Origin of the sequence: Paenibacillus sp. BC26 (assembly GCF_900116125.1) — a bacterium.
Lineage (GTDB): Bacteria > Bacillota > Bacilli > Paenibacillales > Paenibacillaceae > Paenibacillus_Z > Paenibacillus_Z lignilyticus.
This window is the reverse complement of sequence record NZ_FPAD01000001.1, coordinates 3,344,754-3,460,096: the sequence shown is the minus strand read 5'-3', so window position 1 is coordinate 3,460,096 and position 115,343 is coordinate 3,344,754. Positions and strand designations below refer to the sequence as shown.

The following is a 115,343-nucleotide window of genomic DNA, read 5'->3' as shown; positions in this document are numbered from 1 at the left end:
AGAGCCTCCTATAAGACGGCCCGGTGCGCCTCCAATCGATGCGCGTCCTGAACAGCCGCAGAGAAGGCAAGTCCAACAGCGGCCTGTAGAGCTGCCTCCGGAGCCGCGACAAGGCGTGTATAAGTCGAAATTCGATTCGACCGGTGAAGAAGGCGTTAGCGCAGAGTATGCGGACACGGATCTGTTGCGGAGGACCGTGCCGCCGGTTCGCGGGAATGACAGGGCGCCGCTTCCCAAAGCTGCACACTTAGAGCAGCCGAAGCAAGCCGAGAGTTTCCGCGTTCCGCAGGGCGATGAGCTGCGCCGTGCATTTATTTTGGCGGAAGTGCTCGGTGAACCGCGTTCGAAGCGGCCGCTGCGCAAGTAATGGAATCGATGGCAAATGGCTGTATGGAACCGAATGAAGCAGAACCGACCCGATTGGGTCGGTTTTTTTGCGTTTGATCGGCATGCAAAGTCCCATATTCCTCATATTTGGGGCCGCTCTCGCATAATTTGGTACAGTACGGGAAGGGGGCTTCTGCCTGCATGCGCCGATTAAATCGCAAACTGCGCAAGATGGCTGCGGATCTGCTGGATCTGCCGCCGGATGTCGTAATGGATTTGCCACGATTAACGATGATCGGCGACCGCCAATTATACATCGAGAATCACCGCGGCGTACTGCATTTCTCCAGCGACAAGCTGCGGCTTGCGCTCAGCAAAGGAGAATTGGAAGTGACGGGCAGCGACCTGGTTATTCGTACGATTTGGACAGAAGAAGTGTTCATAGAAGGAGTTATTAAACATATCGAAGTGCGAGAATAGGGGGCAATTGTAATGAATGCGACATGGATGCAGTGGCTCCGCGGTTTTGTATCAATTCGTGTGCGCGGCGGTGCGATAGAAAAGCTGGTGAACGCTGCGCTCGCGAAAGGGCTGCAATTGTGGTCGATTCGCCATACAAACGATCGCGAGCTTGTTTGCTATCTGCAGGTCAATGACTTTTTCCGGCTTCGCCCGATTCTAAAAGAGACAGGCTGTCGCATTCACGTCACCTCCAGACAAGGATTGCCGTTCTGGCTGCTGCGTGTGCGGAGACGCGTTTTTTTTGCGGCGGGGCTCGTCCTTTTCTTCGTTGGGATGTACTTGCTCTCTTCGCTCGTTTGGTCCATTGATGTAAAGGGGAACAACCGGTTATCGGAAGAGCAGATTCTTCAGGTGGCCAAGCAGGAGGGGCTGTATCCGTTTCAATGGTCATTTCGGCTTGATGATGCCTCCGTATTGTCCAAGCGTCTCGCCCAGCAGCTGCCCGGAGCGGCTTGGGTTGGCGTAGAGAAGCGGGGGACCCGCATCACGATCCAAGTGGTGGAGTCTTCGGTTGCAACGCCTAAAATCCCTCAGAACCCGCGCCATCTCGTTGCGTCGACAGATGCCGTTGTCACCAAAATATTAGCTGAGACCGGGAAGCCGGTCGTCAAACGTAATATGCGGGTTAAGCAAGGAGACATCCTCATATCCGGCTTGCTGGGTGATGAGAATAATACGGCTGCCGTAGTCGCAAAAGGCGTCGTGAAGGGAGTCGTATGGCATGAGTACGATATCGTTTCTCCGCTCGAGCGGACGATGAAGGTCTATACAGGCGAGAAGAAGGTCATCTGGTATGCCGTCGTAGCCGGGAGAGCGCTTAAGGTGAGCGGGTTTGGCAAACCGCCTTATGCGATGTACGAGAGCATCAAGCAGGAGGAGAAGGCAGCCTGGCGGACGATGAAAATGCCGTTTGGAAGAATGAAAGAAACAATCATGGAAGTCCGAATGGAGCACCAGACCGTCGGCGTGGAAGAAGCGAAAGCGGAAGGCATTCAGCAGGCCAGAGCGGATTTAATAGCGAAGGTAGGGCCGGATGCAGAGGTGCTGGCGGAAAACATTTTGCATGAAAAGACGGAGAATGGTAAAGTTTATATGAAAGTGCTTTTTGAGGTGGATCAGTCGATTGCGATAGAGAGACCGTTAGTTCAGATGCAAGGGGATTGAGTATTTTTGCAAAATGAATTCAAAGTAGCCAAAATTCCACTTGCAAACGCAGCGGAAGGACTTGCGCTGCTAGGCCCGCAGGATAAATTCCTGCGCTTAGTCCAGCAGCAGACATCGGCGGACATTATGTCTCGCGATGCGGAGATTTCCATTTCAGGACCAACGTCCGAGGTGGATTCTATTGAACAGCTTTATACCGTTTTGCAGCAGCTTATAAGAGGCGGATACTCGCCGACAGAGCGCGACATCGCTTACGCCCTGGATCTTTCCAAGACAATGCAGGCCGAACAATTGCTAGACCTCTTCAAAGCGGAAATTACGACTACGTTTCGCGGTAAACCGATTCGGGTAAAAACGATTGGTCAACGCCATTACGTCAAAACGATCAAGAAGATGGATATCGTATTCGGTATCGGTCCGGCCGGTACGGGTAAAACGTATTTGGCAGTCGTGCTTGCCGTGGCGGCTCTGAAGGAAGGTTCAGTCAAACGGATCGTGCTGACCCGTCCTGCCGTTGAAGCAGGCGAGAATCTCGGATTCCTGCCGGGAGATTTGCAAGAGAAGGTTGATCCGTATCTGCGGCCGCTCTACGATGCGCTTCATGATGTGCTTGGTCCGGACCAAACGACCAAAGCATTCGAGCGAGGTCTCATTGAAGTGGCGCCGCTCGCCTATATGCGCGGACGGACGCTTGAGGATTCATTTATTATTTTGGACGAAGCACAGAACACGACTCCGGAGCAGATGAAAATGTTCCTGACGAGGCTCGGGTTCGGCTCCAAAATGGTCATTACCGGAGACGTCACCCAAATCGACCTGCCGCGCGGCAAGCGCTCAGGACTCATCGAAGCACAGCGCATCTTAGCCAACATCCCGGAAATCGGCTTTATCTTATTCACCGAACAGGACGTCGTACGACACAGTCTCGTCCAAAAAATCATAACAGCTTACAACATCGACGCAGAAGCACAGAGCTAAGGGTTTTGCAGTCGCTGGCATGAAAAGCGTGTCCGCCCGTCGGCGGACGAAAACGAGCCAACGTCGAAGTATGGTCGAAGACGGCCCAGGCGGCAGGCACGGTACATTCCGGGTCCAGGGACGGAGTCCTTGGGGTCCCCCTTAGGTAAGGGGGATTTAGGGGGATGTATCGGCATTGGAATTCAAGTGTTCTCTAAAGAATAATTCAGTACATATAGGGTCCAGGGACAGTGTCCATGGGGAACTCTAGCTGTAAGGGTTCCAGGGACATCGTCCCTGGATTTCTCCTTACGAAGGAGATCCAGGGGGATGTGTAGTTTCTAGGAGGATATCAACCATGGTAAATCAACAAGCCAACCCGGATGAGTCTAAGTCATCATCGTCCTCCGGATGGAGTGGATGGAAGCACAGCTCGGCTGTTCGCTGGGTATTGCTGCTTCTGTTTGTTTTGCTATTTTATTTCTCTCTTGCCCCACATGTGCTCCCCAAGACGTACAATATCGAGCTAGGCAAAGCCAGTGACCGCGACATTGAAGCGCCGGTGGACATTAAGGATGAGAAGGCGACGCTTCAGGCGCAGGAGCTTGCCGCCGATCGGGTGGAGCCGATTTATTCGATTGTTGCCCTCCGCAGCGAAGTGCTGCTGGAGCAGATTTTCGCTCGCATGGAGCAGTTGAATCAGGACGACCAAGTCACGTTGGAAAACAAGGTGTCCATTTATCGCAGCGAAATTCCGCGGTTGTATACGGATTACGTCGATCAATTTGTTCAGAATAACAAAGGGAATGGCACCTATAACGATACATTGCTGGACGAAATGGCAGAAGTAGTGAAATCCCAGGCTTATCGAATTCCTGAGGAAACCTATTATAAACTGCCTTCGCTCTCCGCGATCCAACTGAGCGATATGCATCTGGTTGGCGTGAATATTGTCCGCAAGCTGATGGGCGATTCGCTGCGAGAAGCGGAGACGGCAAGGACGAAAGTAGCGGAGCTCGTCAATGCGAGCACGCTTACCGAACGTAAAACAAGGGAGATCGTACAGGAGCTTGCCCGATACGCGATCATGCCGAATAAGTTTCTGGATACGCAGGCAACCAATGATGCGAAAGTCGCGGCGAAAGAAAATACCACTCCCGTCGTCGTGAAGCAAGGCGATATTATCGTCCATAAAGGCGAGATTATCTCAAAGGAGCTTTATGACCGGCTTTCCTCAATCGGTGTATTGAAAACGAAGAAGTCGTATTGGCCGCAGCTTGGATTGCTGCTGCTATCGGTTCTCTTTCTCATCGTGATCTACAGTTATCTGGAGCGCGCGGCCGGATTAAGCAGCGGATCGACGAATATGAAGTACAGCAACGCTCAGCTGTCGATGCTGCTCTTAATCTTCTTGCTCAACATTCTTGCCATGCACATCGTGGAATTGACACAAACGCAGGAAATGCCGTATGTCGGCTACTTAGCGCCTACTGCAATGGGCGCGATGCTGATTGTGCTGCTGCTGGACATTCAGCTGGCCGTCGTAAGCTCATTTCTTTTTGCCATTATGGGCAGTGTTATTTTCAATATGGAATCGGGCCAGCTGTTTGACTTTAATTATGGATTCACGACAGCTGTCATCTCGTTCGCCGCTATTTTTGCGATTCACCGCGCAAGCCAGCGTTCGACGATTCTGAAGGCCGGTATTATGGTCAGCTTGTTCGGCTCGGCCTCTGTTCTGGCCATTGTGCTGCTGGGCGAGCTGCCTCCCAAATCAGAAATCATCATGACGGTTGCTTTTGCGTTTGCGAGTGGGCTGTTGACGGCGATACTGGTAGTGGGCTTGATGCCGTTCTTTGAAGTAACGTTCGGCATTCTATCTGCCCTGAAGCTTGTGGAGTTGTCCAACCCGAACCATCCGCTGCTTCGCAAGCTCCTGACGGAAACGCCGGGCACCTATCATCACAGCGTGATGGTCGGCAATTTATCGGAAGCGGCTGCAGAGTCGATTGGAGCGAACGGTCTGTTATGCAGAGTAGGTTCGTTCTATCATGATATCGGGAAGACGAAGCGACCTAGTTATTTTATAGAAAATCAGACAAACTATGAAAATCCGCATGATTCCATTGAGCCTAAACTAAGTAAATCGATTATCATCGCCCATGCGCGCGACGGTGTGGAGATGCTTCGCAATCATAAGCTGCCGAAGCCGATTCGCGATATTGCCGAGCAGCACCATGGAACGACTTGTCTGAAATACTTTTATCACAAGGCTTACAAAATGGCTGAGGAAGCGGGCGTGGAGCCTGATTTTACAGAGGAAGACTTCAGGTATCCCGGGCCTAAAGCGCAGTCAAAGGAAGCGGCGATCGTCGGTATCGCGGATTGCGTGGAAGCGGCAGTACGCAGTCTGAGAAGTCCAACCGTGGAGCAAGTAGAATCGATGATTCACAAGATTATTAAAAGCCGGCTGGACGACGACCAGTTCAATGAATGCGACTTGACGCTCAAAGAGCTGGAGAAGATCGCACAAACGTTGAAAGAAACGGTAATCGGGATTTTCCACTCGCGCATTGAATATCCGGAAGATGTTAAACAAAAGGAGCGTCTGGCATGAGCCTCAAGTTGGAATGGAGCAATGATCAAGAGAAAGTCGAAATTTCCGAATCCTTTATAGGGGTGCTGGAGCAGTTATTGCAGTTGGCTGCCGAAGCAGAGGGCATGACCGATGGGGAAGTCACGCTCTCGATTGTGGATGACGAAGAAATTCATCAATTGAACCGCGAATATCGCAATATCGATCGTCCTACAGACGTGCTGTCCTTTGCCATGCAGGAGGAAACAGACGAAGAGCTTGAAATCATCTACGAGGTGGACGATGAAAGCGAATCGGTGCCGTTTGAGGGGATGCTGGGCGACATTATTATTTCGGCCGAACGGGCTAAACTACAAAGTGAAGAATACGGCCATTCCTTGGAGCGTGAGCTCGGATTTCTGTTCGTGCATGGTTTCCTTCATTTGATCGGTTATGATCACCAGGATGAGGCGAGCGAAGCTGTGATGACCGAGAAACAGGAAGCCGTTCTCCGTCAAGCAGGACTTACGCGTTAATGAACCGGCTGCTGCGCAGCTTTTATTATGCCGGTTCGGGAATCCTATCGGCAGTTCGCACCCAAGCCAACATGAAAATTCATGTGGTTTGCGCAATCGTTGTTAATGCGGCGGGACTGGTGGTAGGATTGACTCGAATGGAATGGGTTGTCGTTATTGCGGCCCAAGCTGTCGTGATGGCAGCCGAACTGATGAATACGGCAGTTGAGCATGTCGTTGATCTGGCAAGTCCAAGCCGGCATCCGCTTGCCCAAGCTGCCAAGGATACGGCAGCCGGCGGTGTGCTGGTTGCTGCAATTGGGGCCGTTATTATCGGCCTGTTTGTATTTATTCCGCATCTGTGGCCTTAACGAGAGGAGCTTTAAGGATGACATCGACATCAATCGGAGAATTATCGCCGGTATGGCAGCAGCTGATGCAGCAAGCCATTGAAGCTCGAAGCCGGGCTTATGTGCCTTATTCCAATTTTCAAGTCGGAGCGGCGCTGTTGGATGCCGAAGGCGGCGTACATTTTGGATGTAACGTAGAGAATGCGGCTTATAGTCCAACCAACTGTGCCGAACGTACGGCTCTGTTTCGGGCTATAGCGGACGGGCATCAAGCGGGCTCGTTCGAAGCGATTGCGGTCGTTGGAGATACCGATACACCGATTACGCCTTGCGGCGTATGCAGACAAGTACTGGTGGAGCTCTGCCCGCCGGACATGCCTGTCATTATGAGCAATATGAAGGGAGAATGGCGCGTATCGACAGTAGCGGAGCTGCTGCCGGGCGCCTTCTCAGCGGATGCATTGACGAAAGCGTAAGAACGCGCAACGATTCGGAAGGGGATAAAGTTACAGCTTATGAATTCATCATCGTCAGGATCCAAAGGGTCCAAGGAGAAATACCATTCCGGGTTTGTCGCCATTATTGGCAGACCTAACGTCGGCAAGTCGACTCTAATCAACGAGGTCATCGGGCAGAAAATCGCCATCATGTCAGATAAGCCGCAAACAACGCGGAACAAAATTCACGGTGTCTACACGAAGGACAATTCCCAAATTGTATTTCTTGATACGCCGGGTATCCACAAACCGACATCCAAACTGGGAGACTTCATGGTGAAGTCCGCAGTTGGCACGCTTGGCGAGGTGGATGCAGCCCTATTCCTCATCGATGCTTCCGAGGGACTTGGGGGAGGAGACCGCTTCATCATCGAAGCGCTTAAGAAAGTGAAGACGCCGGTCTTCCTCATCATGAACAAGATTGACAAAATCGAGCCGGAAGCGCTGCTGCCGCTTATTGTGCAATATAAAGACTTGTATGATTTTGCGGAAATTATTCCGATCTCCGCTTTGCAAGGCAGCAATGTAAATACGCTTCTGAAAGTGCTCAGCAGTTACTTGCCGGAAGGCCCGCAGTATTATCCGGCCGACCAAATTACGGATCACCCGGAGCAATTCGTTTGTGCGGAGCTTATCCGCGAGAAGATTCTTCATCTGACGCGCGAAGAGGTGCCGCATTCCATCGCCGTTGCGATTGAGAATATGAAGGTGCAAGAGAACGGCGTCGTAAACATCGGAGCTGTTATCTATGTGGAGCGCGATTCCCAGAAGGGGATCGTCATCGGCAAGCAAGGTGCGCTGCTCAAGCAGGTTGGTAAGGAAGCACGCCGAGATATCGAAACGTTGCTCGGCTCCCGCGTCTTTCTGGAGCTGTGGGTCAAGGTGAAGAAGGATTGGCGTAACCAAGAACGAGTGCTGAAGGATCTTGGTTTTAGAAATGACTAACGAATTTCCTTTCTCCGGGAAATTGTCCGATATTTGTCTGGCATAGCGGCATCATCTTCATCGCATCCTAATCCGTGAGCAACATTTCTGAGCGCGGAAAGGATGAATACGAATGCGAGACTTTTCGTGGAAGTATTTTACGCTGACCGGGGATGTGGAAGCTTTCATGCTTTACAGGGAGATGGACGAGCAGGCAGGTTCTACGGAAGCTGTCAGCAGCGAGGAAGAGGGAGAGCCAGTGGCCGAAACGGACAATTCCGTTTAGGACGCGCAGGTTAGGGGAGAAACGATATGCAGTACCGAGTCGAAGGCATTGTCATCCGGAGCATGGATTACGGGGAAGGTAACAAAATAGTCACGATTCTGACGAATACGCACGGCAAAATCGGAATTGTCGTGCGTGGCGCCAAAAAACTGAAGAGCAGGCATGGATCGCTCGCGCAATTATTTACGTATGGCGAATATCTATTCTTCCGAAACAGCGGTCTGGGTACGTTAACGCATGGTGAGATTATTGAATCTCACCATGTTTTGCGTGAACAGCTGGATAAAACGGCCTATTCTTCTTATGCCGTGGAATTAGTAGATCGCGCGCTCCAGGAAGAGGACTTGGGCTCATTCATGTTTGAGCAGCTGAAGGCTTGCTTGACCGCAATCAGTGAGGGGAAGGATCTTCTCATTACGATTCAGCTCTTCGAAATGAAAATTCTTGCGGCGGCCGGTTATGCTCCGGACCTCAGTGCATGTATTTCATGCGGCAATGAGAATGGCCCTATGGCGCTCAGTGTAAGAGGCGGAGGTATCATTTGCGGAAGATGCCGCTACAAAGATCCTTCCGCGATCGAGCTTAGCGAAGGCGCGCTTAAGCTGCTGCGGTTATTCTGGCAGCTCGATATGCGCAGACTTGGCAACATTCAAGTAAAGGACGAGACCAAACAGCAATTAAAGCACATTATGCGTTCTTTAATGGATACGCATATTGGCTTGCAGCTGAAATCTCGCTCTTTTTTGGATCAGATGGATCGTTATTCGCTTTAATTAGGCAGGAGGAATCGTTTCGCTATGGCTGCGCAGTCGACACCGAGAATTTGGTCGCTGACATGGCCGATCATGATTGAGATGATGCTGCAGTTTATGCTGGGAACAGCCGACACCCTCATGGTGAGCCGAATTTCGGATGATGCCGTCGCGGTTGTCGGGATCTCGAATATGTTCTTTAACGCAGTCATTATTTTATTCACACTCGTGACGAGCGGGGCCGGCATTCTTATTGCCCAGAAGCTGGGCGGAGGCAAACCGGACGAAGCGCGCCGAATCGGCATTATGTCAGTTTCCATCACCGTAATACTAGGCATTATCATTAGCGTTTTGCTTATTTATGGAACTCCTTTATTTACAACGGCACTGCATGTCCCGGACGACTTGAAGGATCTATCGCATACATACATGTCAATCGTCGGCGGCGGCATGGTCATCACGGCGCTGAATTTGTCCATGAGCACGGCAGTTCGAAATACCGGAAATACCCGTTCTCCCATGTATATTGCGCTAGGCATGAACATCTTGCATGTCGTGCTGAACTATGCGTTTATTTTCGGGGCATTCGGCCTGCCTGAGCTTGGGCTGATGGGAGTAGGTATTTCCACCGTTATTAGCCGAACCGTGGCTTTCTTCTTCCAGCAGCATTTGTTCCGGCATGCCTTCGGAGCACCGGTGTCGGTCCGCGAGTTTGGCCGCTTTCACGCGAAGCTGCTTAAAGAGGTGCTGAAGATCGGATGGCCAATCAGCGTGAATGGCGCTTCATGGACATTCTCGCAGGTTGTTATTTTCAGCATGATTGCTTCCATGGGCGAACAGCCGCTGGCGACACGTACCTATATGAACACGATGGAGTCATTCGCATTTACTTTCGGCTGGTCGCTCGCGCTCGCTGCCCAAATTCAAATCGCGCATTTGTATGGGGCGAAGAAACTAAGGCAAGCATACTATAGTGCATATCGGGCTTTAGGTTTCGGGGTAATCGTCGTACTTGCGAATACAGCAGTTCTGTTACTGTTCCGAACCTCGATTATCTCCACGTTTACTAAGGATCCGTGGATCATCGATATGGCCGTTTCTCTACTATGGCTCAACTTGGCGCTGCAGCCCGGCAAAATGCTGAATATGGCGCTTGGTCAGTCACTCGGAGCGGTAGGCGACAGCCGAACGGTCATGACATACTCTTTACCGAGCATGTGGATCATCGCGGTTGGCGTTTCCTATGTGCTTGCGATCCCGATGCACTGGGGACTGTACGGAATTTATATCGGGATGATCAGTGACGAGTATTTGCGTGGTGCGTTATGTTATTTCAGGTGGCGCAAGCATCGCAAGAAGCTGTTGTTTGAAGAAGCATTCCGTGAAGATGTCAAGCTCAGCGGCCGTTCGAATGGCAGTGATGCTGTGCCGCTGTAGGTGAATAAAGCTTCTCGTTGACACGGGTGGTTAGAATTGCTAAGATAGGATATTATGAAATATGAACGATGATGGAGAAAGTAGTCACGTACAGTCGTCAGATTTAGCGAGCCGGGGATAGTGGAAGCCCGGTCGGACGTTCGCGATGAAAGGCACTCCGGAGTTTATGCAAGCTTAGAAAAGAGGGTTTTCAAGCATCCAGGCGGATTCGCGCTTGAAGGCCAAGTAGGGTGGAACCGCGGGAGCGTAATAGCTTTCGTCCCTATGTCTGACATCAGACGTAGAGGCGAAGGCTTTTTTATATGCCTTTACATACGTTTCGTTCAGACGCCGCGCATGGCAAACAAATTGATAGGAGATGAATGACATGAACTTTCAAAACATGATTTTGACGCTGCAGCAGTTCTGGGCGGAGCAAAATTGCATTCTCGTTCAGCCGTATGACACTGAGAAGGGTGCAGGCACGATGAACCCGATGACATTCCTTCGTTCAATCGGCCCCGAGCCATGGAACGTTGCGTATGTGGAACCGTCCAGAAGACCGGCAGACGGCCGTTATGGCGAGAACCCAAACCGTCTTTATCAGCATCATCAGTTCCAAGTTATCCTTAAGCCATCCCCTGACAATATTCAAGAGCTGTATCTGGAAAGCTTGAAGCGCCTTGGCGTGGATCCGCTGCACCACGATATTCGTTTTGTTGAAGACAACTGGGAATCGCCAACACTCGGCGCATGGGGTCTAGGCTGGGAAGTTTGGCTGAACGGGATGGAAATTACGCAGTTCACATATTTCCAACAAGTCGGCGGTATTGATGCGAATCCGGTAGCCGTTGAAATTACGTACGGGATGGAACGTCTGGCTTCTTACATTCAAGAGAAAGAAAATGTGTTCGATCTGGAGTGGGTAGACGGCGTCACCTATGGCGATGTATTCCTGCAGCCTGAATTCGAGCATTCGAAATATACGTTTGAAACGTCCGACACGGCGATGCTCTTCTCGCTGTTCAACATGTATGAGGAAGAAGCAAAGAAAACGATGGAGCATAAGCTTGTGTTCCCAGCATACGATTACGTGCTTAAATGCTCGCATACGTTCAACCTGCTTGATGCAAGAGGGGCCATCAGCGTAACCGAGCGTACGGGCTACATTATGCGCGTTCGTAACCTGGCACGTGCATGCGCGGCGACTTATTTGGAAGAACGCGAACGCCTTGGATTCCCGATGTTGAAGAAAGGAGTGATCGATAATGGCTAAAGACCTGTTGCTTGAGATCGGACTGGAAGAGGTACCGGCGCGTTTCGTGCGCGGTGCCATGAATCAATTGAAAGAAAAGATGGCCAAGTGGCTGGAGACGTCCCGTATCGGTCATGGTGCAGTAGAAGCTTATGCGACTCCGCGCCGCCTTACCGTTCTCGTTCGCGATGTGGAAGAGAAGCAGGCGGACGTGAGTGAGGAAGTGAAAGGTCCTTCCCGCAAAATCGCATTGAACGAGCAAGGCGAATGGAGCAAAGCCGCACTCGGCTTCGCCCGCAGCCAAGGCGTTGCACCTGAGGATTTCTTCTTCAAGGAGCTCGCGGGAGTAGAGTATATCTACGCTAACAAGAGCAGCATCGGAACGGTAACGAGCGATGTGCTCCCGGAAGGCTTGGTTTCGCTTATCACCTCGATGTCATTCCCGAAGAACATGCGCTGGGGCAACTATGATCTTCGTTTCGTGCGTCCGATCCGCTGGCTGGTAGCATTATTCGGCGAGGAGATTGTTCCGATTGAAATTACAGCCGTACAAAGCGGCAGAACAACTCGCGGCCACCGTTTCTTGGGCAGCGAAACCGTTATTGCTGAGCCTTCGCAATATGTAGAGCGTCTGAGAGAGCAGCAGGTTATCGTGGATACTGCTGAGCGTGAAACGCTTATCGTTTCCCAGATCAATGCGCTTGCTGCCGAGAAGGGCTGGCAAATTGCCATTAAAGAAGATCTGCTTGAGGAAGTCGTATTCCTCGTTGAATATCCGAACGTCTTGTTCGGCACGTTTGACGAGTCGTTCTTAAACATTCCACAAGAAGTGCTGATTACTTCGATGCGCGAGCATCAACGTTATTTCCCGGTGCTGGACGACAACGGCAAACTGCTGCCGTTCTTTGTAACGGTTCGTAACGGCGATCGCACATCGATCGAATCCGTTGCGAAAGGCAATGAGAAGGTACTGCGCGCACGTCTGTCGGATGCGAAGTTCTTCTATGCGGAAGATCAGAAGCTTGCGATCTCCGATGCGCTTGAGAAGCTTACCTCGATTGTTTACCATGAGGAGCTTGGCACAGTTGCGGATAAAGTCGCTCGCATCGTAGCGACTACCGAGAAGCTGTCGCAGGCACTGAGCACGGATGCTCAAACCGCGACTGATGCGGCTCGCACTGCGGCGATTTGCAAATTCGACTTGGTTACGCAAATGGTCTACGAATTCCCCGAGCTTCAAGGCATCATGGGCGAGGATTATGCGCGTAAAGCCGGAGAGAGCGAGTCGGTCGCAAAAGCGATTAACGAGCACTATCAGCCGCGTTTTGCCGGCGACAGAGCACCTGCTTCCTTGGTAGGGGCATTGGTTAGCCTTGCAGACAAAATCGATACCATCGTCGGCTGTTTCTCCATTGGCATTCTGCCAACGGGTTCGCAAGATCCGTATGCGCTGCGCCGTCAAGCTGCCGGTATCGTTCAAATCGTGCTTGCTCACGGCCTGAAGCTGCCGCTAAGCACGTTGTTCGATCTATCGCTTGAAGTTCATGCCGCGCGTTCATTGAAACGTGATGCGGCCGAAATACGTAAAGACTTGTATGAGTTTTTCTCCCTTCGCGTGAAAAACGTGCTGTCGGAGCAAAGTGTTCGGTACGACGTAGTCGACGCCGTTATGGCCGTTGGCTACAATGATTTGCGTCAGACGGTTGACCGTGCGGCTGCTGTGATGGCTGTTGCTGCGGGAGATCGCCGCGACGAGTTTAAAGCCGTTGTGGATTCGCTTAACCGGGTTTGCAACCTTGCAGCCAAAGCAACGTCTAAGCAAGTAAGTGAAAGCTTGTTCGCAGACGAAGCGGAAGGCGCCTTGTATCGTGCTTGGTCGGAGGTTCGTGACGACGTGAATATTCAGGTGGAAGAAGGACGTGCAGCAGAAGCAATTGCTAAACTTGCCAGCCTGAAGACGCCGATCAATGTATACTTCGATAAAGTCATGGTAATGGCTGAGGACGAAGCTGTTCGGGCTAACCGTCTTGCTACACTGTCTGCCATTGCAAGCAGTGTCGTGAAAGTAGCGGATTTCTCGAAGCTTGTTTGGTAGTGCTTTTCCGCGGGAAAAGACACAGGAGGGGAAGAGATGGCAACTGATTCGCAGCCTGAAGTGATTATTTACGTCGTTTCCGATTCCGCCGGTGATACCGGCGAGCTGGTCGTCCGGGCTGCGATAGCCCAATTTCATCCCATCAACGCCGATATCCGCAGAGCGCCGTTCGTCCATGATGAAGCGTCGCTCGAGCGGTTCGTCCTGCAAGCCAAGGAGCACAGTGCCATTATGCTGTACACACTCGTGCTTCCGGGGCTGCGTGACCGAATGGTGGAGTTTGCCCGCATTCACGAGGTCATCGCCATTGACTTGCTGGGTTCGTTAATTACGAGTCTCGAAGACAAAACAAACCGCAAATCGCGGCAAGAGCCCGGACTCAATCATGTGCTTGATGAGGACTATTTCCGCAAGGTGGAAGCTGTTGAATTTGCCGTCAAGTACGATGATATGCGCGATACAACAGGCATTCTGAAGGCGGACATCGTGCTCGTCGGCGTCTCACGTACATCTAAGACCCCGCTTTCGATGTATTTGGCCCATAAACAGTTCAAGGTCGCTAATGTTCCGCTCATGCCGGAGCTCGACCCGCCTGATGAATTGTTCCAAATTCCGAAAGAAAAAGTAGTAGGCCTTACGATCGATATCAATTACTTGAACGGTATTCGCAAAGAACGCTTGAAAGCATTGGGTTTACCTGACAGTGCTGCATATGCAACAACAGCCCGGATCGAGCGTGAGCTGAAATACGCGGCGCAAATCACGGATCGAATCGGTTGTCTGGTCATTGATGTCTCCCATCGCGCTGTCGAAGAAACAGCGAGTCTGATTTTGGAGTACATTGAATCCAATTGATGCAAGATCGGTGCAGGATTTTTTGCTTATTTGCCGTATATAATAGTACGGTAGTTACAAGAAGATGCGGTGATGCAACGAATGACAGCCATACCAACGATTGTAGTAGATGCTGATGCTTGTCCGGTTAAGCGTGAAATTGTCGAAGTGGCGCGAAAATTCGCAGTTCCTGTTCTGATGGTGGCTTCCCATGATCATCGGCTCCAAGAAGAAGCGGGTGTTGCCATTATGCAGGTCGATCGAAGCGATCAGTCTGTCGATTTGTATATCGTCAACCATATTCGGCGCGGCGATATCGTCGTTACTCAGGATTTTGGATTGGCTACCATTGTATTGTCGAGGGGCGCGATTGCACTATCTCCGCGCGGACAACAATATGATGACAGCAACATTGATTACTTAATGGAGCGCAGGCATGAACTGGCGAAGAGGCGTCGAAGCGGCGGAAGAACGAAAGGGCCAAAGGCGATGTCTAACGAGGATCGTGCGTATTTTCTGCAAAACCTGACAAAAGTTTTGCAAACTCGGCAGGAGAATGCCAAGCCGTAGCGAATAGTATTACTTGTCATTTAGGATGAAGGTGAAGGTGTATGGCTTACGAGAAAATACCGGATTCTGTTATTGAAGCGGTGCTTAAGCATCACGATATTGTAGAAACGGTCGGAAAGTACGTTCACCTCTCGAAGCACGGGAAATACATGAAGGGGCTTTGCCCGTTTCATTCAGAGAAGTCCCCGTCTTTTACCGTCACCCCGGAGAAGGGTATTTTTTACTGCTACGGGTGCGGTAAGGGCGGCAACGCCATTAAGTTTATTGAGGAGATCGAGGAATATTCGTTCCCGGAAGCCATTCGCATAATGGCAGAGGAAGCGAATATTCCCATCACCTGGTCAGGGTCGCAGGAACGTCAACAATCCGCTGATGGGGGAGATCGCGATACTCTGATCGAGGCGCACGAGCTGTCCGTAAAGTTGTATCATTATTTATTAATGAATACGACGCATGGACAGACTGCACTGCAATATTTACGCAATCGTGGGGTTACGGATAAGCAAATCGATCATTTTATGATTGGGTATGCGCCTCCGGAATGGGACACACTCACGCGTTTTCTCGAGAAGCGAGAATACAATCTCGCGCTGATGGAGAAAGGCGGACTGCTTATTGCCAAGCAGGACAAGAGCGGCTACATTGACCGGTTTCGTGATCGTATCATGTTTCCGATTTGGAACCGCGACGGCAAGGTTATCGCTTTGGCAGGCAGAATGCTCGGTGAAGGTCAACCGAAATATTTGAATTCACCGGAGACAATGCTGTTTAACAAGAGCCGCAATCTGTATAACTTTCATCATGCCCGGACAGCTATGCGCAAGAGCCGCCGAATTGTTCTGTTTGAAGGTTATATGGATGTTATCAAGGCATGGAGTGCAGGTGTCCATAACGGCGTAGCCTCTATGGGTACGGCACTGACGGAAGAGCATGCCTCGATATTGCAGCGCAATGTTGAAGAGGCGGTGCTCTGTTATGATGGCGATAATGCTGGACAAGCTGCGGCGCTGAAGACGATCCCGCTATTGGAGCGAGTGGGGTTGCGCGTTCAGGTTGCAATGCTGCCCAGAGGAATGGATCCGGATGAGTACATTGAGAAGCATGGAGCGGATGCGTTCATGCGAGAAACGATCGAACATCCGGTGTCCGCAACGAAATTTAGACTACTATATGCTAAGAAAAACCATATACTCCTAGAAGAAGAGGGACAGAAAAATTACCTGCTCGAAGCGGTCGGCATCATTGCCGTGCTTGATTCTCCGACAGAGCGGGAATTTTATCTGAAAGAGCTGTCCCGTGAGTTCGATATGTCTCTGGATTCATTGAAGCAGGACTGCTTTGATCGACGGCAGCAGCTGCAAAAAATGAAACCGCAAAGGGATAATAACGACAATTCGTGGAATAATGGTAGGAATGAAAACCGCGAGAACCGTCGTACGTCCTCTGCACCGCCTGTTTTGCCTGCTTATCAGGTCGCTGAACGCAAGCTGCTTGCGCAGATGCTGCAGGATGCTGACACAGCAAACACGGTGCATCAGAAGCTCGGAGAGGCTTTTAATGTAGAGGATCACGCAGCGCTTGCTGCTTACTTATATGCTTATTATGCGCAAGGACATGATCCGGATGTTAGTCGGTTTATCGCTTCGCTCCAAGATAGCCGGCTTGAACGGACAGCTGCTTCTATATTGATGACGGACGATGACATTCCATTCGACGAGCATATGCTCGCCGATTATGTGAATGAAATTTTGAAGATGCCAAAGTTTCGGGAAATCGAACAGATGAAGGAAGCTATGGTGCGCGCGGAACGTTCCGGAGACATGTTGAAAGCAGCACAAATTGCAATTGAGATGAATGCCCTAGAGAGACAGCTAAAAGGTCGGCAGGATGATCGTTTCTAGGGAGGAGGGAGTCGGATTATGGCGAATGATCAACATACTGAATTGGATACGGAACAGAAGCTGGAACTCGTCAAGGAACAGCTGATTGAACATGGGAAGAAAAGATCCTCCTTAACGTACAAAGAGATTATGGAGAAGCTCTCACCTTTCGATCAGGATCCGGAACAAATCGATGAGTTTTTCGAGCAGCTCGATGATATCGGCATTGAAGTGGTAAATGAGAACGACGAGGATCTTCCGATAAGTAATCGGGACGATCAAGAGCGTGAGCATGACGACTTCAACTTCGATGATGATCTGGCGCTCCCGCCCGGCATCAAAATCAACGATCCGGTTCGCATGTACTTGAAAGAAATCGGACGTGTACCGCTGCTATCGGCAGATGATGAAGTCGAGCTCGCCAAGCGGATTGAGAATGGGGACGAAGAAGCGAAGCGCAGACTAGCCGAAGCGAACCTCAGACTCGTGGTCAGTATCGCCAAACGTTATGTTGGACGCGGCATGCTGTTTCTGGATCTCATTCAAGAAGGCAACATGGGTCTAATTAAAGCGGTTGAGAAGTTTGACCATACGAAGGGCTACAAGTTCAGTACTTATGCTACTTGGTGGATCAGACAAGCGATTACACGCGCGATTGCAGACCAAGCACGTACAATCCGGATTCCGGTCCATATGGTCGAAACGATCAACAAACTGGTTCGGGTTTCCCGTCAATTGCTGCAGGAACTTGGACGTGAGCCAAGCCCGGAAGAAATTGCGGCTGAAATGGATTTGAGCACCGAGAAAGTGCGTGAAATCATGAAGATCGCACAGGAGCCGGTATCGCTTGAAACACCGATCGGGGAAGAAGACGATTCGCATCTGGGCGACTTCATCGAGGATCAAGAGGCACTCGCGCCGGCAGATGCTGCCGCATACGAGCTGCTGAAGGAACAGCTGGAGGACGTGCTGGATACGCTGACGGAGCGTGAAGAGAACGTACTGAGATTGCGTTTCGGACTTGATGACGGTCGTACACGTACGCTGGAGGAAGTAGGCAAAGTATTCGGCGTTACGCGTGAGCGGATTCGTCAGATCGAAGCTAAAGCACTCCGCAAGCTTCGTCATCCATCGCGAAGCAAACGTTTAAAGGATTTTCTTGAATAACAACCGGGACCTTTCTGCTTGAAGCAGCAAGGTCTTTTTTCCACCTTGTGAAATGGATACGTGTCACTTCTAAGAATCCACCAGGAGAGGAATCACTGTGACGTTATGGATCAAGAGCGCCGCAAGACTATCGTAAGAGAGATCGAGCATTGGCAGCGCAGTAAACTGCTTCCCGAGCAATATTGTGATTTTCTGCTCAACTTATATTTGGAAGAAGGAGAAAAGCGTGCTCCGACGACCTTTGCGGGTCGAGCAGCGGTTGTAGTGAAAGGAGCATCCGTTAAACAATGGCTCCTTACATTTGGTATTTTTTCCTTGATCTGTTTTGTTTTTCTTTATTTTACTGTTTTTCATCCCTTATTGCAAATTGCGCTGTCGATTACCGGCGTCTATATCCTGCTGTTCATTGGGCAGCGATATCGTGCCAAAAACGAGTCTGTGGGAATTGGATTAATCGGTACCGGCATGCTGCTGATGTTAGGTGCCGGATTATATATGCTCCAGCTACATACGCTTGAAGCATGGGGATGGAAAGCCGGACTTCTTGCTTTCTGTTCGTTATTCTGGATTGCATTTGGCATCGGAGTTCGCATTCCGCTGCTTCATCTATGCGGTTGGATGGCATCATTCCTCGTATATGCTTGGTTATTGTCTAATAATACGGAATCGCCAAAATGGTTCGAAATCCAGCTGTACTGGCTGCCGGCTTCGTTCGTATTCGGCTGGTGCAGCTGGTTCTTCCACCGTTGGTCAAGACCTGTGGCATCGATTCTGTTTGTTGCCGGCGCGCTCGTCTGGTTCATGCCTGAGTTGTATGCTGCGGTATTCGCAGATGCGGAGTTTGGTTTACAGCTTCAATTAATGGTCAAAATTATGGCGGGGGGAGTACTGCTGTTCTCCCTTCGAAAACAATGGATTGCGTGGGTTGCATGAGATGATAAAGTTGTCTAAACGTTTACAGCAAATTGCTGATCTGGTCTCGGCACAAGCGCGCATTGCAGATATTGGTTCCGACCATGCGCTGCTGCCGGTGTACTTACTGCAAAGCGGTAAATGTCCGTCCGCTATAGCGGGAGAATTGAATACAGGACCGTTTCAAGCTGCTAAGAGACAGGTAGCGGAGGCGGGGCTGACGAAGAAAATTGAGGTTCGGCAAGGTGACGGATTAGCCGTTCTTGCTCCGGGCGAAGCTGACACCGTCACTATTGCCGGCATGGGCGGCAGCTTAATGGCCGACATCTTGGAAGCCGGACGACTGACGGGCAAGCTTGAAGGCGTTCGTGAGCTTGTGCTGCAGCCGAATGTTGGCGAAGAGATCGTCCGGAAGTGGCTTGTGCAGCACGGGTATGTCCTTCAGGAAGAAAAGATCCTGGAAGAGGACGGACGCATCTATGAAGTGCTGCATGCGCTGCATGAACAACATAGCCCGGCTGCGATCACGAATGAAGGCGTTTATAATCCTTCGTTCTTGGAAATTCAGTCCATGACAGAGATCGCTAAGCGTGAATGGTTATATCGGATGGGTCCCTACTTGCTGCGACAGCCGAGCGATTGGCTGCACAACAAATGGCAGCATGAACAAGGCAAGCTCGATCGGATATGCCGTCAGTTGGGACAGTCTGATCTAGCGGAATCGCGTGAGAAGGAAGCGCAGCTGCGCGGCGAAATAAAGGGGATTGAGGAGGTGCTGTCATGTTTGCAAACGGCCAAACCGTCATCCAGTTAATCGAGCAGCTGGCTCCCAAGCATATCGCGATGGAGAACGATAAAATCGGTCTTCAGCTTGGTACTTTGCAGAAGGTAGTCAGTAAAGTGCTCGTCGCACTCGATGTCACCGACGAGGTTGTCGACGAAGCCATTGCATTAGGAGCCGAACTTATCATCGCCCATCATGCGATCATTTATAGACCGCTTGCGAAGCTGGATACTTCGACTCCTGCAGGCAGGCTGTATGAGAAGCTAATCAAGCACGATATCGCTGTTTATATCGCGCATACCAATCTTGATGTAGCGGACGGCGGTATCAATGACTGGATGGCTGATCTGCTTGGATTGCCGGCCGAAGGCCGCGCTTCGCTTGAAGATGTTCACACGGATAAACTGTTCAAGCTGGTTGTATTTGTTCCGAAGACGCATCACGAGCAAGTGCTTCAAGCCATATGGAATGCCGGCGCAGGAGAAATCGGCGGCTATAGCCAGTGCAGCTTTAATATCGAAGGCGTAGGCACTTTCCTGCCGGGCGATACCGCGGAACCGTTTATCGGCGAGAAAGGCAAGCTTGAGCGCGTACAGGAAATCCGCGTGGAAACGATTGTTCCTGCCAGCGTGCACCGGAAAGTCGTACAAGCGATGCTGAAGGCTCATCCTTACGAGGAAGTCGCTTATGATTTGTATCCTGTCGATATGAAAGGCCGCGTGTTCGGACTTGGCCGCGTCGGCAAGCTGCCGGCTGCCGTGAAGCTTCGCGAGCTGGCTGAACGGGCGAAAGCCGTATTCGAGGTTCCGGCTCTGCGGGTCGTTGGCGATCTGGATCGCGATGTACGCAAAGTGGCGGTGCTGGGCGGCTCCGGTGCCAGATACGTGCGCCATGCGTTGTTTGCCGGCGCTGACGTGCTTGTAACGGGCGATATGGACTACCATACGGCGCATGATGCCGCTATGGCAGGGCTGTCGATTATCGACCCCGGCCACAATATTGAGAAGCTGATGAAGCCTCGTGTAGCGGAATGGCTGCGCCGCGAGCTCCAGCAGCGCAAATATGCGACTGAGGCGATCGCCTCGCAGGTGGAGACAGAGCCGTTCCAATTCTTATAGGATAAGCGGATATAATTGCTGCATGGAAATGATTCAGACCTTGAGCTTTTCCTGCGATCAGCGTATACTGTGTTGTACACGGAAAGTTTGACAGACAATCGCTGGCGGCCTTGTTGCCGCGAGAGGAAAGTCCGGGCTCCGTAGGGCAAAGATGCTGGATAACGTCCAGTCGGCGCGAGCCGAAGGATAGTGCCACAGAAATGGACCGCCGATGGCCGGATGCAAATCCGGTACAGGTAAGGGTGGAACCGTGGTGTAAGAGACCACGAGCGCCATTGGTGACAATGGGGCTGGTAAACCCCATCTGGAGCAAGACCGAGAGAACGCGGCAGCCTCGCGCTGCACCTCTGCCCGGGGAGCGTTCGGGTTGGTCGCTTGAGCTGATTAGCAATGATCGGCCTAGATAGATGATTGTCGCTTCAAACGTGGGAGGGTAGTTCCCGTCACACCACAAGAGGCACAGAACCCGGCTTACGGCAAGCTTTCCATAGCTCAAGAAACCCGCAAGGCTTATGCCTGGCGGGTTTTTTCGTGTTACCTTATTCGTATTTGCTGGCAATTTGAGCTAAGCGCCGTTCAACCTGCTGCGGGAATTGCTGCAGCGATACCTTCGACTGCTGCGCAGCTTTCAATGCATTGACGACGTCGATTTGACCGTAGCCGAAGTATTTATCCTTGCCTTTGTTGCCGAGATCCTTGGCAGACTTACGCATGATGTCCATTACTTCAACATTGGTCAGATCCGGATTGATCGACCGAATGAGCCCGGCAAGCGCGGCTACATGCGGACTTGCCATCGAAGTGCCGGAGAGCGCAGCATACTGGCTGCCCGGATAGGTGCTGGCGATGCTGAAGCCGGGTGCGGCAACATCGATGTAATCTCCGTAATTGGAGAACGTCGATCGCGTTCCGTCGGAGTTCGTAGAAGCTACCGCGAACACCTCAGGGTAAGCGGCCGGGTAACCGGGACGCTCTGTATTGTCATTGCCGCTTGCCGCAATAAGGACAACACCTTTGTCATAGGCATATTTGATCGCATCATGCAGAAACTGAGCTTCTGCGTAGTTGCCCAAGCTCATGTTAATGACTTTGGCACCATGATCAGTTGCCCATATGACGCCCTCCGCGACCGTGTAAGTAGAGCCCGCGCCGCTGCTGTCCAGCACTTTGACCGGCAGCACTTTGTTGTACCAGGTCATGCCTGCCACGCCTTCACCATTATTGACAGCCGCAGCGATGATCCCCGCGACATGCGTCCCGTGTCCAACATCATCATCCGGAGGCGTGCCGGTGATGACCAGATTCGTGCCTTCCGCAAGCTTGCCTTTCAGATCGGGATGATCCATTTGCACGCCCGTATCCAGTACCGCGATAATGACGTTGTTGCTGCCTTTTGAAACATTCCAGCCTTTCTCGGTTTCGATGACAGGCAGATTCCATTGATATTCCGAATAAAGCGCATCGTTAGGGATAATATCCGATGCCGCATTCGTCATATATAAATAGTGAGGCTCGGCGTATACCACATGCCAGCTCGTTTTGAAATAATGCATCATCGATTCCGCATCCATCACTCGGGAACGGAAAACATACGTGTACCCCAGCTTTTTCATGGAAAGGGCGGTAATATCCTTCTGGATCTGGGTCAACTGATCTACCGTCGGCGGTTGCCGGAATTTTACAACAACCTCGTTCATATGGTAGTGACTGGCATTGCCGTTGTCTTCACCGGTTCTAACCGTAATATCTTCCGTTGAATTCGGTTTGACAGACTCGATTTTGTACTTGCCTTCAGCCGGATAAGGGACAAGCCTTAGATTGCGCTGCTGATGCCCTTGTACTTTCGTCACGATGTCCTGCAGCAGAATTGCGGCAATTCCGTCGCCTTTGTGTTTCGTATCAGGCACACCGATGACCATGTATCGATGTCCGTTTAACTGAAGCGGAGAGGAGGAATAGGCCTTCCCTGAAACGACATGCTGCTTCGCTTTCATCATCTCTTCGTTAAGCTGGGATAACCCAGGCTTGCTGCCTTTCGTAATGGAGTGACTTTGATGTCTCCACCAGACGTAGATCATCTGTTTGTGCATCTTCATTAAGTGCGTGAGATGATGCTCATTCGTAGTTGCAGAAGCTTCATGCTTCATCAGCTTCTGGAAGTTCTTAGCGCACTCTGCATGGCATAGGACGGCCGTAGCGTCCATATCATGCTTGACCGTCGCCAGCTTCAGCTGACGCTCGTGATGCGCGGTCATGGTACGCATTTCGGGTTTCTTTTCTTTATTGGCGGGACTTGGCGAACTGAACCAAGGTGTGAGCGGAATGAGCAAAGCGGCAGCTGCCAAAATACAAAACCAGCCGACCCACTTTCGCCTCGTCATGGTGAATACCCCCTTGAATGCTGTACTTGCTTGGTTTGGCTGAAAGCCCGAAGAGGGCTGCTTGTCTTAGGGTGACGTCGGGTAGGTGAAAATATACGGGGACTATTCGGCATTCGGAGTACCATCTGCTTGCTATTTGTGGTACGATGTTGATGATTTAAGTATTGTTTGCGATGATGAAAGGGGATCTACCATAATGCCTTCGACTAACGTAAAAGCGATTAGCGAATCAACGAGAGACAAATTAAAACTTGCAGTCGGCCATTTGGAGACGTTTCTAAACCAGTATGCGCTTCCACAGCTAACAGAAGAAGATCAAGGAAGCGATTCCGAGCTATTCTATAAAGGTTTGCTGGCAGACCTGAGACACATGCTTGTATTCTCCGAAGTTGCTTACGAAAAATTGGGTGTGGCGCTAAGACGTCCTAATTTCGATATTGATTTTGCAGAGCGGGGTCTTTACGAAGCTTATCATCAATGTGTAAATGCATTTTTCTACCCTAAGAACGAATGTTATTCCGAGGACGGCCGTTACGCGTACACTGGACAAGATGCGATCCGTTTCCGCAAGAAGCCGGTGCGTGCCGCTCGTGATATCGTACTTACTGTATCGAAAATTTATGAAGAGCTCCGCGATGATCTATCCTACTATGAGAGCGACTATATGACTCAGCGCCGTATGCAGGGTCAAAAATAAGGAAAGCATACAACACCCCCGGTACGGGCAACTTGATACCGGGGGTGATTTTTATGCCGAATGGCGTAAGCTGTAGTGTTGCCAACTGTTCGTTCTGGAAAGAAGGAAATCAGTGCAATGCCTCAAAAATTGAAATCGACATCGACAGTCATGCGAACAATCATTTCGGATCTGAATTTGCTGAAGAGGGCTTTGGCGGTGAGCATCACGATACCGCAGCGAACAAGGCGGCGACCTGCTGCCATACCTTTAAAGCGAAGGAGTGAGGCTTGATGGAACGCGAATCAGAAGGGCATTTCTCCCATAGCCCGCATGATGACTCATCGACTAATCCTTTGTATCATCCTGACATGAAGGCTTATAACGAAGAAATGTCTGCCGAAATTGCTGTACCGCGTCAGGCGATTCATGCCTATCCAACCCGCGAAAGCAATCATCTCACGAATGATGCTGTTCGTGAAACGAAGTCTGCCGGCCGTGCAACAGGCTGGGCGGCGCTTATATTAGCGGCATTGTCATGGGTGGTATGGCCTGTAGTACTCGGTGCTACGGCGATCATTGTCGGTTTCATTGCTTACAGGCAGGGTGCTCGAGGTCTTGGCGTTTGGTCCATTACGCTTGGATTTATAGCCGCTGCTGCTTACTTGGTCCTTGTTCCCCTTTATTACGCAATAACCTAATGGATCTGAAGCCGGTCAGAGATTATCTCTGCCGGCTTCTTTCATGAAAACACATCATAACTTAACATTCAATAATCGCTCCTTCCGCGGCTGGGACTAATTGCTCACTGGCGAATCCTGCAAAAAAGATGTAAAATAGTGCTATCCAGTGTCGAATGGCATAAAGGAATGTGGAGGTACACCATGAGCATTGATCCGCGAATAATGAAATCCTTGCTGCAATTGCAGATGATGCCCAGTCTGGATTTGAATGGGAATGAGAATGTCTTATCTTCTGCAAGCGGCCAAGACGGTTCCTCGATGTTCGATACTTTGCTTCAACAGTACATGGCAGGCGGGACAGGCTCTTCTGCACTTGCTGACATGGCGGCACAACCCGGAATGATCTCGCTGGAGGCACTAAGCGGTTTGGTCCCTTTGATTCAATCCGCAGCAGCCCAGAGCTCAACAGCTGGCGACAGCAGTCCTTCGGAATATGACGCTTATATTAACGCCGCAGCTTCCAAATATGGCATTGATCCAGTACTTATTAAAGCGGTTATACATACGGAATCATCCTATAATCCAAACGCGGAATCTTCTGCCGGGGCGAAAGGGCTTATGCAGCTTATGGATGGCACCGCTCGCGGTCTAGGCGTCACGGATTCCTTTGATCCGCAGCAGAACATTGAAGGCGGCACCAAATTCCTTGCTTATCTCATGCGCAAGTATGACGGTAATGAACAGACGGTATTAGCTGCCTATAACGCCGGTCCGGGCAGAGTCGACCGTGCCGGGATCAAGAGCAATGAAGATTTTACGGCCATGATGTCGTTGCTGCCGCATGAAACACAGCGCTATGTAGCAAAAGTACAACGGGCGAAAGATCAATACGACGGTTCCATTTAAGCATGCCAACAGCCGCAAGTGAACTTGAATGGCTGGGGAGAATAAGAGATCACGGGGATCGCGGTGACCTGGGCATTGAGCATGAAGCCCTTCACGGCATTTTCGCTGATCTTTTTCGTTTGTTGTCAGATGGATGAGAGGAAGCTGGCTGGGATGTATTATTTTGATCACTGTGCTTCAACGCCGCCGCATGAAGAAGTCATTCGCACGATGGCGGAAGTTATGGCGAAGCACTATGCCAATCCGTCGTCGCTTCATAGGAGCGGCCAGGAAGCTGGGAATTTGCTTGAACGTGCAAGAGGGGCGATTGCTTCACTATTCCCGGGCACGGATGCAAAGGAATGGATATTTACCTCGAGCGCGACGGAGAGCAACAATATCGCCGTCATGGGAGCGGCCAGGAGCGGTAAGAAACGCGGCAATCATTTGATTACCACGGTTGTCGAGCACCCGTCCGTATATGATACATTCCAAGCCTTGGAGCGCGAAGGCTTTCAAGTGACGTATTTGCCTGTCGATTCGTTCGGGGTGGTATCCGTTTCGGACCTTGAAGCGGCATTGACGGATGAGACTGTACTGGTAAGCGTTATGCATGTGAATAATGAAGTTGGAGCTATTCAACCTATTGCGGAAATTGGCAAGCTGCTGAAAAGGCATAGAAGAGTTATGTTCCACGTTGACGGGGTTCAAAGTATGGGTAAACTGCCGGTTGATCTGACAGGCTGGGGCATTGATATGTTCTCGGCATCTGCACATAAAGTGAATGGCCCCCGAGGCGTTGGATTATTATACATTCGGCAAGGCGTGACATTGGAGCCTTTGTTAAGAGGCGGCAGCCAGGAGCATGAACTTCGTCCCGGAACGGAGAATGTCCCGGCAATCGTTGCCTCTGCTAAAGCATTCCGCCTTGCTGCAGAGAGCGGCGCTGCAAGAGCGGAACGGATGTACAAGCTGAGGGCGCGACTTATCGCATGCATCCAAGATATTCCGGAGCTGCACATTAACGGCAGTACCGATTGTAAGCTTGGCAGTTGCGCTGCGCCGCATATCTTGCATTTCTCATACCCCGGCATGAAGCCGGAGGTCATCATTCATATGCTGGAGAAGCAAGAAATCATGGCATCGACCAAATCGGCCTGCTCGTCCAAGAGCGAAGAGCCAAGCCGCGTGCTGCTAGCCATGCAGGCTTCATATGAAAGTGCAGTGAGCGGCATTCGCATTAGTTTCGGGGATGAGCACGGTGAGGCGGAGCTGGATTGGCTATGCCGGAAGGTGCGACTGGTCGTTCAGCAGCTTAGGCCGCTCGAGAGGAAGGGGTAAACGTATCATGAATCCGGATATGATCCTAATTCGTTTCGGCGAATTTACGATGAAAGGCAAGAACCGCGATCGTTTCGATAAACGAATGGTTGAACAAGTAAGACGATCATTGAGAAGTTTTGTTCGTGCTGAAATTACGCGCACGTATGGAAGAATTTATATCACTTTAAATGGTGAACCCTATGAGGAAATTGCAATAAAACTCAAAGATATTTTCGGAATCGCGACATTCAGCCCCATAAGGAAGGTTGCGAACGAACTGGAAGCCATTCGCTCTGCCGCACTGGAAGTGATGCAGGCGCTTCCGTCGCAGCCCGCAACATTCAAAGTGTCCACCAAGCGGGTGGAGAAGCAGTTTCCGCATGATACCCAAGAAATGAACCATTTGGTCGGCGGCCATGTGCTGCGCGAAACACCTGGGCTCAAGGTGAATGTAAGAGAACCGGAGGTTGAGCTGCGTGTTGAAATTCAACCGGAAGGCACTTACGTCTTCAGCAGCGTCGTACAAGCCGCAGGAGGCTTCCCTTACGGAACAAACGGCAAAGCGATGCTGCTGCTCTCCGGCGGGATTGACAGCCCCGTAGCGGGCTATCTGGCGATGAGACAGGGCCTGGAGATCGAGGCGGTTCATTTTCACAGCTACCCGTTCACGAGCGACAAAGCGAAGGAAAAAGTAATCGACTTGGTGAGACGGCTGTCGCACTATAGCGGAGTACCGATCAAGCTTCATTTGGTCTCCTTTACGGATATTCAAACGGCATTGGCGCAGTCCGGTCAAGACCCGCTTATTATTACGCTGATGCGTCGCTCTATGCTTCGGATCGCGGAACGGATCGCGGAACAGGTCGGAGCATTCGGCCTCGTGTCAGGTGACAGTTTAGGCCAAGTTGCGAGCCAGACGCTTGGCAGTATGAATGTGATCGGACGATCTGCCCAACTGCCGCTCCTAAGACCGCTTATTACGATGGATAAGAATGAGATTATTCGCATCGCGCGTCAGATCGATACGTTTGAGACATCGATTCTCCCCTATGAGGATTGCTGTACGTTATTTGTTCCGAAATCACCGAGCACCAATCCGAATCTGGCTATCGTCGAGAAAACCGAGCAGGCGATTGACGGACTTGAAGCTATGATAACCGAGGCTGTAGCTAGCGTGGAAGTGATGCGAATTACGCCGGAGATACGGAGTGCCATTGAGACGGCAGGCGAGGATAGCTGGTTCTAAATAAAAAAGCAGTGAACCCCAAATTAATGGGATTCACTGCTTTTTTCCATTCCGGCTGCTTGTTTGCGTGAGGCGTTTTTCCAAAGGCCTGCGACGATAATAACGATGACGATCAAGATCAGGAATGACCATTCAAACGCGGGGTTGTTTTTGAAGAACTCTTCAAGCTTAATTTCGTGCGTAATCATCTTGGCTGCCGTATAAGCGAGCACTCCGGATCCCACATAAACAATCCATGGAATTTTGTTGATCAGTTTAATGAACAGCGTGCTGCCCCATACGACGATCGGAATGCTGATGATAAGTCCCAGCAGAACCAGCATCACGCTGCCGTGAGCCGCTCCTGCGACCGCGATGACGTTGTCTAAACCCATCGCTGCATCGGCAATAATGATGGTACGAACCGATTGCCATAATGTGTTGCCGGCGGTGATGTTGTCATGTGCTTCATTATCAACCAGCAGCTTGTAGGCTATCCAGAGCAGCAGAATGCCGCCAGCCAGCATGAGCCACGGAACATTGAGCAAGTATACAACTAATGTGGTAGCGATGGCCCGAATACCGACGGCTCCGACGGTTCCCCATATAACGGCTTTCTTCTGCTGTTCCTTAGGCAGTTTTCGAGCTGCTAGCCCGATTACGATGGCATTATCGCCGGCAAGAATGAGGTCGATAAAAACGATGGTAATCAGTGCAGAAAGAAATTCAAGCGATAAAATGTCCATTGCCTTCTTGTCCTCCCTTTCTTAAGAGCGCTATGATGATTCTCGTTCATACGTTCAAAAACGAAGAAGGATTCAAAAAATGATAAACATAAGCTGTCCATTTGGGACATACACGTTCATAGACGAGTACTTTCTTCACTTAGGAAGAAGCTCCATCGCCAAAAGGGCGGCAAAAGCCGTTTCTTCTTGAGGAGGCGTAATCAGTGGACAGCTTAATCATTTTCGTTCAAATTATGTTTATCAATTTGCTCTTGAGCGGCGACAACGCCGTAGTTATCGCTCTGGCGAGCCAGCAGCTTCCGAAAGCTCAGCGGCGCAAGGCCGTGGTATGGGGGGCTGCCGCTGCCGTGCTGCTGCGTTGTTTGCTGACGCTTATTGCTCTGACGCTGCTGCAGGTACCTTATCTTCAGGCTGTCGGCAGCATTTTGTTGTTCATGATCGCCATTAAGCTGGTAAAGGATGCATCGTCACATGCTGACGAATACCACAACATGCGCAAGGTTACCTCGCTTTCCAGTGCAATCCGGACCATCGTGATCGCTGATTTTATTATGAGTTTGGACAACGTCCTGGCCATCGCCGCTGTGGCAGAAGGGGAGCCCGTACTTATTTTACTCGGGATTGCCCTTAGCATACCTATGATTATTTGGGGGAGTCAGCTACTTAGTACCATGATTCGCAAATTCCCTTCTTTTGTTTACATCGGAGGGGGCTTGCTCGGATATGCGGCCGGTGAAATGCTGGTTCATGACCCAGCGATTCATCCTTTATTTACGAATGAATTATCCGTTATGCTAAAGGCGATTCCGGTTCTTTGCATCCCTTTGGTCATTATTGTGGCATTGCTGCGAATAAAAAGATAAGGTAAACTATATTTTTAGAGTAAATGTAGCAGTAACACTGGTTTTTTGCCTGCTGTTCCAGTACACTAGTAGATGTTAAAAAAGTGCCAAAGAGAAAGGAACATAGGCATGTCGAAAAACCAATACACCATCGGTCTTCTTTTTTTGATCGCGGGTGCTGTTATTTTACTCGGAAAGCTTGGACTGTTTGCGTTTATCGGCACAAACTTCTGGCCGCTTTTCGTTCTGATTCCCGGCATACTGCTGCACGTGCTGTTTTTTGGACGACTGCTTCCTCCGATTGTTCTGATCCCGGGAGCGTTTCTGACAATTAACGCCTTTATTTTTTTCTTTTGCATTGCGTTCGGATGGAGCAACATGCACTACTTATGGCCTTTATTCATTTTTGCGGTTTCCATCGGTTTATACGAATATCATTTGTTTGATACGTACCATCCGAAGTTTCCACGAACACTTGCCATTATCCTTGCTCTTGTTTCAGCGTCGTTTTTTGGCATCATGCTGGTGTGGGGCTGGGGGCTATACCTCATTGCCATCGCATTTCTCGCGCTTGGTGCTTGGCTCGTTGCGGGACGTAAAGCTCGCTGGTAAAGGTTCAATTGTTTAACACGTTTGTCGCAAGCCCGCACACAGCAGACTAATAAATAAAAAAAAGTTGGAGTGGATTCTTAACATGCAAGCCAGAGAGAACATCAGGAATATCGCAATTATTGCGCACGTTGACCATGGTAAAACTACGCTAGTCGACAAATTGCTTCAACAATCCGGCACGTTCCGTGACAATGAAACGGTACAAGAACGCGCAATGGATTCCAATGATTTGGAACGGGAACGCGGTATCACCATTTTGGCGAAGAACACAGCTGTAAACTACAAAGATTACCTGATCAACATCGTGGATACTCCGGGACATGCCGATTTCGGCGGCGAAGTAGAACGGATTATGAAAATGGTCGACGGCGTTCTTCTTGTCGTCGATGCATTCGAAGGCTGTATGCCGCAAACGAAATTCGTACTTCGTAAAGCGCTGGAAAGCAATTTGACACCGATTGTTGTTCTGAACAAAATCGACCGTCCGAATGCAAGCCCTGAGCAAGTCGTCGACGAAGTATTGGATCTGTTCATCGAGCTTGGTGCCAATGACGAGCAGCTTGAATTCCCGGTTGTCTATGCATCTGCATTGATGGGTACGGCAAGCTTGGACGTTGACAAACAAGACGAGAACATGCAGGCGCTCTATGAGACCATCATCGAGCAAATCCCTTCTCCGACAGAAAGCGTAGACGAGCCGCTTCAATTCCTCGTTACTTTGCTTGATTACAACGAGTATCTTGGTCGTATCGCCGTAGGTCGCGTAAACCGCGGTATCATCCGTCAAGGTCAATCCGTTGCCGTTATTAACCGCGAAGGTGTAACGAAGCAAGCGCGTATCGAGAAGCTGTTTGGCTTCCAAGGTCTGAAGCGCGTAGAGGTTGAAGAAGCAGGCGCAGGCGATATCGTTGCTATTGCCGGTATTCGTGAAATCAACATCGGTGAAACCATTGCAGATCCTGCTAACCCAGAGGCGCTGCCGGTTCTGAAGATCGATGAGCCGACACTGCAAATGACTTTCCTCGTTAACAATAGTCCGTTCGCAGGCCGCGAAGGCAAATGGGTAACTTCCCGTAAACTGCGCGAGCGTCTGTTCAAAGAGCTTGAAACGGATGTAGCCCTTCGCGTAGATGAAACAGACAGCCCGGATGCATTCGTTGTTTCCGGCCGCGGTGAGCTTCACTTGGGTATCCTGATCGAGAACATGCGTCGTGAAGGTTTCGAGCTTCAAGTTTCCAAGCCGGAAGTTATCGTCAAGGAAATCGACGGTCAGAAGAATGAGCCTTACGAGCGTTTGCTTATCGACGTACCGGAAGAAAGCACAGGCGCAGTCATGGAAAGCCTTGGCTCGCGTAAAGCCGAAATGGTCAACATGATCAACAACGGTACTGGTCAAGTGCGTATCGAGTTCATCATTCCTGCACGCGGATTGATCGGATACCGTACGAACTTCTTGACACTTACTCGCGGTTACGGCATCATGAACCATGCGTTCGACAGCTACGGTCCGCTTGCCGGCGCTTCTGTTGGCGGCCGTCACCAAGGTGTTCTGGTTTCCAGCGAGAACGGCGTATCCACTTTCTACGGCATGATGGGCGTAGAAGATCGCGGCGTACTGTTCATGGAACCGGGTACGGATGTATACGAAGGTATGATCGTCGGCGAGCATAACCGCGATAACGACATTATCGTAAACATCTGTAAAGAGAAAGCACTGACAAACGTTCGCTCCGCCGGTAAAGACGATACGGTTCGTTTGAAAACACCAATCTTGTTCTCCCTTGAGCAAGCTCTGGAATATTTGAACGATGATGAATATTGCGAAGTAACGCCGAAGTCGATCCGTCTTCGTAAGAAGCTTCTCAATAAGAGCGAGCGCGAGCGCGCCGAGAAACAACGTAAAACAGCTCAAGCTGGCGTTTAAGCAATATACGATCGCCATTGATGGTAGTAGATGACAGGCAGGGCTTGCAGCGTTCTCTTCTAAGAGTTCGTTGTTGCCCTGCCGTTTCTCGTCCCTGACCTAATGGAAGTCATTTCAAGCAATTCAGGAGGTAGAAGCATCATGCAGAACTGGTTTCACGCTCATCCTATTTTGACCTATCTTATCATTCTGGCTTTGACCATTTATATTTTTAACGCTGTATTCCGTGTACAACGATTGCCTATCCTGAAAGAAGTACTCGTGCATCTCGTGATGGCGGGCGGCTCGTTCGTGCTGTTCGTTCTGCAATTTGATAAACTGCCTATTATCCAGTGCATGTCCGTTGCTGTGTTTATGATGGCCTTGCTTCGGGGTAGACAATTCTATGACAAGCTAAAAGGAAAACGCGGCGGAAGCAGCAGCTCGGATACGGGAGGGGCTTAACTTGCGATTTGAGGATGCCTTGTTCAATTGGCTTCAAATTCATCTGGTAGCGGAAGCAAGACCGGAAGATCGTGCTGCAATCGATACCCGGGATTTCTTCCTCGAGATTCTGACAGAGGATCACGGGATATCGAATCTGCACATACATACGGTAGATGATACGATGATTCATTTGAGGTTTGATAAAGACAGTAAGAGCAAGCTGCAAATGTTTCCCCGAGAATCCGGTGAACAGCTGCTTCATGATATCAACGAGAATCCGAAATATAACTGACGAAGGTGGAAGTCATGACTAGGGGATCCGATTTGTCTCCACGTAAGGATAAGGCTAAGGAAAAGCGTAAGAAGAGATACTGGCTTCGCCGATTGATGGTTCTGTTTCTGGCATTATTGATTGGTGTCGCGGGGTACCTGGGCTATTTGTACAAGGTTTCTAAGGATGTATTGGGTGAAATTACGACGGATGCCGATCCGACGGTAACGGTTTCCGCGAATCAGTCGGTTAAGGTAAAGCCGGTAACGATTATGCTGCTGGGCGTTGATACGCGGAAAGAAACCGGAAGTCTGAATACGGACGTCATGATGGTTGCGACATTTAATCCGAATACGAAGTCTGCGGTCGTCGTATCCATTCCTCGTGATTCTAAGATTGAGCTGCCGGGCTACAACAGCCGCAAAGCTAATGCGTATTATTCGAGATTCCTCAAAGGTGCAAAGAACGATGGGTTAGAGGGTAAAGACGCGGAGAGACAAGCGAAGCAGGATATGCGCAAGATGTTCAGCAAATATTTCGATGTTCCGATCGACTATACGGCAACCATCAACTTTCAAGGCTTCGTTGATGTCGTAGACGCGCTTGGCGGCGTCGATGTTGATGTGGACATGGACATGCGTTATGTCGACAATGCTGACGGTACGAACATTGATCTGAAGAAGGGCCCTCAGAATCTGAAGGGGGATGACGCGCTTGATTTCGTCCGTTACCGCAAGTCCAATGACGGCACGAATATGTCGAGTGATTTCGACCGAAATCGCCGTGAAAGCCAGGTGCTCGGTGAAATTGCGGATAAACTCAAGTCCTTCTCCAGCGTTCCCAAAATCGCCAACGTTATTAAAGCGGTAGGCAACAATATGCGTATGGATATTCCGAGCGACGAAGTAGAAAATATGATGAAGACGTACTTCGGCATCAGCAAAAGCGATATCACCTTTATTCCGCTTGAAGGGGAGTGGCGTTCACCGTACGTGCATCTGAATGAAGCCAAACTTCAGGAAGCGAAATCGGCGCTGGCGTCCAAAATGGCGGAATGAATGTGGTAGTACGACGTATGCTATGTTATAATAAAACCATCGAAGCACTGACACAATAGGCAAGGAGGACTGCGGATGACTGAACTTGTCACCGTACTTACTGACGAGCTGCTAAGTGGATTGGAGAAAGAACCGTTTGTTCTGTTGCACACCATTGATGCAGACAACGGATTTCCGACTTCCAGCGTAATATCGTGGATTTATGCGGTCAACCGCTCCACACTGCGTTTCGCCATTGATGGCCGCTCGCGCCTAACGGTGAATATGACTTCGAAAGTGGATGTAAGCGTTACTGTGTTTGCGCCGGGTACTGTTCAAACGATCTACGGCACGGCACGGCTTGTAACTGATGCGCTTGAGGACGTGCCATTCAAATTGGTATGCTTCGACATCGACATTGCTTCGGTACGCGATGCGATGTTTTACGGCGCACGCTTGTCCGCAAGACCCGAGTATGAGAAAACTTACGACAGAAGAGCAGCAGACAAACTGGATGGACAGGTGTTTGCTGCCATGAAGAAAGCCTAGTGAGGGATCACTAGGCTTTTTGTGTTCTTATACCGACTCTCACGGTGCCGGTGTCTTCGTAAGTCTAGAGCTTTTGACTCATTTTTTGCTTATCTGTCTTAGCAGGATCAGGTTGCTCCGGTTGGATATCCCGCGGAACCTGAGGGACAATCCGCCCTATGATGTCGGCCATTTCTTCGGCCATTCCGGCTAGGGGTCTGCCGCGCTTCATGTCGGCCTGCACTTCTTTCAGCCGGGTCGCAATGTCGATATCGGCCGTGACGATGGCATCAATGCCATAGGGATCTTTACGGAATGCTTCTGCAACCGCATATTTGATCGTTCCGACTCGGGAGCGTTCCAAATTTCCTGCGACATCAATGCCGACGATCGCTGTATTTTTAAACACGACACAGTGAGCGGCCTTCACGCCGGGTACATGCCGCGCCAGATCCTCTAAATGAGCTGCGACTTGTTTAGGGCTGCTGATTTGCTTCTTCTGCGGAGCGCTCTGCTGTGCACGAACGCGATTATCATTCTGTGGAGAGGGTGATGTCTCATTGCGGGCGACAGTATTACAGCCTGTTGCCAGCAAGCAAAGGATCATAGCGGGCACCAGCCACTTCCTCATATTCGCCACCTGACCTTTCTAGAATCTGCAGTGTTTGTTCAAGCATAGTTTGTCTAGATGAAGGCCGCGCTATGTACGCCTTTGAACGAAATTCCAACGCCAGGAGGGCTCACGATGAAAAAGATATTCGTGCTCGACACCAATGTACTCTTACATGATCCGCAAGCGATCTTCGCTTTTGATGACAACGAGATCATAATACCCGCGGTGGTGTTGGAAGAAATTGATTCAAAGAAAAGACTGGCTGATGAGCTTGGCCGCAATGCACGGCATGTTTCCCGGCTGCTGGACCAAATGAGACTGACGGGACGATTGCACGAAGGTATTGAACTTGATAACGGGGGCGTTCTCAAGGTAGAACTAAATCATCGCAGCTTTATGCGCGTTCAGGAAATGTTCGGTGAAATGTCCAACGACAATCGAATCCTTGCGGTAGCGCTCAATTATCATCTCGAAGAGCAGGACAAAGGAGATCCGCGTCCTGTCATCATCGTAAGCAAAGATGTACTCGTCCGCATTAAAGCGGATGTGCTGGGGCTGGAAGCTCAAGATTATTTATCCGATCAGGTGGTAGCGCCTTCGGATGTGTATGCGGGGTATTTAACACTTAAAGTGCATCCTTCGGTCATTGATGAATTTTATACGTACCGGTTTCTTACGATCAAGAACCTGCTGCTGAACACGCGTCTGCACCCGAATGAATTTGTCATCCTGCGGGATGAGATGGGGACGTCCAAATCAGCTCTGCTCAAGGTGAGCCAAGATGGAGCGCGGCTCGAGCCACTGTATCTAAGCAACGATCCGGTATGGGGCATTACCGCCCGCAATGCGCAGCAGCGCATGGCTCTGGAATTGCTGCTTAGCGACGACATCCCGCTTGTGACGCTGACCGGTAAAGCCGGTACGGGCAAGACCCTGCTGGCGCTTGCTGCAGGTCTGATGAAGGTGGAGGATGAGCACAAATACAAGAAGCTGCTGATCGCAAGACCGGTCGTGCCAATGGGGAAGGATATCGGATATTTACCGGGCGAGAAGGATGAGAAGCTGCGTCCGTGGATGCAGCCGATTTATGATAATTTGGAGTATTTGTTCGATACGAAGAAGTCGGGCGATATTGATAAAATATTAATGGGACTTGGCAGCATTCAGGTAGAGGCGCTCACTTATATTCGGGGGCGTTCGATACCGGGGCAATTCATCATCATTGATGAAGCGCAAAATTTAACTCGGCATGAGGTCAAAACGATCGTTTCGCGTGTCGGAGAAGGAAGCAAAATCGTCCTGATGGGCGATCCGGAGCAGATCGATCATCCTTATCTGGATTCGATCAGCAATGGCCTCACGCATATCGTGGAGCGCTTCAAACAAGAGAGCGTCAGCGGTCATATGACGCTTGAGAAAGGTGAGCGTTCCAGACTCGCCCAATTGGCAGCGGATCTGCTCTAGTAGAATTCGGATGCTTCCAGCACCGTTTGGGAGCTGCAGCGGTAGGCCCGCGCAATTCCCTCAATAAGTGAAACCTGATGACGGTCAATGGCGAGCAGCCTGCGACCGTCATTTTGCTTCAGGAGAGCAACAGCATGCTCGTCCGCTTGTTCAGCGGCTGAAGCTAGCTCAGTATCAGGCGTGGTGCCGGGGATTAAGCAAACGATGGATGCAAGCAATAAGTCGAGATATCGATTGTCCGATTGCGTAATGAGTCCGTAGTCCGTGAAGATACGGCTGTTAAGTGACCATGATTCATCTAGTCGAACCCATTGTCCGTGCTCGCAACTGGTTTTATAGGGAGCGGCGAAAGCTTCAATTGCATAAGCATCAGCTTGGCTGTTGACGAAGAGCAAATTGCCATCGCGATCCAGCAAGTTGACCGTCGCTGCGGTCAATTCTTGTATCATTCGCTCGAAGTCGATTGGCTGCAAGTCTTTCGGTAATTGCAGGTCAACGCTGTAAATCGGTTGCATGGCTTCAGCCTCCTCGTAAGGTTCGGTTTCTCCAAGTATGAAGGAATCCGGGCTGCGAAGCAATTTGAAAATCGTCGATACGCCGGAATTGACACGCGACAAAAAAGCGCTTTCTTGCTAAAATAAAGATTAGCTAAAATTTTTGTTTGGAGCAGTGAGAGTTTGTCTCCGACAAACGGAAGCAGTGAGAGTTTGACTACGTCAAACTCCCTATTAGCGTTAGCGGTGAGAGTTTGTCTCCGACAAACGGAAGCAGTGAGAGTTTGTCTCCGACAAACTCCCTATTAGAGGAGGGACACGGTGTCACGCAGAAAATATGTCATGCTGCTGCTGTGCGTATTTACGATTTGCGCTGCGCTGCTTGTTCCCATGATTGGTAAACCGGGATCGCCGGTCACTCATTCGGATGACGGTCCATTATCGGCCGACAAACCTCAGGTTGTAGATGGGGACGAGCAGGATCGGACGACACTTTCAATCGCAGTCTCGATGGACGAGGCTGAATATCGCTATTGGCAGGGCGAGAATGAGCATTTTTCGTTGTCTCATCCTCAAATAACCATTCAGATGACGAATATACATAACGAAGATGCTGATGAGGCAAGGAAGAAAGCATCGGAGAATGGCGAACCGTTCGATCTGATGCTGTTGGACAATGATCGCGTGCGGGAATTTGCCGTGCAAGGGTTTCTGCTTCCCGTTGATGATATTGTTTCGGGAGATACGGCTGCCGACCAAATGGAAGCGCTAACAAGTATGGTGAAGTGGAACGGCTCTCTATGGGGCGTGCCGCTCGATTGCAATCCTCTGCTCGTGGTATGGCAGAAGAATCTGCTCAAGGCTGCCGGCTTGAGTGCGCCGCCCAAGGATCTGGAAGAACTGAAGGCTACCGTTGCAACATTAGTGGCAACGAACCCGAATCTCAGCCCATTTAACCTCAATACGAATGATCCCAAGGAAATGGCAGCATGGATGGGCATGTTCAAGGAGAACAGCGAAGCGGCGGCCAATTTGTCTCCATTTACGATCACGCAGAAGGAACAGCTCTATTTTGCCGCCGAATATGCCGCTCAGATCTACAGGCTTGCGCCGGCTCAACAGAAAAATCAGCTGCTTGGCGCATTTGGTGCCGGTACGCTTATGTCTGCCGTTATGCCGTGGACACTCTATAGATCCTTGTCGGATGAGGAGAGAGGACTGCTCGCAATTGGATCTACTACCGGTCCTGTTGTCCGAGCGAATGGGAGAAGTTTTGTCATGCTGGCCGGGACTGAAAGACTGAGCGAAGCCAGTGCATACATTACGGAGATGACCTCCACGGAGGCGCAATTGGATCACTATCGGACACTTGGACGGTTGCCTTCCCGCATTTCGGCAATGACGAATGAATTTGAATATAACGATATCGATCAGCGGCCACCGCATTTCCTAGTTGGCATGTTAAGCCGGACATCGGTAACGCCAGACCCTGCTTGGCGGGGAAGATGGGAACGCTGGTCTAAGCTGCTTGCAACGCTCGGAGGGAATCAGACGGCATTGACGCCTGAGCTGGCCGGTACTTTTATTTCCAATTGGAATGAGGAGCCGGAACAACCAATAGGCGATGCCGAAGCACCGCCTGAGGATCCATCAAAGACTGATGCTAAGCTTAATCAATAGCTTGCCGTCTTCAACGGTGACCGATTTGGTTTTGAGGAAGGATACGATTTTGGAAGGGTAGAAGCCGAGATCAAATTCTTTCTCAAGTGCCGTTCTTGTCGTGTCAGGCAGCTCCAGACCGTTAAAGATTAGCGAATCGACATGAAATAAGATAGAGCCGTCCTTCTCCAGCGAGTAATGACCTGTTAACTGTACTTCCATATTGTCTCGTTTGCCCGTTACGATGACTTTGTCGGTCTCGAAGGCAAAGGAGAAATTGTTGAACAGCTCATTTTGCTCCCGCAAAAATGCATTAAGCTTATCGTCCGGGATAGTGAGGGCGTAATTGAAGCCGTCGATATCAAGCATCTCTTTATTGTTCTGCACCCAAGCCGGCATTTGCTTCATCGCTTTGGACAATGCGCTGAAATATCGTTTTACCTCTAACAATCCGACATTTTGCCAGAAGTCCGTGAATTCATTGATCAGCAGCTTGAGTTTGTCAGCATCGGACCGTCCGCTTAGCGAGGAATCGACATCCTGCTGAAGCGCAATCACGCGATTTCGCTGCGTAGTAAGGCGTTCTTCGACTTCCGCAAGCTGTTCAGACTGCGTACCTAGTTTGCTGATATTTTTCTTCAGCTCTCGATATTGCTTCATGTACGTGTTCAGTGTAAGCTTGTCATTAGAAAAGATGAGATCAAAAAAATCAAGCAGCTGCAGCAGCTCCGATAAATTGTCCGCGGACACGAGCGCTGTCAGAAAAATATCTCTTTCACCGGTGTAGTAGGCACGAAGTACTTTCCCTGCCTCTTCACGTTTTTTCTCGATCGATTGTTCTTGGCTTGCCAGCTTCACTTTGGAATCATCCAGCTGCGCAAGGATCGTTTGCTGCTGCTCTTTCACGCGTGCAATTTCCTTGTCAATTTCAACGACGGAGAGGCTTTTCTCCAGTATTGCTCGGACCTCTTCATCCTTCGGGGGTGCAGGGTCGGCAAATACGGGGAAAATGGTCAGCCACACTGCGAGCGCGCAAACGGCGAACGCCGCAATCCGGCGGCGTATCGTTCCTTTCACGAAGGGCTCCCCTTTCTTAAGGCTTCACACTTTGCATGCACTACTATATGCATGTACCAATTCTATTATATCTGCAAGGGCTAATTTTGTCCTTGATTGGAAAGGGGAATTGCATGGACAGCAACAGCCGACGATTATCCTTGTTAATTGGGGAACAAATCGCAAATAGCCCGCTGAGGGGACGAGCTTCTGTGCACGCCACGGAGAATGCCGAGGTCAGCTGCATCTCGTTCCATGATTATATGGCTATGTGTTTATATGACGAGAAGGAAGGCTATTATCGCTCCGGAAAAATACGAGTCGGTAAGAAAGGCGATTTCTATACGAGCTCGGCGATCGGTTCCATTATGGGGGAGAAGCTGGCGAGCTGTGCAGCCGCATTGGCGGAAAGCCGGAAGGGGTCAGCAATCAGAATCGCGGAATGGGGGGCAGGGACGGGGCTGCTCTCCCAGCAAATGATTACGGCTTGGTCCGCCGCCGGTCATTCGTGGCTGTCACAAGCGCAACACTATATCGTGGACAGCAACCCTGTGCATCTGGAAGAAGCACAATCGAGGCTGGAGCAAGCGTTAGCTGACCTCGACAATGCAGCTGCGCCGCGGCCGCAGCTGCAATTCACGACACCTGAAGAGGCGAAGAAGGTTTGGAAGGATACTAACAACTGCGACGGTGGAGCGTCACCGCGGGCGGAGACGACGTATTCGATCATCATCGCAAATGAGCTGCTGGATGCTTTTCCCGTGCATCGGGTCGTAAGGAAAGAAGGCCGGCTGTGGGAGCTTGGCGTCGCTATGAAAGATCATGCGGATGAAGATGCTTTTCGATACGTTTATACAGCTCTAACCGATGAACGGATTGCAGAGGTGCTCAGAAGGGATGAAATCGATTTGCTGGAAGGGCAGATTACCGAGGTGAACCTCGCTGCAGAGCGGTGGATTACAGAACTGAGCAAGATGGTTCAACACGGAGCATTATTGCTGGTGGACTATGGTCACGAGGCGCAGGAAATAACGGCATCGCATCGTATGCAGGGGACGCTGCTATGTTATAAGGATCATGTGGCGCATGATCGTCCATTCAGCTCTCCGGGAGAGCAGGACATTACCTCGCACGTCAACTTTACTGCTTGCCGACACGCCGCCGATCAGGCGGGCTGGCAGGTACAGTATTATGACACGCAGAAGCAGTTTCTTCTCGATCAAGGCTTGCTGCAGGACTTGGTCGCCCATGACGGGACGAATCCATTCAGCGAAGCGGCAAGACGGAATCGATCCATCCGTCAGCTGCTGCTCAGCGATAATATGAGCGAATCGTTTAAAGTGATGGTACTGGTTAAAGGCGAATAAAGCAGGACAACGAAAAAAGGCTGTTCCGGAGATGGTCGTCCATCTTCTCGGAGCAGCCTTTTGGCTATTGTGAATGTCAGAAGGTCCGTTTTAATTAGAATGGGTTACCCATTACAAATACGGTCCAATACGTGAAGCTGACGAACGAGATAAACATGTATCCCCAGAACATCAACATATAGGTTCTTTCGGAAAAGTTCAAATAGCCTAACAGGACAAACACGACGGTTTGAATAAAGAACAAGAGTGCCATCTCGGTCATATGTCCTGCAAACGCCATAAGCGCGATTACAAGCGTCCAGAAACCGAGCACTCGGAACATGCGTGCCATGATTTCATCCCCCTTCTCGTCAACTCGACCCAATTACTATTGCCCATTATAACGTTTCAGGTAACATGTGTAAACTGTTTCACTCGTGACGAATTGGCAAACTTTTTGCCTCCTTTTCACGCTCTGATACAAGTTTGCTTCAATTTGCGAAAAAACATGTATGAGCCGTCAAAAAAATGGATATACAAATTAGTATCCGATAGATTCTATGAACTCTACCAAGGGCATAGAGATAAAGTAAGCGCCTAATGTTAGGAGGTTTTGGTTGCATGACAGCAGTCAGACAAGATGCCTGGAGCCCGGATGACGATCTCATCCTAGCCGAAGTGACGCTGCGGCATATCCGCGAGGGAAGCACGCAGTTGGCCGCTTTTGAGGAAGTAGGAGAGCGGATCGGCCGGACATCGGCCGCATGCGGATTCCGCTGGAACAGTTGTGTCCGCAAACGCTATGAAGATGCGATACAAATTGCGAAGCAGCAGCGCCAGAAGCGGAACTATATGAAAAAACAAACGTACGTTGCAACACCTCATGTATCCGCAATCAGCTTGCTCGACACAGAAGAACGTACGTTCAAGAACGATCCGTTGACGGAAGAATCGCTATCAATTGATACCGTTATCCGATTTCTGCGGCAATGGAAAGGTACTTACCAGGAACTCAATCGCCAGATCAAAACGCTTGAACGCGATCTGCGCGAGAAGGATGAAGAATTGTTTACCTTACGTGAGCTGAATGAAAGGTTGTCACTTGAAGTCAACAATGCCCAAACGGATTATCGTGCGGTCAATGACGATTACAAGACGCTCATTCAAATTATGGACCGTGCGCGCCGCTTAACCGTGCTGACGGAAGAAGATGAAGCGAAACCTCGCTTCAAAATGGATGCAAACGGTAACTTGGAACGAATCGAATAGCCCGCTTTTCATTGAAAGGCGGCTCTCCAAAATCTCTCCGAACCTGCTAAAGGTACGGCGGGATTTTTTAGTTTGCTTCTGTTACGATAAGTTTAATCAGGCAGAGACGGAAATGAGGCAAATCAGTGAGGATGATCATCGTGGGAGCAGGGGCTCTCGGACTGTTATATGGAGCAAGGCTGGCGGAAGCCGGCATGGAAGTAGTCATCCTGACGCGATCGGATGAGCAAGCGAAGCTGCTCCGCAAGGAAGGCATCCGGTTGACCAAACGGGACGGCGCTCAAAGCCGGGTGAGTGTACAGGCTTCGACAATCAATACCTATAAACCCGATGCTCTGCGGCAAGAGGATTGGATATGGCTTTGCGTGAAGCAAGTGCATCTAAGCGAGCAGCTTCTTCGGCAGCTGGGACGTTTGACTGCCGCAGGCTGTTCAGTGCTGGCACTTCAGAATGGGATTGGGCACTTGGATTTGCTTGGCAAAGTATGTCCCAAGGAGCAGCTGAATGCCGCCATAACGACAGAAGGCGCGATGCGAATCGACGATTATTCCGTTCACCATACAGGAAGCGGGACGATTATGTTCGGCAGTTGGCTGAAAAACGAAGAAAAAGCGAGCAAACCTCAAAAAATGTTGCTAAAAGCGCTCATTGGTGCAGGAATTGAAGGCAAACTGTCGAATGAGATGGAGAATGTTGTTTATCGGAAATTATTGATCAATGCGGTCATAAACCCGCTTACCGGCATATTCGGGGTAAGGAATGGAGAGCTCCCTTCCGAACCGAGCCGATTGCGCTGGATGAAGGCTTTGCATGAAGAGAGTGAGCGCATTCTCGTTCATGCCGGAATGATGAAGGACGCGGACAGCTGGGATCAGCTGCTCCATATTTGCGAAGCAACCGCAGGGAATCAGTCTTCCATGCTGCGAGACGTACTGGCAGGACGCACGACCGAAATCGATTGGATCAACGGCGGCATCGTGTCGCTGGCCAAGCGGATGCAAGTACCTGCTCCGATGAATGAAGCCGTACTGACATTAATTCAAACACTCCAGACGAACTAATAACCGCAGAGAGGGGCGAACCGAGGATGCAGTGGATTTGGGAAAGCATCAAGAATGTCTACGCTTTTCTGGCCGTTCTTCCGATTATACCGTTTCTACTCGTTTATTTTGGTTATGGAGCTTTCACAGGGGATAAGAAAAAAGCATTCAGCACGGCAATGGATGTTACTACGGCACTTCTAATTGGCTGCGTGGCTGTATTGTTTAATAAAATTTTTCATAGCTCATTTGGCATTTACGGTATTTTGCTCATTCTTCTTCTGGGCGGCGGACTGCTGGGTAACGTGCAATACAGGTTGAAGGGCAATATTAATATGCGCCGCATAATGCGCGCAATATGGCGGCTCGGTTTCTTTCTCATGAGTCTTTGTTACGTCATACTGATGTGTATCGGCATCGGGAAGAGTTTTTTTAACGTGTAATCATCATCAATTGATTCATATAGATATGAGGACCGCTCTCCGCTCAAGGAGGGCGGTTTTTTTTTGACGGTACGCGCCCCGTTGTGTACAATGAATGAGAAAAACCGCACTTATTCTTAAGGTGTTATTTACGAGGGAGAAAGGTAGAGACTGTCCATGAAAATCGATACGGTTCAGCTGCCTTTCGGACAGCCTGTCACCGAAGCTTATATACATCGAAGCCACCCCGGAGTAGAGGCGCTGTTCGGCAGCCACGCGGCAGAAAATATGCACTGGAAACGCAGAATGAGCTGGCTTTCAGAGAACGCGGATAAGCGCGCGGATGCTCGTCTTCTTGGCGATACGCTCCAAACGTACAATACGCGATATAACAACAATGCAGCGGTCATGGCGAATATCGACGCGATTCGCGCTGGGGCGGCGGTCATTGTGACCGGCCAGCAGGCGGGGCTGTGGACAGGCCCGCTGTTAGTCATCCATAAAGCGGTTACGGCGATTTCGGCTGCGAAGGAAGCTGCTGCACGGCTTGGTTCCGCTGTAGTGCCGGTGTTCTGGATTGCCGGCGAAGACCATGACTTCGATGAAGTCAATCATGTGTATGTACGGGGAGAAACTTCCGCGCTGAACCGATTGGCTGTCCACAGACCAAGCGGTGCTCGCACCGCCGTCAGCAGGACGAATATCGAGCAGGATACGTTCGCAGAAGCGATCCAACTTCTAAGTGCTGCATTGCCTGACACATCGTTTAAGCCGGAGCTCCTTGAGAAACTGGACCACTATGCGAAGCAATCTCAAACATTGTCCGATTTGTTTGCTTACTTGCTGGGGTGGCTGTTTGGCAGCCAAGGACTTGTTCTGCTGGATGCGGATGATGCCGGCATACGGGAGCTGGAAGCGCCGATGTTCGGTCGGATGCTGGCTCGTAATGATGAGCTGGAGTCCGCTTACTTCCGCAGTGCAAGTCAGCTTGAAGAGCTTGGGTTCACGCCTTCGGCGGATGTTACGCAGGGAAGTGCGAACTTGTTTCTCTTCGACGAGGAAGAGCGGATATTACTACATAAGCATGAAGGTCAGTACCGCAATCGCAAAGGCTCCAAGTCATGGTCCATCGAACAATTGCAAGCATGGGCAGACAACGATCCGCGGCGGTTCAGCAACAATGTCCTGACAAGGCCGATCATGCAAGACTACGTGCTGCCTGTTATGGCCACGGTTCTTGGTCCGGGCGAGATTGCTTATTGGTCACTGACCGGCGAGGCGTTCAAGGTACTCGGTATGGAAATGCCGATCGTTGTGCCGCGGATGTCCTTTACGCTTGTCGAAGACAAAACTTCGAAATACATGTCCAAGTTTGGATTGTCTTTTGATGAAGTGGCTTATCGATTTAAGGCATGCAGAGAAGCATGGCTGAAGGAGCGGGATGAAACCGGAATTGAAGCCGGATTCGCCGAAGCTCTTGCAGGCATAGAAGCCTTGTACGAGCCTATTAAGGCTTTAACCGTTTCGGTTGCGAGTGGCTTGGGGACATTGACGGATCAGAACCTGCTTCGAATCAAGGAGCAAATCTCGTACCTTGAGAAACGGACTATGGATGCCCATGCCAAGAAATTCGGAGCCGCGCTTCGGCAATTGGACTGGATTGCATTGTCATTGTGGCCGGATGGCAAGCCTCAGGAACGCGTACTGAATATGATGGAATTCTATAATCAATATGGAAGAGCGTGGATCGACAAGCTGCTGGAGATCCCCTATGATCAACAGAGCGGCCATCATTTGATTTCGATTTAATGCAAGGACAATCAACGAGAACGTAGAAGAAGGAAGGGTGCTGAAAAACAATGACAGTTAATGCGAAGCAAAACAGTATCGTACGTGATATGGCGCTTGCGCCTGAAGGACATTTGAAAATTGATTGGGTTGCAGCTCATATGCCTGTACTTAATCGGATTCGCGAGCAATTCGAGAAAGAGCAGCCGTTTAAAGGCCTGAAGGTTGCCATCTCCCTCCACTTGGAAGCCAAAACAGCCTACTTGGCTAAAGTCGTTCAAGCCGGCGGCGCTGAAGTGACGATCACAGGCAGCAACCCGCTGTCCACGCAGGACGATGTATGTGCTGCTCTTGTTGAAGACGGCATCACTGTATTTGCCAAATACAATCCGGAGCCTGCTGAGTACAAGTCTTTGCTGGTCAAAGCACTTGAAACGAAGCCAGACCTAATTATCGACGACGGCGGCGATTTCGTTTCGATCCTCCATGCTGAACGCCCTGACCTCATGGAAAATATTCGCGGAGGTGCAGAAGAAACGACGACCGGCATTCTGCGTCTGAAAGCGATGGAGAAGGACGGGTCTCTCAACTTCCCGATGGTTGCCGTTAATGATGCCTTCTGCAAATACTTATTCGATAACCGTTATGGCACGGGACAATCCGTGTTCGACGGGATTAACCGCACGACAAACCTTGTAGTAGCCGGCAAAACAGTCGTTGTTGCAGGTTATGGCTGGTGCGGTAAAGGTGTGGCGATGCGTGCGAAAGGTCTCGGCGCGCAAGTTATCGTAACGGAAATCGATGCGATTCGTGCAGTTGAAGCCTACATGGACGGTTTCACTGTGCTTCCGATGATTGAAGCAGCTAAGCTTGGCGACTTCTTCGTTACGGTAACGGGGAACAAAGATGTCATCCGTGGGGAGCACTACGAAGTGATGAAGAATGGCGCACTTCTGTCCAATGCAGGTCACTTTGACGTTGAAGTGAACAAACCCGAGCTTGAGGCTCTGTCCAATGGCAAGCGCGTAGTTCGCCGCAACATCGAAGAGTACCAGTTGAAAGATGGCCGCAGCATCTACTTGCTGGCAGAGGGTCGCTTGGTCAACCTGGCTGCAGGCGATGGTCACCCGGCTGAAATTATGGATATGACATTCGCGCTGCAAGCGATGTCGCTTAAATATGTGAACGATAATTACAACAGCATCGGCAAGAAAGTCGTCAATGTTCCTTATGAGCTGGATGAGCAAGTAGCTCGTTACAAGCTTGAAGCGATCGGAACAGGCATCGACAAGCTTTCAGATGAGCAGAAGGCTTATCTGGACAGCTGGCAAGAGCATTAATATATCGCGTTAAGAACAAGACGCATGAACTGAGCTCCCATCAGAGCCGGTTCATGCGTCTTTTTTCTGCCACAATATGCAACTTCTACCTTTCATCCAACGTTTGATAGGTAGGTCGACAATATACCATAGTAAAGTGGGGGTTGTATCATGAACATGCTTCATGGCAAAGGCGCAGCAAAAAAGAGAAGCGTCAGATGGATGATGCTGGTTGGCATTGCAGTCATGGTATGGATGTTGGCAGGTTGTTCCGCGAGTAACAGCGATAAGAATTCTTCGAGCGACGGGTATGCGGGCAGTGCAACCAGCAACAACGCTGCAGTGAGCTCGGAGGCGGCGGCGCCGATGGCTGATGCGGAGTCTGTTGAGACTTCGTCGTCGAATTCGAATACCGCAGACACCGCAGCCAGCGCCGAAGAGTCGCCCGCTGCCGGAATGAGCGACACCGGAAGCAATATTCCGGACGGCGAGTCCAGCTTCACGCGAAAAATCATTTACAGAGCGAATGTGAACATGGAAGTTGAAGACTACGGCAAAGCCCAAACCTCGCTTCGCAATTTGATTCATTTGTCAGGCGGGTATTTGCTTTCTTTCTCGGATAAGAAGACAACCTCCGAGTTAGGCGGCACCTACACGATTAAAGTGCCGGCTGCCGGCTTCGATACCTTCATCAGCGAGCTGGAGAAGATCAAGCACGAAGGCTTCGAGAGCAGCGCGCAAGGAACGGATGTGACGGAAGAGTACGTCGATATGGAAGCAAGGCTGAAGGCTCGTCAAGTGGTAGAGGCTCGGTTGACCGCATTCATGGAGAAGGCGACGAAGACAACGGATCTGCTCCAAATCTCAAACCAGCTCGGCGAAGTGCAAACGGAGATTGAGCGGATTAAAGGACGAATTCGTTATTTGGACAAAAATGTGGAATACTCCACCATCGACCTGAGGATGTATCAGGTGCTGGAGCCTGTTACTGCGAAAGATGAAGAGAATCCAGGGTTTCTGACGCGGATTACGGATGCCATGTCAGGCAGCACGAATGTGGTGTACGCGTTCATTCAAGGTGTATTTATCTTCATTGCAGGGGCGTTACCGGTATTGGCATTGGCTGCAATCATAGGTATTCCTTCTTATTTGGCTTACCGAAGCAACCGGCGCAAACGAAATTTGAATTCGGCTGCCAGCACAAAACAAGTCCCGGCGCTTGAGGCTGCGGAACCAGCTAAAGAAGATTCAGAAGTTTAGAAGACCTAAGAAGCCATGCAAAGAGCTGCATCACATGTCCCCGGCGGCATGCGGTGTCAGCTCTTTTTGCCGTGTTTGCGCACTGCCTGCAGCACGCTGCATGGCAACAGTGATGGCGGTTTTTCTGGCGATCGCAGAGCGTTCCTCCTCGGACGCTTCCAAGAAGATTGGATTGCGGAATAGAGCGGTCAGTGCTTCCTCGCTGGCAGCCGCTGCTTCTTCTTCACTGCGGAGTAAATAATGTGTTACTTGATAACAAAGCAGCTCGACCTTGCGAAGAAGGTTGATTTTATAGGTCAAGGCGGAAGTGCCGGTCACAGGCAGGCCCCCTTTTGTATGATTCATCCAGCATTTCTTTTCCAGTGTACACGATCCAAAGAACTAAAAAGTTTCAAAACCGTAACAAGGTTAATCCCATAAATTATTTTATTAAATCCTGCTTAAGGAGCAGGATTTCAATGGCGGGTGGCGAATAGTTCAACCTTAGTGGTAGAAAGTGGGGTTAAGTGGAGGATTTGGGGGAAGGGGTGGAGCGGTTCAATGTTTATGGGCGAATATCAGCATAGCATTGACGAGAAAGGCCGCATCATCATCCCGGCTAAATTCCGCGAACTGCTGGGCGACCACTTTGTTGTCACACGAGGACTTGATAACTGTTTGTTTGTTTATCCACAAAGCGAGTGGAGCTTGCTTGAACAGAAGCTGAAATCGCTGCCCATGATGAAGTCGGATGCGCGAGCGTTCTCCCGTTTTTTCTTCTCCGGAGCAACGGAATGCGAGCTCGACAAACAGGGAAGGGTAAACTTACCGAATACGCTGTGCGAATATGCCAAGTTAGACAAGGACTGTATTGTGCTGGGCGTTTCGAACCGCGTAGAGATCTGGAGCAAACCGATCTGGGAGAGCTATTTCAAGCAATCCGAAGAGACCTTCAACGATATCGCAGAGAAGCTTGTTGATTTTGATTTTAATTTTTAACTCGCTTGCCGAATCATTTAGGTGGAGCGAGGGGTTTAGAGCAGGGAGGATTACAGCATGTTTCAACACATCACGGTATTAAAAGAAGAAGCAGTAGATGGACTTGCCATTAAACCGGACGGCATCTACGTGGATTGTACACTCGGAGGAGCCGGCCACAGCGAGCTTATTGCATCCAGGCTTGGACCCCAAGGAAGACTTATTGCATTAGATCAGGACGACTGGGCTCTCGACAACGCGCGTGTCAGACTGGCTGCCTACATGGACCGTGTCACGCTCGTAAAAAGCAACTTTCGTTATTTAGCGCATGTGCTGAAGGATTTAGGGATTGCCGGCGTAGACGGCGTATTGTTCGATCTGGGCGTTTCCAGCCCGCAGCTCGATGAAGGTGAACGCGGCTTTAGCTACAATCACGATGCGCCGCTTGATATGAGAATGGATCAAGACGGCATGCTGACGGCAGATGATATTGTCAATACATGGGATGAACGCGAGATCTCCCGTATTATTACGAACTACGGTGAAGAGCGGTTTGCCAGATCAATCGCCCGCAAGATCATCGCAGCCAGAGAGCAGAAGCGAGTCGAAACGACCGGTGAGCTGGTTGAAATCATCAAATCAGGCATACCTGCTGCTGCAAGGCGGACAGGTCCGCATCCGGCGAAACGTACGTTTCAAGCGCTGCGCATTGCGGTTAACGATGAACTTGGCGCGGAAGAGGAAGGTCTTGCACAGACAATAGACGTATTGAATGCCGGAGGCAGAGCTTCAGTCATTACGTTCCATTCCCTGGAAGACCGTATTTGCAAGCAGCTGTTTGCGAAATTTGTTGAAAAATGCACCTGTCCGACGGACTTTCCGATGTGCGTTTGCGGCGGAGGCGGCAAGTTAAAGCTTGTGAATCGCAAGCCGATTCTGCCAAGCGAAGAGGAACTGGAGCAGAACCCGAGATCACGGTCCGCGAAACTTCGCGTTGCCGAGAAATTGTAAATGACATAGAAGACAACACACCATAGATGAAGATGGAATAGTAACAGAGAAGGGGAGAGGGGATCGCAATGGCATATGTGAATGGGAATCTGGCGCTGCAGCCAAAACGAAAGCCGGAGCAGCGGCCACAGTTCCGCGAGACCAAAAAAGTTGTCATTAAACGGAAGTCGCTGCCGGTGCAGGAGAAACTGCTGTACATGTTTACGATTCTCGTATGCGTGATTGTAGCTGGCGTCGTTATTTTCCGCTATGCGCAAATCTATCAGATGGAGCTTCAAATCAAGCAATTGACGAAGCAGCATGAGCAACTGACCGAGCAGGTAGCCTTCTTGACATCTGAATACGAGAAGGCGAGAGACCCGAAGAATATTAGGGATCTTGCAGGGAAGTATGGATACGTTCCAACCGACGACACGCCTATTACAGTAAGTCCTTCAGTTGAAACGCCTGTCGCGAGCAGCAAGGAATAGGTGAACAGCCATGACAAAGAGAATTAGATTACGGACATTGTTGGTCGGAGGGTTTATCACCCTCCTTTTTGTTTTATTGGCGGGCCGAATCTACTGGGTTCAAGTGGTACATGCGGATTTCTGGGCGGATAAAGCAAGAGAAGTATGGTCGCGGTCGGAGAAGCTCGTGCCGGTTCGCGGTACGATTACGGACCGAGAAGGCAATGTGCTTGCCATGGATGTTGCGGCTTATACCGTTGCGGTTAATCCGAAGGTCATTCATGATTTGAAGCTGGAAAATGTCATCATTAATAAACTTAGCGGCGTGCTTGGCAAATCGCAGATTTCGCTGCGTGAGATTGTGGAAGCGAAGCAGGAGAACGGCGAATACTATCAGCAGCGCGAGGTGCGCAAGGAAGGCTGGAAGATCGACAAGTCGGTCGCGGATCGGATTCTTCGTTTCCGAGATCAGCTCGAAGAAGAAACCGGCCACAAGGATGTTGGCATCTACTTGATCGACCAACAGAAGCGCTCCTACCCGAAAGGCAGCTTGGCTTCGCATATTCTCGGTTATGAGAACAAGGAAGGCAAGGCTGTGATGGGGCTGGAAGCCTCGCTGAATGATCAGTTGAAAGGTACTGAGGGCGAAATTAAGTACGAGCGGGACGGCAATGGTGTCATTCTGGAGAATGGGACCGTCAGCTTTAAACCTTCCGTGGACGGTAAAAATGTTAAGTTGACGATTGATATTGAGATTCAGCACTACATCGAAGAAGCGATCAAAGAAACGTATGACACCTATAAGCCGAAGAGCATCACGGCGATTGCGGCTGACCCGCAAACGATGGAGATTCTCGGCATGGCGAATTTGCCCAATTTTGATCCGAACACGTACTGGACTGCACCGCAAGAGAACTTTTACGATCATTCCATTAAGTCTTTGTATGAACCGGGTTCGACATTCAAGATCGTGACGTTGTCCGGCGCCGTTCAAGAAGGGATGTTTAACCCGGACGCGACCTACAAATCCGGCGCTATTAAAGTACCCGGCGGTACCATTCATGATATCAACCGTGAAGGCTGGGGAACCATCACGTATTTGGAAGGATTAAAACGGTCCAGTAACGTCGAATTCGTAAAGCTGGGCTATGAAGGGCTAAAGGCTGATAAGCTCAGAGACTATATCAACAAGTTTGGATTTAATCAAAAAACAGGAATCGAGTTATCCGGTGAAAAGCCAGGACTTGTCCAATTTAAGTACCCAAGGGACATTGCATCTGCGGCCTTTGGGCAAGGCGGTGTTCAAGTCACTCCGATTCAACAGGTTGCAGCCGTAGCCGCTGTAGCCAATGGAGGTAAGCTGCTCGTACCGCATCTGGTCAAGGAAATTCAAGATCCGGTTTCGAAGAAAGTTGAAGTGATCAAACCACAGGTCGTCCGTCAGGTTATCACGGAACAAACGGCTAAGAAAGTGGATGAATACCTGGAGCAAGTCGTATCTGACCAGGAGATCGGGTCCGGACGCAGAGCCTATATCGAAGGCTACCGTGTAGCGGGAAAAACAGGTACGGCGCAGAAGGTTGTCAACGGCCAATATGCGGAAGACAAATACGTGATATCTTTCATTGGCTTCGCGCCGGTGGGCAACCCGAAGATCGTCCTCTACCTCGTCATGGATGAGCCGAATGATCGGTTAGCGTCCGGCGGTACGGTTATGGCACCCGTATTCAAGAAGATCGTGCAGCAAAGTCTTCGCCATATGGGCGTTGATCCCGTTACCAAAGTGAAGACAACCGCCTCAAACACGCCGAATCAAGAGCAAACCGTCGAAATTCCGAACTTGGCTAAGCTGGATCTAACGAATGCGAAAAACAAATTGAAATCGAATAAGCTCAATTACGAAGTTGTCGGTAAAGGCAAGACCGTCCTGCAGCAAATTCCGAAGGCAGGTACGTCGGTCAGTCCGGATCAGCGGATCTATCTCTTAACCGAAGAGAGAACGAAGCTGCCGATTCCGAATATGAAAGGCTTATCGCTTCGTGACGCGATGGAGATGTGCTCCATTTTGCAAATTCGCGTCATGACAACCGGGGAAGGTTTCGTAACCTCGCAGTCTTTGGCGAAACAGGGCGATACCAAAGTGCTTAAGCTTGTTCTGTCACCGCCGGCTCAACACGTCTCCACGCAGACAGGTGACGGAGAAGATCCGACAAAAGAAGGAACTGACAACAGCAAATCGGGCACGACTTCTGGGGGATAGGCTTGTTCTAACCCCCTTTTTCTTTGAATAGGCTTGGATTAGGAAACGGTTGGACGAACGTTCCCGTTTTACGAGCTATTCGGAGGGGATGTTAAGTGAAGGTTTCGAGTGTGACGATCAGGCGCAGGCTGTTTACGGCGCTTCTTATTGGCATTCTTGCATTCTCGCTTCTGGCAGGACGACTGGGTTATGTGCAGCTGTGGAAAGGCGAGGAATTGGCAGCCAAGGCGGAGGATTCCTGGCGCAGGGAAATCCCTTTCTCGGCGAAGCGGGGCGAGATATTGGACCGAAACGGCTCGATGCTTGCGTATAATATAAGCTCACCTACCGTTATGGCGATACCGGCGCAGATTAAGGATGCCAAGTCGACTGCCGCTCAGCTTGCCGGCGTACTGGATATGTCGGAGGATGTAATCTATACAACGATCAAGAAGAAACAGATGATAGTCAGTCTTAAGCCCGGCGGTCGCAAAATTACAACGGAGAAAGCGCAGCAAATTCGGGATCTTAATTTGCCCGGAATCGTGGTAGCCGAAGACAACAAACGCTATTATCCGCTCGGAAGCTTCGCTTCGCATGTGCTCGGATTTACCGGTATTGACAATCAAGGTTTAACCGGCATTGAAGCCAAGTATGACAATATGCTCGAAGGCATCAACGGAAATATATCCTTCCTATCAACGGCCGGTGGCGGGCAGATGCCCGGTTCTGGGGATACCTATTTGGAGCCCAAAGACGGACTTAACTTAGAGCTTACGATAGACAAGCAGATTCAGACGATTATGGAGCGGGAGCTTGATCAAGCGATGGTCAAGTTTCAAGCAGATGACATCATTGCCATTGCAATGGATCCTACGAACGGCGAGATTCTCGGAATGGCCAGCAGGCCAACCTACGAACCGGACAAATACCGCGAGGTTGATCCGGTGATCTATAACCGGAATCTGCCCATCTGGATGACGTACGAGCCGGGGTCCACGTTCAAGATCATCACGCTGGCTGCCGCTCTCGAAGAAGGCAAAGTGAATCTCACGGGCGAGCATTTCTTTGATCCGGGAGCTGTTGAAATCGGCGGGGCCAGGCTGCGCTGCTGGAAGAAAGGCGGCCATGGCAGCCAAACCTTCCTTGAAGTTGTGCAAAACTCTTGTAACCCGGGATTCGTAGCGCTCGGCAACAGACTTGGCAAAGAGAAGCTGTTCGATTATATTAAGAACTTCGGCTTCGGTAAAAAGACCGGCATCGACCTCGGCGGCGAGGAGAACGGGATTATGTTCAAAATGAGCCAGGTCGGACCTGTCGAGCTTGCGACTACCGCATTCGGCCAAGGGGTGTCGGTTACACCGATTCAACAGATCACGGCTGTTTCGGCGGCGATCAATGGGGGTACACTGTATAAGCCCCACGTCGCCAAATCATGGATTAATCCGGAGACGGGCGATACCGTAAGCACGGTGCAGCCGGAAGTGGTGCGAAACGTCATATCCGAGAAAACGAGCAAGCAGGTGCGAGAGGCGCTGGAGAGCGTTGTTGCCAAAGGAACAGGGCGCAATGCTTTCATAGACGGCTATCGTGTCGGCGGTAAGACGGGTACAGCTCAGAAGGTTATCAACGGCCGTTATTCGCCGAATGAGCATATCGTTTCCTTCATCGGCTTCGCGCCGGCGGACGATCCGAAGATTGTTGTCTATGTCGCGGTCGATAACCCGCAAGGCATTCAATTCGGGGGCGTCGTTGCCGCGCCGATTGTACACAATATTTTGGAAGATGCATTGCCGTACATGGGCGTTGCTCCGAGGAAGGATCAGCTTAGCAAAGAGTATAAATACGGTGAAACACCGATCGTGGAAGTGCCGAACCTCATCGGCAAGACCGTCTCTGATATCTATGAAGATTTGAATATGAACTTCAACCTTACCTCGGCGGGCAGCGGTGACACGGTGATCAGGCAATCGCCTGCAGCGGGTACGCGAGTCGATCGAGGGTCAACCATACGGATTTATTTAGCAAAAGACGATGATGAAAGCTCTGTTCGCTGACTATAATGAGTATAGATAGATGAAGTAGGCCGCGACCCAAATTTGCTGCTTCTTCATAGGCGGCCCTGCGCAGATTTGATCTGCTCACGGGAGGGGACTTAAGCGATGCGTGTGGAACACTTGGCTGCACTGCTGCTCACATCTGTTCTTGTCGGTGAAGGGACCGCGGAGGTTGGTGGTATAGAGACCGATTCCCGCCGCGTCTTGCCCGGCTGCGTCTTTATCTGTTTGCGTGGACATAAGGTTGATGGGCATGAATATGCCGCGGAAGCTGTTGAGAGAGGGGCTATTGCCCTCGTTGTGGAGAGGCAGCTTGATCTGCCCATCCCACAGCTAATCGTCAAAGACAGCCGATATGCGATGGCCGTGATCGCCAATCATTATTTTGATTATCCGAGCCGTAAGCTGAGATTGATCGGTGTTACAGGTACGAACGGTAAAACAACGACAACATATTTAATTGAGAAGATAATGAGTGATGCCGGGTTCAGCACCGGCGTTATCGGAACGGTAGAAATGCGCTACGCCGGCCAATCGCTGCCGATGTCGGGAACGACGCCCGAAGCGCTGGAACTGCAGCGTTCGCTTGCTGCCATGGCCGAGGCCGGGACGGAATACTGCGTCATGGAAGTTTCCTCGCATGCGCTGGAGCAGGGACGGGTAAAAGGAAGCCGCTACCGGATCGCGATCTTCACGAATCTGACGCAGGATCATCTCGACTATCATGCCACGATGGAGCGGTATGCTTCAGCGAAGGGCCTATTGTTCTCCCGACTCGGTAATGAATTCGGACGTGCGCCGGAGGATCGTTTGTTCGCGGTGCTGAATGCCGATGATGAAACCTCGCCGAAGTACGCGGATGTTACGGCAGCTGAGGTTGTTACGTACGGCATCGATCATGATGCGGACGTACGTGCCGATAAAGTTCGAATAACTGCGCACGGGACTGCTTTTCATGTGGAAACGTTCGCCGGCTCTGCGGATATTACGCTGCGTATGGCCGGTAAATATAATGTGTACAATGCGTTAAGCGCCATCAGCGCTGCTCTGATTGAAGGGGTGTCGCTGAAACAGATCAAGCAAAGCTTGGAAGACATCCCCGGTGTTCCGGGGCGTGTCGAGTCGGTGCAAGCCGGACAGAAGTTCGCGGTCATTGTGGATTATGCGCATACGCCGGACGGTTTGCAGAATGTGCTTACCGCCGTAAAGGAATTTGCAGTAGGCCGCGTCATCTGCGTCTTTGGCTGCGGCGGCGACCGTGACAGGACGAAACGGCCTCTGATGGGTCAGATAGCCGCGCGGCTTGCGGATTATTGCATCATTACATCGGATAATCCCCGTACGGAGGATCCGGAACGTATCCTGCTGGACGTCGAAGCAGGACTTGAACAGGACGGTACCGCGGCGAATCGTTATGAGCTGCTAGTCGACCGCAGAGAGGCGATACAAAAAGCGGTTGAAATGGCGAGGCGTGACGATGTAGTATTAATTGCGGGGAAAGGCCACGAAACCTATCAGGATATCGGTGGCGTCAAGTATGACTTTGACGACCGCGAGGTGGCAAAAGAAGCGATAAGGAGTCTTTCATAGTGATTACACGTAAATTAAGCGAGATTGCCGCCATGTGCGGTGGAACAATACAAAACGATACCGATGCCGGCAGTATCCGCATTGCCGGCGTCTCCATTAACTCCCGGCGCATATCGCCGGGACAATTGTTCATTCCGATCAAAGGCGATAACTTTGACGGACATGATTTTGCAAGCGGCGCAATAGAAGGCGGCGCAGTCGCTACGCTGTGGCAGCGGGATAAAGCACTTCCTGCAGCGCTGGCGAGCGGAGTGCCACTTATTCTGGTGGACGACACAACAGAAGCGCTGCAGAAGCTTGCTTCCGTCTATCGCGACGAATTGCAGGTGCGTGTTGTAGGGGTTACAGGCAGCAACGGCAAAACGACGACAAAAGATATGGTCGCAGCGCTGCTGTCGGGCTTTTTTCGCGTGCATAAAACAGATGGCAACTATAACAACCATATCGGCTTGCCGTTGACGTTACTGGCGTTAGAAGAAGGCGTCGAGGTTGTTGTGCTAGAGATGGGGATGAGCGAGTTCGGCGAGATCGATCTGCTGACTCGACTTGCGAAACCCGATGTTGCGATCATTACGAATATCGGCGAATCTCATATGCTCCAGCTTGGTTCTCGTGCAGGCATCACCCAAGCGAAGCTTGAAATTGTGGCCGGCTTGAAGCAAGGCGGACTGCTGCTAATCAATGGCGATGAGCCGCTTCTGCACGAGGGGCTTAAGAACGTTTCACTGCCGGAAAACACAGAAGTACAAACCTTCGGACTGCAAGAAGGGAATCGTTGGGCGGCTGAGCACGTTATCGTGAACGCTACGACTTCAAGCTTCGATGTTCGCGGCGACAATGGGCTTCAGCTCGTTGAACTTCCTGTGGCCGGGGTGCATAATGTATCGAATGCGCTCGCTGCGATTGCCACAGCGAAGAAATTTGGGCTGCCCGATGATGTGATTCGCAAAGGATTTGCCGGGCTGAAGCTGACAGCGATGCGCATTGAGCCGGGTGTTGCGTATAATGGAGCAATGCTACTTAATGATGCCTACAATGCCAGTCCGACTTCCGTCCGCGCAGCGATTGATCTCGTAGCAGGGCTGTCCGGTTATCACTGCAAATGGCTCGTCCTCGGCGATATGCTGGAGCTCGGACCGGATGAAGAAGCGATGCATGCTGAAATCGGCGCCTATGTGAATCCGTCGAAAGCGGATCGGGTACTGACATTCGGTACGCTTTCGCTCCATATCGCCTCAGAAGCGGCTAAGCAATTTAGCGACGCTGATCGTGTAAAGGCATTCGAAGACAAGCAACAACTTATAGAATGGCTCCGCGCACATTTGGTGCCGGAAGATCTCGTACTGGTGAAAGGATCCCGCGGCATGCGCATGGAAGAAATTATCCATGACCTGCAGCGTGCATAGAGGTGAAATTATGGACGTAAAGGTCATTCTTCTGTCAATCGGCGCTTCCTTCATGCTTGCATTACTGTTCGGACCTTTGTTCATTCCGCTGCTGAAACGGTTGAAATTCGGCCAGCAGATCCGTACAGACGGCCCGCAAAGCCATCTGAAGAAATCAGGGACCCCGACGATGGGCGGCATCATTATCATGCTGGCCGTGCTGCTGGCGTTTCTGAAGTTCTCGGATAAAACGTCTTCCTTCTGGGTGCTGCTCGTTGCATCGCTCGGCTTTGGGCTGGTCGGATTTCTGGATGATTATATCAAAATCGTATTTAAACGGTCGCTTGGCCTAACGGCGATGCAAAAGCTCGTCGGCCAGCTGATTTTTTCCGTAATTATATGTGTACTGCTCTATCAAATGAATCACAGCACGGTGATCGGCATTCCAGGGACATCCGCGGAGCTTGATTTCGGCTGGTTCTACTACCCGTTTGTCGTTATCATGCTGTTCGGCACGACGAATGCGGTGAACTTCACGGACGGCGTCGACGGATTGTTGGCAGGGACAGGCGCGGTGGCGTTCACGGCCTTCGCCATCCTTGCACTTCATGCCAGCGAACACGAGTCGGCGATCTTCTCGGCCACGATGATCGGCGCGATGCTGGGCTTCTTGATCTTCAACGCGCATCCGGCCAAGGTGTTCATGGGCGATACAGGCTCGCTGGGCATCGGAGGCGGTATGGCGGCTGTGGCGATTCTGACCAAAACCGAAATCCTGCTGGTCATTATCGGCGGCGTTTTTGTTCTGGAGATGCTGTCGGTTATACTGCAAGTAGGATCTTTCAAACTGCGAGGCAAACGTATTTTCAAAATGAGCCCGATCCATCATCATTTTGAATTGTCCGGCTGGTCGGAGTGGAAGGTTGTTACTTCCTTCTGGTTCGTCGGCATCGTGTTCGCGGCGATTGGCTTGCTGCTGGGAAGGTAAGAGCCTGAGGGATAGGGACGCTGGGAGTACACCACTGCGCGTGCGGATCATTGTTTCGATCGCTGTTGTCCGTCGGAATTCTTGATTATGTAAATGATCTAATGGTTGAATTCCGTCGGACAAAGGATGATTGGTTTGCATGGCTAGTACCATACAAATCATTCATCCATGGCAAACGAACGCTGACGCTTCTACACAACGACCGCCCGCTCCGCTCTTGTACCCGGCTATTCTTTACAAGTCCCGGAGGGACAAGGCAACGGTAGGTCACAAGGGAGCGCCAAAATGAAAGTTAGTCCCGCGAGGGACTTCGAGCACCCCCACCAACCGGAGCTAGGAGCGACTCTGAAACTCGAACGTTACACCTTCCGGGTGTCCAGAGGGCCGGGGCCCTCGGGGTCCCCCTTTCAAAGGGGGATTTAGGGGGATTGTCAATTGAAGGAGTGGTTACATATATGAAACACCCATCCTTATACAAGGATCAACAGGTTGTCGTCATCGGATTAGCCAGAAGCGGGGTCAGCGTCGCAAAGATTTTCCACAAGCTTGGCGCAATAGTGACCGTTAACGATATGAAAGAACGTCATTTATCTCCCGAAGCGGACGAGCTGGTCGCTTTGGGTGTTTCTGTTATTTGCGGCAGTCATCCGGCTGATCTCATTGATGCAAATACGGCGCTGGTGGTTAAGAATCCGGGTATCCCTTATACGTCCGCGCCGGTTAAGCAAGCGGTGGAGCTGGGGATCGAGGTCGTGACGGAAGTCGAAGTGGCCTACCTCTTGTCGCCTGCGCCAATTATCGGGATTACCGGTTCCAACGGGAAAACAACGACAACGACATGGTTGGGCGAACTGCTGGAAGCAGCAGGGCTTAATCCGATCGTAGCCGGCAATATAGGAACCCCGCTGTGCGAAGCGGCACAGACAGCAACAAGCGAGGACTGGATCGTAGCGGAGTTAAGCAGCTTCCAATTGAAAGGGACAACGGAGTTTAAGCCGCGGATCAGCATGCTGCTCAATGTAGTGGAAACTCATCTGGACTATCACGGCGGCATGGAAGATTACGTGGCGTCCAAAGCGAAGCTTTTTGCAAATCAGACGCCTGAGGATACGGCGATTCTAAATGCTGATGATCCGGTTTGCCGCAAGCTGATGCATGCCGGGACGATTCGTGCACGAATTTTACCTTTCTCGACAACCAAAGAACTTACGTACGGCCTATGTGTCATCCCGCCGTTCCCTGCCGATCTGACAGAGCCTGTCGGCGACGTGAAGCGTCAAATTGTATGGCGCGATGAGCAAGGCGAGTCCCATACCATCATTCCGGTCGATGAAGTCGGCCTTCCGGGACGCCACAATACCGCTAACGCGCTTGCGGCCATTGCTGCTTGTATCGCTGCGGGAGCACGCATCGAAACGTTGATAGAGCCGCTTCGCCGGTTCCGCGGGGTGGAGCACCGACTGGAGTTTGTGCGCAATCACAACGACATCGCTTATTACAATAATTCCAAAGCTACGAATGGAACAGCTACGATCATAGCGCTGCGTTCGTTCCAGGGCCGCCGCATTGTACTCATTGCCGGCGGACTGGACAGAGGCTCCGACTATATGGAGCTGCTGCCGCATTTCCGCGATCAAGTGAAAGCTGTTGTAGCGCTGGGCGAAACTCGCGGCAAAATTGCCGAAGTCGCAAGACGAGCAGGTTTAACGACCATTAAAGTCGTCGAACCTGTGGAGGACGCCGAAAGCACGCTGCAGCTGGCAGTACGAGAAGCAGCAGCCCTCGCGGAGCCCGGAGATACCGTTCTCTTGTCTCCGGCCTGTGCAAGCTGGGATATGTTCAAATCCTATGAAGAACGAGGGCGCATTTTTAAAGAATCGGCGCATAACTTGTAAGTAGGGGGCTTGTCCCTACTTAAGCTTGCAAGAGGTGTTAGCGCTATGGCAAAAGCCAGGTCTGCCCCGGATATGTGGATGATCATTGCGATTGGACTCATTTTGGCTATCGGACTTGTTATGGTGTACAGCGCCAGTGCGGTGCTGGCCTTCCATGAATTCGGAGACAAATTTTATTATGTGAAACGGCAGGTGCTGTTTGCTGCGCTCGGCATCGGGGCGATGATCGTCACTATGAACGCAGACTATTGGATTTGGCGCAAATGGGCGAAGCTCGGCCTATTCATATGTTTCGGCATGCTGCTGCTCGTCTTGATCCCCGGCATCGGGGTCGTCCGCGGCGGTGCGCGAAGCTGGCTGGGGATCAGTTCGTTCGGTATTCAGCCATCCGAATTTATGAAACTCGCGATGGTGATCTTTCTATCAAAGCTGCTTGCGGATAAACAACAGGCGGTAACACAGTTTACGAAAGGCCTATTGCCGCCGCTCGGCATTATGGGACTGGCCTTCGGACTCATCATGATGCAGCCGGACCTGGGCACAGGGGCCGTCATGATTGGCGCTTCGCTGCTTGTTATCTATACGGCAGGAGCGCGTATGGCGCATTTGGGTTCGCTTGCCTTAGTGGGTGTAGCCGGCCTTGTCGGACTTATTCTGGCAGCGCCATACAGGCTGCAGCGAATAACAGCGTTTCTCGATCCTTGGGCGGATCCGCTTGGAGCAGGCTATCAATCGATTCAGTCGCTCTATGCGATTGGACCGGGAGGGCTGGTAGGTCTTGGCCTTGGAATGAGCAGGCAGAAATTCAGCTATCTCCCCGAGCCGCAAACGGATTTTATTTTCTCGATCGTGTCCGAGGAACTTGGCTTTATTGGCGGAACTACGATTATTACATTGTTCGCGATCTTGTTATGGCGAGGCATGCGGACCGCGATTGCAGCTCCCGATACATTCGGCAGTTTGCTGGCCGTCGGCATTATCGGCATTGTCGCCGTTCAAGTGTTTATTAATATCGGGGTTGTTATCGGCATGATGCCGGTTACGGGGATCACGCTTCCGCTGGTTAGTTATGGTGGTTCCTCGCTGACACTGCTTCTGACATCGTTAGGCATTTTACTGAATATATCCCGTTACTCGAGGTGACTAATACATGCGTATCGTATTGACAGGCGGCGGAACAGGCGGCCATATCTATCCCGCGCTTGCAATTGGCAAGCAGGTGATGGAAGAGCAGCCGGGTTCGTCCATCCTGTACATCGGCTCTCCGAAGGGGCTTGAAAGCCGGATCGTGCCTGCGCAGGGCATTCCCTTCGAATCGGTCGAAATTACAGGCTTTAGACGAAAGCTTTCGTTCGAGAATGTCAGGACGGTCATGCGTTTTCTAAAAGGGGTTCGGAGGTCCAAGCAGCTGCTTCGCGATTTTAAGCCGGACATCGTGGTCGGGACAGGCGGTTATGTGTGCGGACCCGTCATTTATGCCGCAGCAAAGCTGGGCATCCCAACTCTAATCCATGAACAAAATGCAGTTGCAGGTTTGACCAACCAATTTCTCTCCCGTTATGCCAGCAGCGTGGCGGTCAGCTTCAAGGACGCGCTGTCGCAATTCAAGCGGCAGTCGAATACGTTATTTACCGGAAATCCATGTGCGACCAGCGTCGTACGCGCCGATAAAGAGCAAGGCTACGCCAGGTTAAACATTCCGGCAGGCAGTCAGGTCGTACTGCTTGTCGGGGGCAGCCGCGGAGCGAAAGCGATAAATGATGTCATGGTGGACATGGCACCGCTGCTTAAGCGGCTGCCAGACGTCCATTTTGTGTTTGTGACAGGTGAAAGCTATTACGAGAACACGAAGCGCCGCATGGAAGAGGTGCAGCCGGCACGTTCCGAGCATCTCCAAGTGCTGCCGTATTTGCATCACATGCCGGAGGTGCTGGCGATATCCGATCTGGTGGTCGGAAGAGCAGGTGCATCCTCGATTGCCGAATTGACGGCACTGGGCATCCCATCGATTCTGATTCCTTCGCCGAATGTGACGAACAACCATCAGGAAGCGAATGCCAGAAGTTTGGTAGATGCCGGTGCCGCCGAGATGATCCTTGAACGCAATCTGAACGGTGAGCTCCTCTTCGAGCGAATCAGTCAGATTATTAATAGTAAGGCAACGCAGACGGCAATGAGTGCCGCTGCGAAATCACTGGGCGTGCCGGACTCGGCGGCGCTGATCGTCAATGAATTGAAACAACTAACAACCAGACAAAAATAAGTCTGTCCTATAGGCGATTGTCACACTCCTGTGCGGGAAGGCATAGTATATTGCATAATCGTGACCGTCACCCGGCGGGCCTCTCAGTCTTTGCTTAACGGCAAGGCGGCGGGCCACCCGGAGGAACAAACGAGCGCCAGGCAAGTTTCAATCGCTATAGCAGAAGGAGGTACGACAGATGGAGCAGTTTTTGGCGGAGCTAAGCGAAATAGATGCAGGCAGAGTCCTGTTTAACAAGCCACTCTCCGAATTTACAACTTGGAAAATCGGTGGACCGGCAGATGTACTTATTATTCCGAATAACGAAGACCAGCTGGTGTCGGTCGTCCGGTTGCTCCATAAACATGGGGTACAGTGGACCAATCTCGGACGCGGCTCCAACATGCTAGTCAGCGACAAAGGAATCCGCGGCGTCGTCATTCAACCGGGTGAAGCATTCGATTATGTACGATTTGATGGCACGCTCGTTCATGCAGGTGCCGCTTATTCCTTTATTAAGCTGTCGGTCTTGGCAGCCAAAGAAGGGTTATCCGGATTGGAGTTCGCGGGGGGAATTCCAGGATCGGTAGGCGGAGCTGTTTATATGAACGCCGGCGCTCACGGGTCGGATGTGTCACGTATCTTCAAATCAGCTGACATTGTACTGGAAACAGGGGAATTGGTTCGCTACGGAATAGAGGATATGAAGTTCACTTACCGTCATTCATGCTTGCATGAACGGCCGGGCATCGTCGTTGGAGCCGTGTTTGAGCTTGAGCAGGGAGAGCGCAAAGATATTATGTCGACTACTTCCACTTATAAACAGCGTCGTCTGTTGACTCAACCGCTGCAATTGCCATGTGCCGGCAGCGTGTTCCGCAATCCGCCGAATGATTTTGCCGCAAGGCTCATTCAAGAAGCGGGTCTCAAGGGAATGCGCTGCGGTGGCGCCGAGATCTCGAACTTGCATGCCAATTTCATTGTCAACACCGGGCAAGCGAAAGCTGAAGACGTTCTCACCCTTATGAAAACCATTCAAAGCACCGTGAAGGACAAATTTGGAGTCGAACTGGTGGCGGAGGTACTGGTTATGGGTGAGCGGTAATCCGGAGGTGATAAATTGGACAAATTGGTGATTGAAGGCGGGAAACCTCTCTCAGGAACCATTGTTATCCAAGGCGCGAAAAATGCCGCTTTGCCGATTTTAGCTGCTAGTATGCTGGTAGAAGGAAAAGTGACGATCGATCATGTACCGAAATTGCTTGATATCGACGTCATGCTTAACATTTTGCGCGAACTTGGCTGCCGAGCAGAGCACGAGGACGAAACCGTCACGCTCGATACGTCAAGCTTGCATTCTTCCCACATTCCTGAGGCTCTTATGCGTCAAATGCGATCATCCATTTTTCTAATGGGGCCGCTTTTAGCAAGGTTTGGCGAAGTAACGATATATCAGCCAGGCGGCTGCGCGATCGGAGAACGGAAAATCGATTTGCATCTTAGCGGCCTTCGGGCGCTGGGGGCGCAGGTCGACGAGGAAGACAGCCGAATAGTCTGTTATGCAAAACGGTTGAAAGGCGCGGAAATTCACCTGGATTTCCCGAGCGTCGGAGCTACGGAGAACATCATGATGGCCGCGGTGCTTGCCGAGGGGCTGACTACGATCAGCAATGCTGCTCGTGAACCGGAGATTCAAGATTTGCAGCACTTCTTGAACAGTATGGGTGCTAAGATTTTCGGTGCCGGTACGGATACGATTACGATCGAAGGAGTAGAGAAGCTGACGCCTTGCCGCTATCAAGTCATTCCGGACCGAATTGTGACCGGAACGGTGATGGTAGCCGCTGCCGCAACGCGCGGGCAGGTGACACTTCTGAATACATGTCCTTCGCACTTAACCTCTCTCATCCATGTGCTTAGACGCACAGGTGTTCAAATAACGGTTGACGATGATATAATCAAAGTAGGTACAGCAGCACGGCCTAAGGCTGTTGACCGCATCGTAACCTCGCCTTATCCTGCTTTTCCTACCGATTTGCAATCGCAAATAATGGTTCTGCTTGCACTGGCAGACGGAGTAAGTGTCATGAAAGAAACGATTTTTGAAGGCAGATTCAAGCATGTCGATGAACTCTCGCGCATGGGAGCCGACATTCGCGTTGATCTGAACTCCGCTTTCATCCGCGGCGTGTCACGTCTGTACGGCGCAACGGTGGAAGCAACGGATTTACGCGCAGGTGCTGCTCTGGTCATTGCCGGGCTTGCCGCGCAAGGGAAAACCGTCGTGGAACAGGTGCATCATATCGACCGCGGTTATGACCGAATTGAGACCATGCTGGGCAGGCTGGGAGCCAGAATTACCCGCTATTCTCCGGTGCCGAACAATCAAATCGTTCCATAACAACGAGTGTGGACAGATATAAGAAAGCGTGAGCGGCTCTTGCCATGATTGGCGGGAAGCCGTTTGCGTTTATACAAAGAGGGGACAAGCTATGCAAGAGAAGATGCCCGTGCTGCGCGAACCCGTGAAACGGCGCAGAAGCGGCAAGAAGCTGTTGGCGGTGCTTTTCTTATTATTCGTCGTAATTCTTGGCGTACTATTCTTTAATTCTTCCATAAGCAAGGTGGCGACTGTGACTATCGAAGGCCAGCATTACCTGAATGCTGCCGAAATCCGCAAGGTTGCCGGCATCGCTGCGGGAGATTCCTTCTTTGGAACATCTGCAGGCAAATTAGAGGCAAGAGTGCATACGATCAAGGCCATCGAGAATGTAAAAGTGACCAAATCGTTCCCCGGCAGCATCACGATCCATGTGCAGGAGTTCGAAACAGTCGCCTACACGTTGTCGAAGAACGGCGAAATCACGGCGATTTTGGCTAACGGCACAGGGATTGCGGCCGGTTCCGAAATGATTGTCGACAAGCCGATTCTGTCCGGTTGGAAGGCAGATGACCCGATATTGGCCGAGCTTTGCAAAACGCTCTCAACGATCCCGGAAGACTCCATAGCAGACTTCTCAGAGATTAAACCGGAACCGTCCCCCTCTTACAAGGATCGGATCAAAATCTACACCAGGACGCGATTTGAGGTCATTACGGCGGTGTCTCTGCTGCCTGAGAAGATCCCAACGCTGAATGCAGTCATTGAAATTCAGCCCCCGGGACTAATTACTATGCTGCTTGCGGATAAATATGCATCATTTACGCCGGAAGTCGCAGATAATCAGGGTATTTCCCAAAAAGAGACTACTCAATAGCTTCAAAGAATGATAGAATTTTAGTTATGTAGAATTAATTGCCCTTTTTTCATTTTTTCGGAATAACATCAACCAGCGCATGTTCATCCATGTAATGGACGTTTAAATAAACCTTGAAAAAATTGTAGAAAAAAGAGGGATATCCAGGATTACGTTGAATTAAAAAGAAATGCAACGCAGTCGCGGCATTTAATGTACCTAATTAATGTACCTAATTAATATTGAACGGAGGTGCCAGAGGTTGAGCAGCAATGACATCATCGTCAGTTTGGACATCGGTACATCCAAGGTTCGTGCTATTATTGGCGAAGTGAATAACGGCGTCATTAATATTATTGGAGTTGGATCGGCCGACTCGGAAGGTATCCGCAAAGGGGCTATCGTTGATATTGACCAAACCGTTCAATCCATTCGCAATGCGGTGGATCACGCCGAGCGTATGGTCGGTATTCAAATAAGCGATGTATATGTGGGCATTCAAGGCAATCATATCGGTTTGCAAACGAATCACGGCGTTGTCGCCATTTCCAATGAAGATCGTGAGATCGGAGAAGAAGACATCGAACGCGTCCTGCAAGCTGCGAAAGTAGTAGCTTTACCTCCGGAACGCGAAATCATTAACCTAGTTCCTAAGCAGTACTTGGTTGACGGTCTTGAAGGCATCTCAGATCCTAGAGGCATGATCGGCGTTCGTCTTGAAGTAGAAGCAACACTTGTTACCGGGGCCAAAACCGCAATACATAACTTAGCCCGGTGCGTCGAGAAAGCTAATCTGCGGATTGCCGGCATTATCCTAATGTCACTTGCGTCAGGACAAATGGCGCTCACCAAAGATGAGAAAATGATGGGTACTGTCCTCGCAGACATTGGCGCCGGATCCAGTACCATTGCAATTTTTGAGCAAGGAAGCATTGTTGCGACTTCCACGCTGCCGGTTGGCGGCGAGTATGTGACCAGCGATATTTCTTACGGACTCCGTACTCAAACCGAGCAAGCCGAGAAGATCAAGCAGAAATTCGGCTGTGCGCTTATCGACGATGCGGCCGAAGATCAGAAATTCAAAGTTATGCGTATGGGCAGTAACGTGGAGAAGGAATTCTCCCAGGTTGACCTGGCCAACATCATAGAACCACGCATGCAAGAAATTTTTCACTTGATCCGTCAAGAAGTACGCCGACTAGGCTACGGTGATAAGATCAATGGATACGTTTTAACGGGCGGTACAGTGACGATGCCGGGAACATTGGCACTGGCCCAACATGAATTGGAAGCAAGCGTCCGCATTGCGGTGCCGGATTATATCGGTGTTCGTGATCCTGCTTTTACCAGTGGTGTTGGTATGATTCAATATGTTTCAAAGTATATGAAAGGCAAGGCAGTTTCTTCGCCTAAGAAGAGTGCCAGCCGGAAGTCCAGTTCAACGAATTCGCCCTCGAAGCCTGGTCTTTTTGAAAAATTGAAAAATATGTTTAGTGAATTTATTTGATCGGGGGATACAACAGCATGTTGGAATTTGATTTCGAAAATGAGCAACTGGCTCAAATCAAAGTCATCGGCGTTGGCGGTGGTGGCAGCAATGCCGTAAACCGAATGATTGAGAATGGTGTCAGAGGCGTAGAATTCATAACTGTGAATACAGATGCGCAAGCATTGCATATGGCGAAAGCTGAGCAGAAGCTGCAAATCGGTGACAAGCTGACTCGCGGATTAGGCGCAGGTGCAAACCCTGAGGTTGGTAAGAAAGCAGCTGAAGAATCACGTGAAACGGTCATGAACACGCTCAAAGGCGCGGACATGGTATTCGTAACAGCGGGTATGGGCGGCGGAACCGGTACAGGTGCTGCTCCCGTAATCGCTGAGATCGCTCGCGAGTGCGGCGCGCTGACAGTGGGCGTAGTAACACGTCCGTTTACTTTCGAAGGACGTAAACGCTCCGGACAAGCTGAGCTCGGTATCGAAGCGCTTAAAGAAAAAGTAGATACGCTGATCGTTATTCCGAATGACCGTTTGCTTGAGATCGTCGACAAGAAGACGCCAATGCTCGAAGCATTCCGCGAAGCGGACAACGTGCTGAAGCAAGCTGTACAAGGTATCTCTGATCTAATCGCAGTACCGGGCCTGATTAACCTTGACTTCGCTGACGTGAAGACAATCATGACGGAGCGTGGATCTGCACTCATGGGGATCGGTAACGCGACAGGCGAGAACCGTGCTGCCGATGCAGCCCGCAAAGCCATTCAAAGCCCGTTGCTTGAAACATCCATCGACGGTGCGCGCGGTATCATCATGAACATCACGGGCGGCGCTAATCTCTCGCTCTATGAAGTGAATGAAGCGGCTGAAATCGTTATTTCGGCTTCCGATCCGGACGTAAATATGATCTTCGGTGCTAGCATCGACGAGAACTTGAAAGAAGAGATTAAAGTAACGGTTATCGCAACAGGTTTCGAGCACCGTCACAGAGCTGAAGTTCGTCGTCCCGTAACCGGACAACCGGAAGCAACGAGCACTGAGGCTCCTCGCCAGCAAGCTGCAGGCACGGGTCCAAAACCGTTTGGCAGCAATGTATCCAGCGATCAACTGGATATTCCGGCATTTCTTCGCAATCGTCGCAACACCTAGTTACCCTTAATAAGGACTTTAGCCGCTTTCCGGATCACCGGGAAGCGGCTTTTTTGCTATTTTCGCTGCCGGAAATCGCACCTTTTAAAGGTGTCTTGGAGCGCAAACCATCCCTTTGCACTAACCGAATGCTGCAAAATTCGCGTTAACGGTTAGTGCGGCATCGACAAAAAAAGATCGCTCCTGACGGCATGTTTAGACAGACATTGTAATAGGATTTAACTATACTAGACACAAGCCGCAAATCCTCGCTAAGCTTTTACGAGGGAAACGGCGACCAGGGAAGTGCGGCAGGAAGGTGAATGCACTGGATGCAGTTTATCTCGACGTATTATTCATGGTCAACCTGCTCATAGACGGCTCGAATTTGCTGCTGACAGCTTGGGTGCGAAGTATACGTGCAAAGTGGTGGCGAGTTCTCCTCGCTGCAGGTGTTGGAAGCTTGTATGCCGTAATGATTGTGTTTCCGCCGTTGTCGTTCTTGTTTACGATCGTCATCAAGATTGCGCTGTCTATCATCATGCTGCTTATAGCGTTCGGATTTGGAAGCGTTCAATATTTCGCTCGCCATGTAGGTGCGTTTTACGGCGTCAACTTCGCCGCCGCCGGTGCAGTAATTGGAGCCCATTACTTGTTCATGAACAGCTCCAATAAGCTTTGGCATACCGTCGCCACTGTAAATGGGAAATTATATTTCATGCTGAAGCCATCGATGCTCTTTGTCTTCAGTCTTATTGGCGTCGGCTATTATATCTACCGATCGGTGATGACACAACGGAAAGAACGTGATTTGGTCACCAATCATCTCGCGGAGGTGAAGGTTCGAATCGAGGATAGGGAGTATAGCTGCACAGGGCTGATTGACACGGGAAATCAGCTGTACGAACCGCTGACCCGAACACCGGTCATGGTTATGGAAGCTGCCGTTTGGCAGGATGTGCTGCCTGCTTCATGGATTGCCCAAATTCGGGAATCGCAGGTCGATAAGCTCTTAGCGAGCATGACGGATGATACGCCCTTCATTTGGCGAGACCGGCTAAGACTAGTGCCATATCGCGGTGTAAATCGCGGCGCGCAGTTCATGCTGGCGATAAAACCGGATCTTGTCATCATCCATCGCGATGGTGAAGTCTATGAATCCAAGAAAGTGCTCATTGGTTTAGACGCCGGTAAACTCGTCGCTGACGGCACCTACCAGGCGATCATCCATCCGTCACTTCTTCAAAATCGAAGTGTCACGATCGATACAATACACAGTTCTTCGGGAAGGGATGGAACAGCATGCTCGTCAAATGGAAATTGATCCTGCAGTTATATTATTATCGCGTTTTGTTTTTATTCGGATTAAAGAGCGAGGAAATTTATTATATCGGCGGGAGCGAAGCGCTGCCACCCCCGCTCACACGTGAAGAAGAGGAATATTTGCTCGAGAAGCTGCCATCCGGCGACGCTGCGATCCGTGCAATGCTGATCGAGCGCAATCTTCGTTTAGTCGTGTACATTGCCAGAAAGTTTGAGAATACAGGCATTCATATTGAAGATTTGGTGTCCATCGGTGCAATCGGGCTCATTAAAGCGGTCAACACGTTTGATCCAGAGAAGAAAATCAAGCTCGCTACGTACGCATCACGTTGTATCGAGAATGAAATATTAATGTATCTGCGCCGCAACAGCAAGACGCGGACAGAAGTATCGTTTGATGAACCGCTCAATATCGACTGGGATGGCAATGAGCTGCTCTTATCCGATGTGCTTGGAACAGAGAATGATACGATCTACCGGAATATTGAAGAGCAGGTAGACCGGAAGCTGCTTCATAAAGCATTGGATAAGCTGACCGAACGCGAACGGATTATTATGGAGCTGCGTTTTGGCCTTGCGGATGGGGAAGAGAAAACCCAGAAGGATGTCGCCGATTTACTCGGTATATCGCAGTCCTACATCTCAAGGCTGGAGAAGCGAATTATTAAACGGCTTCGCAAAGAGTTTAATAAAATGGTCTAATTGGTGAACAAAGTGGCCGCAATCCCTGTAACAGCGGGGATTGCGGCCTTTTTGCGCTAAACTAGAAACTCATTCCAGTGACAATGAAGGCAAAAATTGTTTATAATGCAATTTGTTCTTCAAGCTTGGGATCAGTTTGATAACGATGCAACAGGGTATTCTAGCGATAACGGCAACAATGGATGGCAGGAGGTTTTACAGCTGATTGAGCTCTTAGACATAAGCAAGTCATACCGTACAGGCAAGACGAAAGTGGACGCAATCACAACTATTAATCTTACTATAAATAAAGGCGAGATATTCGGCATCATCGGCCATTCCGGAGCAGGTAAGAGCACATTGCTGCGCTGCGTGAATCTACTGGAGCGCCCTACTTCAGGGTCCGTGAAAGTTGGAAATGTAGAGTTGACGAAGCTCTCTACTACGCAATTGCAGCAGGAGCGCCGCCGGATCGGGATGATTTTTCAGCATTTTAATTTGCTCACTATGGCGACGGTTCGCGATAATATAGCTTTCCCGCTGGAATTGGCCAAGCAATCAAGGTCAGCGATCAAGCAGAGAGTGGACGAGCTGTTGAAGCTGGTAGGCTTGGAGCAGCATGCCGATAAATATCCGGCTCAACTCTCTGGCGGGCAGAAGCAGCGTGTGGGTATTGCCAGAGCGCTTGCCAACAATCCGGATGTGCTTCTCTGTGACGAAGCGACTTCGGCGCTGGATCCGCAGACTACGAATGCAATTCTATCACTTCTGCTGGATATTAATGAGAAGCTCGGCATTACGATTCTTCTGATCACGCATGAGATGCATGTCATTCGCTCGATCTGCGATCGCGTTGCTGTCATAGACGGCGGAGAAATCGTAGAGATGGGCGATGTGCTGGATGTTTTCCTCAAGCCTCAGCATGCCATCACGATGGATTTTGTCAGCCAAATTGCAGATTCCTTCGATCCGCGCGAGCTGATCGGCACGCGCAGCGGACGTCTCGTGAAGATGAACTATGTCGGCGAAGTAACGTATGAGCCGCTATTGTTTAATGCAGTTAAATCCACTACGGTGGAATTTACGATATTGCAAGGGACCGTTTCACGGATGAAGAACACGCCGTACGGCCAGCTTGTGATCGAATTTATCGGCAATGACCGTGAGATTGACGAAGTGCTCGCGAGTCTGCGCGATAAAGGGCTGGAAGTAGGTGAGCTGAAATGAATGTTTTGAAATCGAATAAGATCGATTGGAGTCAGGTTCGCTGGGAGGAAGTTTGGAAAGCGACGAAGGATACCTTGACCATGCTTGGGGCGTCCTTACTGTTTACCATCATTCTTGGCTTGATTCTGGGTGTCGTGTTATTTCTGACGTCCAGACGGCAGCTGCTGGAACAACGTTTGGTGTACGCGGCACTGTCACTCGTTGTGAATATCCTTCGTTCCGTCCCTTTCGTTATCCTCATGATCATGATCATGCCGCTTACGAAAGCGATAACCGGTACAACGCTTGGCGTACAGGGCTCAATCCCGCCACTCGTCATTGCGGCTGCGCCGTTCTTCGCCAGACTGGTGGAGACTTCGCTGCGCGAGGTTGACCGAGGCGTTATCGAAGCCGCGCAGTCGATGGGGGCATCGCGTATGGACATTGTTAGGCGTGTGCTGCTGCTTGAGGCTAGACCGGGTTTGTTGGCGGCTATTACAATAACAGCTGTTACACTCGTTTCCTATACCGCGATGTCAGGCGTAATCGGAGGCGGCGGTCTAGGTGACCTGGCACTGCGATACGGGTATCAGAGATTCCAGACCAGCGTCATGATTGTTACCGTCGCATGCCTTATTATTTTGGTTCAGATCCTGCAGATGGCCGGTGATTATCTGGTGCGCCGATTTAGCCGGAAGTAAGGTGAACAGCATAGAAAGCTTTATACAGATGGAGGAATGAAGAATGAAAAAGGTAAGTTTTGCTCTATTGCTTCTGGTGCTCGTCGTGGCGTTGTCCGCTTGCGGAGCGAAAAATAACGAAGCAAACAATTCGAACGCAGGCAATACGGCTGCAAATAATGGCAATAACGCTCCTCAAGAAGTAACGCTGAAGGTTGGCGCTACTCCGGTACCGCATGCTGAAATTCTCGAATTTATTAAGCCTGCCCTGAAAGAAAAAGGCATCAATCTGGAGGTTGTCGAGTTCAATGACTACGTTCAGCCGAACACGCAATTGTACGAGAAGCAATTGGATGCAAATTTCTTCCAACATACGCCATACCTGGACCAATTCAATAAAGATAAAGGCTATGATCTTGTTAACGTAGCCGGTGTCCACATTGAGCCGTTCGGCGCTTATTCGAAGAAAGTGAAAAGCGTTGATGAACTGAAAGACGGCGCGAAGGTCGTGATTCCAAATGATCCGTCCAATGGCGGCCGTGCCCTGGCTTTGCTTGCAGCGAACAATGTCATTAAGCTGAAAGACGGCGTTGGCGTGGCAGGTACTGTTCACGATATTACGGAGAATCCGAAAAACCTGAAAATTACGGAAGTTGAAGCTGCAACGCTTCCGCGCGTTCTGGATGAAGTGGATCTGGCTCTGATCAACACGAACTATGCACTGGAAGCAGGTCTCGTTCCGACGAAGGATGCTCTCTTCATCGAAGGCAACGACTCGCCTTATGTGAATATTGTGGTTGCTCGTCCGGATAACAAAGATTCCGATGCGATCAAAGCATTAACCGAAGCGCTGCACTCCGCAGACGTGAAGAAATTCATCGAAGATAAATACGAAGGCGCGATTATTCCGGCCTTTGAATAAATCGCAAGTAATCCAAGCACTGTCTCTCCCTCACCTAATGGGGGCAGACAGTGCTTTTTATTTTACCGAAAACAAGACGCTTGACATGGTGGTGTACTACGGGTATAGTACACGTATAAGGTGTATGAACTAAGTAGTACACACACTATTAAGACGGAGTTGGAGCTTATGCAAGCTGGCGAAGGCAGCGCGGAATTGAAGTTCAATAGCCGCGACCCTGTCTACCTCCAGGTAGTCAGGCACTTTAAGGAAGAGATCGCAACGGGGCGATTGGAGAAAGGACAGGTCATCCCGTCGCGCCGAGAAATAGCAGGCAAGCTGAAAATCAATCCGAACACCGCGCAGAAGGCTTACAAAGAAATGGAGGAACAGGGATTGATCGTTACCGAGGGGAATTCCCCAAGCCGCATCACAACGGACGAACAGATATTAAGCTTGATACGAAGCGAGCTCATTACAGATGCCGTCGATGCATTTGTGCAATCTATAGCTAAGATTCAAGTTCCTGTCGAAGAGCTGCTCGCCATCGTCAAGAGCAAAGTGGAAACAAATTATTCGCAAGCAGCAAAGGAGGAGCAGGCATGATCGAGTTTAAATCGGTTCGCAAGAAATACGGCCGCAGAAAAGTGCTTCAGGATGTATCGTTTACGGCGAAGAAAGGAAATATTACGTGCTTGATCGGCATAAACGGAGTAGGCAAATCCACCGTACTTAAAGCTATTATGGGCCTTACGCCAATAGATGGGGGCAGCATCCAAGTTGACGGAATGCCGGTAGGCAAACATATTTACGAGCATGTCGCTTATGTTCCGGACAATATTACAATGCCTCCCAATATGACCGTCGGGGCAAGCATGCAGTTCATGAAAGATTTCTACGCCAGCTGGAACGAGGCGCGCGCAGAGGAATTGCTGGTCTTCTTCAAGCTGAAGCGGACAGACCGGATTTCCGAGCTTTCCAAAGGAAATACGGCCAAGCTGAACCTGCTGCACGGACTTTCGCTGGACGTGGAATACGTGCTGATGGATGAGCCATTCTCGGGCATCGATGCATTCAGCAGGGAGCAGATCGCAGGCGTGTTTACGAGCAAGCTCGTGGAAGACAGAGGCGTTATCATTACGACGCATGAAATTAACGATATCGAGCATTTAATCGACGAGGTCGTGCTGCTTGACAACGGGTTCGTAATGAGACAATTCAATTGCGAAGATATGCGCATGCAGGAAGGCAAATCGGTAATGGACGTAATGAGAGAGGTGTACAACGGATGAATCGTTTTTTGAAGCTGCTTCATATGGAGGTTTCTCGTTTCTGGAAGCTGTATGTCACATTGTTCGTGATGACGCTGTTCATGCAATGCGGCGGTATTCTGTACGAAAGCAATAAATACATGCAGGTCGTAAAAGATAAAATGGGGCCGGCCACGTCAACGTTCGCAAAGTTCGCAGCCGAAAACGGCGTAGTGTCCTTTTCCGATATGATGAGCAGAGCCAACTTATTCATACTTGCCCCGATCGCGCTTTGCATCGGCGGATTAGCGCTTTATGTGTTTTTGATTTGGTATAGGGAATGGATGGGCAAAAACATGTTTATTTATCGGCTGCTGATGCTGCCAACGGAAAGACGGCATTTATATTTGGCCAAGCTGAGCGCTATTCTGCTGTTCGTTTTCGGCTTAGTGGCCTTCCAACTGCTCATTCTGCCGCTGGAATCCGCATTGTTTACGTCGGTCGTTGACCAAGAATTAAGAGGGGGCGCCGAAACGTTGACATCGGTCATCCAAAATCACTCGTTTCTGCAAATTCTCGTTCCTCGTACCTTTACGGAACTTATTTTGTATTATGGCAGCGGTGCTTTGTTCGTCATCATTCTGTTCACGGCGATCCTGCTGGAACGCAGCTACAGGTTGAAAGGTATCGTAGCCGGCGTCATTTATATCGGCGTTGCATGTCTGCTATTGATTGCACCCATGCTCATCATGAATCGCGACATTAACGATTATTTATACCCGAACGAAATTTTTATTATCGAGTTCATCATCGCCGTATTGATCGGCGCTATGTCCCTTGCAATCAGCTTCTTCTTAATGAATAAGAAGATATCGGTATAGGAGGTTTACTACACAATGAAACGCTATTGGTTTTCCATCCTGCTCGTCGTCTTTATCCTGGCGAGCATTGGCACTTATTACGTGAATGCAGCTACGCGCAGCTACCCGGACTTCAAGCTGCTGACCGTTTCGGGTGACGACAATGAGGCGAAATCGCTTGTTCTGGAAGGCACGACAAAGGGATACGGTTCGCTGATTGTTAGTTCGAATGGAAGCAAGTATCATCAAGAAGAGTCCTATTTCGAGCAGCTTTCGATCGCCAAACGATACAGCTACAATCAGGAAATGGTCCAGTTGTTTAAAGAGCATCACGGCTTCATGCGCGCGAAAAGAAGCTCGAACTCGTTCTTCCAAGATGAGAAGACGCTTGCTTATGTTTCCTTTAATAATGGATATGTAGATCGGAATTCTAAGTTCAATGTTTCTACGCTCGATTTGAAAACAAATGATGAACGAAACTTCGTTGCAGCCGTGCCTAACCATGAGCAATACAACTGGGCCTACGTGATGGACGTACAACTGGATGGCGAGAAGCTATACGTCTTCACCATCAATTATAGAATGAACAAAGTTAATGAACAGAGCTTCGGAGAACAGGAGATTCATAAGTATACGGTGGATTTAACCGCGAAGAGCATTGCCGAAGATGAGATCCTTTTCGCTGATAAGAAGCTGGATAATGGCCAATTCGTAAGATATACGCTGGAAAGTTCAACGCCGTATAACGCACCTAACGATATGCTCGTGTTTAGACAGCAGACGGAAAAACACGTGAAAGACAAAGACGGAAATGATGTTACGCAAAGCACGAAGTCGGAGCTGTTCACGCTGAATTGGAAGACCGGCGAAACGACGGCTGTGCCTGCTATCGATCCATCCATTTCCGACTATTGGGTAAACGCAACTTCGGATTCGATTATTCTGATCTTTAAGAAAGAGAAATCGGCCCTTGTGAAGCGTTATGATCTGAAGACGCGCGAACTCAAGGAGTTCACAATCCCTGCCCAGGCGGTATCAAGCTCGATGGTCAATGGCGACCGACTGTATCTGATGTCCAAGGAAGCCAATGAATTCGATGTTGTCATTGCCGATTTGAAACAAAGCAAAGTCGTCTATACCGGCAAAATCGACATTAACGAACAAGGCGAGAAGCGTTCCGCGCTTCTTAAAGACCTGGTCATTTACTCGCTGTATGTGAAGAAATAAAAGGAACGCGCAAGCCCCCGGAATCATCCGGGGGCTTGTTTGCGTTTACATTGCAGGCCAGCTCTGAGAATGACTTTCTTCTTGCGCGAGGGGGGAATAAATTGGGGGGGCAAGGAGATACTGAACATTAATGTTTCTCCTTGGGAGGTAATCACGTTGACCCGAAACAAAGTCGAGATTTGTGGAGTGGATACCGCGAAACTGCCTGTCCTCACAAACGCGGAAATGCGGGAGCTATTTACCGCATTGCAAACGCAGAATGAGTGGGCAGCAAGAGAGAAATTAGTCAATGGCAACTTGAGGCTAGTGCTTAGTGTGATTCAACGGTTTAACAACCGCGGGGAATTCGTCGACGATCTCTTCCAAGTCGGCTGCATCGGCCTCATGAAAGCAATCGACAATTTCGATCTCAGTCAGAATGTTAAGTTTTCCACCTATGCGGTTCCGATGATTATCGGTGAAATCCGCCGTTATTTAAGGGACAATAACCCGATTCGCGTGTCGCGCTCATTGCGTGATATCGCGTATAAGGCACTGCAGGTAAGGGACAGCTTAACGAACAAAAACTCAAGGGAGCCGACGATTTTTGAAATTTCCGAGGCGCTGAACGTTCCGAAGGAGGATGTCGTTTTTGCGCTCGATGCCATTCAAGACCCGGTATCATTGTTCGAACCGATTTATCATGATGGGGGAGATCCCATCTATGTGATGGACCAAATCAGTGATGACAAAAACAAAGATGTGTCGTGGATTGAAGAAATTGCTCTTCGGGAAGCGATGCACAAACTAAATGAACGCGAAAAAATGATTCTGTCGATGCGTTTCTTCGAAGGGAAAACGCAAATGGAGGTAGCCGACGAAATCGGCATCTCACAAGCGCAAGTATCCCGCCTCGAGAAATCCGCGATTCAACAGATGCAGAAACATGTTAAAACGTAACCTAACCAAAAGTGAAACGGCGCCCAGCGCCGTTTTTTTGCTTATCACCGAGCAGCTATTATTACGGGCAAGCAGGACATTTTGCCCATTTGGCACATATAGTGATAATAAGGTGATGAGCAGTTCTTTCGGAAGCGTGGTGAACGGTTAATGAAAATTTCGGATTTTCAGACGAAGGACGTTATCAATATCGTAGATGGACGCAAGCTGGGGCAGGTTAGTGACTTGGAGCTGGATTTGCGGCAGGGACGCATTGATTCCATCGTTGTACCGAACTATTCCCGTTTCTTCGGCTTGTTCGGCGGCGGCACGGATGTGGTGATCCCTTGGCGAAATATTGTGAAGATCGGCACCGATGTCGTACTCGTACGGATTGATGATGCGAAGGTGTACAAGACGGAGGAAGACGATGTGCAGGTTCGATAAGCGCATCGCTCTGCCGTTTAATAGTAGCCTTGCGAGCGGAAGGCTGCTCGCAAGGAGGCTGCCAAGCGTGGTACACTGGGTGAAGAGGTGATTGAAGCATGGAACCGTTTAAACTTGTTGATGCAGCGAAGAGCCCTTCGCTTTTTTTATTGCCGCAATGGATAAAGCGGTTTGATGGGCTGACCGTCGGATTCTCCGGAAGGGAAGGCGGCGTCAGCGGCGCGCCATGGCAATCGCTGAATTGCGGTCTTCACGTAGGGGATGCACCGGATGATGTTGTACGCAATCGCAGCCTGCTCGCGGAGACGCTTGGCTGGCCATTTGAAGCTTGGACCTGTGCGGAGCAGGTGCACGGCAATCACGTCCACATTGTAGAAGCGGATGATCGCGGCAAGGGTAGAGCGAGCCGTGATTCTTCGATTACAGACGCCGACGCGCTTGTGACCGATCAGAAGAATATATTGCTGACTTCCTTCTACGCGGATTGTGTGCCGCTGTATTTCTTCGACCCCGTTCGTGAAGTCATTGCGCTTGCTCATGCCGGCTGGAAAGGGACCGTGCTGGAAATAGCCAGGTTGACCGTTGAACGAATGGTCTCGACCTTCGGCTGCGATGCCGCGTCCATCCAAGCGGCAATTGGTCCTTCCATCGGGATGTGCTGCTACGAAGTCAACGATGTCGTGCTGGATCGTGTATTGCCGCTCATCGCTGACCTGAATGCGAATCCTGCAGATATGGTTGAGCCGACCAGCGAAGGAAAAGCTCGGATAAACTTGAAAGAATTGAACCGACAGATTATGATAAAAGCAGGAATTTTGCCGAGTCGTATCGAATGTTCAGAGTGGTGCACCGGTTGTGCGACGAATCTGTTCTTCTCTCACCGAGTGGAAGGCGGATCGACAGGCCGAATGGTGAGTTGGATCGGCATGAAAGAAGGAGACAAGTAAGGCGTGACGACATTATCGCAACGTATTGAAGAAGTAGAACGGCGGTTGGCAGAAGCATGCGCAAGAAGCGACCGTCAGCGTTCGGAGATTGAATTGATTGCAGTAACGAAGTACGTGGGCGTACCGCAGACGCAAGCGGTCCTGCAGCAAGGTCTCGTTCACATGGGTGAGAATCGCTGGCAGGATGCCGCACAGAAGTGGAACGCGATCACGGGCAGCCGGTGGGATGCAAGCTTAGACCATGCGCCGTCCGGACAAGCTGTATGGCATTTCATTGGGTCACTGCAAACGAATAAGGTTAAAGAAGTCATAGGGAAATTTACATACATCCATTCCTTGGATCGTCTTTCATTAGCGGAGGCAATCGAGCGTAAGGCCGCTCAGCTCGATATCAAGGTGCCTTGCTTTATTCAGGTCAATGTATCCGGAGAAGACAGCAAGCATGGCCTTCAGCCTGAAGAACTGATCCCTTTCGCCAAGCAGTTAGTGGCCTTTCCTCATATCGAGCCGGTTGGGCTGATGACGATGGCGCCGCTTGACGGCGAAGCCGAGCAATCCCGGCCCGTATTTCGCGGGTTAAGACAGATTCGTGACGAACTGAATCGAAGCGCTGTATTGAGCAAGCCGGTTAACGGTTTGTCGATGGGCATGTCGGGGGATTTCGAGGTTGCTGTAGAAGAAGGCGCAACATGGTTACGATTAGGCACGGTACTGGTTGGTCACAGCTAAGGATGCGTTTCAGCAAGGGAATATCTGGAATGCAAATTAAGAGGGAAAGAGGGCGACGGGCATGATGAACAAATTTATGAGCTTTCTCGGCCTGCAAGAGGAAGAGGAAGTCGTAGAGCGTGAACGAATTGACAATCATGACGAACAAGATAATGAAACTTCTCCCTTTGAGCAACGTAAACAACCTGCAAAGGGAAATAATATCGTCAGTATTCATTCTCAGAAGAATGTGCGCGTTATTCTGAACGAACCCCGTTCGTACGAAGAAGCACAGGATATTGCGGACCATTTGCGCTCGCGTCGTTCAGTCGTTGTGAACCTGCAGCGCGTTCGTTCGGATCAAGCCGTGAGAATCGTCGATTTTCTCAGCGGTACGATTTATGCGCTGAACGGCGGCATTTCAAAGCTAGGTCCTAATATTTTTCTTTGCACGCCTGACTCGGTTGAAATTCAAGGCGCAATAACGGAAATGCTGGCAGATGAGCAAGATTACAAAAAAATGAGGTGACCTTGAGTTGGACGTAGCAAATTTAATCTTAACCCTATCACAGATTTATCAGTATATGATCATTGCTTACGTGCTGTTGTCATGGCTGCCGAGCCTGCGTGAGAGCTTTATCGGCGAATTACTGGGTAAATTGGTTGAGCCGTATTTGGCTCCATTCCGCAGATTTATCCCGAATATCGGCGGAGTGATTGATATCTCCCCGATCGTAGCCCTGTTTGCACTTCGTTTCGTGGCCTTGGGATTGATTTCGGTCATCGAGATGTTTATCTAATGAAAAATGAAATTTATGTCCATTTCCATCCGGATGAGCGGCCCTTCGTGGACCGCGCCTCGGAATGGATCGAACGAGCAGCATTCGGTCACGAAGTGAAAGTGACCGATTTTCTCGATCCAAGACAGGCCGATATCGTAGCGTCGCTGGTGAACCGGCGTGCAGATGTTGGTCTTCGCTTTGTAGGCGGCTATGAAGGCGCTGAGCGCAGAAGGGCTATTATTGCCCCCGATTACCGCGATCTTGAAAGTGAACCCGAAGGGATTGCCTTAATCGAAGTGACCGGCGGGACGCAGGGTCATTTGGAGCTGGATCACGGCGATTACCTGGGCGCGCTTCTGGGACTGGGCATCAAGCGTGATCGCATCGGTGATCTTCATGTCCATGAGGATGGCTGCCATTGTTTAGTCGTCTCGGAAATTGCCGATTATATTAATATTCATTTACGACAAGTCCACCGTGTTCATGTCCTAACGGACATCCTTCCTCTTGATCAGCTGCGGCCAGCGGTTTCCGCAATGGAGGAGATGAATTTGTCGGTGGCTTCTTTGCGTCTTGACGGTATTGCCAGCGATGTACATCGAATCAGCCGTACCAAGATCGTGGATCCCATCAGAGCCGGGAGATGCCGCGTCAACTGGAAAGTAGAAGAGGATCCTTCCGCGCAATTAAAGGAAGGCGACGTCGTTTCGATGCAGGGGCTTGGCCGTTTCAAAGTACTTGTTGTAGAGGGGATTACGAAGAAAGGCAGAGTTCGGGTCAAAATCGGCAAATTTATCTAATCGTTTGCAGGAAAATGGCTCCATCTGTCGAAATTAGAAGTAAACTCAGGAAGGATACGGCTTAAGGCGCTAGTCCCAGACGGGGATGGCCTAAGTTTGATCCCCTTCGACTACAATCAGGAGGTGCGCCAATGCCGCTTACGCCATTGGACATACATAACAAGGAATTTGGCAGACGACTTCGCGGGTACGATGAAGACGAAGTAAATGAATTTCTGGATCAAGTCATTAAAGACTATGAGGCGCTCATTCGCGAGAACAAGGAAATTCAGAATCAAGCACTGTCCTTGCAGGAGAAGCTGAATCATTTCTCCAACATTGAAGAAACGCTGAGCAAAACAATCATTGTGGCGCAGGAAGCGGCTGATGAAGTGAGAAGCAATGCGAAGAAAGAAGCGCAGCTGATCGTCAAAGAAGCCGAGAAGAACGCTGACCGCATCATTAACGAGTCGCTTAGCAAATCCCGTAAAGTGGCACTAGAGGTGGAGGAGCTGCGTAAACAAGCTTCGATCTATCGCGCCAGATTCCGGACGCTCGTGGAAGCACAGCTTGAGCTGCTAAGCCACGACAGCTGGGACACATTGGATGGTCCGGCGAGCTTAACAAGCGAAATCGTTCGCGGCGTGTAACTATTTGTTGCGATTGGTTTGACAATTGTTTTGGAATCGCGTATAAATGGTAATAATCAATCTATACGATCAGTTCGTTGACGAGAACGAGTACGTTTCTGTTAGCACTCCAGAGAGCCGGTAATTGCTGAAAGCCGGTGTGTGAACAGTTGCGGAATATCCTCTCCGAGAAGTACTGCCTAACCTTATGGCTGCCATAAGCAGTAAGCAGTTCCGGAAGTCCACCGTTATTGGGAACTCGGATGCATGCATCCGTGACGAAGGTGCCAAGCATAGCGGCGCGTCCATTTGCCATCTCTGGAAGAGTACGGTGAAGAAGAACGCAGCTAAACTTGGAACAAGGGTGGTATCGCGAGCTATAGTCTCGTCCCTTTACAGGGGCGGGGCTTTTTTTATTTTCCAGGAGAACGAAAGGGGTATGAGCGTATGCAACGCGTCGATGTCAAAGAGAAAGCAAGAAGTCGGGACTCTAGAGTACTGGCCAAGTGGAGAGAAGAAGAGACGTTCAAGCAGTCGATCACAAACCGGGAAGGCAAGCCGAATTTTGTTTTCTATGAAGGGCCGCCGACCGCGAACGGAGCTCCGCATATCGGTCACGTGCTGGGACGCGTAATCAAAGACTTCATCTGCCGCTACAAGACGATGGATGGTTATCGTGTCGTTCGTAAAGCAGGCTGGGACACGCATGGATTGCCGGTTGAGCTTGGCGTTGAGAAGCAGCTTGGCATCTCCGGCAAACAGGAAATCGAGAAATACGGCGTAGAAGCCTTTATCACGAAGTGCAAAAACAGCGTATTCGAATATGAGCGTCAATGGCGTGAATTGACTGAAGCGATCGGCTACTGGACCAACATGGACGATCCGTACATCACGCTGAACAACAACTACATCGAGAGTGTTTGGCATATTTTATCGACGATCCATGGCAAAGGACTGCTCTACCGCGGTCACCGCGTTAGCCCTTATTGCCCATGCTGCCAAACTACATTAAGCTCGCATGAGGTCGCGCAAGGGTATGAGGATGTTAAGGACCTTAGTGCTACTGTGAAATTCAAGCTTGCAGACTCCGACGAGTACGTGCTGGCTTGGACGACAACGCCTTGGACACTGCCGGCGAACGTTGCCCTTGCCGTTAATCCGAATTTGGATTACGCGCGCGTACTGAAGGATGGCCAAGTTTACTTCGTCGCTGAAGCGCTTGTTGAGAGCGTAATGAAAGGCGACTTCGTTATCCAATCGACTGTCAAAGGTGGCGAGCTGGTCGGTAAGAAATACGAGCCGCCATTCAAATACGCACAAATCGAGAATGGCCACTTCGTCATCCCGGGTGACTTTGTCAGCGATACAAGCGGTACTGGTATCGTCCATATTGCTCCCGCACACGGTGAAGACGACTACAAGGTAGCTCGCCAGAACGGCGTCAGCTTCTTGAACGTGGTCGACAATGCGGGTCGTTATATCGATGTTGTTACGGATCTGGCCGGTCGTTTCGTGAAAGAATGCGATGTCGACATTGTCAAAATGTTAAGCGAACGCGGCTTGCTCTTCTCCAAAGAGCGTTATGAGCACAGCTATCCGTTCTGCTGGCGCTGCAAAACGCCGCTGATCTATTATGCGACAGACAGCTGGTTTATCGAAACGACTGCCGTGAAGGATCAGTTGATCGCGAACAACGCAGGCGTGGAATGGTATCCGGGCCACATCCGTGAAGGGCGTTTCGGTAAATTCCTCGAGGACTTGGTGGATTGGAATATCAGCCGTAACCGCTACTGGGGAACGCCGCTTAATGTGTGGATTTGCGATAGCTGCGGCGAACAGCATTCACCGGGCAGCAGAGCGGACCTGGTTGCGCGTTCCACAACGCCAATCTCGGAAGACATTGAGCTTCATAAGCCTTACGTAGATGAAGTGAAGCTGCACTGCCCGCATTGCGAAGGCGGCGTCATGACGCGGACTTCCGAAGTCGTCGACGTTTGGTTCGACAGCGGTTCGATGCCATTCGCGCAATACCATCAGCCGTTCGAGAAGCAAGAAATCTTCGCTGAGCAATACCCGGCGGACATCATCTGCGAAGGCATTGACCAAACGCGCGGCTGGTTCTTCAGCTTGCTGGCTGTATCTACGCTGTATAACGGTAAAGCACCGTATAAAGCGGTTATTTCCACCGGTCATATTCTGGATGAGAACGGACAGAAGATGTCCAAATCCAAAGGGAATGTTATCGACCCTTGGGAAATCATCAACGAGTATGGTACGGACGCATTCCGCTGGGCGCTGCTCGCTGACAGTGCGCCGTGGAACAGCAAACGTTTCTCGCGTGGCATTGTAGGCGAAGCTAAATCCAAAGTGATCGATACGATCGTCAATACGCATGCATTCTTCGCGCTTTATGCATCGATTGACGGTTATGATCCTGCCGCTCAACCGGCACGCGTATCCGCGAATAAGCTGGATCGCTGGATTGTATCCCGCTTGAACAGCTTAACTGCGCAAGTGAACAAGAGCCTATCTGTCTATGACTTCCTCAATGCTGCGAAGAGCATTGAAACCTTTGTCGATGAGATGAGCAACTGGTACATCCGTCGTTCCCGTGACCGTTTCTGGGGCAGCGGTCTAACCGATGACAAGCTGGATGCGTACGGCACATTGCGCACAGTCCTGCTTACGATTTCCCGTCTAATCGCACCGTTTGCGCCACTGGTAGCCGAAGATGTATATACGAATCTCGGAGATGGCAGCAGCGTGCATCTGGCGGATTATCCGAAAGCAGATGAAGCGGCAATCGATGAAACGCTGGAGCGCGATATGGAAACAGCGAGACAAATCGTTGAGCTGGCCCGTAATGTCCGCAATGAAACGGGCATCAAAACACGTCAGCCGCTATCGGAGCTTATCGTAGCGCTTGACAACGAATTCGACCTAACCCCTTATGAAGCGATTATCAAGGATGAAATTAATGTGAAGTCGATCACGATTGCAAGCGGCGACACCGGCTTCGTTGACTTTGCCTTTAAGCTGAATCTTAAGGTAGCCGGCAAAAAGTACGGAAAACATGTCGGACCGATCCAAGGCTACTTGAAGTCGCTGACTCCGGAGCAAACGAGCGGGATCATGAAAGCAGGCGTGCTCACATTCGCATCGCCGGATGGCGAGTCGCTTGAGATCGCTCTGGATGAGTTGCTTGTGGAGAAGCAAGCTAAAACCGGTTTTGCTTCGGCATCGGGTTACAACTTAACGGTTGCCATCAATACCGATATCACGCCTGAGCTGGAGCAGGAAGGTTTGGTTCGGGAAGTGATCCGTGCTGTACAGGATACCCGTAAGAAGCTTGATCTTCCGATTGAGATGCGTGTTCATCTCGTACTGGAGGTCGATGCGGAGCTGCTCGCGGCACTGCAAGCCTTCGAATCGGTGCTGTTCGAAAGCGTCCTGCTGCGCAGCGTGGAGTATGGCAGCCAAGCGGATATGGAACGCGTTTCTCTGGGAGATAAAGAGATTGGAATTTCTGTCGTAAGGGTATAGTAACCTCATAGCAGCAAACAACACGAACGCCCATGAAGACGAACGGCGAGCGGCAAATTTGCCGCTTCCGAACTGCTGCATGGGCGTCGTTCTTGTTTGCTTCAAGCCCTGGGGAGGGATCCTTCATGACAGAAGAGAATAAAGACTTAATCGGTGTAAGGCACGCACTGGATGCACTGGAGAAACGGCTGCAGAAGGTAGCTTCCGAGATGGAACGTTCCCAAATCGCCGATTATGTGCAGCTCCTTAATCGCCCGTACTCGCTAATGTGGCGCAATTTGCTTGGCGGCACTGCGCGAGGTGTCGGAATCGCGATCGGTTTTACGTTCTTTGCGGCAACGATTCTCTATGTGCTGCAGCTGCTGGGGGCACTCAATTTGCCGATCATCGGTGATTATATCGCAGACATTGTCCGCATCGTACAGCATCAGCTGGAAGGGAAGACTTATTAAGGGCTAGGCGTTATTGCTCCTCGAGCATATGATCGCCTTCCTCATGCTCCATATAGTTATAATATTCCCGATTGCGGACTACGCTGACATGTTTGCCCGTAATGTCTGTTGCCAAGAAGCTTTCGAGCGGCTCCACATAGCCGTCAGCTTCGTCAGCTTCGATGCCGATCTCATCGTAAGAACGAACATTGGCATTCTCGGACATGGCCGGTGAGTCGGAGTTGCCCCAGCTCTCAACAATCTGCCAGGCATCTTCGCCATCAAAGCCGTTGTATCCATCTTCGTGCTCATCCATGCTCGAGCGGCCGAAACCGGGCGCAAGGAATTGTTCTTCCACCGGACGGTGCTCCGAAATATCTTGTCTGGGCGAATGCGCAACACAGTACAGCGAATCAGGCAGTGCTTGCAGCCTTTCAAGCGGGATATCGCTTCCGCATGTACGACAGGTGCCATAGCTGCCATCTTCCATAGCGGTCAATGCAGCATCGATGCGGCTAAGATGAAATTCCTCTTGCTCATGAAGCGCGAGGTCTTTGCCGCGCTCATACGTCTCCGTAGCGGCATCCGCGGGATGGTTATCATACGATGACAAATCGCCGGATTCATCCTTCAGGGATGCGGAGAATCCGTAATGCTCGCTGCTTGCAAGCCGCTGTTCAATTGCAGCTTTGTCCACGACAAGGCGACTGCGTAAATTTCGTAGCTGGGTGTTCGTTAGGTTCGTCATGATGAGTGCCCTCTCTTCACATTGGCATGATGGCATACTTTCTGTCGTTAGTTTCCCAACTAAGGTGCTGTTTTAGAGGCGGGTATTCATGGATGAATTGGCAAAGGCATACGGAATTTGTCCTAGTCTGTATGAGCCCTCCTATGCTACAATGTTGAGGACAAGGGGGCATATGCGATGAAATATTATTACTATTGGCTGGCGGTTGTTGTATTCGTAATTGACTATTTTACCAAACAATGGGTAGAGAAAAGTCTTACGATCGGTGAAACTAAGCATGTGCTCGGCGATTTCTTTATTCTGACATCCATTCGAAATAAAGGTGCCGCGTTTGGAATTCTGCAAGAGCAGCGTTATCTGTTTATTTTGATTACGCTCGTTGTTGTAGGAGGCATCGTTTGGTATATGATGAAGAACCGCAACTCCGGCAAAACCTTGCTTCTTGGAGGTCTTGGCCTCGTTCTTGGCGGCGCTCTCGGTAATTTCCTGGAGCGTGCACTCTATGGCGAGGTTGTTGATTTTCTGCAGTTTACGTTTGGCAGCTATGTGTTCCCGATATTCAACATTGCCGATACCGGTATCTGTGTCGGTGTAGGTATGATTTTGCTGGATGCGATTCTGACATCCAAGAGAGAGAACGGAGATTCAAAATCAAATGGACAAGAAGAACCTAATGGACAAGGGCACCAGTTTATTCAATGATGAGCCCATGAGTTTTACCGCGATTGAAGCGGATGCCGGTGAACGGCTTGATAAATTTGTAACCGAAAGCATTGAAGAAGGCTCGGTCTCCCGCACGATGGTGCAGGATTGGATCAAATCCGGCGCCGTGCTGGTCAATGAGCGTCAAGTGAAGGCGAATTACAAACTAGCCGTGGCCGATGTGGTCACGGTTATTATTCCTGAACCGGAAGAAGCCGTCATTGAGCCGCAGAACATTCCGCTGGATGTGGTCTACGAAGACAGCGATGTGATTGTGATCAACAAACCGCGCGGCATGGTCGTTCACCCTGCACCCGGTCATTACTCGGGTACCGTCGTGAATGCGCTTATGTACCACTGCAAAGATCTTTCAGGGATCAACGGCGTGCTTCGCCCAGGTATCGTGCACAGGATCGATAAGGATACTTCCGGCCTGATCATGGCCGCGAAGAACGATCTGGCGCATGCTTCGCTGGCTGCACAGCTTAAAGCCCATACGGTGACGAGAAAATATCTCGCCCTCGTGCACGGGACGATGCCCCATGAGCATGGAACGGTTGATGCTCCGATCGGGAGAGATCCTCAGGATCGGAAGGTGTTCATCGTCACCCAGCGCGGCAGCAAAGAAGCCGTTACGCATTTCCAAGTGGCGGAGCGTCTTGGCGATTTCACGCTGCTCGAGCTGAAGCTGGAGACAGGACGGACGCACCAGATCCGCGTGCATATGAAATACATCGGACACCCGCTCGCAGGTGATCCGATCTATGGTCGGAATAAGACGATCGGTCTTAAAGGTCAGGCGCTGCATGCGGCAGTTCTTGGTTTTGATCATCCTCGGACAGGGGAATACTTGGAGTTTTCGGCGCCGATTCCTTCTGACATGGAACATGAGCTGATGATTTTGCGTCAACGCTAGTTGTGTAATAGTACAAACTTTTCACTAATTTCTTTATGTGGTTCAAGGCTTACGTTGCGCTATGATGATAACAAACTGTAAGCAGTGACAATGAAAGGTGAGATGGATCGATGACTCAAATCAATCACAACTATACGCAGCTGCAAGGGAGCTACCTGTTCTCTGAAATCGCAAAGCGCCGTACTACATTTATTCAAAACAATCCAAATGCCCAAATTATCAGCCTCGGAATCGGCGACGTAACGCGCGGTCTGCCGGATGCGGTAACGAAAGCGATGCACGCTGCAGTTGATGAGCTGGCTAACCCGGGTTCATTCCGCGGCTATGGCCCGGAGCAAGGGTACGACTTCCTCATTAACGATATCATCAACAATGACTACAAAGCGCGCGGCATCGACATCGCGACGAACGAAGTATTCGTCAGCGACGGTTCCAAGTGCGATGTAGGTAACATTCAAGAGATCTTCAGCCAAGACGCTGTTATCGCGGTTCAAGATCCGGTATACCCTGTATACGTGGACACGAACGTAATGGCGGGCCGCTCCGGCAAGTTCAACAAAGAAACGAACCAATACGAGAACATCGTCTATCTGAAATGCGACGCGTCGAACAACTTCACGCCAAGCCTGCCGGAGCGCAAAGTGGACTTGATCTACTTGTGCTACCCGAACAATCCGACTGGTATGACACTTTTGAAGGAAGAGCTGAAGCGCTGGGTTGACTTCGCAAAAGCGAACGACTGCATCATCTTGTATGATTCGGCTTACGAGGCATTCATTCAAGAAGCTGACGTTCCGCGCAGCATCTATGAAATCGAAGGCGCCAAAGAAGTAGCGATCGAATTCCGCAGCTTCTCGAAGACAGCCGGTTTCACGGGCGTTCGTTGCGCCTATACCGTTGTTCCTCGCGAGCTGAAAGCGAAAGACGCGGACGGCAACGTATTGCTCGTTAACGATCTGTGGAATCGCCGCCATACAACGAAGTTCAATGGCGTTTCTTATGTAACACAACGCGGTGCCGCTGCCATCTACACGCCGGAAGGCAAAGAGCAAATCGGGGCGATCATTGACTACTACATGACGAATGCGGGCATTATCCGCGAAGGTCTGGCATCGCTTGGCCTTGAAGTGTTCGGCGGCGTTAACGCGCCTTACATTTGGCTCAAGACTCCGAACGGTCTTGACTCATGGGCATTCTTCGATAAGCTTCTGTCGGAAGCGAATATTGTGGGTACGCCGGGTGTGGGCTTCGGCCAAAGCGGTCAAGGTTACTTCCGCTTGACAGCATTTGGCAGCCGCGAGAATACGGAGAAAGCAGTAGAGCGGATTACAAAGCTTAGTCTGTAATAAAGAAACTTACGCAGGCGTCCTCGGACGGTGCGTAAGTTTTTTCTTTATAGAGAAATATACATACTATCGCATAGAAATCCGATTACGGTGCAAAAGAACCTTGACAGCTTTTGTCGAACGTGGGATAATTCTTTTGATAAACAATATGTACCTTTAACTCAGTCCAGAGAGGCTGGCAAGGTAACGTGAATCGTTTATTCGCTTCTTATAGCAGGACAACTTCCCACTCGCGCTGCGTGCGCAAGTGGAGCTTGTCTAACGGCTCAGATGCGAAACTAATGAACGTGAAACTCCTTGCGCACCCGCAAGGAGTTTTTTTTGTGAAAAACGATGAATGGGTTGCATGTACTCAACCGAATATGCAGCATTCAACGAACGATGTTTGCAAGGACTCAAGGAGGCGGAAGAAGCGCATGGATGAGCAGCATCGAGTCATTATGGATGAGACGGCAATACGCCGCGCTCTGACTCGAATAGCCCATGAAATTGTCGAAAAGAACAAAGGAATCGACAATTGTGTACTCGTTGGCATTCGAACACGCGGCATCTACTTGGCACAACGTATCGCAGATCGGATTCACGAAATTGAAGGACTTCCGGTTGAAGTGCAAGAGCTCGATATCACCTTATACCGCGATGACCGCGAAGCAGGCAGCTCAGGCGCCGCGCAAGGGAATGCAACTTCGGTGAGCATGAAGAACAAGCGAGTTATCTTATTCGATGATGTGCTCTATACAGGCAGAACCATCCGGGCAGCCATGGACGCGTTGATGGACTGCGGCAGACCGCAATCGATCCAGCTTGCCGTACTGGTTGATCGAGGACATCGCGAGCTGCCGATTCGACCGGATTATGTAGGGAAGAACGTACCGACCTCTAAACAGGAGCAAATCGAGGTTTTTCTCCAGGAAGTCGACGAGAACGATCAAGTGACGATTATCCATTAAGGGGGTAGGCTTTCATCATGACAACCGCAACATTAGTCAAGCAGCGAAGCTTGCTGGGACTTAAGGAACTAAGTAAGGAAGAAATCAGCTCCATCTTGGACCGCGCCGCTTACTGGGAGGCAAGCTCGAACAAAGTCGAGCAGGTTCAGCAAGGTAAGTTTGTAGCCAATATGTTTTTTGAGAACAGTACAAGAACGAGATTTTCCTTCGAGGTTGCCGAGAAACGACTCGGTACCGAGGTGCTCAACTTCTCCGCCGCGGTCTCAAGCGTACAGAAGGGCGAATCGATTTACGATACGGTGCGCACGCTTGAATCCATGGGAATCGATGCAGGCGTCATCCGCCTCAAGCCGATCGGCGTGCTCGCCGAGCTGGCACAGAAAATTAAAGTGCCTTTAATCAACGCAGGCGATGGAAACAACGAGCATCCGACACAGGCACTGCTCGACCTATATACAATGCGTAAACAGTTCGGTGAGCTCAAAGGATTAACGGTATCGATAATCGGAGATGTCCAGCATAGCCGAGTTGCGCGCTCCAATTTGTACGCACTGCAGAAGTTCGGGGTCAACGTCCGCTTCTGCGCGCCTGAGACGATGAAGGCAGCAGAGCTTGATGTCCCTTACGTATCGATGGAAGAAGCGCTTCGCTCCGATGTCGTCATGATGCTGAGGGTTCAGCTGGAACGTCACGAAAGCGGCATTCTAAGTTCAGCGGAATCCTACCGCGAGCAATTCGGTTTGACGGAAGAAAGAGCGGCGAGATTAGCTCCGCACACCATCATCATGCACCCTGCACCCATTAACCGCGACGTGGAAATCGATGATGCGCTCGTTGAACATCCGCAATCACGCATTTTCCCGCAAATGGCCAATGGCGTACCGATTCGGATGGCGGTCATCGAACGAGCACTAGCCTAACTAACAGTGGAAGCCGAAAGGAGAAAACGATCATGGCAATATGGATTTTAAACGGACTCGTTTGGGACGAACAGACAGGTGAGACAGCACGAAAGCACGTTCGAATTGAGAATGGACTGATCGCTGCGATTGCCGATGCGGCTTCCGGTGAGCCGGATACTACCGGCCACGATACTATTGATGCACAAGGAAAGCTAATCTCCGCAGGTTTTATCGACATGCATGTGCATCTGCGCGAGCCGGGCTTTGAATATAAAGAGGATATCGCAAGCGGTACACGCTCCGCGGCAAGAGGCGGTTTCACTACAATTGCTTGCATGCCGAACACACGTCCCGTAACGGATACGCCCGAGACCGTGCGCTACATACTGGATAAGGCTAAGAGCGCAGGAATCGTTAATGTGCTGCCTTACGCGGCAATCACGAAGAACGAACTTGGCCGCGAGCTGACAGACTTCGCAGCGCTCAAAGAAGCAGGCGCAATCGGATTTACCGATGACGGCGTCGGCGTTCAGAACGCGCAAATGATGAAAGATGCGATGAACCTGGCTGCATCGATGAACATGCCGGTTATTGCGCACTGCGAAGACGATTCGCTCGTAGTCGGAGCAGCAGTAACGGAAGGCAAGTTCGCAGCAGCGAACGGTCTTAAAGGGATTCCGAACGAGTCCGAAGCGATCCACGTGGGACGCGATATTTTGCTGGCAGAAGCTACCGGGGTTCACTATCATGTCTGCCACGTAAGCACGGAGCAGTCGGTTCGTCTGATCAGAATGGCTAAACAAATCGGCATTAAAGTAACCGCCGAGGTTTGCCCGCATCACTTGATTCTCTCGGATGAGGACATTCCAAGCATGGATGCCAATTGGAAAATGAATCCGCCGCTGCGCACGCCGCGCGACGTACAAGCGGTTATCGAAGGTCTTGAAGATGGCACGCTGGACATGATCGTAACGGACCACGCGCCGCACAGTGCGGAAGAGAAGGCACGCGGCATGATGCTGGCGCCATTCGGCATCGTAGGCTTCGAAACGGCATTCCCGCTGATGTATACGAAATTCGTCAAAACAGGCAAATGGTCGCTTGGCTTCCTCCTGAAGCGGATGACATCAGACCCGGCGCGCGTCTTCGGACTTCGCAGCGGCGTTCTGGAAGCAGGCGCACCTGCCGATCTGACCATTGTCGATATCGAGAACGAACGTGAGGTTAACCCAGAGAGCTTCGCTTCGAAGGGTAAAAATACACCATTTGGCGGCTGGAAGTTGTCCGGCTGGCCGGTAGCTACAATCGTAGATGGAAATGTCGTTTGGACAGAGCTGCAAGAATAGTAAGCAACTTGATAACTAGGAGTGATACGGATGCAAGCAAGATTGTTGTTGGAAGACGGCACGCTGTTTACAGGACTCGGCTTTGGCGCTGAGGGACAATCCGCCGGCGAGGTTGTTTTTAATACAGGGATTACAGGTTACCAAGAGGTGCTTTCCGATCCGTCCTACTGCGGACAGATCGTAACCATGACTTACCCTTTGATCGGGAACTACGGCATTACTCGCGACGATTTCGAAGCGGTACGTCCTTACATTCACGGTTTCGTCGTTCGCCGCCATGAGCCGGTGCCAAGCAACTGGAGAGCGGAATACACGCTTGACCGTTTGCTGAAGGAATACGGCATCATCGGAATCAGCGACATCGATACACGGATGCTGACTCGTAAGCTGCGTCACTACGGCACAATGAAAGGGATGCTGACAACGGGCAATGAGCGTATCGAAGAGCTTGCTGAGCGTCTATCCCTGACTTCGCTGATGCGCGATCAAGTAGCTCGTACTTCGACGAAGAGCATCTTCTCCAGCCCCGGCGAGCGCGAGCGTATCGTACTGGTTGACTACGGCGCGAAGAGCGGTATCTTGCGCGAGCTGACGAAGCGCGGCTGCGATGTAGTCGTTGTTCCTCACGACACAACAGCTGAGCAAATCCGTCGCCTGAACCCGGACGGCATTCAATTGTCGAACGGCCCTGGGGATCCGAAGGATGTTCCGCACGCTGTCACTATGATTCAAGAGCTGCTTGGCGAATATCCGATCTTCGGAATCTGCCTGGGTCACCAACTGTTCGCACTTGCTTGCGGCGCCGATACAGCTAAGCTGAAGTTCGGTCACCGCGGCGGCAACCACCCGGTTAAAGAACTGGCGACAAGCCGCTGCTACATCACTTCGCAGAACCATGGTTACACGGTTCTTGAAGATTCCGTAGCCGGAACGAAGCTCGAAGTGACGCATATCAACAATAACGACAAAACGATCGAAGGCTTGAAGCATAACGAATTCCCGGCTTTCTCGGTTCAATACCATCCGGAAGCTGCACCTGGACCTTACGATTCCAGCTACCTGTTCGATCAATTCCTAGAGATGATTCGCGCACATAAAAGAAACAACCCGCAAAAACCTCGTCAAGCACAATTGGCGGCATCATTGAGAGGAGAGCTGCAATATGCCCAGAAATAATAAGCTGAAAAAAATTCTCGTTATCGGTTCCGGTCCAATCGTCATCGGGCAAGCTGCAGAGTTCGACTATGCAGGCACGCAAGCTTGCCAAGCGCTTAAAGAAGAAGGCTATGAGGTTGTTCTGATCAACAGCAATCCGGCTACAATCATGACCGATACGAACATGGCTGATAAAGTATACATCGAGCCAATCACACTTGATTTCGTAACCCAAATTATCCGTCAAGAACGGCCGGACGGTTTGCTTCCGACACTTGGCGGCCAAACGGGCCTTAACATGGCAGTCGAACTGGCACGCGCCGGCGTCTTGGAACGCGAGAACGTTCAACTGCTTGGTACACAGCTTACGGCAATCGAGAAAGCGGAAGACCGCGATCTATTCCGCGATCTGATGCGCGAGCTGGAGCAGCCGGTACCTGAGAGCGTTATTGTTACAACGGTGCAAGAAGCGGTGGATTTCGCTAACGAGATCGGCTACCCAATCATCGTTCGTCCGGCCTACACGCTGGGCGGAACAGGCGGCGGTATTTGCGCGAGCGAAGAAGAGCTGCTTGAAACGGTTGCATCGGGTATCCGTTACAGCCCAATCGGCCAGTGCTTGATCGAGAAATCGATCGCAGGCATGAAAGAAGTCGAGTATGAAGTAATGCGCGATGCGAACGATAACTGTATCGTCGTGTGTAACATGGAGAACTTTGATCCGGTTGGCGTACATACAGGCGATTCCATCGTCGTAGCGCCAAGCCAAACCTTGTCCGACCGCGAATATCAAATGCTTCGTTCGGCGTCGCTGAAGATCATCCGCGCACTGAGCATCGAAGGCGGCTGTAACGTCCAGTTCGCGCTGGATCCGTTCAGCTACCAATACTATGTTATCGAAGTGAATCCGCGCGTAAGCCGCTCTTCGGCACTTGCGTCCAAAGCGACAGGTTACCCAATCGCGAAGATGGCTGCCAAGATCGCAATCGGCTACACGCTCGACGAAATCGTCAACCCGGTAACAGGCCAAACCTATGCATGCTTCGAGCCAACGCTGGATTACATCGTATCTAAGATTCCGCGCTGGCCGTTCGATAAATTTATTTCGGCAAACCGTAAACTGGGCACGCAAATGAAAGCGACAGGCGAAGTTATGGCGATCGGCCGTACGTTCGAAGAGTCCATTCATAAAGCGGTTCGTTCCCTGGAAATCGGCACACACCGTATCCACCTGAAAGACGCGCATGAGTTGCAGGATGATGTGCTGCGCAATCGTCTGGCGAAGCCGGATGACGAGCGGATGTTCCTCGTAGCGGAAGCATTCCGCCGCGGCTACAAACTGCAGGACATTCAAGATTTGACGAAAATCGACTGGTGGTTCCTGGATAAAATCGAAAGCATCGTCGCATTCGAAGCTGAACTTCGCAGTGCAACCGTACTGACAAACGAGCAGCTGTACGCGGCGAAACGCAAAGGTTTCTCTGACCGCTCCATCGCAGAGATCCGTCGTGAAGGCAACCATACATCATTTACAAACGAGCTGGAACTGCGTCAACACCGCCTTGAACAAGGGATCAAACCTGTTTACAAAATGGTTGATACTTGCGCGGCTGAGTTCGAAGCAACAACCCCTTACTACTACTCGACTTATGAAGTTGAGAACGAAGTAACGGAATCGGCCAAAGAGAAAGTACTCGTTCTTGGTTCCGGCCCGATCCGGATCGGCCAAGGTATCGAGTTCGATTACTCGACGGTACATGCGGTATGGGCGATTCAGAAAGCCGGCTATGAAGCGGTCATCATCAACAACAACCCGGAAACGGTATCGACCGATTTCAGCACCTCTGACCGACTGTACTTCGAGCCGCTCTTCTTCGAAGACGTAATGAACGTCATCGAGCAAGAGAAGCCGATTGGGGTTATCGTACAATTCGGTGGTCAAACGGCGATTAACCTTGCTGCACCACTGACTAAAGCGGGCGTTCGTATCTTGGGCTCCAGCCTGGAGAGCATCGATGCTGCCGAGGATCGCAAGAAATTCGAAGTGCTGCTGAATGAACTGAACATTAAACAACCGAAAGGCAAAACAGTCATTTCCGTTGATGAAGCGGTTGAGACTGCGCAGGGCCTGGGTTATCCGGTGCTTGTTCGTCCTTCGTACGTCCTAGGCGGACGTGCCATGGAAATCGTATATTCCGACGAAGAGCTTCTTACTTACATGGTGCAGGCGGTTAAAATCAATCCGGAGCATCCGGTACTGATCGACCGTTACATGCTGGGTAAAGAAGCAGAGGTTGATGCGATCTGCGATGGCGAAACGGTTCTGATCCCTGGAATCATGGAGCATGTCGAGCGCGCAGGGGTTCACTCCGGCGACTCGATCGCGGTATACCCGCCGCAATCCATTTCGACGGAATTGCAGCAGAAAATGGTCGACATCACGATCAAAATCGCTAAAGGCTTGAACGTAATCGGATTGGTTAACATCCAATTCGTTATCTTCCAAGACGAAGTATACGTAATCGAAGTAAATCCGCGCTCCTCGCGTACGGTTCCGTTCCTAAGCAAAGTAACGAACATTCCGATGGCGAACCTGGCAACTAAGGCGATCCTGGGCGAGAAGCTTGCGGATCTTGGTTACGAGACGGGTCTATGGCCGGAAGATGATTATGTATCGGTTAAAGTTCCGGTCTTCTCCTTCGCGAAACTGCGCCGCGTTGACCCGACATTGACGCCGGAAATGAAATCGACCGGTGAAGTTATGGGCCGCGATCAGCAATACGCGAAAGCTCTGTACAAAGGTTTGGTCGGCGCTGGCATGCGCATCCCGCCAACAGGCTCCATCATTGCAACGGTTGCGGATAAAGACAAACCGGAAGCGATCGAAATTCTGCGCGGCTTCTACGAGCTGGGCTACAACATCGTAGCAACGGGCGGCACTGCAACGGCGCTTGAAGAAGCGGGACTTCGGGTACAAACGGTGAATAAGCTGAGCGAAGGCTCGCCGAACATCTTGGATCTGATTCGCGACGGTAAAGCACATTTCGTAGTGAACACCTTGACGAAGGGTAAAACACCTGAGCGCGACGGCTTCCGGATTCGCCGCGAAGCGGTTGAGAATGGCGTCGTATGTATGACATCGCTCGATACCGTTCGTGCGCTGCTTAACATGCTGGAGACCATCAACTTCTCCTCGCGTCCAATGCCGGTACTGGCACAGAAATAACCAATAGCATGGCCGTAATTGGCCGCGAAAGCCTGCCTTCAAGCAGGCTTTCGCCATGCCTATATAGACCAGGGAAGGGGCTGTCTGAAGATGAAACTTAGCAGAGAAGAAGCGGCTGGCCGCATTATGGTTGCACTGGATTATCCGGATGCTACAGCGGCAGAAGCGCTGGTCAATAGCTTGGATGGCATTCCATGTTACATGAAAGTCGGCATGCAGTTGTTCTATGCGGCAGGTCCGGGCTTTGTGATCGGATTGAAGGAGCGCGGCTATAAAGTATTCCTGGATTTGAAAATGCATGATATTCCGAACACGGTCAAAGGCGGCGCGAACAGCATTACGAAGCTTGGCGTCGATATGTTCAATGTCCATGCGGCAGGCGGCGTCGATATGATGAAAGCGGCGCTTGAAGGCGTGGAGCAGGCACTTGCGAGCGATGTCGCATTGGCGCGTCCACTGGTCATTGCCGTAACCCAATTGACAAGCACCAGCAAACAAGTCCTGAACGAAGAGATCGGAATCAACGGTTCTGTTGAAGAAGCCGTCGTTCGTTACGCGCAGCTGGCTAAACAAGCCGGACTGGGCGGCGTCGTGGCATCGCCGCAGGAAGTACAGCGGATTAAAGCGGCTTGCGGAGCCGATTTCCGCACCATTACACCGGGGATTCGTCCGGCAGGTGCCGATCTGAATGACCAATCCCGCATTATGACGCCGCGCGAGGCGCTTCAGCAAGGAACCGATTATATGGTTATCGGAAGACCCATCACAGCTGCCGCGAACCCAAGACTGGCGCTGGAATCCATCATTGAGGAGCTGATCTGATTGACTACACCTGTATTGGAACAATTACCACGCGAGATTGCAAAAGGATTGCTGCAAATTAACGCCGTTGCTCTTCGCCCGAATGAGCCGTTTACATGGACAAGCGGAATGAAATCACCGATCTATTGCGATAACCGCCTTACGATGTCGTATCCGGAAATTCGCGAGCTGATCGCGGAAGGGTTTGCAACGGTTATTCGCGAGCAATTCCCGGATTGCGAAGCGGTTGCCGGTATCGCAACAGGCGGCATCCCGCATGCGGCATGGGTTGCGCAGAAGCTGAACCTGCCAATGCTCTATGTGCGTGACAAAGCGAAGGGCCATGGCAAGACGAATCAAATCGAAGGCCACTTCAAGCCTGGGCAGAAGGTTGTCTTGATCGAGGATTTGATCTCCACGGGCGGCAGCTCCTTGAAAGCAGCGGTAGCCGTGCGCGATGCGGGCTGCGAGGTGCAAGGCGTTGTAGCCATCTTCACCTATCAATTCCCGAATGCGATCGCGGCATTTGCTGAGGAAGGCATCCCGCTTGCGACATTGTCGAACTATTCGGCACTGATCGAAGTGGCGGCTGAGCAAGGGATTGTACAGCAGGGCGATATCGCGCTGCTGCAGTCATGGCGCGAGAATCCACAAGCTTTTGGCGTATAAGAATGCGGGATTGAAGTCCGGAGCAGCTGCTCCGGATTATTTTTTTTTAATTAACAATTGCTCCGAAATGTTTCATCCGTCTCTTAATCGGGTTATATTTAGCTTACACACGTCATAGACTAGCTTATACCAAATAAGAGATTGCGAGGAAGCCACTTATGAATACGATGTATGAAAGGCTGCTCAGATCAACAGAGGATTTGCTTTATCGTGTGCGCATTTACGATCGGAACTTGACCAGAAGCGAGGAAATCACGCAATTGGATGAGGCTTATGGGTTGATGAGCACGGCCCTGCTTCGTTCCCAAGGCAGTGATGATCATAGCATGGAATTTTTTGCCTCACGACTGCAGCAAGTGAGATTGCGCTTAATCACCATGATGGAGGACCTCCTTCATCCCGCATAAAACGATAAGCAAGCTTCCGTAAAAATGTCTTGCCAACCTCGGAAACGGCTGGTAATATGTTACATTAAACGGAAGGGTTTCTAGGGATCCGCACATGGCGAACCGAGCGAAACCGGCAAACGACGATACGTCATGCTACACCGTAGGGATAAAAGACCTTCGGCAAGTTCCGCCTTATAACGATAAGGCGGTGCTTGCAGGAGGTCTTTTTTGCTTTACCGAAGCACCGTACGAAGACAGGGGGAGAATGCAATGTCGACCGCAGCATTACAGACACAGGGGCTGAGCAAAAGCTTTGCCGTCAAGCGCAAGGATGCCGGGCTTTCGGGGAGCATCCGCTCGCTTTTTCGGCCGCAATGGGAGGAGAAGGTGGCCGTAAGGCAAATTGATCTGACGGTTGCAAGAGGGGAAAGGGTTGCTTTTCTGGGGCCGAACGGAGCGGGGAAATCGACGACGATCAAGATGCTGACCGGGATTCTTCACCCTTCCTCGGGCGAAGCGCAAGTGCTGGGGTTGACGCCTTGGCGGGATAGGACGAAGCTGGCTTTTCGAATCGGCGCTGTATTCGGGCAGAAATCGCAGCTGTGGTACCACCTGCCGCCGATTGATACGTTTGATTTGATCAGTCGCGTCTACGAGCTGAACCGAAGCGATTATTTGGCAAGGCGTGCAGATTTGATCGAGCGTTTCGAGCTTGGACCATACTTGAATATTCCGGTTCGTAAACTCTCTTTAGGAGAGCGGATGCGCTGCGAGATTGCGGTTTCCTTCCTGCACAGACCGCAGCTGCTGTTCCTGGATGAACCGACGATTGGACTTGATGTGGTCGTGAAGCAGCGGATTCGCGAGCTGATCCTGGAAGTGAACCGCGAGGAGGGGACTACGGTCTTCCTAACGTCTCACGATGCCGGAGATATGGAGGAGCTCTGCTCACGGGCTGTCGTTATCCATCATGGCGGCATTTTGCTGGATGCGCCGGTGGATCGGTTGAAGCGGGAGGTGCTGAGCCGCAAAATCATCTCGCTGACGTTATCCGATCATTTCGCACCGGGTATGCTGCCCGATCTTCAAGGCATGGAAGTCCTCCATTCGGAGGGGCGCCGGTTGAAGCTGGCCGTGGACTTGAAGCAAGTCGGCATTGAATCGGTAGTCAGCGCGTTAATGGGCAGGTTCAAGCTGGACGACATGACGGTCGAAGATCCGCCGATGGAAGAAATCATTACGCATATCTATGGGTCGGGAGGGCAGCGCGATGACCATTCGGAACTTGGATCCCTTGTGGGTACGACGAAGTAAGAAAATTGGAGCCGTTGCACAGATCACGATGCGGCAGCAAATGGCCTATAAGACGGATTTTATTATGCGGGCATCGTTTCTGCTGCTTATCTTATTTGTTTTCGTTCAGCTGTGGAGCGCTGCTTATGACGGAGACAGCACCCGCGTCATTAACGGCTATACGCTGAAGCAGATCATTTGGTATTTGGTATTCACAGAGGCGATTACGATGGGAGTGCCAGCGCTATGCACGGCCATTGAGAATGAAGTGAAGAGCGGCGATATCGCGATTCGGCTCATCAGACCGATCTCGTATGTCGGCTATCAATATGCCGCGTATCTATCGGAAGCGGTATTTCGATTTTTCGTCCACTTGGCAGTGGGCAGCCTTATTGCTTGGACGTTTGTTGGACCGCCGAATTTTGGCCTCGGCTGGGCAGGCCTTCTGTCCCTAACACTTGGAGCGCTGACGATTGCGTTTCTGTTGAACATGGTCGTTGCGTTATGCGCCTTCTGGGTGGAGGAGACACGCGGGATGGAGTTTGTGCTCCACAAGCTGCAATTCACAGTTGGCGGAATGCTGCTGCCGCTTGATCTAATGCCGGAGTGGCTGCAGCGCATATGCTCGTGGCTGCCTTTCCAGGCCATGCTGTATTTTCCGGCAAGGACGGCCGTGAACTATGGGTCCGTTTCCTTACTGCAGCAAATTGCCATTCAGGCAGCTTGGATTGCGGTGCTGGCCTGCTTCACGATCATGATGTACCGGAGAGGAGTGGCGAAACTTCATGTCAATGGCGGTTAACGTAGAGAAGGAATATGAGAAGGACCACATGCCAACGCCGCTCGGGACGATCCGGTTTCTGCTGACCTGCTGGAAAGTCAATTTGGCGTCCTCGATGGAATATCGCATGAGCTTCTTCTTGCTCGCCGGTATGATGTTTATTAACAATTTCATGTGGCTGTTCTTCTGGAGCCTGTTTTTTGACCGGTTCCAAGTAGTGAACGGGTGGAATCTATCGGACGTCATGATGCTGTGGGCAGTTGGGGCAGGCGGCTTCGGCTGGGCGAATATGCTCTTTGGCAATTTCCATCGCATAGCGACCGTTGTTTCCAGCGGTCAGCTCGATGTGTATTTATCGCAGCCGAAGCCTGTGCTGCTTCATGTGTTGGCGAGTCGAATGTCGCTCACGGCAGCAGGTGATTTTCTGTTTGGGCTGGCCGTGTACGCTTGGGTTGGCGATCACACCTTGCTGGGTGCGGTGCAGTTCGGATTGGGGCTGCTTATTAGCGGCTTGATCTTTATGGGCGTCATGATCATGGCCGGCAGCTGCGCGTTCTTCTTCGGCAATGCCGAAGGAATTGCAGGTCAAGTGTTTAATAGCTTCGTGGCGCTTTCGACGTATCCTTCCGGTATCTTCCGCGGCGCAGCGAAGCTGCTCTTGTTCACGATTGTTCCCGCAGGATTCATCAGCTATCTGCCGATCGGTCTGATGCGCGATTTCGATCCGGTCTTCTTCTGGCAGGCGATAGCGATGACGATCGGCCTGTTGGCGGCAGGTACGGCGTTTTTTCGCATTGGACTCAAACGGTATACCTCAGGCAATGCCATCGCTATGCGAGGCTAGGCATCCTTCACGCTTATCGTTCTCCTTCTCGGGACCGAGGCCAATTCCCTCCGCAGGCGGTTCTTGCTTTCATTTTCCAATGATAAAGTATGGGAAGGCATTAGCGCGAAGGAAGGGGAATGATGGCTGGTGACAAAGCATGAGGCAGGCGAGACGGTGCTTACCGTTGATGACCTGCATAAGTCATTCGGAGGAACGGTTGCGGTGGACGGGATTAGTTTTACGGTGAAGAAGGGCGAGGTTTTCACCATAATCGGACCTAACGGGGCAGGCAAAACCACGACGCTTGAAATGATTGAAGGGCTGCAGGAGCCGGATCGCGGATCCGTTACCGTGCTGGGCATGAATTGGGCCGCAAACAAGTCTCAGATCAAAATGGTCATCGGCGTTCAGCCTCAGACCAGTGCGCTGTTCGATCTGCTGACGGTGGAAGAGAACCTCGAAACATTCGCCTCCTTCTACAACAGGCGGCGGCCGACAGACGAAATATTGGGCTATATCAACATGGCCGACCATCGGAATAAGAGAGTCAAAGCACTTTCCGGCGGTCAGAAGCAGCGGCTGGCCATAGGGCTTGCGATGATCAGCGATCCGGAGCTGATCTTCCTGGATGAGCCGACGACAGGGCTTGATCCCCAAGCAAGACGCAACATTTGGGACATCGTACTGAAGCTCAAAGCGATTGGCAAAACCACGATTCTTACGACGCACTACATGGAGGAAGCCGATAAACTGAGCGATCGCGTGTGCATCGTGGATCAAGGCCGAATCGTTGCGCTGGATACGCCAAAAGCATTAATCGGCCGTCTCACGAAAGAGCGGGAGATTCATCTGACGTTTACCGGCGGGGATGAGCACGCATCGCTCGCGGAGCATATTGCATTAAACAATGCGGCCGTAACGCGCGTGAAGCGAAGCGGTGATCATCTGGTTGTCTGGTCGCTGCAGCCGGAGGAGACGCTGTATCAATTATTCGGTTTTACCTCGCAGCAAAGCATCGGAGTCGAGCAGGTATCCATTCGCGAAATGAGCTTGGAGGACGTCTTCATCGCGTTCACCGGCAAAGAATGGAGGGACTGAGCCGATGTACCGAAACGGATGGAAGCCATTCAAGAAGCTGTTTGGCGCACAGTTCAAAATGACGTTCCGCGATAAGAATGTATGGTTTTGGTCGATTTTCTATCCGGTTCTTCTGCTGGTGATCTTCATCATGATATTCGGCGGCAGTTCGGGCGGAAGCTTCACGGCTAAGCTTGCACTCGTCGAGCCTGCCTCCAATACATTAGCCGAGGATCTGCGCAGCGGCTTGAAGCAGATTGATGTATTCGAGTACAAGTCAGAAACGCCGGTAAGCCGTGAGAAGGCGGAGGAGTGGCTGAAGGATCGCGATGTGGACGCGGTTATCGTGCTGCCGCAATCAGCAGATGCCTCATCGCTTGAGCTGCTGCTGAATAAGGAGAAGCAAAACTCCCCTTCCTCACAGGCGATACAGAGTATTCTGAACAATATCGTGCTGCAGATGAACAGTGCCGCTTCCGGAGCTGCTCCCGCATTTACCTTGAAGACGGAATTCGTATCCGCGGGCAGTGAAGAGCTGAAATATACCGATTTCCTGCTCACCGGGTTAATTGCACTCGCCATCTCGCAAGCCGGGTTGTTCGGGATGGTATCTATGGTAGAAATGCGTCGCAATGGCCTGCTTAAGAGACTGATTCTGACACCTGCGAGTATGGGACTGTTCGGACTGGGCGGCATTGCGGTCAAGTTTATTCTTAGCGCGATCCAGATTGTCCTTCTGACGCTGATCGGTGTTCTGGCATTCGGAGCACATATCAATATGAATGTGCCCGCGTTCTTAATCGTCTTCATCGTTGGCACGTTGTCCTTTGCAGGGATCGGATTTATGCTCGCAGGGTTTAGCAAGACGATGGAAAGTTATTTCGGCATGGCGAATTTAACCAGCTTCATCATGATGTTTATCAGCGGCGTTTTCTTCGATATCAACGTATTGCCGAGCTATATTAAACCTCTTGCGAACGTCATGCCGCTGACTTATTTCGCTAACGGGATCCGCGACAGCATGGTTTACGATCTTGGCATGATGAATGCCACATTCTGGATGAATATTGGCGTCATGCTGGCGTGGGGCCTTGTTTCGGTCATCATTGGTTCGAAATTTTACAATTGGAAGCAGCCATAATGTGTTAGTCTTAAGAGAGAGCTTCTGCGCCATAAAGCGGATCATGTCCGTTTTTGCGGCTCAGAAGCTTTTTTAGCAAATATTTAACGAATTTGGTATCTGAGCGCGTAACTTTTTGATTGCTTGCTCCGTCTAAACGTTATTGAGATTAAAGTTTTTTAATAGGAAGGGGGGTCTCTGCAGCCGCGATGGGATGGTGGAGAAGCAAACAAGCAACAAAGGAAGCTGTAGAATCCGACGCAACAAGGGAAATCGAAGCTCCGTACATACCAACAATCGAGACCGAACCGCTTCTCACCGTAGAGTCGGTTGAACGTACATTCCAAGTAGGCGGGCAACCGCTGCATGTGTTGAAAGGAATTGCGATGGAGCTTCGTCCCCGGCAGCTCGTGATGCTCCGCGGGCGTTCCGGCTCCGGTAAAACAACGCTGCTCAATATGATCGGCGGGCTCGACCAACCAACGAAGGGTCATATTTTCTTTCAAGATTTGCCCTTCCATAGCATGAATGATGATGAACGCACGAAGGTACGGCGCAAGCACATCGGGTTTATTTTTCAGGCGTATGCCTTAATGCCGCTCTTATCCGCTTATGAGAACGTCGAGCTGTCGCTGCGCATGGCGGGTATTCCGTCTCAGGAGTGGAAGAAGCGGGTTGAGCATTGCTTGGATCTTGTCGGACTCGCGAAGAGGATGCATCACCGTCCGTTCGAGCTATCCGGGGGTGAACAGCAGCGTGTTGCGATCGCGAAGGCTATCGCACATCGTCCCAGCATGCTGCTTGCCGATGAGCCGACAGCCGAGCTTGATTCACAAATGGCCGCCCAAATTATGTCGGTATTCCAGACGATCATTCGCACGGAACAAGTTACAATTTGTATGACAACGCACGATCCCACGATTCTGGAGGTTGCCGATCATGTTTACGAAATGGTTGACGGGAAGTTCATTTAAGACTGCAGCTGTTGTAGTTCTTGGAGCTTCTCTTGTTTTCACGAGCGGATGCTCATTGCTGCCAAACGAGGATAACGAAGAAGCATTGCCTGCTATTGCGCCGCCGCAAATTTCGAAGAAGCCGGAGTACGAGGTAACGACCGCTACGCTCGAAACGAAGAAGACGGGAATCGGGAAGCTGATTTCGCTTCAGGAAGAAACGCTTTATTTCACTCTCGACGGCAAACGATTGAAGGAACTTCATATTAAAGTCGGCCAGAAAGTAACAGCAGGCCAAGTGATTGGTTCCCTCGATGTGGACGATATGAAGAAGCAACTGCGCTCCGATAAGCTACAATTTTCACGAGATGAGCTGCAAATGAAGGAAACGCTGCGCAAGAAGGATGAGATGGATCCGGTAGAGTTTGAGCTTGCGAAGATCACTTTCGAAGAGAAACGCCAGAAGCTGGTTGAATCGCAGCTGGAAATCGACAAAGCGATTCTGAAAGCGCCGTTTAGCGGAACGGTCGTTTCGATGAACGTCATGAAAGGCGATTTGATCAAAGCTTATGATCCCGTGTGCATCATCGCGGATACCGGACAGTTAACCGCAGCAGCGAAAATGACCGCCGATGAGCTGCAAGGCATCTCCGTAGGCATGCCGGTTGTCGTTGACATCAACGGTGCCGGACAGGTGAAAGGCAAGATTGCCCAGCTTCCGATACAGAAGGATGACGGAGGCAATGGTGAAGGCGGAGGCGGCAACGGAGGCGCCGGCGGCAATAAACCGGAGCGGCCGGAAGATTTTCTAACCGTGAAGCTGGATAAAATGCCTGCAGGCGTGACACGCGGAACGCCGCTGTCGATCTCCATTATTATGGATCGCAAAGAAAATGCAATCGTGATTCCGCCATCTGCATTACGTTCGATCGGGTCCCGTACTTATGTGCAGGTCATCGATGAGAACGGCAAACGCGAGGTGGATGTCGAAGTAGGGCAGCAAACGGCAACGCAAGTTGAAATCCTCAAAGGATTGACACCGGGGCAGAAAGTCGTAGGTCGATAAGCTATGGGGATGCCGCTATTTCGCTTTCTGCTTCGCAAAATGTGGAACACGCGATGGATGACGCTCAGCTCGCTGGCCGGCTTGATCATTGCCGTCGCCTTTGCGACCAGTATCCCGATGTACGCGGATGGAGCGCTGAAGCGGGTTGTGGCACAATCGCTCAAGGAAGAGAGCAGCGGGCTGCCGGCGGGATCGCTTCTGATGCGTTACCAGGAAACGACCGGCAAGACGGATCTGAATGCGTTGACCGAGGTGTCTCGTTATATCCGCGAGGATGTCCCGAGTGAAGTCGGTTTTCCTTTCGGCACCTATGTACAGAGTCTGGCTATTCGAAATGCAGAGCTGACGCCGGAGGATCCGACAACCGTCGATGCGAGCCGTGTTCGTCAGATGGGTCTTACGTCGATGAGCGGCCTCGATAAGAAAACAGAGTTGACGCAGGGGCGCTGGTTTACGGACACGGTCGGCGATGATGACACGATCGAAGCGGTCATTCTGGAAGAAGCGATGTACCGCAGCGATATTCATATTGGCGATGTGTTTGAATACCCGATCTACAGCGGGTTGAATCTGACGATTCGCGTTAAGATCGTCGGGGCGTTCAAGCCGCTGAGCGATACGGATCCGTATTGGTACCAAGGGCTTGAAGGCTTGATGAGTACGCTGCAAATCGGCGAGAACGCCTTCCAGAAAGGGCTGATGAAGGATCGGAAGATTCCGGTTCATACGGCCAACTGGTATTATGCATTCAATTTGAAAGATATCAAGACAAGTCAATTGTCGCCGCTTAATGATACGCTTGAACGGTTGAACATCGAGCTGTATCAGCGTTTGAAGGATACAAGAGTAGAGATCTCATTCGCGAAGCTGCTCAATGAGTTCCGTAAGTCGAGTCTCCAGCTGCAGTTGCTGCTCTTTACATTGGCTGCGCCGATGCTGGCGATGGTGTTCTACTTCATTGCAATGAATGCACGGCAATCGCTCGACAAGCAGCGCAGCGACATTGCCGTATTGCGCAGCCGGGGAGCGGGAACAAGGCAGATCATCGGCATCTATACGCTGGAAGGATTGCTGCTCGGAATAATCGCTCTTATTATAGGTCCTTTAATAGGTTGGTTTATGGCGAAGAGCATCGGTTCGGCCAATGGATTCCTGGAGTTCGTGAATCGGAAATCGATCCCGATCGGCTTCGGGACAGAGTCGATCCTCGCAGGCATTGGCTCCGTGGTGCTTGCCCTGCTTGCTACGATCATCCCCGCGGTCATTTATGCCCGGGCATCGATCGTGGATTACAAGAAACAGATTGCCCGTTCGGATCGAAAGCCGCTCTGGCAGAGATGGTATGGCGATGTGCTGATGCTTGGCATCGCAGCGTACGGCTGGTACTTATTTAATGAACGCCAGCTCATTTCGTTTAAGAGCAAAATGACGACGGATCAGCTGAACGTACAGCCATTCCTGTTCTTTGTTCCGGCGCTCGCCATCTTCGCGATGGGATTGTTCTTCCTGCGCGTATTCCCGTGGCTGCTGAAGCTCTTTAACTGGATCGGCAAGAAGGTGCTGCCTGTGCCGCTCTACTTAACACTGACTCAGCTGTCGAGATCGTCGAAGGGGTATTACCCGCTGATGATATTGCTTATTTTGACGTTGGGACTTGGGGTATATAATGCCTCTGCTGCACGAACGATCGATCTGAACTCCACAGAGCGGACGCTCTACAAATTCGGAACTGACGTCGTGATGCAGACGGTATGGGAAGGAACCGCCGAAGTGATAGACACCGGAGGCGGCGATGCCGGCGGTGGCGGACAAGGCGGCGGAGAAGGATCCGGCGGCGGCAATGGCGGCAGCGGCGGAGGCGGAGGAAATGGAGGAGGCGGTAACGGTGGAGGAGGCGGCGGCGGTAACGGCGGCGGCTCTACGGTTCCGACTCGGATCAACTATTCGGAGCCGCCATTTGAAGTGTTCCGCAAGCTGGACGGGGTAGAAGCGGCTGCGCGAGTGCTGCAGACCAAAGCCAATATCGTCGTTTCGGGACGATCGGCCGGACAAGGAACCGTGATGGGCATCGATAATGTCGATTTTTCCAAGGTGGCCTGGTTCCGTGACGATCTGTATCCTTCACATCCGTTCAACTACTTAAATTACTTGGGGCTCTATGAGCAGGCTGCCATTATTCCTTCCAATGTGGCCGAGAAGTATCAGCTGAAGCTGGGGGATACGGTTTCTGCCGGCTTGCAGGAAGGAATGATCGATTTCGTCGTTGTCGGTATCGTACCGTACTGGCCGAGTCAATATCCGGATTCATCGCCGTTCATCATTGCGAATCTGGATTATATCTATGACCAAGTGCCGATCATTCCTTATGATGTATGGCTGAAAATGAAACCGGGCGCGCTTACCGCTCCAATCATGAAGCAGCTGCAGGACGAAGGCATCGAGCTTGCGAATGTGCAAGACGTGCGCATCGAGCTGGCCGTGCAATCGAAGCATCCGACGCGCGGCGGCGTATTCGGAATTCTAAGTCTCGGCTTCCTCGTTTCCATTATCGTGTCGCTTACGGGTTACATTCTGTTCTGGTTCTTTAATCTATCGGGACGGATTGTGCAGTTTGGCGTTCTTCGCGCGATGGGGCTCTCCAGGAAACAGTTGACCGGAATGCTGCTCCTTGAGCAGGTGTTTACGGCGGGACTGTCTATCGGACTTGGTATACTAATCGGCAAAATTGCGAGCTTGCTATTCTTGCCGTTCCTGCAGACGACCGACAATGTCGCGAACTCTGTACCGCCATTTAGGGTCGTATTCGATTCCAAGGATACGACGCAGCTCTACATCGTGGTCGGATGCATGATGCTGATGGGTGCAGCGCTTCTGCTCATTCATATCCGCAGATTGCGCGTACATCAAGCCGTTAAGATGGGAGAGGAGCGTTAAGACCTCATGATTACTTGCGAGGGACTCGTTAAAATTTACAAATCAGATGATCTTGAGGTCGTTGCACTGCAAGGGCTGAACCTTCATGTACGTGAAGGAGAAATGATGGCGATTATCGGTAACAGCGGCAGCGGGAAATCGACGCTGCTCAATATACTGGGCGGTCTTGACCGCCCTTCCGCCGGCCAAGTCAGTGTAGGGCCTTGGGATTTGCTGAAGATTACCGATGAGCAGCTCGTTTCCTATAAACGCGATACCGTCGGTTTTATCTGGCAGAGCAATGCACGCAATTTGCTCCCGTATTTAACGGCGCTCGAGAACGTGGAAATGCCAATGATGTTATCCTCCAAATTGGATCGCGCTTACGCGAAGCAGCTGCTGGAGTGGGTGGGGCTGAAGGAGCGCATGCACAATAAGCTGCATCAGCTCTCCGGCGGCGAGCAGCAGCGGGTTGCGATCGCAATATCGCTGTCGAACCGGCCGAAGCTGTTGCTTGCCGATGAGCCGACAGGCTCCGTCGATACGCGGACTTCCGATCTCATCATGGATATCTTCCGCAGGCTTAACCGCGAGATCGGCATTACGATTGTTATCGTTACGCATGACTTATCGTTAGCCGGCAAGGTTGATCGCGTCGTGGCGATTCGGGACGGATTAACCAGTACCGAATTTATTAAGCGGAACCCGAATTTGGACGATAACGATCAGACAGGGAACCATTCGACGCTCGGCGGCGATCAAGCCATCCATGAAGAATATGTTGTCGTAGACCGAGTGGGCAGGCTTCAAATTCCGAAATCTTATTTAACGGCATTACAAATTACAGATAAAGCATCAATGGAATTTGACGGTGAGCGCATCATTATATCACCGCCTAAATCACTGGAGGGGTAGAACGAATGGAGAAGAAGGTAAGACGTTCACGGGGAAAACTAATTATGAGGACTTCAGCTTTGGCGGTTACGGCAGGCCTGCTGGCATCAAGTCTTGCAGCTTGCAGCAAGGGAGACAGCGGTAACGAAGCAGAACGCCATGTACTGCGAATCGGCTTTATGTATTCCAATTCCGATAATGAACCCTACCTGCGCCAACAGTTCACGGATGGTTATGAACTGACGCATCCGAATATCGACATCGAAATCGCAGCAGCGATCAACTATGACGATCAGCGTTTCGAAGAGCCCGATCCGAACAAGAAGCAGCCGGATCCGTACGAGAAGCTGAAAGAGATGATCAACGGCAAGAATCCGGTTGATGTCGTGGTATTGGAGTCTTCCTATCTGAAGCGACTTGTAGAAGACAATCTGCTTAAACAGCTGGATCCGCTTATTCAAGAGAGCGAATTCGATATCGAGGATTTCGTACCGACGGTTATTGACGGAATCAAGGACGCGGGAGGCGGCAGCATCTACGCGCTTACGCCGACCTTCAATGCATCGGCTCTCTACTATAACAAGAAGCTCTTTACCGATGCGGGCGTAACGCCGCCGACAGACGGTATGACTTGGACGGATATCCTGACGAAAGCGAAACAGGTAGCCAAGGGCGAAGGTGCAGAGCGTAAGTTCGGCTTCTCGTTCAATCGTTGGAGCGGAGACCCGTTCTGGGATTCCCAAACCTACTCGGCACCTCTGCAGCTGAAGATGTTTGATAATAAAGCAGAGAAGATGACCGTAGATACGCCGCAATGGCGCAAAGTGTGGAGTGAAGTAGCCGCGCTGTACCAAGAGAAAATCGTACCTACCCAAGAAGATATGAACAACGGCGGCGGAGGCGGCATTGCACGGGATGAGAAAGCTGTATTCAATCCGTTCCAAGGCGATCTGTTCATCAGCGGCCGTATTGCGATGATGATCGGCGGCTATGATTACGTGAATGAGCTGGCCAGAGCCAAAGATTATTCCGCTAAGAACCCTAAGATTCCGTCCCCGGATTGGGATGTCGTCACGATCCCGACTTTCGAGGAAGCTCCGGGCATTGGCGGCAATATCTACTTGAATAATCTGATGGCGATCAGCGCCAATGCACAAAACAGCGAAGATGCTTGGGACTTCATCCAGTTTAACAACAGCAAGGAATGGGCGAAGCTGAAATCCCGCAGCACCTATGAGATGGTAGCTCGTAAATCGTTCCTGAAGCCGAAGGACGGCATGAACTATAACATTCAAGCCTTCTACTCCCTCAAGCCGATTCCACCTCAGGATATTAATCTTGAGAAGCTTTACCGCGAGAAGCCGAACCTCTATCAGGTTCAACAATTTGCGCAGCCGCTCTTCCAGGAGGTCATTCAGAAGAAGAAATCCGTCGAAGAAGCGCTTAAGGAATGGCAGACCAAAGGGGATGCCATGCTGCAGAAGATTAAGGACAATCCGAATGGTCCGCTTGAGCCGGTTGAAGGCGGAGGCGGCGTAGGCATTGATGTTTACGGCGGCAAAGGCTAAATCATCATGAAGGAACCGCATTGGCGCAATTCGCGTCGATGCGGTTTTTTTGTTTATGTTGAGACCGTTCAGAGCCGATGCTTGTTTTTTCCGAAAATGGGGCATTCTAAGCGAAACGGCGAAGAAGGGAGTAAGTGACATGAAATGGGTGTATTGGGGGCGTCTGTACGAGACCAAATTTCAAGCCGGATGTCTGGTTAGACGGATGGAAAACGACTGGTGGGTATACGGATATGAATGTCCGCAAGAGATCGAAGTATTTCGTTCGCGGAAAGGAAGATTCGGCGTTCGATTCCTTCCATAAAAATATGCTTGACTTATTCATGGATCATATAGTATATTATTTCTTGTCGCCATTGAATGATTTGTAGTGAATGAGTGTTAACGCGGGGTGGAGCAGCTCGGTAGCTCGTCGGGCTCATAACCCGAAGGCCGCAGGTTCAAATCCTGCCCCCGCAACCAACCTTTCGATTATTATCGTAAGGGCCCTTAGCTCAGTTGGTTAGAGCGGTCGGCTCATAACCGATTGGTCGGGGGTTCGAGTCCCTCAGGGCCCACCATTCCACAATCATGAACATGCCGGGGTGGCGGAACTGGCAGACGCACAGGACTTAAAATCCTGCGGTGGGTGACCACCGTACGGGTTCGATTCCCGTCCTCGGCATCCAACAAGAAACCTTGATGAATCAAGGTTTTTTCCATTTTTATAGGAAGTTTGCATCTCATATTTAAGCGAAAGATAATACTCTTTTTCATCACATGCCACAATAGTGATGAAGAGGAGTTTTTTTTTATGGCTCGGAATAGAAATATCGACGATATATGAAACGGCTGCCAGCTAAGGCAGCCGTTTTATTTTTGCCAGCTTGCTTCCCTTCGTAATAAATAAAGAGGCGTAATAGGAAGCTGCAACAAGATTTGTCCAAAAATCGTAGAGATGTTCATTTTCTCCTTTTCATGCTGACTCTAAAATACAAGTTGACGATGAATAAGCGCATGCATCTTGAAACGTGAATTTGGAGGTTGCAGATGTTTTTTGTCGCTACAAATGGGAGATGAGGTGAAGTTTCCTTTGCCATTATGATGAGCTATGGATCGTTTCGCAAAATATACCATAGAAGGAATGATAAAATGAACAAGCATAAACGGACATCACGTTTGGCTTCACGTCTGACATCTTTGGTTCTCAGCATTTTGCTGGCGGTACTTACGCTACTGCCGGCGACAGCTTTCGCAGAAACCACTACCGGCAGCGATCCCTTCCAAGGCGAGATCCTTTTCCCCTTCAATGAGGGGAACGGTTCAACCTCCAGTGCCCTTTCGGGCGATCTAACAGCTACATTAGACAACTATGTATGGAATCCAAACGGTCGAGGCGCTACTCCCGCGATCTCCAATGACCAAACAGGCAAAAACGGGATCACAATCGATTACGGCACCTCGTTCTCGAATGTAAATGATCTTACGATGGGCGTTTGGGTAAAGCCCTCAGCTCCCAATTCCGGACAAACCAGTTCTTTGATGGCTCCCCCTTATAGCGGCACCACAGGCAATTGGGGTTTCAGCAATGGAGAAATCTGGTGGAGTATTAACTGGGGCACCAGCGCAAACAACTTCGCTGACACAAATATTAGCTTACTATCTTACGGATCGGATGGTTCCGAATGGGAAGGCGGCATTTCAGCGGCGGCAGGGAATCTGGCCGACGGCAACTGGCACTATTTGGCGTTCTCCTTAAGTACGACTGCAAATAAGATTGCTCTCTATGTGGACGGCAATCAGATCGGCGAAAAAGATTATAGCTCTCTATATCCGGTCAATCTACAGGCGTACAAATGGTTCGGCGGGAATGGGTACCAGGATAAGTCGTATACCGGCCTTCTGGATGAGCTTTCCGTTTTCCCATCTGTTCTCGACGACACCTCGCATGCAGCGCTATATAACAGAGTGCCTAATACGAGTATTGGCGGCAATCCGGGCGATCCCGGCGATCCTTTTCAAGGCGAGATTCTATTCCCCTTCAATGAGGGTAGTGGTTCAACCTCCGGCGCCTTTTCGGGTGATCTAACGGCCACGTTGAACAACTATGTATGGGATATCGATCACAATGGCCGGGGCGATACTTCCGCAATTGCCAATGATCAGACAGGCCAGAACGGGCTCACAATCGACTACGGTACTGAGTTCGCGAATGTAAATGATCTTACGATGGGCGTTTGGGTGAAGCCCTCAGCTCCCACTCCCGCAACTTCCAGTTATTTATTGGCCCCGCCTTATGCCGGTACCACTGGCAATTGGGGGTTAAACGCAGGAGAAATCTGGTGGAATATCGGCTGGGGCACCAGTGAAAACAATTACGCCGACACAACGCTAAACTTCACATCATACGGATCGGACGGATCCGAGTGGGGGAGCAGTCTGTCGGCACCAGCGGGGAATTTGGCCGACGGCAACTGGCACTATGTGGCGTTCTCCTTCAGCGCGACGGCGAAAACAGTCGCACTGTATGTGGACGGCAATCAGATCGGTAACAAGACCTACACGTCCACATTCCCTATTAATCTGCAAGCCTACAAATGGTTCGGCGGGGCCGGCTATAATGGAAGCGCGTACACAGGCCTTCTGGATGAGCTTTCCGTTTTCCCTTCCGTTCTGGGCGACACCGCGCATGAAGCGCTATTTAACAGAGCGCCTAATACTAGCGAGGGCGGCAATCCGGGCGATCCCTTCCAAGGCGAGATTCTTTTCCCTTTCAATGAGGGTAATGGTACGACCTCTGGCGCACTTTCGGACGGTCTGACGGCCACATTGACCAACTATGTGTGGGATATCGATCACAGCGGCCGGGGAGATACTTCCGCGATCTCCACGGATAGCAGAGGTGCGAGTGGGCTCACGATCGATTACGGTGCTCAGTTCGCGAATATGAATGATCTTTCCATGGGCGTATGGGTAAAGCCTTCGGCTCCCAGCCCCGGAACATCCAGTTCTTTAATGGCTCCACCTTATGGCGGCTCCGATGGCAGTTGGGGATTACATAATGGAGAAGTCTGGTGGAGTATCGGTTGGGGCACCAGTGAAAACAATTACACCGACACCAAGATAAGTTTCCTATCTTACGGATCGGATGGCTCCGCTTGGGATAGCAGCTTTTCAGCGCCGGCGGGGAATTTGGCTGATGGCGACTGGCACTACTTGTCGTTCTCCTTCAGCGCGACGGCGAAAACAGTCGCTCTGTATGTGGACGGCAGTTTGATCGGCGAAAAGACCTACACGTCCACTTTCCCTGTTAATCTGCAAGCCTACAAATGGTTCGGCGGCGGCGGCTATAATGAAAGCGCGTATACCGGTCTGTTGGATGAACTGTCTGTTTTCACATCCGTTCTCGACGACACCACGCATGGAGCTCTATATAACAGAGCGCCTAATACAGAGGGCACCGGCCAGCAGACAGATCCGGCCGACACCGATCAAGTAGGCGACAAAACCTATTATGTGGCGAAAACCGGCAGCGATAGCAACCCCGGCAC

109 protein-coding genes, 3 tRNA genes, 1 other RNA gene and 1 other annotated feature (2 of these 114 cut by a window edge) are annotated in these 115,343 nt (G+C 50.8%); of the genes, 105 read left to right on the top strand and 8 right to left on the bottom strand.

Features of this window, described 5'->3' with window-relative positions:
* The 22 genes from BM412_RS15675 to rnpB form a co-directional block, all read left to right on the top strand.
* Positions 1–367, top strand: partial view of a hypothetical protein gene (locus tag BM412_RS15675; protein ID WP_091219668.1) — the 3' portion only. It extends 143 nt beyond the left edge of the window; 367 of the gene's 510 nt are visible here — the last part of the coding sequence; its start codon lies beyond the left edge, outside the window; its stop codon occupies positions 365–367.
* 161 nt (positions 368–528) lie between these two features.
* The gene (yqfC, locus tag BM412_RS15670; RefSeq protein ID WP_091219666.1) at positions 529–807 is read left to right on the top strand and encodes a sporulation protein YqfC; all 279 of its coding nucleotides are present in this window, start codon (positions 529–531) and stop codon (positions 805–807) included.
* Between the two features lie 12 nt (positions 808–819).
* A complete protein-coding gene (gene yqfD, locus BM412_RS15665; RefSeq protein ID WP_091219663.1) occupies positions 820–2,013 on the top strand; it encodes a sporulation protein YqfD in 1,194 nt (397 codons plus the stop codon).
* Positions 2,014–2,019: 6 nt separating this feature from the next.
* Positions 2,020–2,991 carry a PhoH family protein gene (locus BM412_RS15660; RefSeq protein WP_091219660.1) on the top strand — a complete coding sequence of 324 codons (972 nt, stop codon included), beginning with the start codon at positions 2,020–2,022 and terminating at the stop codon, positions 2,989–2,991.
* 337 nt (positions 2,992–3,328) lie between these two features.
* Positions 3,329–5,587: an HD family phosphohydrolase gene (locus BM412_RS15655; protein ID WP_091219657.1), complete on the top strand. Its 2,259-nt coding sequence runs from the start codon at positions 3,329–3,331 to the stop codon at positions 5,585–5,587.
* A complete protein-coding gene (ybeY, locus tag BM412_RS15650; RefSeq protein WP_091219654.1) occupies positions 5,584–6,081 on the top strand; it encodes an rRNA maturation RNase YbeY in 498 nt (165 codons plus the stop codon). The genes BM412_RS15655 and ybeY overlap by 4 nt, the downstream gene beginning before the upstream one ends.
* Positions 6,081–6,431 carry a diacylglycerol kinase family protein gene (locus tag BM412_RS15645; protein WP_091219651.1) on the top strand — a complete coding sequence of 117 codons (351 nt, stop codon included), beginning with the start codon at positions 6,081–6,083 and terminating at the stop codon, positions 6,429–6,431. The genes ybeY and BM412_RS15645 overlap by 1 nt, the downstream gene beginning before the upstream one ends.
* Positions 6,432–6,448: 17 nt before the next feature.
* Positions 6,449–6,886, top strand: a complete 438-nt coding sequence (gene cdd / locus BM412_RS15640) for a cytidine deaminase (RefSeq protein WP_091219648.1) — start codon at positions 6,449–6,451, stop codon at positions 6,884–6,886.
* 39 nt (positions 6,887–6,925) lie between these two features.
* The gene (gene era / locus BM412_RS15635; RefSeq protein ID WP_091219644.1) at positions 6,926–7,852 is read left to right on the top strand and encodes a GTPase Era; all 927 of its coding nucleotides are present in this window, start codon (positions 6,926–6,928) and stop codon (positions 7,850–7,852) included.
* Positions 7,853–7,964: 112 nt separating this feature from the next.
* Entirely contained in the window at positions 7,965–8,117 is a 153-nt protein-coding gene (locus BM412_RS15630; RefSeq protein ID WP_091219641.1) for a YqzL family protein, read from the top strand.
* A 26-nt stretch (positions 8,118–8,143) separates the two neighbouring features.
* Positions 8,144–8,890, top strand: coding sequence for a DNA repair protein RecO (gene recO / locus BM412_RS15625; RefSeq protein WP_091219638.1), 747 nt, complete (start codon positions 8,144–8,146; stop codon positions 8,888–8,890).
* 24 nt (positions 8,891–8,914) lie between these two features.
* Positions 8,915–10,306: an MATE family efflux transporter gene (locus tag BM412_RS15620; protein ID WP_091219635.1), complete on the top strand. Its 1,392-nt coding sequence runs from the start codon at positions 8,915–8,917 to the stop codon at positions 10,304–10,306.
* Positions 10,307–10,673: 367 nt separating this feature from the next.
* Positions 10,674–11,561 carry a glycine--tRNA ligase subunit alpha gene (glyQ, locus tag BM412_RS15615; RefSeq protein WP_091219634.1) on the top strand — a complete coding sequence of 296 codons (888 nt, stop codon included), beginning with the start codon at positions 10,674–10,676 and terminating at the stop codon, positions 11,559–11,561.
* The gene (gene glyS, locus BM412_RS15610; protein ID WP_091219631.1) at positions 11,554–13,635 is read left to right on the top strand and encodes a glycine--tRNA ligase subunit beta; all 2,082 of its coding nucleotides are present in this window, start codon (positions 11,554–11,556) and stop codon (positions 13,633–13,635) included. The genes glyQ and glyS overlap by 8 nt, the downstream gene beginning before the upstream one ends.
* Before the next feature lie 36 nt (positions 13,636–13,671).
* The gene (locus BM412_RS15605; protein ID WP_091219629.1) at positions 13,672–14,490 is read left to right on the top strand and encodes a pyruvate, water dikinase regulatory protein; all 819 of its coding nucleotides are present in this window, start codon (positions 13,672–13,674) and stop codon (positions 14,488–14,490) included.
* A gap of 81 nt (positions 14,491–14,571) precedes the next feature.
* Complete coding sequence (locus BM412_RS15600) at positions 14,572–15,039, top strand: YaiI/YqxD family protein (RefSeq protein WP_091220562.1); 468 nt, start codon at positions 14,572–14,574, stop codon at positions 15,037–15,039.
* A 41-nt stretch (positions 15,040–15,080) separates the two neighbouring features.
* On the top strand, positions 15,081–16,940 hold the full coding sequence (gene dnaG / locus BM412_RS15595; protein WP_091219626.1) for a DNA primase: 1,860 nt from the start codon (positions 15,081–15,083) through the stop codon (positions 16,938–16,940).
* Positions 16,941–16,958: 18 nt separating this feature from the next.
* The gene (gene rpoD / locus BM412_RS15590) at positions 16,959–18,086 is read left to right on the top strand and encodes an RNA polymerase sigma factor RpoD (RefSeq protein ID WP_091219623.1); all 1,128 of its coding nucleotides are present in this window, start codon (positions 16,959–16,961) and stop codon (positions 18,084–18,086) included.
* Between the two features lie 105 nt (positions 18,087–18,191).
* On the top strand, positions 18,192–19,019 hold the full coding sequence (locus BM412_RS15585; protein ID WP_091219620.1) for a hypothetical protein: 828 nt from the start codon (positions 18,192–18,194) through the stop codon (positions 19,017–19,019).
* Between the two features lies 1 nt (position 19,020).
* Positions 19,021–19,812, top strand: a complete 792-nt coding sequence (locus BM412_RS15580) for a tRNA (adenine(22)-N(1))-methyltransferase (protein ID WP_091219618.1) — start codon at positions 19,021–19,023, stop codon at positions 19,810–19,812.
* Positions 19,779–20,900 (top strand): Nif3-like dinuclear metal center hexameric protein, encoded by a 1,122-nt coding sequence (locus BM412_RS15575; RefSeq protein WP_091219616.1) that lies wholly within the window; start codon positions 19,779–19,781, stop codon positions 20,898–20,900. Before BM412_RS15580 ends, BM412_RS15575 begins: the two co-directional genes overlap by 34 nt.
* Positions 20,901–20,982: 82 nt before the next feature.
* Positions 20,983–21,389: RNase P RNA component class A (gene rnpB / locus BM412_RS15570), an RNA gene on the top strand.
* A gap of 50 nt (positions 21,390–21,439) precedes the next feature.
* Here rnpB and BM412_RS15565 read toward each other — a convergent pair.
* Positions 21,440–23,281: a S8 family peptidase gene (locus tag BM412_RS15565; protein WP_091219614.1), complete on the bottom strand. Its 1,842-nt coding sequence runs from the start codon at positions 23,279–23,281 to the stop codon at positions 21,440–21,442.
* 196 nt (positions 23,282–23,477) lie between these two features.
* On the opposite strand from BM412_RS15565, the gene BM412_RS15560 reads away from it, so the two are divergent.
* The 6 genes from BM412_RS15560 (at position 23,478) to thiI (ending at position 28,094) form a co-directional block, all read left to right on the top strand.
* Complete coding sequence (locus BM412_RS15560) at positions 23,478–23,978, top strand: YpuI family protein (protein ID WP_091219611.1); 501 nt, start codon at positions 23,478–23,480, stop codon at positions 23,976–23,978.
* Between the two features lie 53 nt (positions 23,979–24,031).
* Positions 24,032–24,244: a DUF1540 domain-containing protein gene (locus tag BM412_RS15555; RefSeq protein ID WP_091219609.1), complete on the top strand. Its 213-nt coding sequence runs from the start codon at positions 24,032–24,034 to the stop codon at positions 24,242–24,244.
* Positions 24,245–24,250: 6 nt separating this feature from the next.
* Positions 24,251–24,658 carry a DUF4190 domain-containing protein gene (locus tag BM412_RS15550; protein WP_091219607.1) on the top strand — a complete coding sequence of 136 codons (408 nt, stop codon included), beginning with the start codon at positions 24,251–24,253 and terminating at the stop codon, positions 24,656–24,658.
* Positions 24,659–24,841: 183 nt separating this feature from the next.
* Positions 24,842–25,546 (top strand): lytic transglycosylase domain-containing protein, encoded by a 705-nt coding sequence (locus tag BM412_RS32780; protein WP_091219605.1) that lies wholly within the window; start codon positions 24,842–24,844, stop codon positions 25,544–25,546.
* A 153-nt stretch (positions 25,547–25,699) separates the two neighbouring features.
* Complete coding sequence (locus BM412_RS15540) at positions 25,700–26,866, top strand: cysteine desulfurase family protein (protein ID WP_091219603.1); 1,167 nt, start codon at positions 25,700–25,702, stop codon at positions 26,864–26,866.
* Positions 26,867–26,873: 7 nt separating this feature from the next.
* Positions 26,874–28,094 (top strand): tRNA uracil 4-sulfurtransferase ThiI, encoded by a 1,221-nt coding sequence (thiI, locus tag BM412_RS15535; RefSeq protein ID WP_091219600.1) that lies wholly within the window; start codon positions 26,874–26,876, stop codon positions 28,092–28,094.
* A gap of 23 nt (positions 28,095–28,117) precedes the next feature.
* Here thiI and BM412_RS15530 read toward each other — a convergent pair whose 3' ends face one another.
* Positions 28,118–28,819, bottom strand: a complete 702-nt coding sequence (locus BM412_RS15530; protein ID WP_091219598.1) for a TerC family protein — start codon at positions 28,817–28,819, stop codon at positions 28,118–28,120.
* Positions 28,820–29,022: 203 nt separating this feature from the next.
* On the opposite strand from BM412_RS15530, the gene BM412_RS15525 reads away from it, so the two are divergent.
* The 7 genes from BM412_RS15525 (at position 29,023) to BM412_RS15495 (ending at position 34,480) form a co-directional block, all read left to right on the top strand.
* A complete protein-coding gene (locus BM412_RS15525) occupies positions 29,023–29,682 on the top strand; it encodes a YjbE family putative metal transport protein (protein ID WP_091219595.1) in 660 nt (219 codons plus the stop codon).
* Positions 29,683–29,790: 108 nt separating this feature from the next.
* Complete coding sequence (locus tag BM412_RS15520; RefSeq protein ID WP_091219592.1) at positions 29,791–30,273, top strand: hypothetical protein; 483 nt, start codon at positions 29,791–29,793, stop codon at positions 30,271–30,273.
* Between the two features lie 82 nt (positions 30,274–30,355).
* Complete coding sequence (typA, locus tag BM412_RS15515; RefSeq protein WP_091219590.1) at positions 30,356–32,197, top strand: translational GTPase TypA; 1,842 nt, start codon at positions 30,356–30,358, stop codon at positions 32,195–32,197.
* A 141-nt stretch (positions 32,198–32,338) separates the two neighbouring features.
* On the top strand, positions 32,339–32,641 hold the full coding sequence (locus tag BM412_RS15510) for a YlaH-like family protein (RefSeq protein ID WP_091219588.1): 303 nt from the start codon (positions 32,339–32,341) through the stop codon (positions 32,639–32,641).
* Position 32,642: 1 nt separating this feature from the next.
* Complete coding sequence (locus tag BM412_RS15505; RefSeq protein ID WP_091219586.1) at positions 32,643–32,915, top strand: hypothetical protein; 273 nt, start codon at positions 32,643–32,645, stop codon at positions 32,913–32,915.
* A 14-nt stretch (positions 32,916–32,929) separates the two neighbouring features.
* Positions 32,930–33,952, top strand: a complete 1,023-nt coding sequence (locus tag BM412_RS15500) for an LCP family protein (RefSeq protein ID WP_091219584.1) — start codon at positions 32,930–32,932, stop codon at positions 33,950–33,952.
* A 75-nt stretch (positions 33,953–34,027) separates the two neighbouring features.
* Positions 34,028–34,480 (top strand): pyridoxamine 5'-phosphate oxidase family protein, encoded by a 453-nt coding sequence (locus BM412_RS15495; protein WP_091219581.1) that lies wholly within the window; start codon positions 34,028–34,030, stop codon positions 34,478–34,480.
* Positions 34,481–34,544: 64 nt separating this feature from the next.
* On the opposite strand, the gene BM412_RS15490 is transcribed toward BM412_RS15495, so the two are convergent.
* Positions 34,545–35,090 carry a YhcN/YlaJ family sporulation lipoprotein gene (locus tag BM412_RS15490; protein WP_091219578.1) on the bottom strand — a complete coding sequence of 182 codons (546 nt, stop codon included), beginning with the start codon at positions 35,088–35,090 and terminating at the stop codon, positions 34,545–34,547.
* A gap of 114 nt (positions 35,091–35,204) precedes the next feature.
* Between BM412_RS15490 and BM412_RS15485 the strand changes: the two genes are divergently transcribed.
* Positions 35,205–36,536 carry a PhoH family protein gene (locus BM412_RS15485; protein ID WP_091219575.1) on the top strand — a complete coding sequence of 444 codons (1,332 nt, stop codon included), beginning with the start codon at positions 35,205–35,207 and terminating at the stop codon, positions 36,534–36,536.
* Here BM412_RS15485 and BM412_RS15480 read toward each other — a convergent pair.
* Positions 36,533–37,153, bottom strand: a complete 621-nt coding sequence (locus BM412_RS15480; RefSeq protein ID WP_091219573.1) for a hypothetical protein — start codon at positions 37,151–37,153, stop codon at positions 36,533–36,535. The genes BM412_RS15485 and BM412_RS15480 overlap by 4 nt on opposite strands.
* A 198-nt stretch (positions 37,154–37,351) precedes the next feature.
* Between BM412_RS15480 and BM412_RS15475 the strand changes: the two genes are divergently transcribed.
* Positions 37,352–38,710: an ABC transporter substrate-binding protein gene (locus tag BM412_RS15475; RefSeq protein ID WP_091219571.1), complete on the top strand. Its 1,359-nt coding sequence runs from the start codon at positions 37,352–37,354 to the stop codon at positions 38,708–38,710.
* On the opposite strand, the gene BM412_RS15470 is transcribed toward BM412_RS15475, so the two are convergent.
* Complete coding sequence (locus BM412_RS15470) at positions 38,681–39,766, bottom strand: coiled-coil domain-containing protein (protein ID WP_091219568.1); 1,086 nt, start codon at positions 39,764–39,766, stop codon at positions 38,681–38,683. The genes BM412_RS15475 and BM412_RS15470 overlap by 30 nt on opposite strands.
* 113 nt (positions 39,767–39,879) lie before the next feature.
* Here BM412_RS15470 and BM412_RS15465 point away from each other — a divergent pair, with 113 nt between their 5' ends.
* Positions 39,880–41,112, top strand: coding sequence for a class I SAM-dependent methyltransferase (locus BM412_RS15465; protein ID WP_218163144.1), 1,233 nt, complete (start codon positions 39,880–39,882; stop codon positions 41,110–41,112).
* Positions 41,113–41,206: 94 nt separating this feature from the next.
* Here the strand turns inward: BM412_RS15465 and BM412_RS15460 are convergent, their stop codons facing one another.
* Positions 41,207–41,443 carry a DUF2626 domain-containing protein gene (locus tag BM412_RS15460; RefSeq protein ID WP_090979850.1) on the bottom strand — a complete coding sequence of 79 codons (237 nt, stop codon included), beginning with the start codon at positions 41,441–41,443 and terminating at the stop codon, positions 41,207–41,209.
* A 269-nt stretch (positions 41,444–41,712) separates the two neighbouring features.
* On the opposite strand from BM412_RS15460, the gene BM412_RS15455 reads away from it, so the two are divergent.
* The 6 genes from BM412_RS15455 (at position 41,713) to BM412_RS15430 (ending at position 48,189) form a co-directional block, all read left to right on the top strand.
* A complete protein-coding gene (locus BM412_RS15455; RefSeq protein WP_091219563.1) occupies positions 41,713–42,360 on the top strand; it encodes an RsfA family transcriptional regulator in 648 nt (215 codons plus the stop codon).
* Between the two features lie 131 nt (positions 42,361–42,491).
* Complete coding sequence (locus BM412_RS15450) at positions 42,492–43,421, top strand: ketopantoate reductase family protein (RefSeq protein WP_091219560.1); 930 nt, start codon at positions 42,492–42,494, stop codon at positions 43,419–43,421.
* A gap of 26 nt (positions 43,422–43,447) precedes the next feature.
* Positions 43,448–43,843, top strand: a complete 396-nt coding sequence (locus BM412_RS15445) for a DUF3397 domain-containing protein (protein WP_091219557.1) — start codon at positions 43,448–43,450, stop codon at positions 43,841–43,843.
* Positions 43,844–43,999: 156 nt separating this feature from the next.
* Entirely contained in the window at positions 44,000–45,631 is a 1,632-nt protein-coding gene (gene bshC, locus BM412_RS15440) for a bacillithiol biosynthesis cysteine-adding enzyme BshC (protein WP_091219554.1), read from the top strand.
* A gap of 50 nt (positions 45,632–45,681) precedes the next feature.
* Positions 45,682–46,950, top strand: a complete 1,269-nt coding sequence (locus BM412_RS15435) for an adenosylhomocysteinase (protein WP_091219552.1) — start codon at positions 45,682–45,684, stop codon at positions 46,948–46,950.
* A gap of 150 nt (positions 46,951–47,100) precedes the next feature.
* Positions 47,101–48,189 carry a DUF4349 domain-containing protein gene (locus BM412_RS15430; protein ID WP_091219550.1) on the top strand — a complete coding sequence of 363 codons (1,089 nt, stop codon included), beginning with the start codon at positions 47,101–47,103 and terminating at the stop codon, positions 48,187–48,189.
* A gap of 30 nt (positions 48,190–48,219) precedes the next feature.
* Here the strand turns inward: BM412_RS15430 and BM412_RS15425 are convergent, their stop codons facing one another.
* Positions 48,220–48,534, bottom strand: a complete 315-nt coding sequence (locus BM412_RS15425) for a hypothetical protein (protein ID WP_143111633.1) — start codon at positions 48,532–48,534, stop codon at positions 48,220–48,222.
* 195 nt (positions 48,535–48,729) lie between these two features.
* Here BM412_RS15425 and mraZ point away from each other — a divergent pair, with 195 nt between their 5' ends.
* From mraZ to BM412_RS15250, 35 genes are all read left to right on the top strand, one after another.
* Positions 48,730–49,167 carry a division/cell wall cluster transcriptional repressor MraZ gene (gene mraZ / locus BM412_RS15420; protein WP_091219544.1) on the top strand — a complete coding sequence of 146 codons (438 nt, stop codon included), beginning with the start codon at positions 48,730–48,732 and terminating at the stop codon, positions 49,165–49,167.
* A gap of 57 nt (positions 49,168–49,224) precedes the next feature.
* A complete protein-coding gene (gene rsmH, locus BM412_RS15415; protein WP_091219542.1) occupies positions 49,225–50,157 on the top strand; it encodes a 16S rRNA (cytosine(1402)-N(4))-methyltransferase RsmH in 933 nt (310 codons plus the stop codon).
* A 68-nt stretch (positions 50,158–50,225) separates the two neighbouring features.
* A complete protein-coding gene (locus tag BM412_RS15410) occupies positions 50,226–50,627 on the top strand; it encodes a septum formation initiator family protein (RefSeq protein ID WP_091219539.1) in 402 nt (133 codons plus the stop codon).
* A gap of 76 nt (positions 50,628–50,703) precedes the next feature.
* Positions 50,704–52,866, top strand: a complete 2,163-nt coding sequence (locus tag BM412_RS15405; protein WP_256256324.1) for a penicillin-binding transpeptidase domain-containing protein — start codon at positions 50,704–50,706, stop codon at positions 52,864–52,866.
* Between the two features lie 95 nt (positions 52,867–52,961).
* Positions 52,962–54,902 carry a stage V sporulation protein D gene (locus BM412_RS15400; protein WP_091219533.1) on the top strand — a complete coding sequence of 647 codons (1,941 nt, stop codon included), beginning with the start codon at positions 52,962–52,964 and terminating at the stop codon, positions 54,900–54,902.
* A 105-nt stretch (positions 54,903–55,007) separates the two neighbouring features.
* Positions 55,008–56,492, top strand: a complete 1,485-nt coding sequence (locus BM412_RS15395; protein ID WP_091219530.1) for a UDP-N-acetylmuramoyl-L-alanyl-D-glutamate--2,6-diaminopimelate ligase — start codon at positions 55,008–55,010, stop codon at positions 56,490–56,492.
* Positions 56,492–57,898 carry a UDP-N-acetylmuramoyl-tripeptide--D-alanyl-D-alanine ligase gene (gene murF / locus BM412_RS15390; protein ID WP_256256322.1) on the top strand — a complete coding sequence of 469 codons (1,407 nt, stop codon included), beginning with the start codon at positions 56,492–56,494 and terminating at the stop codon, positions 57,896–57,898. The genes BM412_RS15395 and murF overlap by 1 nt, the downstream gene beginning before the upstream one ends.
* 10 nt (positions 57,899–57,908) lie before the next feature.
* Entirely contained in the window at positions 57,909–58,865 is a 957-nt protein-coding gene (gene mraY, locus BM412_RS15385; RefSeq protein ID WP_091219528.1) for a phospho-N-acetylmuramoyl-pentapeptide-transferase, read from the top strand.
* A 455-nt stretch (positions 58,866–59,320) separates the two neighbouring features.
* A complete protein-coding gene (murD, locus tag BM412_RS15380; protein WP_091219525.1) occupies positions 59,321–60,760 on the top strand; it encodes a UDP-N-acetylmuramoyl-L-alanine--D-glutamate ligase in 1,440 nt (479 codons plus the stop codon).
* A 45-nt stretch (positions 60,761–60,805) separates the two neighbouring features.
* Positions 60,806–61,903, top strand: coding sequence for a stage V sporulation protein E (spoVE, locus tag BM412_RS15375; protein ID WP_091219522.1), 1,098 nt, complete (start codon positions 60,806–60,808; stop codon positions 61,901–61,903).
* Between the two features lie 7 nt (positions 61,904–61,910).
* A complete protein-coding gene (gene murG, locus BM412_RS15370) occupies positions 61,911–63,023 on the top strand; it encodes an undecaprenyldiphospho-muramoylpentapeptide beta-N-acetylglucosaminyltransferase (RefSeq protein ID WP_091219520.1) in 1,113 nt (370 codons plus the stop codon).
* Positions 63,024–63,201: 178 nt separating this feature from the next.
* Complete coding sequence (murB, locus tag BM412_RS15365; protein ID WP_091219517.1) at positions 63,202–64,107, top strand: UDP-N-acetylmuramate dehydrogenase; 906 nt, start codon at positions 63,202–63,204, stop codon at positions 64,105–64,107.
* A 15-nt stretch (positions 64,108–64,122) separates the two neighbouring features.
* On the top strand, positions 64,123–65,403 hold the full coding sequence (murA, locus tag BM412_RS15360) for a UDP-N-acetylglucosamine 1-carboxyvinyltransferase (RefSeq protein ID WP_091219514.1): 1,281 nt from the start codon (positions 64,123–64,125) through the stop codon (positions 65,401–65,403).
* Positions 65,404–65,494: 91 nt separating this feature from the next.
* Positions 65,495–66,259: a cell division protein FtsQ/DivIB gene (locus BM412_RS15355; protein ID WP_091219511.1), complete on the top strand. Its 765-nt coding sequence runs from the start codon at positions 65,495–65,497 to the stop codon at positions 66,257–66,259.
* A 241-nt stretch (positions 66,260–66,500) separates the two neighbouring features.
* Positions 66,501–67,745 (top strand): cell division protein FtsA, encoded by a 1,245-nt coding sequence (ftsA, locus tag BM412_RS15350; protein WP_091219508.1) that lies wholly within the window; start codon positions 66,501–66,503, stop codon positions 67,743–67,745.
* Positions 67,746–67,762: 17 nt separating this feature from the next.
* Complete coding sequence (ftsZ, locus tag BM412_RS15345; protein WP_091219506.1) at positions 67,763–68,881, top strand: cell division protein FtsZ; 1,119 nt, start codon at positions 67,763–67,765, stop codon at positions 68,879–68,881.
* A gap of 298 nt (positions 68,882–69,179) precedes the next feature.
* Positions 69,180–70,184, top strand: a complete 1,005-nt coding sequence (spoIIGA, locus tag BM412_RS15340) for a sigma-E processing peptidase SpoIIGA (protein ID WP_091219504.1) — start codon at positions 69,180–69,182, stop codon at positions 70,182–70,184.
* Positions 70,163–70,885 carry an RNA polymerase sporulation sigma factor SigE gene (gene sigE, locus BM412_RS15335; RefSeq protein WP_091219501.1) on the top strand — a complete coding sequence of 241 codons (723 nt, stop codon included), beginning with the start codon at positions 70,163–70,165 and terminating at the stop codon, positions 70,883–70,885. Before spoIIGA ends, sigE begins: the two co-directional genes overlap by 22 nt.
* Positions 70,886–71,086: 201 nt before the next feature.
* On the top strand, positions 71,087–72,091 hold the full coding sequence (locus tag BM412_RS15330; RefSeq protein ID WP_091220554.1) for a methionine ABC transporter ATP-binding protein: 1,005 nt from the start codon (positions 71,087–71,089) through the stop codon (positions 72,089–72,091).
* Positions 72,092–72,171: 80 nt separating this feature from the next.
* A complete protein-coding gene (locus tag BM412_RS15325; RefSeq protein WP_371264818.1) occupies positions 72,172–72,771 on the top strand; it encodes a methionine ABC transporter permease in 600 nt (199 codons plus the stop codon).
* A gap of 43 nt (positions 72,772–72,814) precedes the next feature.
* Positions 72,815–73,672, top strand: coding sequence for a MetQ/NlpA family ABC transporter substrate-binding protein (locus tag BM412_RS15320; RefSeq protein ID WP_091219500.1), 858 nt, complete (start codon positions 72,815–72,817; stop codon positions 73,670–73,672).
* Positions 73,673–73,840: 168 nt separating this feature from the next.
* Positions 73,841–74,257 (top strand): GntR family transcriptional regulator, encoded by a 417-nt coding sequence (locus tag BM412_RS15315; RefSeq protein WP_091219498.1) that lies wholly within the window; start codon positions 73,841–73,843, stop codon positions 74,255–74,257.
* A complete protein-coding gene (locus BM412_RS15310; RefSeq protein ID WP_091219496.1) occupies positions 74,254–74,943 on the top strand; it encodes an ABC transporter ATP-binding protein in 690 nt (229 codons plus the stop codon). The genes BM412_RS15315 and BM412_RS15310 overlap by 4 nt, the downstream gene beginning before the upstream one ends.
* Positions 74,940–75,782 (top strand): hypothetical protein, encoded by an 843-nt coding sequence (locus tag BM412_RS15305; RefSeq protein ID WP_091219493.1) that lies wholly within the window; start codon positions 74,940–74,942, stop codon positions 75,780–75,782. The genes BM412_RS15310 and BM412_RS15305 overlap by 4 nt, the downstream gene beginning before the upstream one ends.
* A 15-nt stretch (positions 75,783–75,797) precedes the next feature.
* Positions 75,798–76,988, top strand: a complete 1,191-nt coding sequence (locus BM412_RS15300; protein WP_091219490.1) for a hypothetical protein — start codon at positions 75,798–75,800, stop codon at positions 76,986–76,988.
* Positions 76,989–77,144: 156 nt separating this feature from the next.
* Complete coding sequence (sigG, locus tag BM412_RS15295; RefSeq protein WP_090573745.1) at positions 77,145–77,927, top strand: RNA polymerase sporulation sigma factor SigG; 783 nt, start codon at positions 77,145–77,147, stop codon at positions 77,925–77,927.
* Positions 77,928–78,077: 150 nt separating this feature from the next.
* Entirely contained in the window at positions 78,078–78,353 is a 276-nt protein-coding gene (locus BM412_RS15290; RefSeq protein WP_090979788.1) for a YlmC/YmxH family sporulation protein, read from the top strand.
* Positions 78,354–78,451: 98 nt separating this feature from the next.
* Complete coding sequence (gene pgeF / locus BM412_RS15285; RefSeq protein WP_091219487.1) at positions 78,452–79,300, top strand: peptidoglycan editing factor PgeF; 849 nt, start codon at positions 78,452–78,454, stop codon at positions 79,298–79,300.
* A gap of 3 nt (positions 79,301–79,303) precedes the next feature.
* Positions 79,304–80,029: a YggS family pyridoxal phosphate-dependent enzyme gene (locus tag BM412_RS15280; protein WP_091219486.1), complete on the top strand. Its 726-nt coding sequence runs from the start codon at positions 79,304–79,306 to the stop codon at positions 80,027–80,029.
* A 61-nt stretch (positions 80,030–80,090) separates the two neighbouring features.
* A complete protein-coding gene (locus BM412_RS15275) occupies positions 80,091–80,537 on the top strand; it encodes a cell division protein SepF (RefSeq protein WP_091219483.1) in 447 nt (148 codons plus the stop codon).
* A 7-nt stretch (positions 80,538–80,544) separates the two neighbouring features.
* A complete protein-coding gene (locus BM412_RS15270; RefSeq protein WP_091219480.1) occupies positions 80,545–80,808 on the top strand; it encodes a YggT family protein in 264 nt (87 codons plus the stop codon).
* Entirely contained in the window at positions 80,808–81,590 is a 783-nt protein-coding gene (locus BM412_RS15265; protein ID WP_091219478.1) for a YlmH family RNA-binding protein, read from the top strand. The genes BM412_RS15270 and BM412_RS15265 overlap by 1 nt, the downstream gene beginning before the upstream one ends.
* A 131-nt stretch (positions 81,591–81,721) precedes the next feature.
* Entirely contained in the window at positions 81,722–82,219 is a 498-nt protein-coding gene (locus BM412_RS15260) for a DivIVA domain-containing protein (RefSeq protein ID WP_091219472.1), read from the top strand.
* A 68-nt stretch (positions 82,220–82,287) separates the two neighbouring features.
* Positions 82,288–82,594: a binding site (T-box leader), on the top strand.
* Positions 82,595–82,645: 51 nt separating this feature from the next.
* The gene (ileS, locus tag BM412_RS15255) at positions 82,646–85,741 is read left to right on the top strand and encodes an isoleucine--tRNA ligase (protein ID WP_091219470.1); all 3,096 of its coding nucleotides are present in this window, start codon (positions 82,646–82,648) and stop codon (positions 85,739–85,741) included.
* 125 nt (positions 85,742–85,866) lie between these two features.
* Positions 85,867–86,193, top strand: coding sequence for a DUF5665 domain-containing protein (locus BM412_RS15250; RefSeq protein ID WP_090979772.1), 327 nt, complete (start codon positions 85,867–85,869; stop codon positions 86,191–86,193).
* 10 nt (positions 86,194–86,203) lie between these two features.
* On the opposite strand, the gene BM412_RS15245 is transcribed toward BM412_RS15250, so the two are convergent.
* Positions 86,204–86,920 (bottom strand): TraR/DksA C4-type zinc finger protein, encoded by a 717-nt coding sequence (locus tag BM412_RS15245; protein ID WP_091219468.1) that lies wholly within the window; start codon positions 86,918–86,920, stop codon positions 86,204–86,206.
* 177 nt (positions 86,921–87,097) lie between these two features.
* Here BM412_RS15245 and lspA point away from each other — a divergent pair, with 177 nt between their 5' ends.
* The 26 genes from lspA to BM412_RS15120 form a co-directional block, all read left to right on the top strand.
* A complete protein-coding gene (lspA, locus tag BM412_RS15240; RefSeq protein ID WP_091219465.1) occupies positions 87,098–87,622 on the top strand; it encodes a signal peptidase II in 525 nt (174 codons plus the stop codon).
* Entirely contained in the window at positions 87,594–88,538 is a 945-nt protein-coding gene (locus BM412_RS15235) for an RluA family pseudouridine synthase (protein WP_371264817.1), read from the top strand. Before lspA ends, BM412_RS15235 begins: the two co-directional genes overlap by 29 nt.
* 110 nt (positions 88,539–88,648) lie before the next feature.
* Complete coding sequence (locus BM412_RS15230) at positions 88,649–89,884, top strand: LL-diaminopimelate aminotransferase (protein WP_091219460.1); 1,236 nt, start codon at positions 88,649–88,651, stop codon at positions 89,882–89,884.
* A 416-nt stretch (positions 89,885–90,300) separates the two neighbouring features.
* On the top strand, positions 90,301–90,834 hold the full coding sequence (gene pyrR, locus BM412_RS15225) for a bifunctional pyr operon transcriptional regulator/uracil phosphoribosyltransferase PyrR (RefSeq protein WP_091219457.1): 534 nt from the start codon (positions 90,301–90,303) through the stop codon (positions 90,832–90,834).
* A 17-nt stretch (positions 90,835–90,851) separates the two neighbouring features.
* The gene (locus tag BM412_RS15220) at positions 90,852–91,754 is read left to right on the top strand and encodes an aspartate carbamoyltransferase catalytic subunit (RefSeq protein WP_091219455.1); all 903 of its coding nucleotides are present in this window, start codon (positions 90,852–90,854) and stop codon (positions 91,752–91,754) included.
* A gap of 32 nt (positions 91,755–91,786) precedes the next feature.
* On the top strand, positions 91,787–93,082 hold the full coding sequence (locus tag BM412_RS15215) for a dihydroorotase (protein WP_091219452.1): 1,296 nt from the start codon (positions 91,787–91,789) through the stop codon (positions 93,080–93,082).
* Between the two features lie 30 nt (positions 93,083–93,112).
* Positions 93,113–94,258: a carbamoyl phosphate synthase small subunit gene (locus BM412_RS15210; protein WP_091219449.1), complete on the top strand. Its 1,146-nt coding sequence runs from the start codon at positions 93,113–93,115 to the stop codon at positions 94,256–94,258.
* Positions 94,245–97,463: a carbamoyl-phosphate synthase large subunit gene (gene carB / locus BM412_RS15205; RefSeq protein WP_091219446.1), complete on the top strand. Its 3,219-nt coding sequence runs from the start codon at positions 94,245–94,247 to the stop codon at positions 97,461–97,463. Before BM412_RS15210 ends, carB begins: the two co-directional genes overlap by 14 nt.
* Before the next feature lie 90 nt (positions 97,464–97,553).
* On the top strand, positions 97,554–98,285 hold the full coding sequence (gene pyrF, locus BM412_RS15200) for an orotidine-5'-phosphate decarboxylase (RefSeq protein WP_091219444.1): 732 nt from the start codon (positions 97,554–97,556) through the stop codon (positions 98,283–98,285).
* Between the two features lie 15 nt (positions 98,286–98,300).
* On the top strand, positions 98,301–98,933 hold the full coding sequence (gene pyrE, locus BM412_RS15195) for an orotate phosphoribosyltransferase (RefSeq protein WP_256256320.1): 633 nt from the start codon (positions 98,301–98,303) through the stop codon (positions 98,931–98,933).
* A 158-nt stretch (positions 98,934–99,091) separates the two neighbouring features.
* Positions 99,092–99,340, top strand: a complete 249-nt coding sequence (locus BM412_RS15190; RefSeq protein ID WP_091219441.1) for a hypothetical protein — start codon at positions 99,092–99,094, stop codon at positions 99,338–99,340.
* A gap of 252 nt (positions 99,341–99,592) precedes the next feature.
* Complete coding sequence (locus BM412_RS15185) at positions 99,593–100,636, top strand: ABC transporter ATP-binding protein (RefSeq protein WP_091219438.1); 1,044 nt, start codon at positions 99,593–99,595, stop codon at positions 100,634–100,636.
* On the top strand, positions 100,593–101,417 hold the full coding sequence (locus tag BM412_RS15180; protein ID WP_091219435.1) for an ABC transporter permease: 825 nt from the start codon (positions 100,593–100,595) through the stop codon (positions 101,415–101,417). The genes BM412_RS15185 and BM412_RS15180 overlap by 44 nt, the downstream gene beginning before the upstream one ends.
* Complete coding sequence (locus BM412_RS15175) at positions 101,401–102,240, top strand: ABC transporter permease (protein ID WP_256256319.1); 840 nt, start codon at positions 101,401–101,403, stop codon at positions 102,238–102,240. Before BM412_RS15180 ends, BM412_RS15175 begins: the two co-directional genes overlap by 17 nt.
* Before the next feature lie 129 nt (positions 102,241–102,369).
* Positions 102,370–103,320, top strand: coding sequence for an ABC transporter ATP-binding protein (locus BM412_RS15170; RefSeq protein ID WP_091219432.1), 951 nt, complete (start codon positions 102,370–102,372; stop codon positions 103,318–103,320).
* A 4-nt stretch (positions 103,321–103,324) separates the two neighbouring features.
* A complete protein-coding gene (locus BM412_RS15165; protein WP_256256318.1) occupies positions 103,325–104,440 on the top strand; it encodes an ABC transporter permease in 1,116 nt (371 codons plus the stop codon).
* A gap of 188 nt (positions 104,441–104,628) precedes the next feature.
* Positions 104,629–105,393: an ABC transporter ATP-binding protein gene (locus BM412_RS15160; RefSeq protein WP_091219430.1), complete on the top strand. Its 765-nt coding sequence runs from the start codon at positions 104,629–104,631 to the stop codon at positions 105,391–105,393.
* Positions 105,359–106,438, top strand: a complete 1,080-nt coding sequence (locus tag BM412_RS15155) for an efflux RND transporter periplasmic adaptor subunit (protein ID WP_091219428.1) — start codon at positions 105,359–105,361, stop codon at positions 106,436–106,438. Before BM412_RS15160 ends, BM412_RS15155 begins: the two co-directional genes overlap by 35 nt.
* Positions 106,439–106,441: 3 nt before the next feature.
* The gene (locus tag BM412_RS15150) at positions 106,442–109,372 is read left to right on the top strand and encodes an ABC transporter permease (protein ID WP_091219425.1); all 2,931 of its coding nucleotides are present in this window, start codon (positions 106,442–106,444) and stop codon (positions 109,370–109,372) included.
* Positions 109,373–109,378: 6 nt separating this feature from the next.
* Positions 109,379–110,266, top strand: a complete 888-nt coding sequence (locus tag BM412_RS15145) for an ABC transporter ATP-binding protein (RefSeq protein WP_091219422.1) — start codon at positions 109,379–109,381, stop codon at positions 110,264–110,266.
* Positions 110,267–110,310: 44 nt separating this feature from the next.
* Positions 110,311–111,813 carry an ABC transporter substrate-binding protein gene (locus BM412_RS15140; protein WP_256256317.1) on the top strand — a complete coding sequence of 501 codons (1,503 nt, stop codon included), beginning with the start codon at positions 110,311–110,313 and terminating at the stop codon, positions 111,811–111,813.
* A gap of 139 nt (positions 111,814–111,952) precedes the next feature.
* Complete coding sequence (locus tag BM412_RS32145) at positions 111,953–112,117, top strand: hypothetical protein (RefSeq protein WP_177245843.1); 165 nt, start codon at positions 111,953–111,955, stop codon at positions 112,115–112,117.
* 81 nt (positions 112,118–112,198) lie between these two features.
* A tRNA-Met gene (locus BM412_RS15135) sits at positions 112,199–112,275 on the top strand.
* Between the two features lie 21 nt (positions 112,276–112,296).
* Positions 112,297–112,373, top strand: a tRNA-Ile gene (locus tag BM412_RS15130).
* An 18-nt stretch (positions 112,374–112,391) separates the two neighbouring features.
* Positions 112,392–112,477, top strand: a tRNA-Leu gene (locus BM412_RS15125).
* Between the two features lie 467 nt (positions 112,478–112,944).
* Positions 112,945–115,343, top strand: the start of a protein-coding gene (locus tag BM412_RS15120; RefSeq protein WP_177245842.1) for a LamG-like jellyroll fold domain-containing protein. It continues 4,744 nt past the right edge of the window; 2,399 of the gene's 7,143 nt are visible here — the first part of the coding sequence; it begins with the start codon at positions 112,945–112,947; its stop codon lies off the right edge, out of view.

What these genes read in the sequence shown, in the direction of transcription:
- BM412_RS15560 (WP_091219611.1), top strand. Translation starts at nt 23,478, where the DNA reads ATGCCTTCGACTAACGTAAAAGCGATTAGCGAATCAACGAGAGACAAA.
- BM412_RS15185 (WP_091219438.1), top strand. Translation starts at nt 99,593, where the DNA reads ATGTCGACCGCAGCATTACAGACACAGGGGCTGAGCAAAAGCTTTGCC.
- pyrF (WP_091219444.1), top strand. Translation starts at nt 97,554, where the DNA reads ATGAAACTTAGCAGAGAAGAAGCGGCTGGCCGCATTATGGTTGCACTG.
- BM412_RS15555 (WP_091219609.1), top strand. Translation starts at nt 24,032, where the DNA reads ATGCCGAATGGCGTAAGCTGTAGTGTTGCCAACTGTTCGTTCTGGAAA.
- yqfC (WP_091219666.1), top strand. Translation starts at nt 529, where the DNA reads ATGCGCCGATTAAATCGCAAACTGCGCAAGATGGCTGCGGATCTGCTG.
- BM412_RS15490 (WP_091219578.1), bottom strand. Translation starts at nt 35,090, where the DNA reads ATGAGGAAGTGGCTGGTGCCCGCTATGATCCTTTGCTTGCTGGCAACA.
- BM412_RS15655 (WP_091219657.1), top strand. Translation starts at nt 3,329, where the DNA reads ATGGTAAATCAACAAGCCAACCCGGATGAGTCTAAGTCATCATCGTCC.
- sigE (WP_091219501.1), top strand. Translation starts at nt 70,163, where the DNA reads ATGCTCGTCAAATGGAAATTGATCCTGCAGTTATATTATTATCGCGTT.
- glyQ (WP_091219634.1), top strand. Translation starts at nt 10,674, where the DNA reads ATGAACTTTCAAAACATGATTTTGACGCTGCAGCAGTTCTGGGCGGAG.
- BM412_RS15210 (WP_091219449.1), top strand. Translation starts at nt 93,113, where the DNA reads ATGCAAGCAAGATTGTTGTTGGAAGACGGCACGCTGTTTACAGGACTC.
- bshC (WP_091219554.1), top strand. Translation starts at nt 44,000, where the DNA reads ATGAAAATCGATACGGTTCAGCTGCCTTTCGGACAGCCTGTCACCGAA.
- rpoD (WP_091219623.1), top strand. Translation starts at nt 16,959, where the DNA reads ATGGCGAATGATCAACATACTGAATTGGATACGGAACAGAAGCTGGAA.
- ybeY (WP_091219654.1), top strand. Translation starts at nt 5,584, where the DNA reads ATGAGCCTCAAGTTGGAATGGAGCAATGATCAAGAGAAAGTCGAAATT.
- BM412_RS15410 (WP_091219539.1), top strand. Translation starts at nt 50,226, where the DNA reads ATGGCATATGTGAATGGGAATCTGGCGCTGCAGCCAAAACGAAAGCCG.
- BM412_RS15150 (WP_091219425.1), top strand. Translation starts at nt 106,442, where the DNA reads ATGGGGATGCCGCTATTTCGCTTTCTGCTTCGCAAAATGTGGAACACG.
- BM412_RS15235 (WP_371264817.1), top strand. Translation starts at nt 87,594, where the DNA reads ATGGACAAGGGCACCAGTTTATTCAATGATGAGCCCATGAGTTTTACC.
- murD (WP_091219525.1), top strand. Translation starts at nt 59,321, where the DNA reads ATGAAACACCCATCCTTATACAAGGATCAACAGGTTGTCGTCATCGGA.
- BM412_RS15190 (WP_091219441.1), top strand. Translation starts at nt 99,092, where the DNA reads ATGAATACGATGTATGAAAGGCTGCTCAGATCAACAGAGGATTTGCTT.
- BM412_RS15320 (WP_091219500.1), top strand. Translation starts at nt 72,815, where the DNA reads ATGAAAAAGGTAAGTTTTGCTCTATTGCTTCTGGTGCTCGTCGTGGCG.
- BM412_RS15455 (WP_091219563.1), top strand. Translation starts at nt 41,713, where the DNA reads ATGACAGCAGTCAGACAAGATGCCTGGAGCCCGGATGACGATCTCATC.
- dnaG (WP_091219626.1), top strand. Translation starts at nt 15,081, where the DNA reads ATGGCTTACGAGAAAATACCGGATTCTGTTATTGAAGCGGTGCTTAAG.
- BM412_RS15495 (WP_091219581.1), top strand. Translation starts at nt 34,028, where the DNA reads ATGACTGAACTTGTCACCGTACTTACTGACGAGCTGCTAAGTGGATTG.
- BM412_RS15425 (WP_143111633.1), bottom strand. Translation starts at nt 48,534, where the DNA reads ATGAATCATACAAAAGGGGGCCTGCCTGTGACCGGCACTTCCGCCTTG.
- BM412_RS15530 (WP_091219598.1), bottom strand. Translation starts at nt 28,819, where the DNA reads ATGGACATTTTATCGCTTGAATTTCTTTCTGCACTGATTACCATCGTT.
- BM412_RS15460 (WP_090979850.1), bottom strand. Translation starts at nt 41,443, where the DNA reads ATGGCACGCATGTTCCGAGTGCTCGGTTTCTGGACGCTTGTAATCGCG.
- BM412_RS15605 (WP_091219629.1), top strand. Translation starts at nt 13,672, where the DNA reads ATGGCAACTGATTCGCAGCCTGAAGTGATTATTTACGTCGTTTCCGAT.
- BM412_RS15500 (WP_091219584.1), top strand. Translation starts at nt 32,930, where the DNA reads ATGACTAGGGGATCCGATTTGTCTCCACGTAAGGATAAGGCTAAGGAA.
- BM412_RS15160 (WP_091219430.1), top strand. Translation starts at nt 104,629, where the DNA reads ATGGGATGGTGGAGAAGCAAACAAGCAACAAAGGAAGCTGTAGAATCC.
- BM412_RS15445 (WP_091219557.1), top strand. Translation starts at nt 43,448, where the DNA reads ATGCAGTGGATTTGGGAAAGCATCAAGAATGTCTACGCTTTTCTGGCC.
- BM412_RS15540 (WP_091219603.1), top strand. Translation starts at nt 25,700, where the DNA reads ATGTATTATTTTGATCACTGTGCTTCAACGCCGCCGCATGAAGAAGTC.
- era (WP_091219644.1), top strand. Translation starts at nt 6,926, where the DNA reads ATGAATTCATCATCGTCAGGATCCAAAGGGTCCAAGGAGAAATACCAT.
- BM412_RS15230 (WP_091219460.1), top strand. Translation starts at nt 88,649, where the DNA reads ATGACTCAAATCAATCACAACTATACGCAGCTGCAAGGGAGCTACCTG.
- mraZ (WP_091219544.1), top strand. Translation starts at nt 48,730, where the DNA reads ATGTTTATGGGCGAATATCAGCATAGCATTGACGAGAAAGGCCGCATC.
- rsmH (WP_091219542.1), top strand. Translation starts at nt 49,225, where the DNA reads ATGTTTCAACACATCACGGTATTAAAAGAAGAAGCAGTAGATGGACTT.
- BM412_RS15580 (WP_091219618.1), top strand. Translation starts at nt 19,021, where the DNA reads ATGATAAAGTTGTCTAAACGTTTACAGCAAATTGCTGATCTGGTCTCG.
- BM412_RS15485 (WP_091219575.1), top strand. Translation starts at nt 35,205, where the DNA reads ATGAAAAAGATATTCGTGCTCGACACCAATGTACTCTTACATGATCCG.
- BM412_RS15180 (WP_091219435.1), top strand. Translation starts at nt 100,593, where the DNA reads ATGACCATTCGGAACTTGGATCCCTTGTGGGTACGACGAAGTAAGAAA.
- BM412_RS15215 (WP_091219452.1), top strand. Translation starts at nt 91,787, where the DNA reads ATGGCAATATGGATTTTAAACGGACTCGTTTGGGACGAACAGACAGGT.
- BM412_RS15575 (WP_091219616.1), top strand. Translation starts at nt 19,779, where the DNA reads ATGTTTGCAAACGGCCAAACCGTCATCCAGTTAATCGAGCAGCTGGCT.
- carB (WP_091219446.1), top strand. Translation starts at nt 94,245, where the DNA reads ATGCCCAGAAATAATAAGCTGAAAAAAATTCTCGTTATCGGTTCCGGT.
- BM412_RS15275 (WP_091219483.1), top strand. Translation starts at nt 80,091, where the DNA reads ATGATGAACAAATTTATGAGCTTTCTCGGCCTGCAAGAGGAAGAGGAA.
- BM412_RS15565 (WP_091219614.1), bottom strand. Translation starts at nt 23,281, where the DNA reads ATGACGAGGCGAAAGTGGGTCGGCTGGTTTTGTATTTTGGCAGCTGCC.
- mraY (WP_091219528.1), top strand. Translation starts at nt 57,909, where the DNA reads ATGGACGTAAAGGTCATTCTTCTGTCAATCGGCGCTTCCTTCATGCTT.
- yqfD (WP_091219663.1), top strand. Translation starts at nt 820, where the DNA reads ATGAATGCGACATGGATGCAGTGGCTCCGCGGTTTTGTATCAATTCGT.
- BM412_RS15265 (WP_091219478.1), top strand. Translation starts at nt 80,808, where the DNA reads ATGAAAAATGAAATTTATGTCCATTTCCATCCGGATGAGCGGCCCTTC.
- typA (WP_091219590.1), top strand. Translation starts at nt 30,356, where the DNA reads ATGCAAGCCAGAGAGAACATCAGGAATATCGCAATTATTGCGCACGTT.
- BM412_RS15315 (WP_091219498.1), top strand. Translation starts at nt 73,841, where the DNA reads ATGCAAGCTGGCGAAGGCAGCGCGGAATTGAAGTTCAATAGCCGCGAC.
- BM412_RS15435 (WP_091219552.1), top strand. Translation starts at nt 45,682, where the DNA reads ATGACAGTTAATGCGAAGCAAAACAGTATCGTACGTGATATGGCGCTT.
- BM412_RS15305 (WP_091219493.1), top strand. Translation starts at nt 74,940, where the DNA reads ATGAATCGTTTTTTGAAGCTGCTTCATATGGAGGTTTCTCGTTTCTGG.
- murB (WP_091219517.1), top strand. Translation starts at nt 63,202, where the DNA reads ATGGAGCAGTTTTTGGCGGAGCTAAGCGAAATAGATGCAGGCAGAGTC.
- glyS (WP_091219631.1), top strand. Translation starts at nt 11,554, where the DNA reads ATGGCTAAAGACCTGTTGCTTGAGATCGGACTGGAAGAGGTACCGGCG.
- BM412_RS15145 (WP_091219422.1), top strand. Translation starts at nt 109,379, where the DNA reads ATGATTACTTGCGAGGGACTCGTTAAAATTTACAAATCAGATGATCTT.
- BM412_RS15645 (WP_091219651.1), top strand. Translation starts at nt 6,081, where the DNA reads ATGAACCGGCTGCTGCGCAGCTTTTATTATGCCGGTTCGGGAATCCTA.
- BM412_RS15450 (WP_091219560.1), top strand. Translation starts at nt 42,492, where the DNA reads ATGATCATCGTGGGAGCAGGGGCTCTCGGACTGTTATATGGAGCAAGG.
- cdd (WP_091219648.1), top strand. Translation starts at nt 6,449, where the DNA reads ATGACATCGACATCAATCGGAGAATTATCGCCGGTATGGCAGCAGCTG.
- pgeF (WP_091219487.1), top strand. Translation starts at nt 78,452, where the DNA reads ATGGAACCGTTTAAACTTGTTGATGCAGCGAAGAGCCCTTCGCTTTTT.
- BM412_RS15630 (WP_091219641.1), top strand. Translation starts at nt 7,965, where the DNA reads ATGCGAGACTTTTCGTGGAAGTATTTTACGCTGACCGGGGATGTGGAA.
- BM412_RS15520 (WP_091219592.1), top strand. Translation starts at nt 29,791, where the DNA reads ATGTCGAAAAACCAATACACCATCGGTCTTCTTTTTTTGATCGCGGGT.
- BM412_RS15245 (WP_091219468.1), bottom strand. Translation starts at nt 86,920, where the DNA reads ATGACGAACCTAACGAACACCCAGCTACGAAATTTACGCAGTCGCCTT.
- BM412_RS15510 (WP_091219588.1), top strand. Translation starts at nt 32,339, where the DNA reads ATGCAGAACTGGTTTCACGCTCATCCTATTTTGACCTATCTTATCATT.
- BM412_RS15290 (WP_090979788.1), top strand. Translation starts at nt 78,078, where the DNA reads ATGAAAATTTCGGATTTTCAGACGAAGGACGTTATCAATATCGTAGAT.
- ileS (WP_091219470.1), top strand. Translation starts at nt 82,646, where the DNA reads ATGCAACGCGTCGATGTCAAAGAGAAAGCAAGAAGTCGGGACTCTAGA.
- BM412_RS15395 (WP_091219530.1), top strand. Translation starts at nt 55,008, where the DNA reads ATGCGTGTGGAACACTTGGCTGCACTGCTGCTCACATCTGTTCTTGTC.
- BM412_RS15355 (WP_091219511.1), top strand. Translation starts at nt 65,495, where the DNA reads ATGCAAGAGAAGATGCCCGTGCTGCGCGAACCCGTGAAACGGCGCAGA.
- BM412_RS15550 (WP_091219607.1), top strand. Translation starts at nt 24,251, where the DNA reads ATGGAACGCGAATCAGAAGGGCATTTCTCCCATAGCCCGCATGATGAC.
- spoVE (WP_091219522.1), top strand. Translation starts at nt 60,806, where the DNA reads ATGGCAAAAGCCAGGTCTGCCCCGGATATGTGGATGATCATTGCGATT.
- BM412_RS15175 (WP_256256319.1), top strand. Translation starts at nt 101,401, where the DNA reads ATGTCAATGGCGGTTAACGTAGAGAAGGAATATGAGAAGGACCACATG.
- BM412_RS32145 (WP_177245843.1), top strand. Translation starts at nt 111,953, where the DNA reads ATGAAATGGGTGTATTGGGGGCGTCTGTACGAGACCAAATTTCAAGCC.
- BM412_RS15430 (WP_091219550.1), top strand. Translation starts at nt 47,101, where the DNA reads ATGAACATGCTTCATGGCAAAGGCGCAGCAAAAAAGAGAAGCGTCAGA.
- ftsZ (WP_091219506.1), top strand. Translation starts at nt 67,763, where the DNA reads ATGTTGGAATTTGATTTCGAAAATGAGCAACTGGCTCAAATCAAAGTC.
- BM412_RS15325 (WP_371264818.1), top strand. Translation starts at nt 72,172, where the DNA reads ATGCTTGGGGCGTCCTTACTGTTTACCATCATTCTTGGCTTGATTCTG.
- BM412_RS15585 (WP_091219620.1), top strand. Translation starts at nt 18,192, where the DNA reads ATGGATCAAGAGCGCCGCAAGACTATCGTAAGAGAGATCGAGCATTGG.
- BM412_RS15300 (WP_091219490.1), top strand. Translation starts at nt 75,798, where the DNA reads ATGAAACGCTATTGGTTTTCCATCCTGCTCGTCGTCTTTATCCTGGCG.
- BM412_RS32780 (WP_091219605.1), top strand. Translation starts at nt 24,842, where the DNA reads ATGAGCATTGATCCGCGAATAATGAAATCCTTGCTGCAATTGCAGATG.
- BM412_RS15220 (WP_091219455.1), top strand. Translation starts at nt 90,852, where the DNA reads ATGACAACCGCAACATTAGTCAAGCAGCGAAGCTTGCTGGGACTTAAG.
- BM412_RS15620 (WP_091219635.1), top strand. Translation starts at nt 8,915, where the DNA reads ATGGCTGCGCAGTCGACACCGAGAATTTGGTCGCTGACATGGCCGATC.
- BM412_RS15310 (WP_091219496.1), top strand. Translation starts at nt 74,254, where the DNA reads ATGATCGAGTTTAAATCGGTTCGCAAGAAATACGGCCGCAGAAAAGTG.
- BM412_RS15260 (WP_091219472.1), top strand. Translation starts at nt 81,722, where the DNA reads ATGCCGCTTACGCCATTGGACATACATAACAAGGAATTTGGCAGACGA.
- BM412_RS15600 (WP_091220562.1), top strand. Translation starts at nt 14,572, where the DNA reads ATGACAGCCATACCAACGATTGTAGTAGATGCTGATGCTTGTCCGGTT.
- BM412_RS15140 (WP_256256317.1), top strand. Translation starts at nt 110,311, where the DNA reads ATGAGGACTTCAGCTTTGGCGGTTACGGCAGGCCTGCTGGCATCAAGT.
- BM412_RS15155 (WP_091219428.1), top strand. Translation starts at nt 105,359, where the DNA reads ATGTTTACGAAATGGTTGACGGGAAGTTCATTTAAGACTGCAGCTGTT.
- thiI (WP_091219600.1), top strand. Translation starts at nt 26,874, where the DNA reads ATGAATCCGGATATGATCCTAATTCGTTTCGGCGAATTTACGATGAAA.
- BM412_RS15165 (WP_256256318.1), top strand. Translation starts at nt 103,325, where the DNA reads ATGTACCGAAACGGATGGAAGCCATTCAAGAAGCTGTTTGGCGCACAG.
- BM412_RS15250 (WP_090979772.1), top strand. Translation starts at nt 85,867, where the DNA reads ATGACAGAAGAGAATAAAGACTTAATCGGTGTAAGGCACGCACTGGAT.
- murG (WP_091219520.1), top strand. Translation starts at nt 61,911, where the DNA reads ATGCGTATCGTATTGACAGGCGGCGGAACAGGCGGCCATATCTATCCC.
- BM412_RS15465 (WP_218163144.1), top strand. Translation starts at nt 39,880, where the DNA reads ATGGACAGCAACAGCCGACGATTATCCTTGTTAATTGGGGAACAAATC.
- recO (WP_091219638.1), top strand. Translation starts at nt 8,144, where the DNA reads ATGCAGTACCGAGTCGAAGGCATTGTCATCCGGAGCATGGATTACGGG.
- lspA (WP_091219465.1), top strand. Translation starts at nt 87,098, where the DNA reads ATGAAATATTATTACTATTGGCTGGCGGTTGTTGTATTCGTAATTGAC.
- pyrR (WP_091219457.1), top strand. Translation starts at nt 90,301, where the DNA reads ATGGATGAGCAGCATCGAGTCATTATGGATGAGACGGCAATACGCCGC.